At 56.7% G+C, this 115343-nt stretch carries 102 protein-coding genes and 2 CRISPR repeat arrays (1 of these 104 running past the window's edge); of the genes, 46 read left to right on the forward strand and 56 right to left on the reverse strand.

Going from position 1 to position 115343, the window contains the following annotated elements; all coding sequences use genetic code 11:
* Positions 1–1977: glycoside hydrolase family 2 protein (locus tag AC781_RS09620; protein ID WP_141675864.1), on the reverse strand; the 1977-nt coding region annotated here is incomplete at its 3' end.
* Positions 1978–2358: 381 nt separating this feature from the next.
* Between AC781_RS09620 and AC781_RS09625 the strand changes: the two genes are divergently transcribed.
* The 6 genes from AC781_RS09625 to AC781_RS09650 all read left to right on the forward strand — a co-directional run bounded on the left by AC781_RS09625 (position 2359) and on the right by AC781_RS09650 (position 8439).
* On the forward strand, positions 2359–3381 hold the full coding sequence (locus AC781_RS09625; protein ID WP_067774467.1) for a rod shape-determining protein: 1023 nt from the start codon (positions 2359–2361) through the stop codon (positions 3379–3381).
* A gap of 151 nt (positions 3382–3532) precedes the next feature.
* On the forward strand, positions 3533–5128 hold the full coding sequence (locus tag AC781_RS09630; protein WP_067774470.1) for an Rne/Rng family ribonuclease: 1596 nt from the start codon (positions 3533–3535) through the stop codon (positions 5126–5128).
* Between the two features lie 3 nt (positions 5129–5131).
* The gene (locus tag AC781_RS09635) at positions 5132–5836 is read left to right on the forward strand and encodes an MBL fold metallo-hydrolase (protein ID WP_067774481.1); all 705 of its coding nucleotides are present in this window, start codon (positions 5132–5134) and stop codon (positions 5834–5836) included.
* A 98-nt stretch (positions 5837–5934) separates the two neighbouring features.
* Positions 5935–6501 (forward strand): nucleotide exchange factor GrpE, encoded by a 567-nt coding sequence (locus AC781_RS09640; RefSeq protein ID WP_067774490.1) that lies wholly within the window; start codon positions 5935–5937, stop codon positions 6499–6501.
* Positions 6502–6539: 38 nt separating this feature from the next.
* Positions 6540–7694 carry a molecular chaperone DnaJ gene (gene dnaJ / locus AC781_RS09645; RefSeq protein WP_067774493.1) on the forward strand — a complete coding sequence of 385 codons (1155 nt, stop codon included), beginning with the start codon at positions 6540–6542 and terminating at the stop codon, positions 7692–7694.
* A 7-nt stretch (positions 7695–7701) separates the two neighbouring features.
* On the forward strand, positions 7702–8439 hold the full coding sequence (locus AC781_RS09650; RefSeq protein WP_067774496.1) for a 16S rRNA (uracil(1498)-N(3))-methyltransferase: 738 nt from the start codon (positions 7702–7704) through the stop codon (positions 8437–8439).
* 32 nt (positions 8440–8471) lie between these two features.
* Here AC781_RS09650 and AC781_RS09655 read toward each other — a convergent pair whose 3' ends face one another.
* From AC781_RS09655 to AC781_RS09700, 10 genes are all read right to left on the reverse strand, one after another.
* Complete coding sequence (locus AC781_RS09655; RefSeq protein WP_141675865.1) at positions 8472–10256, reverse strand: hypothetical protein; 1785 nt, start codon at positions 10254–10256, stop codon at positions 8472–8474.
* Positions 10257–10426: 170 nt separating this feature from the next.
* Positions 10427–11326 (reverse strand): PEP-CTERM sorting domain-containing protein, encoded by a 900-nt coding sequence (locus AC781_RS09660; RefSeq protein ID WP_067777235.1) that lies wholly within the window; start codon positions 11324–11326, stop codon positions 10427–10429.
* Positions 11327–11634: 308 nt separating this feature from the next.
* Positions 11635–12885 (reverse strand): Y-family DNA polymerase, encoded by a 1251-nt coding sequence (locus tag AC781_RS09665; protein WP_067777238.1) that lies wholly within the window; start codon positions 12883–12885, stop codon positions 11635–11637.
* A complete protein-coding gene (locus tag AC781_RS09670) occupies positions 12885–13292 on the reverse strand; it encodes a LexA family protein (RefSeq protein ID WP_067777241.1) in 408 nt (135 codons plus the stop codon). The genes AC781_RS09665 and AC781_RS09670 overlap by 1 nt, the downstream gene beginning before the upstream one ends.
* 85 nt (positions 13293–13377) lie before the next feature.
* Entirely contained in the window at positions 13378–13899 is a 522-nt protein-coding gene (locus AC781_RS09675; protein ID WP_141675866.1) for a rhodanese-like domain-containing protein, read from the reverse strand.
* Positions 13877–14545: a DUF1573 domain-containing protein gene (locus AC781_RS09680; protein WP_067777245.1), complete on the reverse strand. Its 669-nt coding sequence runs from the start codon at positions 14543–14545 to the stop codon at positions 13877–13879. The genes AC781_RS09675 and AC781_RS09680 overlap by 23 nt, the downstream gene beginning before the upstream one ends.
* Before the next feature lie 29 nt (positions 14546–14574).
* A complete protein-coding gene (locus tag AC781_RS09685; protein ID WP_067777248.1) occupies positions 14575–15267 on the reverse strand; it encodes a signal peptidase II in 693 nt (230 codons plus the stop codon).
* Positions 15268–15301: 34 nt separating this feature from the next.
* Complete coding sequence (gene ileS / locus AC781_RS09690; RefSeq protein ID WP_067777255.1) at positions 15302–18028, reverse strand: isoleucine--tRNA ligase; 2727 nt, start codon at positions 18026–18028, stop codon at positions 15302–15304.
* A 174-nt stretch (positions 18029–18202) separates the two neighbouring features.
* Positions 18203–19069: a LamG-like jellyroll fold domain-containing protein gene (locus AC781_RS09695; RefSeq protein WP_172801788.1), complete on the reverse strand. Its 867-nt coding sequence runs from the start codon at positions 19067–19069 to the stop codon at positions 18203–18205.
* A 36-nt stretch (positions 19070–19105) separates the two neighbouring features.
* Positions 19106–19909: a PEP-CTERM sorting domain-containing protein gene (locus AC781_RS09700; protein ID WP_141675867.1), complete on the reverse strand. Its 804-nt coding sequence runs from the start codon at positions 19907–19909 to the stop codon at positions 19106–19108.
* Positions 19910–20529: 620 nt separating this feature from the next.
* Between AC781_RS09700 and AC781_RS09710 the strand changes: the two genes are divergently transcribed.
* Entirely contained in the window at positions 20530–21918 is a 1389-nt protein-coding gene (locus AC781_RS09710) for an alanine/glycine:cation symporter family protein (protein WP_067777270.1), read from the forward strand.
* Between the two features lie 155 nt (positions 21919–22073).
* Here the strand turns inward: AC781_RS09710 and AC781_RS09715 are convergent, their stop codons facing one another.
* Complete coding sequence (locus tag AC781_RS09715) at positions 22074–23564, reverse strand: serine/threonine protein kinase (protein ID WP_067777272.1); 1491 nt, start codon at positions 23562–23564, stop codon at positions 22074–22076.
* Between the two features lie 158 nt (positions 23565–23722).
* Here AC781_RS09715 and AC781_RS09720 point away from each other — a divergent pair, with 158 nt between their 5' ends.
* The 16 genes from AC781_RS09720 to AC781_RS09795 all read left to right on the forward strand — a co-directional run bounded on the left by AC781_RS09720 (position 23723) and on the right by AC781_RS09795 (position 40727).
* Positions 23723–24325 (forward strand): hypothetical protein, encoded by a 603-nt coding sequence (locus AC781_RS09720; protein ID WP_067777273.1) that lies wholly within the window; start codon positions 23723–23725, stop codon positions 24323–24325.
* 120 nt (positions 24326–24445) lie between these two features.
* Positions 24446–24775 carry a hypothetical protein gene (locus AC781_RS09725; RefSeq protein ID WP_067777278.1) on the forward strand — a complete coding sequence of 110 codons (330 nt, stop codon included), beginning with the start codon at positions 24446–24448 and terminating at the stop codon, positions 24773–24775.
* Positions 24776–24803: 28 nt separating this feature from the next.
* Complete coding sequence (locus tag AC781_RS09730) at positions 24804–25643, forward strand: hypothetical protein (protein ID WP_067777281.1); 840 nt, start codon at positions 24804–24806, stop codon at positions 25641–25643.
* 95 nt (positions 25644–25738) lie between these two features.
* Positions 25739–26578: a hypothetical protein gene (locus AC781_RS09735; protein ID WP_067777283.1), complete on the forward strand. Its 840-nt coding sequence runs from the start codon at positions 25739–25741 to the stop codon at positions 26576–26578.
* Between the two features lie 100 nt (positions 26579–26678).
* Complete coding sequence (locus tag AC781_RS09740; RefSeq protein ID WP_067777285.1) at positions 26679–28037, forward strand: hypothetical protein; 1359 nt, start codon at positions 26679–26681, stop codon at positions 28035–28037.
* Positions 28038–28049: 12 nt separating this feature from the next.
* Positions 28050–28922 (forward strand): hypothetical protein, encoded by an 873-nt coding sequence (locus tag AC781_RS09745; RefSeq protein ID WP_067777286.1) that lies wholly within the window; start codon positions 28050–28052, stop codon positions 28920–28922.
* A gap of 44 nt (positions 28923–28966) precedes the next feature.
* Positions 28967–29440: a hypothetical protein gene (locus AC781_RS09750; protein ID WP_067777287.1), complete on the forward strand. Its 474-nt coding sequence runs from the start codon at positions 28967–28969 to the stop codon at positions 29438–29440.
* Positions 29441–29727: 287 nt separating this feature from the next.
* Positions 29728–30918, forward strand: a complete 1191-nt coding sequence (locus tag AC781_RS09755; protein WP_067777289.1) for a hypothetical protein — start codon at positions 29728–29730, stop codon at positions 30916–30918.
* Positions 30919–30980: 62 nt separating this feature from the next.
* The gene (locus tag AC781_RS09760) at positions 30981–32147 is read left to right on the forward strand and encodes a hypothetical protein (RefSeq protein ID WP_067777291.1); all 1167 of its coding nucleotides are present in this window, start codon (positions 30981–30983) and stop codon (positions 32145–32147) included.
* A gap of 173 nt (positions 32148–32320) precedes the next feature.
* Positions 32321–32797 (forward strand): hypothetical protein, encoded by a 477-nt coding sequence (locus AC781_RS09765; RefSeq protein WP_067777293.1) that lies wholly within the window; start codon positions 32321–32323, stop codon positions 32795–32797.
* Positions 32798–33023: 226 nt separating this feature from the next.
* Positions 33024–34565, forward strand: a complete 1542-nt coding sequence (locus AC781_RS09770) for a carbohydrate porin (RefSeq protein WP_141675868.1) — start codon at positions 33024–33026, stop codon at positions 34563–34565.
* Positions 34566–34728: 163 nt separating this feature from the next.
* A complete protein-coding gene (locus AC781_RS09775; RefSeq protein ID WP_067777297.1) occupies positions 34729–36315 on the forward strand; it encodes a Ppx/GppA phosphatase family protein in 1587 nt (528 codons plus the stop codon).
* A gap of 15 nt (positions 36316–36330) precedes the next feature.
* Positions 36331–38418 (forward strand): polyphosphate kinase 1, encoded by a 2088-nt coding sequence (ppk1, locus tag AC781_RS09780; protein ID WP_067777299.1) that lies wholly within the window; start codon positions 36331–36333, stop codon positions 38416–38418.
* A gap of 45 nt (positions 38419–38463) precedes the next feature.
* A complete protein-coding gene (locus AC781_RS09785) occupies positions 38464–39261 on the forward strand; it encodes a WecB/TagA/CpsF family glycosyltransferase (protein WP_067777301.1) in 798 nt (265 codons plus the stop codon).
* Positions 39262–39490: 229 nt separating this feature from the next.
* Positions 39491–39973, forward strand: a complete 483-nt coding sequence (gene ilvN, locus AC781_RS09790; protein ID WP_067777304.1) for an acetolactate synthase small subunit — start codon at positions 39491–39493, stop codon at positions 39971–39973.
* A gap of 229 nt (positions 39974–40202) precedes the next feature.
* Positions 40203–40727, forward strand: a complete 525-nt coding sequence (locus tag AC781_RS09795; RefSeq protein WP_067777306.1) for a low molecular weight protein-tyrosine-phosphatase — start codon at positions 40203–40205, stop codon at positions 40725–40727.
* Between the two features lie 20 nt (positions 40728–40747).
* A CRISPR array of direct repeats spans positions 40748–41443; the repeat unit is 36 nt; unit sequence GTTTTGCCTTGAATCCAAAGTAAGGCATGGTACAGT.
* A gap of 58 nt (positions 41444–41501) precedes the next feature.
* On the opposite strand, the gene cas2 is transcribed toward AC781_RS09795, so the two are convergent.
* The 6 genes from cas2 to ilvC all read right to left on the reverse strand — a co-directional run bounded on the left by cas2 (position 41502) and on the right by ilvC (position 48842).
* Positions 41502–41834: a CRISPR-associated endonuclease Cas2 gene (cas2, locus tag AC781_RS09800; protein WP_067777308.1), complete on the reverse strand. Its 333-nt coding sequence runs from the start codon at positions 41832–41834 to the stop codon at positions 41502–41504.
* Positions 41798–42733: a type II CRISPR-associated endonuclease Cas1 gene (gene cas1 / locus AC781_RS09805; RefSeq protein WP_067777312.1), complete on the reverse strand. Its 936-nt coding sequence runs from the start codon at positions 42731–42733 to the stop codon at positions 41798–41800. The genes cas2 and cas1 overlap by 37 nt, the downstream gene beginning before the upstream one ends.
* Before the next feature lie 3 nt (positions 42734–42736).
* Positions 42737–46096 carry an HNH endonuclease domain-containing protein gene (locus tag AC781_RS09810; RefSeq protein ID WP_067777314.1) on the reverse strand — a complete coding sequence of 1120 codons (3360 nt, stop codon included), beginning with the start codon at positions 46094–46096 and terminating at the stop codon, positions 42737–42739.
* Between the two features lie 164 nt (positions 46097–46260).
* Positions 46261–46926 (reverse strand): FadR/GntR family transcriptional regulator, encoded by a 666-nt coding sequence (locus AC781_RS09815; RefSeq protein WP_067777316.1) that lies wholly within the window; start codon positions 46924–46926, stop codon positions 46261–46263.
* Between the two features lie 36 nt (positions 46927–46962).
* Complete coding sequence (locus tag AC781_RS09820; RefSeq protein ID WP_067777317.1) at positions 46963–47754, reverse strand: ABC transporter ATP-binding protein; 792 nt, start codon at positions 47752–47754, stop codon at positions 46963–46965.
* Positions 47755–47861: 107 nt separating this feature from the next.
* Positions 47862–48842, reverse strand: a complete 981-nt coding sequence (gene ilvC / locus AC781_RS09825; RefSeq protein ID WP_067777318.1) for a ketol-acid reductoisomerase — start codon at positions 48840–48842, stop codon at positions 47862–47864.
* A 478-nt stretch (positions 48843–49320) separates the two neighbouring features.
* Here ilvC and AC781_RS09830 point away from each other — a divergent pair, with 478 nt between their 5' ends.
* A complete protein-coding gene (locus tag AC781_RS09830) occupies positions 49321–50313 on the forward strand; it encodes a polysaccharide pyruvyl transferase family protein (RefSeq protein ID WP_067777320.1) in 993 nt (330 codons plus the stop codon).
* 112 nt (positions 50314–50425) lie between these two features.
* Positions 50426–51574, forward strand: a complete 1149-nt coding sequence (locus AC781_RS09835) for a glycosyltransferase family 4 protein (RefSeq protein ID WP_067777321.1) — start codon at positions 50426–50428, stop codon at positions 51572–51574.
* Between the two features lie 24 nt (positions 51575–51598).
* Here AC781_RS09835 and AC781_RS13420 read toward each other — a convergent pair whose 3' ends face one another.
* Entirely contained in the window at positions 51599–52672 is a 1074-nt protein-coding gene (locus AC781_RS13420) for a glycosyltransferase family 8 protein (protein WP_083076914.1), read from the reverse strand.
* A gap of 634 nt (positions 52673–53306) precedes the next feature.
* Positions 53307–55805, reverse strand: a complete 2499-nt coding sequence (locus AC781_RS13425; protein WP_172801787.1) for a polysaccharide pyruvyl transferase family protein — start codon at positions 55803–55805, stop codon at positions 53307–53309.
* Between the two features lie 408 nt (positions 55806–56213).
* Here AC781_RS13425 and AC781_RS09855 point away from each other — a divergent pair, with 408 nt between their 5' ends.
* Both AC781_RS09855 and AC781_RS09860 read left to right on the forward strand, forming a co-directional pair.
* Positions 56214–57269 carry a glycosyltransferase family 2 protein gene (locus AC781_RS09855; RefSeq protein ID WP_067777331.1) on the forward strand — a complete coding sequence of 352 codons (1056 nt, stop codon included), beginning with the start codon at positions 56214–56216 and terminating at the stop codon, positions 57267–57269.
* A gap of 73 nt (positions 57270–57342) precedes the next feature.
* A complete protein-coding gene (locus AC781_RS09860; protein WP_067777334.1) occupies positions 57343–58347 on the forward strand; it encodes a glycosyltransferase family 2 protein in 1005 nt (334 codons plus the stop codon).
* A gap of 9 nt (positions 58348–58356) precedes the next feature.
* On the opposite strand, the gene AC781_RS09865 is transcribed toward AC781_RS09860, so the two are convergent.
* The 8 genes from AC781_RS09865 to AC781_RS09895 form a co-directional block, all read right to left on the reverse strand.
* A complete protein-coding gene (locus AC781_RS09865; RefSeq protein ID WP_067777337.1) occupies positions 58357–59409 on the reverse strand; it encodes a glycosyltransferase family 8 protein in 1053 nt (350 codons plus the stop codon).
* The gene (locus tag AC781_RS09870) at positions 59396–60496 is read right to left on the reverse strand and encodes a glycosyltransferase family 2 protein (protein ID WP_067777340.1); all 1101 of its coding nucleotides are present in this window, start codon (positions 60494–60496) and stop codon (positions 59396–59398) included. Before AC781_RS09870 ends, AC781_RS09865 begins: the two co-directional genes overlap by 14 nt.
* A gap of 48 nt (positions 60497–60544) precedes the next feature.
* Positions 60545–61351 carry an acyltransferase family protein gene (locus AC781_RS09875; RefSeq protein ID WP_067777342.1) on the reverse strand — a complete coding sequence of 269 codons (807 nt, stop codon included), beginning with the start codon at positions 61349–61351 and terminating at the stop codon, positions 60545–60547.
* Positions 61306–61587: a hypothetical protein gene (locus AC781_RS14290; protein ID WP_245741019.1), complete on the reverse strand. Its 282-nt coding sequence runs from the start codon at positions 61585–61587 to the stop codon at positions 61306–61308. The genes AC781_RS09875 and AC781_RS14290 overlap by 46 nt, the downstream gene beginning before the upstream one ends.
* 147 nt (positions 61588–61734) lie before the next feature.
* Positions 61735–62607 (reverse strand): translation elongation factor Ts, encoded by an 873-nt coding sequence (gene tsf, locus AC781_RS09880; protein ID WP_067777343.1) that lies wholly within the window; start codon positions 62605–62607, stop codon positions 61735–61737.
* A 24-nt stretch (positions 62608–62631) separates the two neighbouring features.
* Positions 62632–63315, reverse strand: a complete 684-nt coding sequence (gene rpsB, locus AC781_RS09885; RefSeq protein WP_067777347.1) for a 30S ribosomal protein S2 — start codon at positions 63313–63315, stop codon at positions 62632–62634.
* A gap of 95 nt (positions 63316–63410) precedes the next feature.
* Positions 63411–63773 (reverse strand): hypothetical protein, encoded by a 363-nt coding sequence (locus AC781_RS09890; protein ID WP_067777349.1) that lies wholly within the window; start codon positions 63771–63773, stop codon positions 63411–63413.
* Positions 63774–63803: 30 nt separating this feature from the next.
* A complete protein-coding gene (locus tag AC781_RS09895) occupies positions 63804–64238 on the reverse strand; it encodes a TniB family NTP-binding protein (protein ID WP_067777351.1) in 435 nt (144 codons plus the stop codon).
* A gap of 50 nt (positions 64239–64288) precedes the next feature.
* Between AC781_RS09895 and AC781_RS14110 the strand changes: the two genes are divergently transcribed.
* Together AC781_RS14110 and AC781_RS09900 are read left to right on the forward strand one after the other, a co-directional pair.
* The gene (locus tag AC781_RS14110) at positions 64289–64435 is read left to right on the forward strand and encodes a hypothetical protein (protein WP_156850344.1); all 147 of its coding nucleotides are present in this window, start codon (positions 64289–64291) and stop codon (positions 64433–64435) included.
* 25 nt (positions 64436–64460) lie between these two features.
* Positions 64461–65042 (forward strand): hypothetical protein, encoded by a 582-nt coding sequence (locus tag AC781_RS09900; protein WP_067777354.1) that lies wholly within the window; start codon positions 64461–64463, stop codon positions 65040–65042.
* A 533-nt stretch (positions 65043–65575) separates the two neighbouring features.
* Here the strand turns inward: AC781_RS09900 and AC781_RS09910 are convergent.
* Together AC781_RS09910 and AC781_RS09915 are read right to left on the reverse strand one after the other, a co-directional pair.
* Positions 65576–66646: a ParA family protein gene (locus AC781_RS09910; RefSeq protein ID WP_067777357.1), complete on the reverse strand. Its 1071-nt coding sequence runs from the start codon at positions 66644–66646 to the stop codon at positions 65576–65578.
* A gap of 107 nt (positions 66647–66753) precedes the next feature.
* Positions 66754–67398: a hypothetical protein gene (locus tag AC781_RS09915; RefSeq protein WP_067777359.1), complete on the reverse strand. Its 645-nt coding sequence runs from the start codon at positions 67396–67398 to the stop codon at positions 66754–66756.
* 105 nt (positions 67399–67503) lie between these two features.
* Here AC781_RS09915 and AC781_RS09920 point away from each other — a divergent pair, with 105 nt between their 5' ends.
* A complete protein-coding gene (locus AC781_RS09920) occupies positions 67504–70359 on the forward strand; it encodes a hypothetical protein (protein ID WP_067777360.1) in 2856 nt (951 codons plus the stop codon).
* Here the strand turns inward: AC781_RS09920 and AC781_RS09925 are convergent.
* Positions 70356–70772, reverse strand: coding sequence for a DUF4339 domain-containing protein (locus AC781_RS09925; protein WP_067777361.1), 417 nt, complete (start codon positions 70770–70772; stop codon positions 70356–70358). The genes AC781_RS09920 and AC781_RS09925 overlap by 4 nt on opposite strands.
* A gap of 139 nt (positions 70773–70911) precedes the next feature.
* Here AC781_RS09925 and AC781_RS09930 point away from each other — a divergent pair, with 139 nt between their 5' ends.
* From AC781_RS09930 to AC781_RS13770, 5 genes are read left to right on the forward strand one after another with little or no spacing between them, the layout of a single operon-like run.
* On the forward strand, positions 70912–71358 hold the full coding sequence (locus AC781_RS09930; RefSeq protein ID WP_067777362.1) for a hypothetical protein: 447 nt from the start codon (positions 70912–70914) through the stop codon (positions 71356–71358).
* A gap of 2 nt (positions 71359–71360) precedes the next feature.
* Positions 71361–74696 carry a hypothetical protein gene (locus AC781_RS09935; protein ID WP_067777364.1) on the forward strand — a complete coding sequence of 1112 codons (3336 nt, stop codon included), beginning with the start codon at positions 71361–71363 and terminating at the stop codon, positions 74694–74696.
* Positions 74697–74700: 4 nt separating this feature from the next.
* Entirely contained in the window at positions 74701–75528 is an 828-nt protein-coding gene (locus tag AC781_RS09940) for a glycosyltransferase family 10 domain-containing protein (RefSeq protein WP_083076927.1), read from the forward strand.
* A 50-nt stretch (positions 75529–75578) separates the two neighbouring features.
* The gene (locus AC781_RS13765; RefSeq protein ID WP_141675869.1) at positions 75579–75953 is read left to right on the forward strand and encodes a hypothetical protein; all 375 of its coding nucleotides are present in this window, start codon (positions 75579–75581) and stop codon (positions 75951–75953) included.
* A 4-nt stretch (positions 75954–75957) separates the two neighbouring features.
* Positions 75958–76257, forward strand: a complete 300-nt coding sequence (locus AC781_RS13770) for a hypothetical protein (RefSeq protein WP_141675870.1) — start codon at positions 75958–75960, stop codon at positions 76255–76257.
* An 817-nt stretch (positions 76258–77074) separates the two neighbouring features.
* Here AC781_RS13770 and AC781_RS09945 read toward each other — a convergent pair.
* From AC781_RS09945 to AC781_RS10000, 12 genes are all read right to left on the reverse strand, one after another.
* Positions 77075–77881 carry an Hsp33 family molecular chaperone HslO gene (locus AC781_RS09945; RefSeq protein WP_083076929.1) on the reverse strand — a complete coding sequence of 269 codons (807 nt, stop codon included), beginning with the start codon at positions 77879–77881 and terminating at the stop codon, positions 77075–77077.
* A gap of 23 nt (positions 77882–77904) precedes the next feature.
* Complete coding sequence (locus AC781_RS09950) at positions 77905–78441, reverse strand: hypothetical protein (protein ID WP_141675871.1); 537 nt, start codon at positions 78439–78441, stop codon at positions 77905–77907.
* Between the two features lie 396 nt (positions 78442–78837).
* Positions 78838–79116 carry a hypothetical protein gene (locus tag AC781_RS09955; RefSeq protein WP_141675872.1) on the reverse strand — a complete coding sequence of 93 codons (279 nt, stop codon included), beginning with the start codon at positions 79114–79116 and terminating at the stop codon, positions 78838–78840.
* 9 nt (positions 79117–79125) lie between these two features.
* On the reverse strand, positions 79126–79542 hold the full coding sequence (locus AC781_RS09960) for a hypothetical protein (RefSeq protein WP_067777372.1): 417 nt from the start codon (positions 79540–79542) through the stop codon (positions 79126–79128).
* Between the two features lie 96 nt (positions 79543–79638).
* Positions 79639–80610 carry an AEC family transporter gene (locus AC781_RS09965; protein ID WP_067777374.1) on the reverse strand — a complete coding sequence of 324 codons (972 nt, stop codon included), beginning with the start codon at positions 80608–80610 and terminating at the stop codon, positions 79639–79641.
* Positions 80607–81107, reverse strand: coding sequence for a pyridoxamine 5'-phosphate oxidase family protein (locus tag AC781_RS09970; RefSeq protein ID WP_218107270.1), 501 nt, complete (start codon positions 81105–81107; stop codon positions 80607–80609). The genes AC781_RS09965 and AC781_RS09970 overlap by 4 nt, the downstream gene beginning before the upstream one ends.
* 5 nt (positions 81108–81112) lie before the next feature.
* Complete coding sequence (locus tag AC781_RS09975) at positions 81113–81790, reverse strand: HAD family hydrolase (RefSeq protein WP_067777379.1); 678 nt, start codon at positions 81788–81790, stop codon at positions 81113–81115.
* Entirely contained in the window at positions 81787–82389 is a 603-nt protein-coding gene (locus AC781_RS14365; protein WP_067777380.1) for a sugar O-acetyltransferase, read from the reverse strand. The genes AC781_RS09975 and AC781_RS14365 overlap by 4 nt, the downstream gene beginning before the upstream one ends.
* 21 nt (positions 82390–82410) lie before the next feature.
* Positions 82411–83934: a glutamine-hydrolyzing GMP synthase gene (guaA, locus tag AC781_RS09985; protein WP_067777381.1), complete on the reverse strand. Its 1524-nt coding sequence runs from the start codon at positions 83932–83934 to the stop codon at positions 82411–82413.
* Positions 83935–83947: 13 nt separating this feature from the next.
* Entirely contained in the window at positions 83948–85399 is a 1452-nt protein-coding gene (gene guaB / locus AC781_RS09990) for an IMP dehydrogenase (protein WP_067777383.1), read from the reverse strand.
* Positions 85400–85511: 112 nt separating this feature from the next.
* Positions 85512–86585 (reverse strand): acyltransferase family protein, encoded by a 1074-nt coding sequence (locus tag AC781_RS09995; RefSeq protein WP_172801786.1) that lies wholly within the window; start codon positions 86583–86585, stop codon positions 85512–85514.
* Positions 86586–86627: 42 nt separating this feature from the next.
* Positions 86628–87836: a 4-hydroxy-3-methylbut-2-enyl diphosphate reductase gene (locus AC781_RS10000; protein ID WP_067777389.1), complete on the reverse strand. Its 1209-nt coding sequence runs from the start codon at positions 87834–87836 to the stop codon at positions 86628–86630.
* Between the two features lie 79 nt (positions 87837–87915).
* On the opposite strand from AC781_RS10000, the gene AC781_RS10005 reads away from it, so the two are divergent.
* Both AC781_RS10005 and AC781_RS10010 read left to right on the forward strand, forming a co-directional pair.
* Positions 87916–88941 (forward strand): tRNA dihydrouridine synthase, encoded by a 1026-nt coding sequence (locus AC781_RS10005; RefSeq protein ID WP_083076931.1) that lies wholly within the window; start codon positions 87916–87918, stop codon positions 88939–88941.
* Positions 88942–88998: 57 nt separating this feature from the next.
* Complete coding sequence (locus AC781_RS10010) at positions 88999–90369, forward strand: MATE family efflux transporter (RefSeq protein ID WP_067777391.1); 1371 nt, start codon at positions 88999–89001, stop codon at positions 90367–90369.
* Between the two features lie 73 nt (positions 90370–90442).
* A CRISPR array of direct repeats spans positions 90443–91483; the repeat unit is 33 nt; unit sequence GTTTCAATCCACGCACTCCGTGAGGAGTGCGAC.
* Positions 91484–91813: 330 nt separating this feature from the next.
* On the opposite strand, the gene AC781_RS10015 is transcribed toward AC781_RS10010, so the two are convergent.
* From AC781_RS10015 to carB, 3 genes are all read right to left on the reverse strand, one after another.
* Positions 91814–92584 (reverse strand): hypothetical protein, encoded by a 771-nt coding sequence (locus AC781_RS10015; protein WP_067777393.1) that lies wholly within the window; start codon positions 92582–92584, stop codon positions 91814–91816.
* Positions 92585–92588: 4 nt separating this feature from the next.
* A complete protein-coding gene (locus AC781_RS10020; RefSeq protein WP_067777394.1) occupies positions 92589–92816 on the reverse strand; it encodes a hypothetical protein in 228 nt (75 codons plus the stop codon).
* Between the two features lie 275 nt (positions 92817–93091).
* Positions 93092–96289, reverse strand: coding sequence for a carbamoyl-phosphate synthase large subunit (carB, locus tag AC781_RS10030; RefSeq protein ID WP_067777398.1), 3198 nt, complete (start codon positions 96287–96289; stop codon positions 93092–93094).
* Between the two features lie 204 nt (positions 96290–96493).
* On the opposite strand from carB, the gene AC781_RS10035 reads away from it, so the two are divergent.
* From AC781_RS10035 to AC781_RS10055, 5 genes are all read left to right on the forward strand, one after another.
* Positions 96494–96976 carry a DUF805 domain-containing protein gene (locus tag AC781_RS10035; protein ID WP_067777400.1) on the forward strand — a complete coding sequence of 161 codons (483 nt, stop codon included), beginning with the start codon at positions 96494–96496 and terminating at the stop codon, positions 96974–96976.
* Positions 96977–97112: 136 nt separating this feature from the next.
* Positions 97113–98429 (forward strand): malic enzyme-like NAD(P)-binding protein, encoded by a 1317-nt coding sequence (locus AC781_RS10040; protein ID WP_067777402.1) that lies wholly within the window; start codon positions 97113–97115, stop codon positions 98427–98429.
* Between the two features lie 128 nt (positions 98430–98557).
* Positions 98558–99664: a DNA alkylation repair protein gene (locus AC781_RS10045; RefSeq protein ID WP_067777447.1), complete on the forward strand. Its 1107-nt coding sequence runs from the start codon at positions 98558–98560 to the stop codon at positions 99662–99664.
* Between the two features lie 310 nt (positions 99665–99974).
* Positions 99975–100424 (forward strand): hypothetical protein, encoded by a 450-nt coding sequence (locus AC781_RS10050; RefSeq protein WP_141675873.1) that lies wholly within the window; start codon positions 99975–99977, stop codon positions 100422–100424.
* A complete protein-coding gene (locus tag AC781_RS10055) occupies positions 100421–100744 on the forward strand; it encodes a hypothetical protein (RefSeq protein WP_067777407.1) in 324 nt (107 codons plus the stop codon). Before AC781_RS10050 ends, AC781_RS10055 begins: the two co-directional genes overlap by 4 nt.
* Before the next feature lie 70 nt (positions 100745–100814).
* Here the strand turns inward: AC781_RS10055 and AC781_RS13775 are convergent, their stop codons facing one another.
* The 5 genes from AC781_RS13775 to AC781_RS10085 all read right to left on the reverse strand — a co-directional run bounded on the left by AC781_RS13775 (position 100815) and on the right by AC781_RS10085 (position 105249).
* Positions 100815–101756 carry a hypothetical protein gene (locus AC781_RS13775; protein ID WP_141675874.1) on the reverse strand — a complete coding sequence of 314 codons (942 nt, stop codon included), beginning with the start codon at positions 101754–101756 and terminating at the stop codon, positions 100815–100817.
* A gap of 384 nt (positions 101757–102140) precedes the next feature.
* The gene (hcp, locus tag AC781_RS10070; RefSeq protein ID WP_067777413.1) at positions 102141–103757 is read right to left on the reverse strand and encodes a hydroxylamine reductase; all 1617 of its coding nucleotides are present in this window, start codon (positions 103755–103757) and stop codon (positions 102141–102143) included.
* A gap of 28 nt (positions 103758–103785) precedes the next feature.
* Positions 103786–104136, reverse strand: coding sequence for a cupin domain-containing protein (locus AC781_RS10075; RefSeq protein WP_067777415.1), 351 nt, complete (start codon positions 104134–104136; stop codon positions 103786–103788).
* 118 nt (positions 104137–104254) lie between these two features.
* Entirely contained in the window at positions 104255–104962 is a 708-nt protein-coding gene (locus AC781_RS10080; RefSeq protein ID WP_083076935.1) for a Crp/Fnr family transcriptional regulator, read from the reverse strand.
* 17 nt (positions 104963–104979) lie between these two features.
* Positions 104980–105249, reverse strand: coding sequence for a TIGR04076 family protein (locus AC781_RS10085; protein ID WP_067777416.1), 270 nt, complete (start codon positions 105247–105249; stop codon positions 104980–104982).
* Positions 105250–105326: 77 nt separating this feature from the next.
* On the opposite strand from AC781_RS10085, the gene AC781_RS10090 reads away from it, so the two are divergent.
* Both AC781_RS10090 and AC781_RS10095 read left to right on the forward strand, forming a co-directional pair.
* Positions 105327–106859, forward strand: coding sequence for an assimilatory sulfite reductase (NADPH) hemoprotein subunit (locus AC781_RS10090; protein ID WP_067777418.1), 1533 nt, complete (start codon positions 105327–105329; stop codon positions 106857–106859).
* 70 nt (positions 106860–106929) lie between these two features.
* The gene (locus AC781_RS10095; protein WP_067777420.1) at positions 106930–107577 is read left to right on the forward strand and encodes a Crp/Fnr family transcriptional regulator; all 648 of its coding nucleotides are present in this window, start codon (positions 106930–106932) and stop codon (positions 107575–107577) included.
* Positions 107578–107755: 178 nt separating this feature from the next.
* On the opposite strand, the gene AC781_RS13780 is transcribed toward AC781_RS10095, so the two are convergent.
* A complete protein-coding gene (locus AC781_RS13780) occupies positions 107756–108208 on the reverse strand; it encodes a hypothetical protein (protein WP_071133370.1) in 453 nt (150 codons plus the stop codon).
* Positions 108209–108481: 273 nt separating this feature from the next.
* Between AC781_RS13780 and AC781_RS10100 the strand changes: the two genes are divergently transcribed.
* Positions 108482–108832, forward strand: coding sequence for a hypothetical protein (locus AC781_RS10100; protein ID WP_071133369.1), 351 nt, complete (start codon positions 108482–108484; stop codon positions 108830–108832).
* Between the two features lie 180 nt (positions 108833–109012).
* Positions 109013–110017 (forward strand): IdeS/Mac family cysteine endopeptidase, encoded by a 1005-nt coding sequence (locus AC781_RS10105; protein ID WP_067777423.1) that lies wholly within the window; start codon positions 109013–109015, stop codon positions 110015–110017.
* 90 nt (positions 110018–110107) lie between these two features.
* On the opposite strand, the gene AC781_RS10110 is transcribed toward AC781_RS10105, so the two are convergent.
* The 4 genes from AC781_RS10110 to AC781_RS10125 all read right to left on the reverse strand — a co-directional run.
* Positions 110108–110863 (reverse strand): hypothetical protein, encoded by a 756-nt coding sequence (locus AC781_RS10110; protein WP_141675875.1) that lies wholly within the window; start codon positions 110861–110863, stop codon positions 110108–110110.
* A 377-nt stretch (positions 110864–111240) separates the two neighbouring features.
* Positions 111241–112386 carry a MalY/PatB family protein gene (locus AC781_RS10115; protein ID WP_067777427.1) on the reverse strand — a complete coding sequence of 382 codons (1146 nt, stop codon included), beginning with the start codon at positions 112384–112386 and terminating at the stop codon, positions 111241–111243.
* Between the two features lie 126 nt (positions 112387–112512).
* Positions 112513–113277, reverse strand: coding sequence for an imidazole glycerol phosphate synthase subunit HisF (gene hisF / locus AC781_RS10120; RefSeq protein ID WP_067777430.1), 765 nt, complete (start codon positions 113275–113277; stop codon positions 112513–112515).
* Positions 113278–113299: 22 nt separating this feature from the next.
* On the reverse strand, positions 113300–115343 hold the 3' portion of the coding sequence (locus tag AC781_RS10125; protein WP_067777431.1) for a glycoside hydrolase family 2 TIM barrel-domain containing protein. It continues 2336 nt past the right edge of the window; only the last 2044 of its 4380 coding nucleotides appear in the window; the start codon falls outside the window, past its right edge — the gene reads right to left on this strand; it ends in the stop codon at positions 113300–113302.

Consider the following 115343-nt stretch of genomic DNA (forward strand, 5'->3'; position numbering starts at 1 on the left):
GGGCTTATCCTGCACCGTCAGCCGCACCTCGTCGCAATTGGAAAACACCGTCACATCCTTCGGAGAAAACGGCGTCATCGAATGGGCCACATAAACCATCGGCCCTTGCTCGACAGGCCTCTGCGACATGAACGCATAATAGGAAAGCTTCGGCTGGCGGAACGCATCCAGAATACCGCCGTAAAACGTATCGGGATGATAGCCGCGCTGATGATCGAACGGATGCCAGAGAGTCCCCCCGAAATGGTAATCCGGAGCGCGGTACAGAGTATCCCAGCAGGTATAGGCATAATCGGGATTCAGGTAATGCTTCGCCTGCACCAGCATCGGCACCTCGCCCCACGCGCGGGACACGCGCGATGATGAATTGTGGGACGACCACGAATCCACATTATCGCCGAACTCGCGCGTAAAATACGCACGATCGGGAGACTGCGTCTTCGACGAAATGGCGAACTTCTCTTCGGAAATCTCGGGATGCGAATACAGCACCTCGTAATGCTCATGGCCCTGGGAAATCGAATCGCACCCCGTATAGCAACCGGGCACGGGATACTCCTCATGTGTCGCATCGTGTGCGCGCTTCGCAAAATCGGCCGGGAAATTCGTCTCATTGAGAATCGGCTCCCACATCAACACGCTCGGATGATTGCGGTCGCGGCGCACCATATTGCGGATATTCTCATACACGCGGCCTTCGAACGGCCCCTTGCCCCAGAACTGCCAGCCCGGAGTCGCCACGATCACGAACAGCCCGAGCCGGTCACAGGCATCCATGAATGCCGGATCCATCGGATAATGGGCGCAACGGATCACCCTCATACCCGCCTTGCGCAACTTCAACGCATCCATCCACTGCAAATTGTTCGGCACGGCATTGCCCAGCACCGCGAAATCCTGATGCCTGTTGCCGCCGATCAACTTCTCGGGGAACTTCTCGCCGTTCACAAACAAACCTTCCTTGGAAATCTCCACTGTGCGGATACCCACATCAAGCTGCATTGCATCCACCTCCTCCGCCTTGCCTCCAGCCTTGCGGAACACGCCGACATCCAGCTTCGTCAGGCTCGGCCGGTCGGGAGACCACAGCGACTCCTTCGTCACAGGCACATCCAGCATCACCTCAAGCTGCTTAGCCTCACCCGGCTTCAGCACCAGCGGCAGCACCTTCGACACACCCTTCGCATCAGGCATGGAAACCTTCACCTCCCCGGCAAACTCCTTGTCGGACTCATTGCGCACATGCACCTTCACCCCGCATTCCGCCACACCCTTCGCCAGATCGATCTTCTGAGTCCAGAAAAACAACCCTCCTCCGGCCACGACATTCTCCTCATTCGCATCCGTAATATGCACCTTGTCCGAACCGATCAAATACACATCGCGGTAAATCCCGCCGAAATAGCAGAAATCAAGCACATCCTGCGGCTTGCCGGGCGCATACGTCGGATCGTCCGAATTATCGGCACGCACGGCGATCACATTCGGCTTGCCGCACTCCAGAAAATCCGTCACATTCAGCACGATCGGCTGATAGCCGCCGAAATGGTCCGCCACCTTCCTCCCGTTCACCCACACGGAACTCTTCCCCATCACGCCCTCGAAATACAGCGTCATACGCTTCCCCTGAAGACCCGCAGGCACATCCACATGCTTTCGGTACCAGGCCGGGCCGCGGTAATTCTTGCCGCCGCTCGCCTCCTCGGGCAGCAGCTCCAGCCCGTGGGGCACATTCACCACCTCCCAGCCGGAATCGTCGAACGACTTCCCGTCCGCGCCCTGCACATCCCCCTGATGGTAACGCCAGCCGACATTCATCGAAAAACCGTCGCGCACCCCGCCGGGCAGAGCCCCGGCCATCGTGGAAACCGTCTGCACGGCCGGAAGCTCCGTACCGGAAGAATCTCCGGCAGGCATACCGGATGCAGCAGCCGCACAAACTGTGGCACAGGCGGATAAAATATGGATAAGCTTCATACAAGGAATATATACCGGATCGTGTGGAAAAATCTTTCAACCTTCGGAACAAACCACCCCCGAAGACCCACAGCATACCATTCCCGTTGTGCAAATCAAGCACATTCCTCCCGCCTCCGCCACCGAACCGGACACCACGCGCGCACCTGCGCGACACGCGCAACAAACCCTCATAAATCAACACCTCAAGACCTACTTTTGAATTGACACTCCATGCGAAATTGCCTAGTATTCGCGCGAGGAGCGTGTAGAGACCGAATTTGTTCTTCCGGATAGCCTACGGTCCACCCATCGCATCCCGTGAAAAGGAACGACGGACCGCCAACATCCGGCTCTCCCCGCCAACCTCGCCCACTCTTAACCTTTTTCACAAACGAACACATGTTCTCCCTCTTGAAAAAATTTTCCGGGCTCTTCTCGTATGACATCGGGATAGACCTCGGGACAGCCAATACCCTGGTGTACATCAAAGACCAGGGTATCGTCCTCCGCGAGCCCTCCGTCGTCGCCATGAAAGGCGACAAAGTCAAGGCCGTGGGCGACGAAGCCAAGCGCATGCTCGGCCGCACCCCCGGCGACGTCGTCGCCATCCGCCCGATCAAGGACGGCGTCATCGCCGACTTCAACGTCACCGAAGAAATGCTGCGCCACTTCATCACGAAAGTATCGTCCATGAAGCGCCTCCGCAGGCCGCGCATCCTCATCGCCATCCCCTCCGGCATCACCGAAGTCGAACGAAGGGCCGTCGAAGACTCCGCCTACCAGGCGGGCGCGCGCACCGTACGCCTCATCAAGGAACCCATGGCCGCCGCAATCGGCGTAGGCCTCCCCGTGGACGACGCCGCGGGCAACATGATCGTCGACATCGGCGGCGGCACAACCGAAGTCGCCATCATCTCGCTGGGAGGCATCGTCTACAGCCGCTCCGAACGCTGCGCAGGCGACGCCCTCGACGAATCCATCATCCACCACATGCAGACCGTGCACAACCTCCTCATCGGCGAACGCACCGCCGAAGAAATCAAGGTACGCATCGGCTCCGCCCATCCCCTTCCCAAGGAATTGCAGATGGAAGTCAAGGGACGCGACCGCGGGTCCGGCCTTCCCAAGACAGTCACCATCCGCTCCGAGGAAATCCGCGAAGCACTCAGCGAAAAACTCAACACCATCGTCAACGCCGTACGCCACACCCTCGACCGCTGCCCGCCCGAACTGGCGGCCGACCTCGTCGACCGTGGCATCGTCGTCGCCGGTGGCGGAGCGCTGCTCCGCGGCATCGACCAATTGATCCATGCGGAAACCCACCTTCCCATCCACATCGCCGAGGACCCCCTCAGCGCCGTGGCCGAAGGCACGGGCAAATCTCTGCAGGAACGCGAAACCGTCTTCCAGGAAGAAGACTGAACCGGATCACCCCCACCCGATCAGGGCCCTCCGACTCCACCCACTGCGGAAAGCCGCCCGGCCCCGGGAACCACGCCGGAACCCAGCTCGCAACCTGCGCCCTGCACCCCCGGCGTCTGGCACACCACCATTCACACCATTGTTTTGTAAAATGTTCAACAAACTGAAGCGCGCCTTCGGATTCGGCACATGCGATCCGAAGGAAGGCACCACCATCGTCATCAACTCCGAAAAGCTTGAGCGCCGCGTCGCCCTGCTCGAAAACGGAATCCTCGAAGAATACAACATCGAACGCGAAGGCCACGACAACATCGTCGGCGGCATCTTCAAAGGCCGCGTCAAAAACATCGAACCCGGCCTCAAAGCCATGTTCGTAGACATCGGCTACGAAAAAAACGCCTTCCTCCACTTCTGGGATGCCCTGCCCGCCGCCCTCGACTCCAGCCTCGAAGAAATCGAACGCGAAGGCCGCCCGAAAAAACAGCAGCGCAAAATCACCTCCAAAGACATCCCCGAAATCTACCCCATCGGCTCGGAAATCATGGTTCAGGTCACCAAAGGCCCCATCAGCTCCAAAGGCCCCCGAGTCACCACCAACATCTCCCTCGCCGGACGCTACATCGTCCTCATGCCCTACACCGACCAGTTCGGCATCTCGCGTAAAATCGACGACCCCAAGGAACGCCAGCGCCTCCGCCAGATCGTCCAGAAACTCAACGTCCCCGAAGGCATGGGCATCATCATGCGCACCGTCGCCCAGGGCCAGCGCTTCCGCCACTTCGTCCGCGACCTCGCCATGCTCCTCGAACAATGGCGCGCCGTCGAAGAAAAACGCGACTCCCGCCCCGCCCCCGTCAGCGTCTACCGCGAACCCGACCTCATCGAACGCACCGCCCGCGACTTCCTCACCGACAACGTCGACAACATCATCTGCGACAACCTCGAAACCACCCAGATGATGCAGGACATCGCCGGGAAAATCTCCCGCCGCTCCAAAAGGCACATCCAGCACTTCCAGACGCGCAACCCCATCTTCGAAGAACTCGGCATCCAGAAGCAGATCAACGAAGCCTTCCAGCGGCAGGTCCTCCTCCCCTGCGGCGGCTACCTCGTCATCGACGAAACCGAAGCCCTCATCGCCATCGACGTCAACACCGGCCGCAACAAAGGCTCCAAAGACCTCGACAAAACCATCCTCGAAACCAACCTCGAATCCGCCCGCGAAATCGCCCGCCAGCTCCGCCTGCGCAACATCGGCGGCCTCGTCGTCGTCGACTTCATCGACATGCGCCACCGCAAAGACCAGCTCTCCGTCTATAAAATGATGAAAGACTGCCTCAAACGCGACAAAGCCAAAACGCAGGTCCTCCAAATCTCCCCCATCGGCCTCATGGAAATGACCCGCCAGCGCCTCAACGAAAGCCTGCGCGACTACGTCAACGACCACTGCCCCTACTGCCACGGCCGCGGGCGCATCAAATCAGTCGTCACCATGAGCGTCGAAATCCAGCGGCAAATCCATGCCACGCTCAAAAAATACAGCGACACCGTCGGCGACCTCGTCGTCGTCGTCAACAGCGAAGTCCTCTCCCGCTTCAAAAACGAAGACGCGGCTCTCCTCATGGAACTCGAACGCCAGTGCAACGGGCGACTCCTCTTCCGCAGCGACCCCTCCATCCACCGGGAAGCCTTCGCCATCCTCGACGCGAGGAACGACAGCAAACCGCTCTACCAGGTCAACATGTAACCCATGCCACTGGAAGACGACCAACAAGACATCATCAAGAAAGCCCTCGCCAACCGGGGGCTTTCCCTTGCCGACCTCCCGGAAAACCCGCAGGCGCTCGACGCCTACCTCCGGCAGCAGCTCGGCATCTCTCCGGAAGCCTGGCGCCGCATCCCGGCCTACGAACCCGCCGCTGCCCTCCCGCCCGGCCTCGACCGCCACGAAGCGCCCTACCCCTACGGCACCGTCAACATCTGGACGATCGACACCCCGCAGGGCCTCATCGTCGTAGACACCGGATGCACCCCGGCCGACCTCCGCGCCGCCATCGGCAACCGCACCGTCCTCGCCATCCTCATCACCCATGAACACGGCGACCACATCGGCGGCCTTGCCTCCGGCTGGCAGCAATCCCCCGTCTACGGCATCGGCAGCGCAGAACCTCCCGCCTCGCTCGGCGGCTGGGACCTCCGCACCGTCAGCCTCGCGGGCCACACCCCTCGCGCGCGCGGATACATACTCCAGCAGGGGAACGACACCCTCCTCTTCACCGGAGACGCCCTCTTCGCCGGATCCATCGGCAAAACACCCGGCGGCGAAACTCCCGCCGCCCTCGACCGCATCCGCACAGCACTTGCAGCCCTCCCGGAAAACGCCGTCATCTGCCCCGGCCACGGCCCTGCCACCACAACCGGGCAAGAACTGAAAAACAACCCCTTCCTCGCCTGAGCTCCAAAGGCAACCGCCTCCGGCCACGGCAACGGGCATGACTAACCATGCCGCACCATGCAGTTGACGCGCACCAACCGACAAACTATCATCAGGCCATGACCAAAAACAAGCATAAACACCCTGAAGAAGACCTTCCTCAGAACCCGGAAGAAACCGCAGCAGCGGACACACCGGAACCCGAAACCGCCGTCGACCCGGCAGCCGCCGCAGCCGAAGAACTCCAGAAATGGCGCGACACCGCCCTGCGTACCGCAGCCGAATACGACAACTACCGCAAACGCACCGTCAAGGACCGCGAAGAATTCGCCCGCTACGCCAACCAGGGCCTCCTCGAAGAACTCCTCCCCATCCTCGACAACTTCGCCATGGGCATGCAAATGGCCAGCGACGACACCAAATCCATGATCTACATCGGCATGAACATGGTACAGAAACAACTCGCCGACTTCCTCCAGAACCAGGGAGTCGAACTCATCCCCGTCGAAATCGGACAGCCCTTCGACCACAACCTGCAGGAAGCCATCCAGAGCGAAGAATCCGACCAGCCCGAAGGCACCATCCTCCGCATCATCCGCCCCGGCTACACACTCAAAGGCCGCCTGCTCCGCCCGGCCAACGTCGTCGTGGCGCAACGCGCCGCCGACCCGGCGCCTGAAGCCTGATCCACCCACCGGAGCGCACCACCTTTAAACCCACACTCATGGCAGATTACTACGAAGTACTCGGAGTAGCCCGCGACGCGACGGACTCCGACATCAAAAAAGCATATCGCAAACTGGCGATGAAATACCATCCGGACCGCAACCCGGATGACAAAACCGCCGAAGAAAAATTCAAGGAACTCGGAGAAGCCTACGAAGTCCTCTCCGATGCCGACAAACGCGCCGCCTACGACCGCTACGGCCACGACGCCTTCAAAAACGGAGGCATGGGAGGCGCAGGCGGCCCGGCAGGAGGAGGAGGATTCCATGACCCCATGGACATCTTCGCCCAAATGTTCGGCGGCATGGGAGGCTTCTCGGAAGCCTTCGGCCGCGGTGGCTCCGGCCAGCGGCGCTCCGCCAAACGACCGGGAGCCGACCTTCGCTACGACCTCGACATCACCCTCGAAGAAGCCGCCAAAGGCTGCGAAAAAACCCTCGAAATCGAACGCCTCGTCGCCTGCGACGCCTGCTCCGGCACAGGATCGCGCGCCGGCAAAAGCGGCTTCAAAACCTGCCCCACATGCCACGGCCAGGGCGTCATCACCCAGCAGAACGGCTTCTTCGTCCAGCAAAGCACCTGCCCCACATGCCGAGGCACCGGAGAAATCGTCTCCGACCCCTGCCCGAAATGCCGGGGGGAAGGCCGCGTACGAAAAGACACCCAGATCACCATGCGCATCCCTGCAGGCGTGGACACCGGCACCAAACTCCGCTCCTCGGGCAACGGCGACGCCGGCACCCACGGCGGAGCCACCGGCGACCTCTACGTCTTCATCGAAGTCAAAAAACACGACATCTTCCAGCGCGAAGGCCAGGACCTCCATGCCACCATGCCCATCCCGCTGAACCTCGCCATCGCCGGGGGCAAACTCAAAGTCCCCACCCTCGAAGGCCCGGCCAGCATCAAAATCCCCGAAGGCACCCAGTCCGGCACCATCTTCCGCGTCCGGGGCAAAGGCATCAAATCCCTCAAGGGCGGAGCCACGGGCGACCTCCTCATCGAAATCCACGTCGAAACGCCCTCCGGCCTCAGCCGCGACCAGCAGGCCAAACTCGACGAATTCGCCGCTGCGCTCACCCCGGCCAAAAACCAGCCCCAGTATGAGGAATACCTCAGAAAAGCCGCCCGCTTCCTGAAAGACAAAGACTAACCCCCGCATGCCCCGCTTCTACCTGCCGCCTGATGCATGGCAAGCCCCCGCCTGGGAACTCGCGGGGGACGAAGCGAAGCATGCCCTCAAAGTCATGCGCCTCCGCGAAGGCGACACCTGCACCGTCTTCGACGGCAGGGGCCGCGCCGCGGAAGCGCGCATCACCGCCACCAGAGGCAGCTCCGGCCTCCTCCTCGAACCCGTGGCCGACCTCCCCCAGCCCCCGCCCGTCGCAGAAATCACCCTCTGCCAGTCCATCCCCAAAGGCGGCAACATGGAACTCATCATCCAGAAAGCCGTCGAACTCGGAGTCTCCCGCATCATCCCCCTCATCACCGAACGCACCATCGTCCGGCTGAAACCCGGCGAAGCAGAAGCCAAAACCGAAAAATGGCGGCGCACCGTCCTCGAAGCCTGCAAACAATGCGGTCAGAACACCCTGCCGCAAGTCGAACTCCCGATGGACTACCGCGACTTCCTCACACACGCCGGCCTTCCCCCCCTCAAAATCCATGCCGCCCTCACGGACACCGCCCAGCCCCTGCGCACCGTCCTTGAACAGGCCCGCACAGCCCACATCCGGCAAGCCGCCATCCTCGTCGGCCCCGAAGGAGACTTCACCCCTGCGGAAAACGAAGCCGCAGCCGCCCACGGATTCCTCCCCGTCACCCTCGGCCCCATCATCCTGCGCGTCGAAACCGCCACCTTCTTCGCCATCTCCGCCATCCGCTACGCGCTGGACTGATCTGATCGGCGCAGGGTCACACCTCGCATGCGTCAAAACTCCACACGTACAGCTTTCCAACACGAAAATTTGCCATTGTCTTCAATGAGGCGCCATTCCATACTCTGCCCTGTCTTTCGCTCGACTGACTCTTTCACACCCTGCAGAATTTTTGTTGCCTTCACTTGTCCATGGCTGCCCACAAGAAAAACGACTCGATCCGCCAACAATGCCACATAAGGATCTCTCATACCGTGGGCTACTAAAAACGATTTATATGCCGGAGTATAATAAATCCATGCACCACCCACCGGAATCACATTCGTTGTCCTGAATAAATCGCAAGAATAATCCAGCGGAGATTCCGGAAAAAGCATCTCAAGTGGAGCAGCACACACGAAAATCGTATGAGGATGCGCTTGCACATACTCTCGACACGACACTTGGTCTACAGAAGGAGAGGATTCAGAATCCAACAAGTGCACCAAACCGTGACGATCATGGCGAAATACAAATAAAGTTCCTGCCCCCATCACGGCAACCAGTAGGTAAAGCTTCCATTTTTCAATCGCATACGCCGCTTTTCTTGGCAAATACGCCCCCATTCCAATCAAGGCCATCATCACAACCGGAAAATAGACACGATCCAACAATCTGTGTTGTGTTAACAGCAAAAACACAATACATGCAACAAACATCCCATATAAAACAGGAACATGCCATGTTCTCTTAGAGACGAATGCATAGAGGAAACCAGCAAGACACAAGCACACCCATAATGACAAGGCAACAGGTGATTGTCTTATTTTAGACAATTCATTCCATTCTGGCGACAAAATCCCGCGCTTTGCCAACCAATCCAAACCGAATAGACCACGCATCCCAACCTGATGGATCGACACGGCTTGATCCATTTGCCCTGATTCCTCCATTTCTGGCACATAAATAAATGCTTTGAACATATCTATTTGCTCGCGTGTAATCTTGCAGTCACGAGCATAGCGATCATACTTGTCAATTCCGGAATTATCTGCAATATCCTGAATTGAAATGCGTTTTTTCAAAAAACTCAAAGTTTGAACAATCTCTTTATTTTGAACATTCCCTACATAATTGACACCCCATACGCATCCGGCTATTCCCAACAACCCCAATCCGCATATTCCTATCTGTCTCCACATCTTCTTACCTTTATTGCAAACAATCAGAGCACTCAATACTCCGAAGTAAACCAATCCCACATATAAGGAATCGATCCTGATGCATAAAGCAATAAAACACAATATAGCCCCTGCTCCATACCTTTTCCATGCTTTCATCTCTCGGGACGGAAGCAATATAAAGCCCATACCTGCCAGAAGCAACGAGATGGAAACCAAGGTATACATAGGCATACCCAAAAGTATTCGAATACAAAAAAATACCAGCAGAATCAAAATAGTACGCGACCACAAATAAAAAGGCTCCTGCTCCCTTGATCTGGAAAACGCTCTGCTAAAAAACAGAAAACATGATATCCACAGAGAAACGAACAGGAGAATCATATTCGCCAGCATCATCCATGCTGAATGCACAGGTAATATCTGTGCTACCATACTCCACCAATATCCCCACAGATACCCGGAATGCAGCAAATATGGAGAATAACCGCACCCTCCGTTCGTCAGTAGAAACTGCAATTGTATATCGTCATTGTGTAAAATAACAGCACCCTTGCACCAAACGAGCAATCCAGATACTGCACACAACAGGAAGGAACACAGCCACGGATGTCGGGCAATATAGGAATAAAATACCTGTACCCCGTGTTTTGCAGCAGAAAAGACATTCCTGTTCATCCTGCACAAAGTATAAACATCCGACTTCACTGTCAAGAGAATCTCTACCTTTTCATGAAAATATCGTCACCCAAGCGATCGATCATTATTATCGCTGAGTTTCATCGCAAACACAAAAAGCGGGCAATAGTATTACTACTGCCCGCTGAAGGTTTATATTTTTTGATCTCTTAGGCGCAGCGGCGGCGGCGCACAACGAAAGCAAACATGCCGGCCATCCCCAAAACTGCAGTCGAAGGCTCGGGCACAAGACCGGGATTCGCCACGATATAGTGGGCAACGATACCCTTGTTGCCGCCCTCGTCAAACGTATAATACACCTCGCCAAAATGGCGGGCCAGCTCATCCTGATCCGTACTGCCTGCCCATGAAGCGGCTGCCCAGTCGCCCGCGCCGGTCTGCGCATTCAGATTCGTCAGAGCCGCGCCGTTCTCATCCGTAAAGGAATAGATCTGCGCCTCGCGATTCCATAAATCTCCACTCACCAGCGTACGGCTTTGGATCGCATACCCGGTCGCCAGCGTCGTATCGCGAAGCTTCAGACTGCCTGTAATCGTCACCTTGGACGCATTCGTCAAACCCCGATCGTTACCCTGCCCTACCAGCGATCCGGTCAACCCCAAATCCACCACGCCCCCGCCGAAAGCAAGCCCTGTCGCATTATTCGCGCCATTCCAGTAAATGGCCGACAGCGCGCTTTGCGTCGTCAACCTGTTCCGGAACTTGAAACCGTCGCCGGAACCGGTCCATGTATAATTTTTGCCGATCGTCACATTGTACCATTGGCTGGCCCACTGCTGCCCCGTCGTTACATTATCTCCGATCACCGCATCGGCATTACCCAGAAAGATGGAATTCTGACCGATCGTAATCGTCGTATTGTCTCCAATGATAAACCGATTGCCGGACGCATTGAGATCGTTGATGGAACCGGATGCGCCCGCACCGTCCCAATGCGCCTGATCGGTAAACGAAGCGCTCGCGCTATTGCCCGATTTCCATGTATAATCGGCAGCAAATACGGACGGCGACAAACCGCAAATAATGGCAGTAAACAGAATTTTATTCATAGAAAGAATGATGGAACGATTATTATTTAACACAATAGCAGCAGGGCGACAAGACTTTTGTATATAACAAAATTTCGAACACGTCCCGAACCGCCCGGCTACAACCTGCTGACCGTTCACATCCTCCCGATCCGGCGGAAATGCCGGCGCGATTTTGCCATCGCCGCATATGAGCGGCAGCGATTCCTGACCCACGGCACAAGAATGCACGCCACGGTCAGCAGCACATACAGCACCCAGGCAAACCCCAAAATATCCATCCGACGGTTATACCTCCCCTTCGACCCCTTGTCAACTGCCGCGCGATTTCACCGGGCCTCGGGAATATCGCTCCAGCGCGTCGTATAATGGCGGCTCACATACTGCCTGCGCCACGGCTGGGAGACCCCTTGATTCGCAAAATGCACCCGGTGCCCGGCCTGATGCAGGGCATCAAGCGTCTGCATCAGCCGATCCGGCACGGAAACCTTCCCCGCAGAGCCGAACGTAAGCTGCACGCAGTCAGGAGACTGGAACTCACCCAGCACCACGCCGATCTTCTTATAGGAATACCCCGGCTTCCACACGGCATCCAGCAGAGCAACCGCCGCCGCCGTCAATACCCGCGTATCGTCTCCCGGCACATCGAGGCGCACCGTCGCACCGTTGGAATACATCGCCTGCGGATCATCCGCAAAATAGCTCGTCCGCAAGAACACCCCCACACTGCCGCACAGCAGCTTCTCCTTCCGCAGGCCGCGAGCCTCCGACTCCACAAAACGGCACAGCACCTCCCGCAAAGCTTCCTTCTGCCGAATACCATCCTTCAACGAACGGCTGTGAATAATCTGCTTGCGCACATCCCCTTCATCGTCGCCGGAAAAACACGAAACACCGTTCAACTCCAGGTGCAGCCTCTCGCCATGCACCCCGAAGCAGGCACGCAGCCAGGCCATATCCGCCCTCGCCAAATCTCCCGCCGAGCGCAGCCCCAGCGCCCGCATCTTCGGGGCCAGCCTGCGGCCCACGCCCCACAGCTCCCCGGCAGGCACGCCATCCAGAAACGCGAGCCGGCCCTCCTCCGCAGCGAGGGAAAATACCCCCTGCAAGGATGCATCATGCTTCGCCGTCTCATTTGCCAGCTTGGCCAGCGTCTTCGTCGGGGCAATGCCCACACTCACCGTAATCCCGGTCCACCGGGCAATCTTGCGCCGCATGCGCCGTGCAAAATCCAGCCACACCTCCTCCGACCCCTCGCCCACATTCGCAAACGCCTCATCGATACTGTACTGCTCCATCTCCGGGCATTCCTCCTCCAGCAGCGACATCACGCGGCGAGAAATATCCGAATACAGCGCGAAATTTCCGGAGCAGACAACCACCCCGTTCGCATCCAGCACCGGCTTCGCCTTGAAATACGGCTCCCCCATCCCGATACCCAGCGCCTTCGCCTGCGCACTCCGCGCCACGATACAGCCATCGTTATTCGACAACACAACAAGAGGCTTCCCGCGCCAGTCCGGCCGGAAAATCTGCTCGCAGCTCGCAAAGAAATTATTGCAATCGAAAAGAAGGAACATCAGGCGGGGCAGCGGAAAAAGTGAACGACGGAAGTGACGACGCCGAACAGCGAACACTCCACGCCGGGCCGCACCTCGATGGCGGGATAGGCGGGATTCTCCGGCACCAGCCGCACACCGCCTCCGGACTTATCCAGCCGCTTCACCGTAAACTCCCCCTCGAACGCCGCAATCACCACATCGCCATCGCGGGCATCGAGCGCACGATCCACCACCAGCACATCGCCGTCGTGAATACCCGCACCCAACATCGAATCACCCCGTGCGCGCACAAAATACGTCGCCGCCGGATGCCGCACGCACAGCTCATTCAAATCCAGCGTCCGGTCGATGGCATCCTGTGCCGGAGAAGGAAACCCTGCCGCCACGCCTTCCTCGAACAGGGGAATCTGCCCATCATCGCTCATGCCCACAGCATGCCCCTTTTTCCCGGCCCAGTCAAGATTGAGAGAAGATCAGGACAAACAAGGCGTTAACAAAAGCCAACCCCTTTTACTTCAACAGGCGCCCGTCGCGCTTGATCGCATCCCATCCGCCCTCCAGCACGAACACCGGAGCCTCCAGCCCGTACTGGGCCAGATCATCGGCTATCTCCTGCGAAGACGTGCAATCCTGCGCACAGAACACGATAATGCACTCCCCCTGAAACCCGGCCTGATGCAGGCGCGGCATCGCCGCCGCCTTCAACTCCTCGAACTCCGCATCCTTGCGGATGGGGAACGAACGGCCCAGCGCATGCAGCATATACCCGAGATCCCGCTCATGCTCCGCGCTGCGCTTGCTCCGGGCATCCACCCACACGATGCGCTCGCCCCAGTCCTTCAACGCCGTCTCCAGGCAAATATGCCCCTTCGGCAGGCGCGCCTGATCGCAGGGCGGCACCCTGCCCGGCGCAAACCATGCGTACTCCATATAGCAGAGCACGACCGCCACACCCAGAATGATGAGGCCGACACGGACAATCTGGCTGAAGGCATCCCTGACCATGACTTTACTTGCGGGGAGGATTGACACTCAGGAAAAACGACCGCTTCGCATAGCGAGGGTCCTTCGAATCAGTCTTGATCCACAGCGTATTGAATGCCCCCTTCGCGGTACTCTTCGGAGTCACGACCACCCGGTACTTGCGGCCGGGTGCCACCGTCACGGGCTCGTAATCGAAATCGCTCCCCACAAGGCTCACATCCGTCAGCTTCAACGCCACCTTCGGATCAATATCGATCGTGAATTCCTGCACCTTCGGCTTCTGCCCGACCGTCCATTGCAAAGCCTTGGGCTGCACCTTCATCAGCTCGGGAATATCCACGCGCAGCGCGAGCTTCTGCGTCTTGCCGTCCGAAGTCCTCACCTCCACGAACTTCTCGATCTTCCCAGTAAAGGCTCCGAGGCGCATCGTCAGCTCGATCTCGCCCTTCTCACCGGGGGCATACTCCTTCTTGCCGCCCTTCAGCGAGGCATCCGTGCAATCGCACAGCGGCTTCACACGCGTCACCTTCACGGAGGAGTTCCCCGCATTGGAAAAAGAAACGGACGTGCGGATCTCATCCTGCAAAGGCTCCGGGCGCAAATCCAGCGCCTCCTTTTCCAGACGTATTTCCGCATGCAGCGGCAGAACCGCCATACAGGCCATTACGGAAATCAGGGAATGCGGAATCGTCATGGCAGGATGGAATGAAAGTTGAAGGCAGGTTACGGTTCTTCGGGCAGGCGCACGGCCTCCTCCTTCTCCCGCTTCTTGCGGGCATCAAGAATCAGGCTGCCGATCAGGAACAACCCGGCAGCCGTGCAAATACACGCATCCGCCACATTGAAGGCCGGCCAATGGTAGCCGCTCGGCCACGACTCGCCCTTGATCCACGGGAAGGAAACATCGAGAAAATCCACAACGTACCCATTCATGAGATTCTGCAGAAAGGACAAATGTTCACTTCCCGCCAGAAAGAACCCCTGCGTCAGGCGATCCGTCAAATTCCCGAGAATACCCGCCGTGATAAAGGCCCATGCCAGCCGCAGCAGCTTCGTCTCGAAAAATCCCCGGCGGAACAGCCAGAACAGCCCGATCAACGCCACGACCGGAATCATCAGAAACACATAGCTCGACCATGCCGTACCGTTCCCCATACCGAACGCCACCCCCGTATTGTGTACGCGGATAATGTTGAAGGTAAACAGCCCGAAGAAATCCTGCACCACGGGAACCTGTTCGATCACCAGCCCCACGGGAGTGGACAACGGCTCCTTGAAGTCGAACACGATCCACCACTTCGTCGCCTGATCAAGCAGGTACAACACGGCCACGAGAATGACCAGCCCCTTCGTCAGGGACTGGCGGCCGCCTTTCTTCTGGAGATCTTGCATCTCCGGGGATTGCTGGTCGCTCATGCAGTACTTCCGTAAGAGAGTTACACAGGCGGATTCAAGCCATCACATTGGCGCAGCGTTCGCACACGCCATCGGCATCCGTCGGTTCGTAACGGCGGCAGCGCGGGCACATCTCGAAGGGAGACTTCACGGCCGTGGCAGCCAGAGCTTCGCCCGTACCTACTTTCAGATCGGCAATGATGAAGAACTCCGTCGCGAAGGCGCGATCCATCAGCAGGGCAACCACATCTTCGTTCTCGCCGTTCGGCACCGTCAGCTCCACGGCAGCTTCGTTATTCTTGGCAAAGGCCTTGGCCTGCACCTGAGCTTCGATCGCCACCTGAATCACGGACTTGATCTCCTGCAGGCGGTCGAAAATACCCGTCGCCTCCTGAGACTTGAAATCGGCGAACTCCGCCGGAAAATCCTGCTCGTGCACACTTCCCTCGCGTCCGGCATGCTCCCATGCCTCATCCGCCGTATAGGCCAGCACCGGAGCCAGCAGCAGGCAGAGGGAGTGGAACACATGGTACATCGCCGTCTGGGTAGCGCGGCGGCGGCGGGAATCGCGCTCGTCGCAGTACAGGCGATCCTTCGTAATATCCACATACAGAGCGGAAAGATCCGTCGCGCAGAACTGGTTGATAATCGAAAACGCCTTGCGGAAATCATAAGCCTCGTAAGCGGCGCGCACGGAGGAAATCACCTCGTTCAGGCGCTCCATGATCCAGCGGTCCAGCAGAGGCATATCGGCCGGAGCCACGGCATCCGTCGCAAAATCGAAATCGCCGAGATTCGCCAGCAGAATGCGCAGCGTATTGCGGAGGCGGCGGTACGGCTCCGTCACCTGCTTGAACAGATCTTCGCCGAACGGCACCTCATTCTGCCAGTCCACCGAAGCGGCCCACAGGCGCACGATATCCGCGCCGTACTTATCGTAATAGTACACCGCATCGATCGGCTTGCCGCTCTTCGCATCGGACTTCGAAGTCTTCTTGCGCGTATCCTTGTCCACCACGAAACCGTGAGTCATCACCGCCTTGTACGGAGCCTTGCCGCGCCATGCCACCGAAAGCATCAGCGAACTCTGGAACCAGCCTCGGTGCTGGTCCGTCGCTTCCAGATACAAATCGGCGGGAGCGGGAAGATTCGGGCGGCTGTCCAGCACCGCCATGTGCGAACTGCCGGAATCGATCCACACATCCAGCGTATCGCGGCACTTGCGGTACGTCGTCGGCAGGCCGAGACGGCTGCAAAGCTCCTCCTCGGAAAGCTCGAACCAGATATTGGAACCGTGTTCGGCCACCAGATCGGCCACCTTGCGCACGAGAGCGGCATCCAGCACGGCCTTCCCCGCCTCGTCGAAAAACACCGGCAACGGCACGCCCCATGTACGCTGGCGGGAAATACACCAGTCCGGGCGCGCTTCCACGGTACCGTAAATGCGATTGCGGCCCCATGCGGGCAGCCACGTCGTACGGTCGATCTCCTCGAGAGCCTTCGGACGCAGATTCTCCATCGAAATGAAAAACTGCTCCACCGCGCGGAAAATGATCGGCGTCTTGGAACGCCAGCAGTGCGGATACTGGTGCTTGTACGACTCGGTACCGAGCAGCGCGCCGCGCTCCTGCAGCATCTCGATCACGGCCCCGTTCGAATCGAACACATGCTTGCCCACGAGGGAAGGCACGCCCACCTCATCCGTATACTTGCCGTCGTCGTCCACCGGGGAAATCACCGGCAGCCCGTACTGGCGGCCAGCATTATAGTCGTCCGCACCGTGGCCGGGGGCGATATGCACTGCGCCCGTACCCGTATCCGTCGTCACGAAATTGGCCGTGATAATCAGGGAATCCCGGTCAAGGAAAGGATGGCGCGCCTTGCGGTTCTCCATCGCATCGCCCCGGAAGGCCTTCAGCTCTTCGGCCATCGCCCAGCCCGTCTTCTCCGTAAAGGCTCCGACCAGCTCGCGCAGCACAATGAAATTCTTCGTCTCGCCATCCTTCACGAATGCACCGAGCACATACTCAAGCAGCGGATGCAGAGCGATCGCCACATTGGCGGGCAGCGTCCAGGGCGTCGTCGTCCAGATCACCATCGAGGCATCCACGCCTTCCACCTGCTCCACCAGCGGGAACGCCACGAACACCGTCGTACTCGTCTTCTCCTGATACTCCACTTCAGCCTCGGCAAGAGCCGTATGCGCACCGTAGGACCACTGCACCGGCTTGCGGCTCTGGTACACCGCGCCGTCTTCCACCAGCTTCGCGAACAGCCGCAGGATATTGGCCTCGTAACCGGGATTCATCGTCAGGTACGGATTCCTCCACTCGCCGAACACGCCCAGGCGGCGGAAAGAATTGCGCTGAATATCGATATACTTCTTCGCGAACTCCGTACAGCGGCGGCGAATCTCCGCCGGCTCCAGATCGCGGGCCTCCTGCACCACCTTGAACTCGATCGGCAGCCCGTGGCAATCCCACCCCGGCACATAGGGAGCGGCGAACCCGGCCATCGTCTTCGTCTTCAGCACGAGATCCTTCAGAATCTTATTCAGAGCCGTGCCCATATGCACATCGCCATTGGCGAAGGGAGGCCCGTCGTGCAGCACGAAAAGCGGCGCACCCTGATCCATACGGCGCTTCAGAATACGTTCATAGAGCTTGCCTTCCTCCCACTTCTGCAGCCGTACCGGCTCATTCTTCGTCAGGTCCCCGCGCATCGGGAACGTCGTATCGGGAAGGAAAATCGTATCCTTATAGCTCTTCGCGGGCGTGCTCATGCGCGGGATGCTAGCACAGCAACACCCATAAGTCAATACGTGGAAACGGCCTGACAAACCTCCGCAAGCAAAACGAACCCAGCTCCGCACGCACACCGCACCACCCTCGCCGCCAATGAAAAAGCAGGACTCCCCACACGGGAAATCCTGCCCGGAAAATCATACTTTCAGCCGTTACAGGGAACGGCGGCGGCGCAGACCGAAAGCGGCAAAGCCCAGCAGAGCCAGAGAAGCCGTGGCAGGCTCAGGCAGCAGGGCATTCGTACCGTTATTGGCCAGCCATGCAGCATCGTCGGCAGTCAGAGACTTATTCCAGATCGCGAAATCGGAAAACTGCCCGTCGCCGCGCGCCGAAGTATTCTCACCGTTGGCGCCCAGACGGATACTCTTCAGATTGCCGGCCATGCGATTCCATGCCGATGTCGATGTGGCGAACAGGGAACCGTCCACATACAGGGACACGATGCCCGTGGAAGCCACGCTCACCACCAGAGACTGCCACGGAGCGGAATCCAGAGACGAGAGATCGCCAATCGTCGCTCCCGTATGTGCCGTAATGCTCTTCCGGTCGGATGCATACGTCCAGCTCCCGCCGTAGCCCGGAGTCGACACCGTATTGCCCGTAAACAGGAACGAAGCATCCCCCTGCGTACTGCCGGCAAAATAGCTGCAAAGCGACACACCTGCAGTCCCCATATCGCGCACCTTCACGGAAAAAGCCATACCCTGCGACGCATAATTGATACCCGCGCCCTGCAGATTCTCACAGGAGGGAGAATAGAAATTGGCGGCATTGGACACCAGATAACCCTTCCCCTTGTAACCGCCCGTCGCGGAAAACACATTGGCATTCCCCAAACACGGGTTGAACTGGGAACCCGAAGGAGCGATCACCGCACCCAGACGGGCGGTCGCCCCCGAACCGTTCACGACCGTAAAATCGTAATAAACGGATATATCATCCTTGGACAAGGAAGGAGCTGCCGTTGCCACTCCGCCCAGCAGAGTACCGCACAACAGAATATGATTGATGGTTTTCATGGTATAATTATATTGAGAGAATTGTTTAAACGGCATTTACCGAATGCGTCGACGGCGAAAGCCCAATGCGGCAAACCCCAGAACGGCCAAAGCTGCCGCCGCCGGTTCCGGAATGCCCATGGCCGCCTTCACATCATCGAGACTGTCGGAAGCGGCAAACGAATATACATTGAGATTGCCGACCGTGAGATCGTTCGAACTGCTGATGCCATTGGTTCCTCCCGGACCGAAGCCCAGCATGAACCCGCCGAGCACAGCCTGTCCGCTCGAAAGCCCGGTCTCGGCCACCGTCAGAAAATCCCTGCCGTTGCCGAAAGAAAGCTGCTGATCGCCGGCGAACATGTAAATATTGCCACCCCTGTTGACAATGGACAGCTTGAGAAAATCCGCCGTACTCTGCAGGTTGGATGTCGCCGCACGAGTCGTGCTGCTGTATCCGTTCCACCCGTTGCCGGAACAGAGAGCGAACGTATAACCGTCGGCACTATTCGTCGCCGCAAGAGAAAGGCCGTTTGTCGCATTATTGTTCGACGCGAAAATCTTGGCGGCAGTACCGGTCGTATTCTGGAACTTGATATCCATCTGCACGGCCCAGTTCGTCGTCAAATTGTAGGGAGCCGCACCGAAATAATATCCGCCTGCCTCGGCAACATTGGAGTGGATCACCGCCGCGCCATTGGTATAACTCACGGAGGAAGCCTGGCCTTGCATCGTATAACCGTTCTGCGACGTCAAATTGCTGTCGAACTTGTACACATCCGTCAGGGAAACGGCTGCATCAGCACTTGTTGCCACCAGCAACAGAACAACTGTAACAATAGACTTCTTAGGTTTCATCATTTCATGGGGGGACAGATGCACCTGTCCAACAGAAAATACACGGATTTCATATCCTGTGTCAATCCAAATAAACGATATCTTTGATAATATATTTATTATCGCACTGCCTTTTGGTGCGCGCATCCGGAATGCGACGAAATGCCCTCAAACCCTCCTTACTTGTAAAGACGAAAAACAAAGCGGATATGAAATCCGCCACCTGCAAATAGTAAAACGAATATTATTTAAAATAAATCGAATAAAAACACAAACTGAGAATCACGCCGAACCCGCCTCCTACTCGGTCTTTCGGGGCAAAACATACGCCTGGACAATGCAAATGATATGCATCAGAAGCGGAATCAGAATCAGAACAAACCAGCCGAACAGCGCATACAGCCCCGTCACCGTCACAAACCAGAAGACGGCCCAAAGAAAATACCCCTTGTACAACTGCCCGAGACCGGGAATGACAACACTCAAAATTGCAGCTAAAACGGAACCGCTTTCAGATCTCATACCGAGATGACAAACGTCCCCCCTCCATCGTTCAAAAACAGTTACTCCCCTCATGAGGCAAAAAAACGGGGATAAACGCTTGACCATCCGAACCCTGCTCTGCTACGCTCTCCACTCCGACCATGCTTGACCTCCTCGACCACTGGCTCGCCCGCGGCAACCATTACCTGTGGGGCTACCTCCTCCTCTTCGCCCTCATGGGCACCCACCTGTACCTGACCTGCATCCTCCGCTTCCCCCAGCGGCACCTGCTCACCGCCATGAAACTCTATTTCCGCAAGGAAAACAAAAAACATGGCGAAATCTCGCAGTTCAGCTCCCTCATGGTCTCCCTGGCCGCCAACATCGGCACGGGCAACATCATCGGCGTCGCCCTCGCCGTGGCGGAAGGCGGCCCCGGCGCCGTCTTCTGGTGCTGGCTCACAGGATTCCTCGGCATGTCCACCCGCTTTGCCGAAGGACTCATCGCCATCAAATACCGCCGCATCGCCTCCAACGGAGAAATCGTCGGCGGCCCCATGTACGCCCTGAAATACGGCCTAAAAAACCGCTGGCTCGCCGGAACCTTCGCCGTACTCACCGCCATCGCCGCCTTCGGCATCGGCAACATCACGCAGGGCAACGCCGCCGCCAAAGTACTCGAACACTCCTTCTCCCTGCCCACGTGGGGCACCGGCGCCATCCTCACCGTCCTCACGGCTCTCGTCCTCCTCGGTGGCCTGAAAGGCATCGCCCGGCTCTGCTCCGCCCTCGTCCCCTCCATGGCCCTCATCTACATCCTCGGCTGCGCCTGCATCCTCTGGATGAACTGGGAATACATCCTCCCCGCCGTCGAACTCATCCTGAGCAGCGCCTTCACCCCGCAGGCGGCGGGCGGCGGCTTCATCGGCTCCGCCATCATGCTCGCCATGAGCAAAGGAGTCTCTCGCGGCCTCTTCTCCAACGAAGCGGGCATGGGCTCCTCGCCCATCATCTCCGCCCCGGCGCGCACGCCGAACCCCGTCCAGCAGGCGCTCGTCTCCTCCACCGGCCCCTTCTGGGACACCGTCGTCATCTGCACCCTCACCGGCCTCGTCATCGTCACCAGCATCATGGCCCATCCGGACATCTCCTCCATCGACGGCGAAAAACTCACCTACCTCGCCTTCGGCAAAATCGGCGGATTCGGCGCCCACCTCCTCACCATCAGCCTCACCACCTTCGTCGTCTCCACACTGCTGGGGTGGTCCTACTTCGGCGAACGCTGCCTTCAATACCTCGGCGGCACGCGCCTCATCACCCCGTACCGCGTCCTCTGGGTCATCGCCGTCTTCATCGGCTGCGTCACCCCGAAATCGAACATCGTCTGGAACTTCGCAGACTGCGCCAACGGCCTCATGGCCCTGCCGAACCTCGTCTGCCTCATCGGCCTCACCGGCGTCCTCATCGCGGAAACGCGCCATTACCTCTGGCAGCGCCGCCTCGACGAAGTGGACCGCACCCCCATCCCCAAGGACGACGACGGCAAGTAAAACATCCCGACCACCCGCCTCCCGTCCAACAAACGGCCACCCTCCTCCACAAAACGGTCGCGGCACCGCCTCCGCCAAACACAACAAAACACGGAAGCCGCATCATGCGGCTCCGCCAACAACCCGGTCCATCACCGGACCGGCAACCCTCCCTCCTAGCGCGAACCTCCGCTTGTACGAGGCTGCGTATAGCCGGCAGGCGCAGGCACGCCCATACCGCCGCCGCCCTTGTAAACGCGCTGCTTCGGCGCAGGTGCGGGAGCGCTCGGCTCAGGCTCGTTATTGCGCCCGAAAATCAAATAACCCAGCACGAACACCACCACCAGCACCAAAGCCACCTTTGCCATCATCCATGGCATATCGTTCTGTGGCTTCGCAGCGGGGGTATAAGCCGGCTTCATTCCGACGCGGGACGGCACACCCTTGGCAGCCGCCGGAGAGGCGGCAGGGGAAGCGCCCGCAGGCGCATTCTGCTGCTGCGCCGAACGGAAAGACTTCAGGGTAATGCCCTTATTTGTCAACACCGGCTTATCCGGCTTCTCTGATTGATCTGTTGTATCCTTGAACATACGCGGTATATGGTTGGAACCCAATGAACGTGTAGGCCGCTTCACCCCCTGTCCGGCATGCATCGAAGCAACCATCCGGGCAGACACACCGCTTTGCGGAGCTCTGGTAACGGCATGAGCCCCCACGCTGGCACGGGCCAAGGCACGGCTCTTGTGGCGCGCACTCAGCGCCGGCATCATGAACACGCCCTGCGGCTTGCCCAGATAATCGATCCACGCCCGCGCCGTCGGATAACGATCCCGTATCGACGGAGACAAAGCCTTATCCACCCCCACCAAAAGCGGCTGGGGATACAAATCCTTCAAAGCGGGCATCAGCGCCAGCCTCTGCGTACGGTCGCGCATCGACCGCTGATCGCCCGGCTCCGGAATCCTGCCGCTCAACAAACGGTAAAACGTTGCCCCCAGCTCGTACAAATCGGTCCACGGACCGATCTCGCGGCGAAAACCGGGATAAAACTCGGGAGGAGAATACCCGGGACTCACCTGCACCGCCCCTGCATGCTGCAACTCCCGTGAACGCACCGCGCCGAAATCAATCAGCACCGTCTTGCCCTCGGGCGTAATCAGCACATTCCCCGGCTTGATATCGCAATGGTAAATCCCCTGCTTGTGAACCTTATCCAGAATCTCCAGCAAATTCAGCAAAAGCCCCTTGATCTCCTCCGCCTCGTAATGCTGCCCAAGCTCCGCCCGCACATCCGCAATCTCCTGAAGAGACTCGCCCTCCACATACTCCATCGCGTAATAAATCGTCCCGCGCTCAAGAAAATGATCGTAAAACTTCACCACGCCGTCCACATCAAGCCGCTGCAGAGCGCCGATCTCATGATCCGTATTGGCAATACAAGCCGCCAGCACCTGCGCCGACTCACTCGAAACCGGCCTCACATCCCCCTGGGCATCGCGGCACACATGCCCCGTCGGCATACACTCCTTCACCACCACTTGCCTCACTCCCTCTTCATCCCATGCCAGATAGGTAATACCGAACCCTCCCACACCCAACGTACGGGAAACAATATAGCGATCGTTCAGACGAACACCGGCCAGCAAAGGTAAAGCCTCTTCATTCATGACATAGAAAGCAGGGCGCAAAAGACATGCGCAACCGCGATTATTCTACAAAAAAACAACACGAACCGTCAACAGCAAAGCACGACTGTGCAAAACAAAGCCCGCCTCCTCGGGAAAACGACTTGACAAACACCCCGGCCGCACCCTGTAATAACGCCATGTCACGCTATCATGGAGAACAGGTACTCGTCGTCCCCCGCACCGCATTCGACGCCGTCGGCAGCTTTCAGGGCGTAAACCTCGCCCCCGAACAATACCTCCGCGCCTTCCTCCAGCCCGGCATCGCCCACTACATCGACCGCGAACTCGCCGAAAACTCCCCCGAATACAAACAAATCATCGCCTACGCCATCTTCCGCCACAACGGCCGCATCCTCGCCTACACACGCGGCGGATCCGGAGGCGAAGCACGCCTGCACGACAAAATATCCGTCGGCATCGGCGGCCACATCAACCCTGTGGACGGCCTGGCCGACAACCTCGACACCTACATGGCCGGAGTCGAACGAGAAATCCGGGAAGAACTCCGCATCGAAGGAGCCTACACCCAGAAACTCTTCGCCGCCATCAACGACGACAGCAACCCCGTCGGCTCCGTCCACCTCGGCATCGTCCACTGCTTCGACCTCGAAACGGATCAAATCGCCGCCAACGAAACCGCCCTCGCCAACCTCCGTTTCCACACCCTCGAAGAACTCACAGGCCCCTCCTACGAACGCCTCGAAACATGGTCCCAGCTCTGCGTCGACGCCCTCCGCTGACACCCCTCACCCTCCGCAAAACCTCCCTTACAACCAAGCCCGCCCTTGTGACGGACTTGTGACACTTCCTGTCCCCTTGACCCTTGTTCGACACGGGGCAACCCCGCTAGACTGGCAACCATGAAAACATGGCCCCTGCTGCTCTGCACCTGCCTCCTCCTCTCCCACTGCTGGGAAGAACAATCCACCGCCCCTCAACCGGCGGAACAACTTGACACCCTCCGCCCGGCCATCTTCACCACGGGCATCGCCGCCCAGTGCGAAAACCGCATCCGAGCCGACCTGGCGGCACTCCCCCGCGAACAGGAACTCGCACTGGACAATGCCTACTACCACCAATGGGCGCAAACCGCCCAACAGTGGGAAACCATCCTCAAAAAACTGAAACGGCACCAACACCACCAATCCGCCGACCTTCAAGAAATACTTGACTCGCCAGAAACTCCATGACAGCCTGTCATCATAGAAACCAAACCCCATGCACACGCCCGCCATCTTCCTCTTCGCCGCTATGGCAACAGCCGCCCAGGCCGCAGAACAACCGTCTCCCGTATCTCCTCCCGCCGCACCTGCCGGGCAACAGCAGCCCCTGCCCACTTACCTTGATTATTATCACAACCTCTTATCAGGACTCATGGTTCTGAACGGAATTCTGGCTAACGTCAAGGACAAGGAATCTGCCGACCAATCTGCCGAATTTGCCTTCGCCATCTATGAAAACATCAACGAAATCCCACGGTCAGCAGCTCTCAAACACACATCCGAAGAAGAACAACGCCGTGTGGATGCCCTATATTCCGCAGCAAAACAAGCGTTCACACAAAACTTGCAACAACACATCCGCAACATCGTCCTGCATAAAAACTACTCTTCCGACCACATGGGCGAACTCATCGACAAACTCGCGGAAAGCGACTGGGCCGCCGACCATCCGTCCGACTCCTCCGGCCTCCAAACAAACCCCGCCAAATTGCAAAGCGCCGAACAGGAAATGTCCTCCTTCCTCGACCAAACATTGGAACAAATCGAAAACATCAACACCCTCCTGCAAACCGTACACAACACGGTATCTGCCGATCTGGCGGCCGAAAAACTGGCCGCGTTCATGCAGCAAACGGAAGCCCGCAGAGATCAGCTCAGTGAAAAACACGCGCAAACTCCCCCCAATATGGTGGAAAGAATCATACAATCCCGCATGCAACGGATAGAATCCGGCAAGGCAGCCACGAAAGCCGTCCAGAAAAAATTGGAACAGCAAAACTATTACGGTTCCCAAACTCTGAAAAAAGCCCTTCTGAAATTTGCCTACCGATTCTGACCCGCCTCGCGACTGGGTGCTTCACGCACCTCATCAGAAAAAACACCAGCCACATTCCCGACACATAATCCCTTCCTCAAAATCCGCATCATCCCATGAACAAACCCGCCATCTTCCTCCTTGCCGCTATGGCAACAGCCGCCCATGCCGCAGAACAACCGTCTCCCGTATCTCCTCCCGCCGCACCTGCCGGGCAACAGCAGCCCCTGCCCACCTACGACGAACACTATCGGAACACACTGGCAGCGCTCGACTCCCTCAACAGCATCCTCGCCACCGTCAAAGACAAAGCCTCTGCCGATCAAGCAGCGGAACAGGCCTTCGCCATCTATGCCGAACTCAACAAAATCCCCCTGCCGCCCATCATCAAACAGACACCGGAAGAAGAACAACACCGTGTAGAACAGCAATATGCCGATAGAAAAAATGCAACCATGCAACAGTTTCAACAACACATCGGCAATATCTCTGTGTATGAGGGCTACACCTCCGACCGCATGTGTGAATTCATCGTCAAACTGCAGGAAGACCACTGGATCGATTACAACCCGCCCGGATCCGCCAACACGCAAACAGACCCCGCCAAACTTCAAATCCTTGAACGGGAAATCCCCGCATTCTTCGACACAATGTTCGAAGAAATGGAACACCTCAACAGCCTCCTGCAAACCGTACAAAACACCGCATCTGCCGACGCGGCAGCAGAAAAACTGACTGCCTTCATGCAAACAATGGAGACTGCCCGTGATCAGATCATCGAGAAAAACGGAATGCCGCCCCGCGACATGGGAGACCGCATCATGCAACCCCGCCTGCAACGCATGGAAACCATCACCACCGCCACGGAAACCATCCGAAAAAAACTGGAACAGAAAAACTACTACGGCTCCGAAACCCTCAAAAACGCCATTCAAAAATTCTCCCGACTCCTCTGATTACGGCCTGCAACCAACTCCTCCATCCTCCAAAAAACACTTTTTTTTTCGGACGACATCCCCTTTCAAACGTTATTCAACATAGAACCCTATCGACCCCATGACCATCCGCCAGCATCTCAGCCTCATCCCGGCCACCCTTGCACTCGGCCTCTCCCTCCTTGCAACCGCCACCGCCCAATCGGACGGCACACAGGAACCGGGCTGCTCCGAAACAATCACCTGTCAGGCACAACTGGAAAACCACCTTCAAGCCATACTGGCCCATTATCAGGAACTGGAAAACCAACTATCCAAAGCCACCACCCAGGCAGGAGCCAAAGACATCTGGAATATGATACATCGCGAAATGGGAAACGAGCTGCAAAACAGCTCGTTCATCCGCGACGATCTCCAAGGCATACCATTCAAAGAACAAAAACGCATTCTGGAGCCTTACAGAGAGAAAATGCAAAGCATCGACAGCAAACTGTCCATACAACTCAAAAGACTCGGCTTCGACAAACGCAGTATCGCTTACTACATGGACCAGATAGATCCCATCCATTCATTCATCGAAGCCTGGGAAAGCCTTGTTTATCAATATCCGGAAGAATCCGATGCCGACGAACTATTCCAGCAATATCTTGCACGGCTCGACAATCACGACAAACTTCTCTCCTCCATCCGCACACCGAACGACAGGCAACGCGTCGAAGAAACAATCGACACCATCCGAATTTTGCACGACGAGCTACAAGAAAAGAAGATAACGCGCTTACGACCAAATCATTTTAACAGAATTAAGAATGATGATTGGACAAACGAGCTGCAGGATTTGTTGCAAAAATTGCCTCCCGAAACACAAAAACGTCTCTATGACAAATACCTCCCCCTGACTCAACCCTTCCTCCATCTCCCCTCCGGAAAAGCTTCCGGACAATACCATTACCTCGTCTACCAGTCGGAACCTCTGCTGCAATACCTCTCCCGGCGATACCAAGAACAATACATGCTGCAAAAGGCACAGGAAAACATCACAGAACAAAAACAAGACAACTTCCCTGTCGGCATGCCCGAAAAAGAAATCCTCATTCGTCAAAACATTGCCCTGACAAACCAACTGAGCAACCTTCTCTCCGAAATAACAGGCAAAGCGGCAGCAGCCGCTGCAGGACCACATGCTTATGATTTGAAAAACAGATTACTGGAAAACAGGGAACTACTCATCTGCTCGGATGACGTCTCGCCTGAAGAACAAACCCGCATCGACCGGGCATATGGCGAGCACATGCAACAGGCAACCGACAAACTGAACAGACAAGTACAACGCCTGGCATCGAAAAAGACCTACCGCAACAATGACCTCTCCGACATCGTAGCAGAACTATCTCCCGAACAGAAACCACAACAGCAAAACAACGCCACCCCCGTCGCAGACCAAACGGAAAAAGCCCAGCCGGAAACGGACGAAAATTAACCCCGCACCCGCATGAACGCCAACCTCCTCCTCACAGCCTGCCTGCTTGCGGCCAACATCAGTCATGCGCAGAACACCCCCGGCACGGCACGACAGACGGAACCCGCCACCCCACAAACGGAACGGCAGCGACACGCCAACACCTACGAAACACATGTCCAGGGAATGATCGCCCATAAAACGGCGCTCGCAAACGCTCTGGCACAAGCCACGGACAAAAACACCGCAGAAACGGCAGCACGGAAAGCCGCGCAAACTTACCGGCAAATGCACGACTACTTCAGCAGCACCCTGCCCGGCATCAAAACAGCGCTTGAAGAACTCCCCGTCAGCGAAGTCGACGCGATCACCAGCCGCCACCAACAAGCCAGAGAGACTGCCGAACAGGCTCTCGACAAAGAAGTCCTCCGCATCAGACTCCATGATGCCTTCGGCAACGAACCGTTGGCACACCTCATCACCGACATCATCGCCTCCGGCCTTATCCCCGTGGCAAACCTCCAGCAGGAACTGACCGACCCGGAAGCGCTGCAGAAACTCGAACACGCCATGCGGGCATATTACACCCAAATGATCGGCAACCTTCAAACCCTCCTTGCGGAAATACAGTCCATACACGACAAAACCACGGCCGACGCCGCAGCCGCCCGCATACGAACATTCTTCTCCGAACAGCAAAAAACGGAAGAAACCGCATTCGCCGACATGGTGCATACATACGGAACCCCGCCGGATACCCTCAAACAAAAAATCATGGACGAATTCCTCCCTCAACTCCGGCAATGCCAGACAACGAGCGAAGAACTGAAACACAAACTCGAACAAACAAACTTCTACGGCTCACAGGAACTGCAAAAAGCCCTCAATCAGCAACCTGAAGCCTGACCTCAACAGACAAACGCCACCTCTTCCCCGCCAACAAAACAACCATGAACAAAACAATCAAACACATACGCGCAGCCCTCATCCTTGGCACGGCTGCACTCACCCCCGGACTCCTCCAAGCCGCTCCGGACACTCCTTCCGCCGCACCGTCCGCGGAAAAGAAAACCGAACCGGCAACTCTCGTCAAACAGATGGAAACGGCATACGACGAAATCAAAACACAACTGAACGGCATCCATGACAGGCCAACCGCAGATGCCGCCGCCGCACAGCTGAAAAACGCCAAAACAGCACTCTCAGCCATCGGCGCCTCCTTGAACCAAACCATGCTTACCTCGGGGGAAAAACAGCAGTTGCTCGACATAAGCAGCAACATCGGGAGGCTCCTCGCACAAAACAAGGCCATCCTCGAATCGAACGAATATTACGGATCGGATGAACTCCGGGCAGCCATGCAGGCATTCTTCATCCCCATGAAAAAGAACGCAGACGGAGCCTACATCCTGCCCATGTCATAAAAACGGCTCATTCCGCCTGCCCAGACACCCGGCACCATCCTTTCCATGAGGAAACTCATACGTTGAGTTTTCTCATTGTTTTTTGTCGGACAAATGCGTTTTGCGTGATCGATTGATCTTTTATAGTCAGCACAAAAAAAATATACGAATAAAAACGAAAACACGTTAACAAACAAAAAACTAGAAATATAAACAAACAGAAAGCCGACCATTATTTCAACGCAAAACAATGTATATTTTCGGACGAAGCTCATCTCAAACGTTATTTAATATAAACATACAATCATATGAAAAAACATTCCCATCCCACATCGTGGCCGATCATACTCGGCATCGCCCTCCTCGCAACAGGCACGCAAACAGTCAAAGCCGCACAGCCGGAGCCCACACAACAGGCAGCACCCAGCACCGATCCCTCAGCCGACATCAAAGAACTGGAAACCATGCACCTTGCCATCCAATCCCGGTTGGCTGCAATCCATGACCGAGGCTCTGCCGATAAAACAGCCGAATGGCTACACGCAAACCGCCTCAAATGGGCCGGACTCGTCGCGTCCCTGCGTCGAACCCAATTACCCACGGAACTCGAAAAAAGAAAACTCGACATCCAGCATCGTACCGGCCTCCTGCTCCTGCAATATACTTCACAATTCGCAGCTCCGACAACCCTGATTGTATCGGACAGCGGCGTCACAAATGCCAGATTCCACGGATCGGACAAATTGTTGCACACGCTGTACGCCTGCTTCGCCCCGGTAAACGCAGAAGACACGGGCATGTACCACACGCCGCCATTATACAAACAGCTGCTCATTCATTACGGCATGATGCTACGCGCCGCCGAATCCATGTTCGCACACATCACCAACCAAGAATCTGCAGAAAGCACCGCCAAACGATTGTATACGCTCATGCACACCATGCAAACGCTGCAGGCAAGGATGCAAACACTGGCCCCTTTTCCCCGATGGGAAGACACACCTCCCTTCAATAATATCGGCTACATGCCCCTCATTCGGAAGCACATCCTTCAACTCTCCGAAACTGATTACCATGAATCGTTGGCTCTGAAACTAATCTGCGAAACCATCTTCCTCCCTCCGTCTGGCCTCTCCGTCCATCAAGAACTGCTCGCACAGCAGGAATGCGACCTCTACACGGTCATCCAGCAAGAATTGGCCTCCGTCCATGACAAAGATTCCGCCGAAAATACCCTTCTCCTCATTCGGCCATGGTTGCAAAAACTCGACTCTCTTCATACACATTTCGCCATCAACTGCCACTCCTCGCAGACGATGCCCGCGCGCTGCCAAAAAATGTGCGAATACGGCTCCGCCTTCACCGACACCTGCTTCCATCTGATGCAAAACAATTACTATAATGCACCGGACCTGCAAAAAGTCGTCGAATCGCTTATCCGGAACCTCCCAACACATGCCGAACTCTACCGCCACGATATGAACGACGAAGCTACCTGACAACAAACACCCTCTGAGTCCACACCACAACAACCATCATCTCATCCAAACACATTCATTCCATGCATCCCCTCCGCACATATACAACCCATGCCGCGCTCTGTTGCCTCGGCATCGCCCTCTTCGCGGCAAGCACAGGAAAGGTATCGGCCGAACCGGCTGCCGACCTGAAAACCGCCTTGCAGCAAATAGCACCCGACACCGATCCCGCAGCCAACATCAAAGATATGGAAACCCTGAACCATATCATGCAAGCTCAACTGCAGGGAATCCACGACCAGGCTACCGCTGACGAAGCCGTAGCCTTATTGCAACAGAGCAGGCTCAAATTGCGCACGATACTTCATCTCCTTTACCAACTCGACCTGCCGCCGGAACTCGACCGCCAAAAAATCTCTATTGAAAGCACGATCGGACGCATGCTTTTGACATATCGTGCTGAACTGAAAAATAAAGATTTTTACGGTTCGGACAAGTTGCGGCATGCCATGCATGACTTTTTCACCCCAGCAAAATACATGACGCTTTCTTATTATGTGTACCCTTCTCAATACACCAGATTGCAGAAAGTCTATGACACAACTTTGAAAGACACCATCGCCGCCCTCGCCCAAACGTCCGACAACACCTCAGCAGAAACCACCGCCGAAAACTTGCATTACGCTGCGCGCTCCCTGCGAAGCCTGCAGGCAAGAATGCAAAATCTGGATATCCAATCCGGTCTCAATCCAAGCTGCCCCACAGGCGATCCCTCCCTCCTCCCACAGATACAAAACCATATAAAGCAATTGCAAAGCGTAAAATATTACGACTCGCCGGCACTTCAGCAAACCTGCGAAACACTCTTCTCTCCCGTATCCGATCATTTCGAGTACATGGAAATACTCGCCCAACAGGAATGCGATCTCTATACAATCATTCTGGACTATCTGTCGATGATCGATGACGACACTTCGGCCGAAGACGCCCTCCTTCACACATGGCAATGGACCAGAAAACTCAATCAACTCCACACGAACATGGAACAAATTGCACCGCCATCCAACATAGCACAGCATGCCATACTCTCCCAGCGGAGAATCTCCATGGCACCTCGCTACGATCAAGCACTCTTCCGCCTCATACGCCAAATGGGAAATAAAAAATACTACGGATCGAACGAACTGGAATGCAACATGCAAGACCTCCTGCACTCAATCGGCCAAGGCATCGACCCGTCCATTCGTTGAGAGCCTGCCATCCGCAGCCGACAAACCTTCTCTTCCACTGCAGAGGGGAAGGTTCCTTATTCGAAGCAGAAACGCCACCGCATGGCCCGTACTCCGGAACCATCGTGTAATGCAAGACACCCCCGGCCACCATCCTTGACACCCCGACCTACCCAAGCTATCATCTTACCGGAATGATACGCACAATCTCACTGACGCTCCCCGTCTTCGGCATCTTCACCGCCGCCGGACTCGCCGAAACCGCTCCTGCCTCCGAATCGGCCCAGCCTGAAACTGCCGCCGAACAGACTCCCAACCCCAACCCCGACGACGAACGCATCGAAAAAGCCTATACCGACCTCATCGTCGCCTTCGGAAAACTCGACGCCATCCTCGAAGGCACCACCAGCAAAGCACAAGCCGACCTCATCGCACCGCTCTTCCTCGCAATGCTGGATCAAATCAAAACCATCTTCGCCCATGCGGCCCAATTATCGCCATCCCCTGAAATGATGGAACCCATCATGAAAGTCTACGAACCGGCACTGGAAAAATACAATCAAAGCATCGATACCCACATCGACCGCATCCTCAACAACAAATGCTACGGCTCCGACGCCATGCAAAAAGCTATCGGAGAATATTTCAAACCTGCCCGAAACAAACCGTAACCGCACCACTGCCGGGCAAATCGCCCTCACACAGCCAGCATCCTAAAACGGATATACCCCCATTGATCAACAAGCCGCGCCATGCAAAATGGCGCGGCTTCTCCGCATACGCTCATCCAGCCATACACGTTAGAAAAACAATGCATTCCGAATAACAGTTATTGAACAACCGAACGAACCGCAGGCATCTCACCCGGTGAACGGAAACCTCCGCACCACTCAAACCATGAAAACCACCGAACCGACCCAAACCTTGAAAAAGGCCATGGCCACGGCTACAGGCACCCTGCTTATTGCCGCATCTGCCATCGCCTCGGCCTCCCAGGCGCCAGCCTCCGCAGACAACACCGGCACACAGCAGGCCGATCTCCCGAAATACCTCAACACGCGGCAGGGTTTCGACGTCCACGCCCTGCCCGAAGACCAGGTAAGCCCCAGCCTGCAAAAAGGCATGCCTGCCCACAAACAGCTCATGAAACGCACCAAAGGCGTCTCCACCCCCGACGCAGTCATCCAGCAGAACCGCAAGGACGACTCCGGCAGCCGCCTCGTCTTCTTCCCCTCCACCCCGCCGAAAATGATGCCCTACCTCGACGGCATCTACGTCTTCGGCAACACCTGCATCCAGCCGGGAGCCGTCATCAATGAAGACCCGCTCTCCACAGGCGCGCAAATCGTCAAAAACCGCCTGTCCGACGTAGGCTTCCAGTACTCCTTCAACCACGGCTTCAACTACACCGGCATCACCGGCCCCCGCCCCATCGGCGGCCAGCGCGACTTCACCTCCTACAACGCCTCATTGCTCGCCAACTGGTTCCTCATGCGCACCCGGGACGGCAGCCAGGGCCTCTTCATCGCCACCGAATGGGACTGGGGTGACGGCATCAACTACAACCAGCGCAACGGCGGCCCGAACAAAAGCCTCGGTTCCCTGCAGAACCCCGCGGCCTCCTCGCGCGGCGGCGGCTCCTACCTCGCCAACGTCAGCCTCGGCTACAGCGCGTTCGACGGCAAACTCGTCCTCATGGTAGGCCAGCTCGACGCCACCAACTACCTCGACCAGAACGCCTACTCCGCCAGCGGCTTCAACAACCTCCTCAACGAATCCTTCGAATTCAACCAGGCCCTCCCCATCCCCTTCGGCGCCTGGGGCTACCACGTCGCATGGCAGCCGGTCAAATCCTTCTACCTCATGGCCGTCTCTGCGGGCAACAACTACCAGCTCAACCACAACCCCTTCCAATACATCAACAAAAACGCCTGGACCAACATGATGGAAGCAGGCTTCGTCTCGGACGACTTCATGGGCTGGGGGCCCGGCACCATCCGCTTCCAATATGCATGGACCCGCACCGGCAGTGAAAACGGCAACGCCGTCGGCATCAACTGGCAGCAGCAGCTCGGCAAACACAGCACCCTCGGCTGGTTCGGACGCCTCGGCTGGGCCGACCCCGATGCCGCCGCCATCAACGGAGTCAAATCCGCCGTCACCACCGGCCTCGTCTGGCAGGCTCCATGGGCTGCTGCAGGCCCCTTCCGCTACGCCAACAACGACCAGCTCGCCCTCGGCTTCCTCTGGCTCACCCCGGCAGACAGCATCAAACCCGTCCGCAACAACAACGAATACGGCATCGAACTCGCCTACGTCATGCAAATCACCCCCACCATGACCATTGAGCCGGACATACAAATCACCCGCAACCCCGTACACGGCAACGGCAAAGACACCAACGTCGTCTTCCAGATCCAGAACACCTGGCACTGGTAAACCCACGCTGACCGGCACGCCACACGCACGGCGCAGCGCCCCGCTAAGGAGCGTTGCGCCGCACTGCGTCCCGCCCACAACGAAAATGTGACGCAAAAGTCACAGAAAAGCCCCACTTGGGACTTGATGAAAAAGAACATCTGACATATCGTCTCTCTAGAACATGACATCCGACTCCGCCACTCCCGACCCTCAAACCGCCGCCGCCCCCGGCGAAGCGGCAGCCCTGCGTGCCGTCATCTTCCTCGGCGCCAGCTCCATGGACCTCATGATCAGCGAAACGGCAGGAGAAAACGCCCGCATCATCGACGTCCTCACCCAGCCCGTCCCCCTCGCCCGCGACATCTTCCGCAAAGGCTACATCTCCCGCGCCACCATGGACCGCTGCGTCCAAATCATGGACGACTACATGGCCCTCCTCCGCGAATACGGCACCGGAACCACCCTCGACATCAGCTTCCTCGCCACCAACATCGTCCAAGACATGGCCAACATGGACACCTTCATGAACCGCCTCCACATCGCGCACGGCCTCCGCCTCCGCGTCATCGACGACGGTGAAATGACCCGCCTCATCTACATGAGCGTCCGCGCCGTCCTCCGGAAAAACCCCGACCTCCTCAAAAAACGCGTCCTCGTCGTCCACGCCGGCCCGGGCAACACCCGCCTCCTCCTCTTCGAAAAAGGCCGCATCACCCGCTACTCCAGCTACCGCCTCGGCACCCACCGCACCGGAGAAACCATCGGCGACATCGACTACAGTGACGACTCCACCGAAATCACCCTCGTCCGCGAACACATCCGCGGCCAGATCGACCAGATCCAGCACGACTTCCACAACATCTCCCCGCCCGACACCATCATCATCATCGGCGCGGAAATCCAGAAACTCCTCCCCCTCCTCAACCCCAAAAACAACGCCGCCATCAACGCGGCGGACATCTCCTCCCTCGCCGAAAACATCGCCAGCAAATCGGTAGAGCAACGCATGATCAAACTCGAGCAGGACTACTCCAGCATCGCCTCCGTCCTCCCCGCCCTCATCATCAACCTCTCCATCGCCCAGCTCTTCGGCAGCTCCCGCATCATCATCCCCCCCACCAACTACGGCACCGACTTCCTCAACAGCCTCATCCTCTCCCACACGGACACCATGGCGCTCGAAGACGAAGTCCTCCACTTCGCCGCCCTCCTCTCCGACCGCTACCAAGCGGACCGCGCCCACAGCCGGCAAGTCGCCAAACTCGGCTGCATGCTCTTCGACGCCCTCCAGAACCTCCACCGCCTCGGCAAACACGACCGCCTCCTCCTCCACGTCGCCGCCATCCTCCACGAAATCGGCACCTACATCAACCCCAAGCGCCACCACCAGCACTCCCAATACATCATCCTCAACAGCGAACTCTTCGGCCTCAGCCGCTCGGACGTCGAAATCATCGCCCTCCTCGCCCGCTACCACCGGCACGGAGCCCCCACCACCGACGAACCCACCTACGCCGAACTCGAACCCCTCGACCGCCTCCGCGTCCAGAAACTCGCAGCCATCCTCCGCGTCGCAGACGCCCTCGAACGCTCCCACTCCCAGCGCATCCGCAAACTCGGCGTCCGCATCGCCGACAAACGCCTCGAAATCCTCGTCGAAGGCCTCAACGACATCACCATCGAAAACATGGCCATGAGCCAGAAAGGCGACCTCTTCACCGACATCTTCGGCTACGAAATCGCCCTCATCCCCACCTTCAGCCGCTAACTGCACCACCCCACCATGAACGAATACATCAACCGCGAACTCTCATGGCTCGAATTCAACCAGCGCGTCCTTGACCAGGCCAAACGAACCAACCTCCCCCTGCTGGAACGCATCAAATTCCTCGCCATCACCGCCTCCAACCTCGACGAATTCTTTCAGGTACGCGTCGGCGGCCTCCAAATGCTCCGCAGCGCAGGCTCCCGCGCCCGCGACATCTCCGGCCTCACCCCCACCAAACAGCTCCAACTCATCCGCAAACGAGTCGGCACCATGATCGCCGACCAGTACAAACTCATCAACGAGGAAATCCTCCCGCTGATGGAAATAGACAAAATCAGCCCCATCCTCCTCAAACACCTCCGCGAACCCCAGCGCCTCGACCTCGAACGCCACTTCCTCACCCAGGTCGCCCCCCTCCTCACACCGCTCGACATGGAAGTCGACACCCCTCCCATCCTCCCCTCCCTCAACCTCATCATCGGCGTCGAACTCATCGACCCCGACACCGGAACAACCCGCTTCTGCGCCGTCACCATCCCGGACAACCTCCCCCGCCGCATCCCCATCCCGGACTCCGAAGAAGAAGCCTACATCCTCCTCGAAGACCTCATCGGCGCGCACATCTCCTCCCTCTTCCCCGGAGAAACCCTCCTCCACCACACCCTCTTCCGCGTCACCCGCAACGGAGACATCGCCGTCCAGGAAGAAGACGCCCTCGACCTCGCCGACGAAATGGAAGAAGTCCTCGTCGCCCGCAAATTCTCCGAATGCGTCCGCCTCGAACTCCCCGCCGGCACCCCCACGCCCCTCGTCCGCCGCATCCAGCAAATCACCGGAGCAGGCAACAACGAAACCTACCTCCTCAAAGGCCCCCTCCGCCTCACCGACTTCATGGACATGGCCTTCGCCCCCGGCAACGAAAACCTCAAAGTCCCGGCATGGGCTCCCCAGCCCTCCCCGGAAATCGACCCCTCCCTCAGCATCTTCGACAACATCGCCAACACCGGCGGCATCCTCCTCAACCACCCCTACGAAACCTTCGAACCCGTCCTCCGCCTCGTCGAAGAAGCCGCGGACGACCCCAGCACCATCGCCATCAAACAAGTCCTCTACCGCACCGCCAAACAATCCCGCATCGTCGCCGCCCTCAAACGCGCCGCCGAAAACGGCAAACAGGTCACCGTCCTCATCGAACTCAAAGCCCGCTTCGACGAAGCCAAAAACCTCGAAAAAGCCGAAGAACTCCAGCGTGCCGGAGTCCAAATCGTCTACGGAGTCAAAGGCCTCAAAACCCACGCCAAAATCTGCCTCGTCATCCGCCGGGAAAACGGCCTCCTCCGCCGCTACTGCCACCTCGGCACAGGCAACTACAACGAAACCACCGCCAAAATCTACACCGACATCTCCTACCTCACCTGCGACGACGACCTCGGGGCCGATGCCTCCCAATTCTTCAACACCGTCACCGGCCGCACCAAACTCACCCGCTTCCGCAAACTCTACCCCTCCCCCGCCATGATGAAAGCGCGCCTCCTCGAACTCATCGCCGGGGAAGCCGAACGCGCCCGGCAGGGAGAACCCGCCGAAATACAGGCGAAAATGAACAGCCTCAACGACGTCCAAATCATGGACGCCCTCCAGGAAGCCGCCGATGCCGGCGTACGCATCAGCCTCAACATCCGCGGCATCTGCTGCTTCAAACCCAACACCCCCAAAGCCGCCAAACACATCCGCATCGTCAGCATCGTCGACCGCTACCTCGAACACGCCCGCATCTTCCACTTCCGCCACGGCGGCGAACACCGCCTCTACATCGCCAGTGCGGACTGGATGACCCGCAACCTCGACAAACGCGTCGAACTCATGATCCCCATCGACGACCCCCGGCACATCCGCCGCCTCCGCAACATCCTCGACGCCTGCTTCAAAGACAACACCCAGGCCTCCCTCATCCTCCCGGACGGCACCTCCCAACCCCTCAAACCCGGCGGCAAAACCAAAACCTTCCGCATGCAGGAACACCTCACCAAAGAAGCCAAACGCCTCGCCAAAAACAAAGAACGCCAAATGCAGCAAATGCTCGAACCCTACCGCCCGCAGTAACGCGGACCGCACAGCACAAACCTCTCTCTTCCCCTCTCTCTACACATGCCTGCCGCCGAACCTCTCGAACGAGCCGACGTCTTCGGATTCCCCGTCGTAGCCGGAACCATGGACCAACTCATCGCCCACCTCATCACCACTGCGGAAACCCTCGACCGCCCAATCCTCATCGCCGCTGCGGATGCCCATGTCGTCACCCGCGGCGTACGCCAGCAGGAATACGGCAACCACCTCGACACCTTCGACATCATCTGCCCGGACGGCATGCCCGTCGTCTGGAAACTCAAACGCCAACCCACCCGCAACGCCCCCCACCGCCTCAGCGGGCCGGACATCATGAGCGAACTCTGGGACAAAGGCCAGCCCTCCCCCCACATCCGCCACTACCTCCTCGGCGGCAGCGAACAAACCCTCGCCACCCTCCGCGAAAAACTCCTCGCCCGCTACCCCGGCGCCCAGCTCGCAGGCAGCTACTCCCCGCCCTTCGGCACATGGGACGAAACCATCCAGCAAAACATCCTCCAGCGCATCGCCGAAAGCGGAGCCACCTGCATCTGGGTTGGCCTCGGCTGCCCCAAACAGGAAACATGGCTCGCCTCCATGCGCCACCGCCTCCCAGCCGCCCTCTACTTCGCCGTTGGCGCCGCCTTCGACTTCCACGCCGGAACCGTCCGCCGCGCCCCCCTCTGGATCCAGAAACGAGGCCTCGAATGGCTCTACCGCCTCTGCCGCGAACCCCGACGCCTCTTCAAACGCTACTTCACCTACAACAGCCTCTTCCTCTGGTACACCCTCACCGGGCGCAAACACAGCCCCGCCGCCACCCCGCCTCAACCTCACTGACAAACAACACACATACACGGAACACCGCTCCCGCCTCAGCCCGACCTTCACTCACCCTCTGGAACAAAAACCACAAATCATTCACTATCAACATGAATCTGTGAGCATCCGTGAAATCTGTGGCTCCCTGTAACACACCCACATCGCACCGGCACCCCCGCCCCTGCGACAATACCCTTGACCTCCCCTCCTCAATCCTGTATCCTCTACAGCTCATTGGACTATTAACATGACGTTACATACCATATCCGTATTAGTTGAGAACAAGTTCGGCGTCCTCACACGCATCGCCGGACTCTTCAGCGGTCGTGGATACAACATCCACTCCCTGAACGTCGCCCCGAGTCAGGTTCCCAGCTTCTCCCGCATGACCATCGTCGTCGACGAACAGGAAGAAACGCTGAACCAAATCATCAAGCAACTCAACAAACTAGTCAATGTCGTCGAAGTCATCGACTTCCGCAACACCGAAAACGTCTACCGCGAAATCCTCCTCCTCCGCGTCGGAGTCACCAAGGAAAACCGCTCCGAAATCCTCGAAGTCTGCAACGTCTTCCGCGCCCGAGTCGTGGATGCCACCAAAGACACCCTCACCATCGAAATCTCCGGCTCCGAATTCCGCATCGAACGCTTCGTCTCCATGATGCAGGAATACGACATCCAGCTCCTCACCCGCAGCGGACGCATCGCCGTCCCCAAACCTGAGAAGTAAAACCGACCGGAAACTTCACTCCCTTCAGGCGTGCCGTTGCAACAACGGCACGCCTTCTTCATACCCGCCACTCCCGCCAGCCATCCCCTAAAACACAAAACACAAAGCCAACCACACCCACTGCCGCCGGGCAACCGCCTCCCGCCACATCACCCGGCCAGCCTGCCAGCCTTCGACATTGCCACCCCGCTGCTGCCGTGCTACAATCTCCGCAAACTCCGCCACCGCCATGACCACCGAACCCGCACCCCCTGCCACCGCCCCGTACCGCGTCCTCTTCGTCTGCCTCGGCAACATCTGCCGCTCCCCCGCCGCCGAAATCGTCTTCGACAGCCTCATCCGCAAAGCCGGACTCGAACACAAAATCCAGGCAGACTCCGCCGCCACCTCCGACTACCACATCGGCGACAAACCCGACCGCCGCATGCTCGCCGCCCTCCAACACGAAGGCTACGCCTGGGGCGGCCACCTCGGCCGCCAGCTCACCCGCCGCGACTTTGAAACCTTCGACCTCATCGTCCCCATGGACAACGCCAACCTCCGCGACATCCTCGCCCTCGCCGGCAGCGGAGAACACCACGCCCGCATCATGCCCATGTGCAGCTACCTCCGCAACCACCCCGACCGCGAAATCCCCGACCCCTACTACGGCGGCCCCGAAGGCTTCACCCACGTCATCCGCCTCCTCGAAGACGGCTGTAACAACCTGTTAATAACAACAAAACATGCTCTTGAAAATGAGCATCGAAAATAATCTTATCAACATATCATCCGCGATTTACTTGAATCCAAAGTAAGGCATGGTACAGTTCGCGATTGAGACAGTGTCGCCTTCTTTATGTTTTGCCTCGAATCCAAAATCAGGCATGGTACAGTCAAAAAGCGGGTGACGAGGTAGGGAAATTCGTTTTGCCTTGAATCCAAAATAAGGCATGGTACAGTAATCGCTCTCGGTACAGGGATACGAGCCGGGTTTTGCCTTGAATCCAAAGTAAGGCATGGTACAGTGAACAAACCCTGCCCCTCAAACCGGAATACGTTTTGCCTTGAATCCAAAGTAAGGCATGGTACAGTAAGAGTGGCGGCTACGTTGTCAGTCTCAACGTTTTGCCTTGAATCCAAAGTAAGGCATGGTACAGTAGACCACGGCATCCCCATGGTCATCAAGCAGTTTTGCCTTGAATCCAAAGTAAGGCATGGTACAGTAAGAGTGGCGGCTACGTTGTCAGTCTCAACGTTTTGCCTTGAATCCAAAGTAAGGCATGGTACAGTTAATTAGCATAGTAAATAGCTGGAATTATTGTTTTGCCTTGAATCCAAAGTAAGGCATGGTACAGTGAACAAACCCTGCCCCTCAAACCGGAATACGTTTTGCCTTGAATCCAAAGTAAGGCATGGTACAGTCATCTACGGAAACTAATGACCATCATGCACGTTTTGCCTTGAATCCAAAGTAAGGCATGGTACAGTAGATACCATGCCTTACTTTTATATTGAATATCTTAAATAGATTTCCTCGCAACGAGTCCTACCACAAAAGCATCTGTTCAGGCATGGAGATATCCGGTGGAGGCTTCGACTTTCCGTGAAAAATGTAGGTTTTGTCCCACTGGATATTGGTCACGAACATGCATCGCACCGAACCGTCAGGAGGCACCATGCTACGCAAGCGCCGGGCATGGGTTTCTATTCGTTCCTGAGTGACACAAGCCCGTGCATACACACTGTATTGCACCATCAGGTAACCGTCTTCCAACAGGTTTTTCCGAAACTGGATGTACTGTTTTTTGTCCTCCCGCGTGGTGGTCGGGAGATCGAAGAAGACTACGAGCCAGCCCATTTTATAGTTGATATTGTCCATGGTTCATAAGGTCCGGACTGGTGAGACAACACCGCCTGCCGGAAGCTTCGGCATACGGCTTCCAGAGAGGCGCGGATCGTTGTTGTTTTCCCGCGGCAGAAGGTTTCGGCATCCAGTGTGGAGATGATATGCCGCCGGTATTCCCGCGTGATTTCGGAGATGGAATCGGGAGACTCATCCTGCTCGAGTCCCCGGCGAATCCAGCGGGCGACATTGGCATCGAATGCCGGACGAAAGGGCTCCATCAGGTCATAAGCAAGCGGTGCGGCATGTTCCCGTGCCTGATGGAAGATGCCGAAAGCCGGGTCGAGCCCCAAGGCGTAAAGTTTTTGCAGAATGGAGGAGAGGAGTATGGCGTAGGCGTAGTTGAGCAGAGAATTATAGCCTTCTTCTTTGCGGCCGCGCCGAAAGTTTGCATCGGCAAAAGTATCGGCAAAGATACTCCAGAAGAGCCGCGCCGTGTCTGCTTCCCGGTTGGGGCGGCGGGATGTTGCCACGGCGCATATTTCTTCGATCTTCGGATGGAGTGGATTCCATGCCGTTGCCAGTTCTGCCTGATTGCCGCATTTGGCGGATAGCGTTTTATCCCAGAGGCGTTTTTTCAGATGGGCAGGCATGGTAGCGAGACTGCGGAGGGTAGCTGTGTCCGTAGCCCGGTCTGCCGGCAGGATGAGAGCCGCCGGTTTGTGGCTGTCGCACAGGATGAAGCCTATGCGACGTTTGGCTGCCTCGATGATGAGGTTGCTGGTCAACGTGGCTTTGAAGGAACTCACAATAATGGCGCCTACATCTTCGAGTGGTATGCTCTGGCGTCCGCTGTCGCTGATGCAACTAAGCTGCCCTCTTTCGCAGCTCAACTGGCAGGTATAAGCGTCGATGCTGAGGATATGATAGGACATAATTTATGGAGTTGTTCCGCAATAAGTGGTAGGTAAGATTTCCATGCCTTGCGAAAGCAGGGCTTTTATGCTAACGTTCTTCCAGTTTTCAGTCCTTGTGTCTTCGATCTTTCCGGCGTAGTACGGCCTCTGCAGATTGACTTTCAATCCCGACGATCCTTGATCCTGAATACTGCGCACTTTCCACATTCCGTTTTTGTCGCCGGATTTCTGATGACTCAACCGAATCAGCATGCCTTTTTTCAAGAGGCGCACATGGCGGCCATGATTGAGCTTGCGTAGTTCTTCGAGCCTTTTGTACACATTGTGGTGAGGAATCATGGTCGGTACAGGATCCAGCGCAATGGCAAAATTGTCTTTGATGATGATGACGCCGCGAATAGGCTGAAGTTTGGATGTTCCCGTCGGTTTGATGCCGACGAGCTTGCTGGCCTTTTCCGTAATCGGATTGCCTTGTTTATCCGTTTTCCGCGTTCGGATACGATTACCGTCTTTACCGATGCTGAGGCTTTTCTGCCTGATGACGACTTCCGAATTGTCGTCGATGTGTTGCCCGGGGGCAATGCCCCAAATGGTTTCTTCCAGTTTTGCGCCGCTCATGTCCGCCGGGATGTGTTGGACGACGCGGCCTTCGGAAAGTTTCGCCGCGATGGAGTTTTTCAATGTGGTAGGGAGGTCTCGAAGTTCGAGCTTCGATTCCTTCGTGATGGTATAATATCTTTTGCTGACAGCGGATTCTACTTCCTGGCGTACGTTTTCCGGCAGACGGCGTGCGGCAAGAGCTTTACGCAGGAGTCCGCTACGGTGTTCGGGAATGAGATGGGGAATCAGCCCCAGCACGCAGGCATCCAGAGCATGGTGCAGATGTGTCAGCCTGCGCAGGGTTTCCTTGTCCTGAATCCGGTGGGTGACAGGATCAACGGCCTCCGGACAGATTCCGGCAAGACAGCCTGCAACTTTCCATGCTTTGCGCACGGTTCCGGTGATGGCACCGGGTATCATGTCGACCGTGGCGTGAGGAAAGTTTTTGCGTACTCCCCGGGCCGCAATTTTCATCAGATGTGAGCTCTGTGTCATCATGCCTTCGGTAAAGTCGAGCTCGCTCTCTCCATTTGTCCCTTGTGAGGAGAGCCGATCCACCATCATGAGTTTTTTCCGCGTTTTCTTGCGTTTGGCATCGTCTGCATGTCCTTTCGTATCCAGTTTTTCGACAAATGTTTCATACTGTTTGACACTGACAATGTTTTGATTGCGGCCGGGCACCGATTGACCTTCACATTCCTTGATGAATTGGTAGGCGGTGCGTTTTCCTTTCATTTTATTGACTGCCAGCCATGTGAGAACGAGCGCGGAGAGGGCATCTGTTTTACGGTTGGCATAGGGAACGATGTGTTCCCTTTCGAGTTTCGGAAGGTCGTAGGGCATGTAAGTTTGTCCCGTAAAGGGGCATTGCCAATTCATGTCCATGGCGATGCGGCATTTGCGGATGAGTCCCGCGCTTGTGGCCATGTCCGGCGCATGCTTGGCGAGATAGGCAACGGCGGATTTGAAATGTTTCATACGCTCATTCAACTCGCTCTGGATTTGTTTGGAAGTCATTCCAGAGAATGCGCTCAACTCGCGCCCGACTTCGATGCAGAACCGTTCGACGCGGGAGGGATCGCCATCGGCGAATTCCCGGACGAGATCCTGCGTAAGCCGATCGAGAATCAGCATGCGGTGCCGGACAAGATGGTTATTGGTCAAAGCATCGAGCGGGAGCTTGTTCAGGTACTCGTTTTCTTTGGACGCAGGATCCAGCAGGCCGTACAGACAACCGTGCGAAGGCTTGTCTTCACCGTCCGGATGTTGTTCATCGAGGGCCGGTCTGGTCGGATCCTCTCCATTCATGATTTCATCAACGGCCTGACGCAGGACGGGACGGGCATAAGGAGCCCGCCCGCTGGCTGTTTTCGGCGCCAGCGGCTTGTCTTGCCATGCGATGGACGCATCGGCAGAAGCGTCCGTATCGTTTTTACGGGGCCGGGGCGCCTTTCTGCCCTGTTGTTTCGCGATGGCCAGATCAAGCGCCTGCGTATCTTCTCCGTGGCGAAGCATCATGTCTCGCAGGTAGGCGGGAGTACAGATTTTGCCTCGGCGAAGACGCGTTAGAGCAACTCTCCGTACGACAGAAGAAAGAGCATCATACAATCCGGTACGGTGCAGGCATTCCATAGCCGGATCCAGAATGAGTGCCTCTTCGCTATCGGGGTGAAGGTGGAAGTAATGATCGATATTGCTTTCTACATCTCCCATGAGGCGCATGATTTCCTTTTTGATTTTTGCGGCAGTCAGTTTTCCTTCCGCCCGGGCAGCTTGCATGAGTTCACACCGCACCTCGACAGGAAGGGGCAGACCGTTCGCCCGCAGGTTGTTCAAGATGCGGGCGAAGCGGTAGGCATAGAATTCGGGACAGTCTGCGGTCGGCACCTTGGCGACTTTGTCCGCAAGCGCCTGCGCCTCTTTTTCACTCATGCCGCTTGTTTTCGCCTGCTCGAAAGTATGCGCCCAAATAATGGGGCACCGGCGAATGATGCGATTGTCGAAACGCGGCAGCAACTGCCCGAACAGGAGGCTGCCACGATACCGTCTGGCGAGGCGTATTCCTTTTGCGGCCAGTTCGCTGCGCTGCTCGGTGGACAAGTCTTCCTGCTGGGCGATGAGTCGGATGATCTCCGGCGTCAATTCCTTGATGTGGGATGCACTGTGACGAAGAATGTCCAGTACTTCACGCTGGACGACATCGCGAGGAAATGCCGAGTTGAGCGTGCGGTAGGCGGGAGTGGATACGGTCATTGCTGCATCCGGAACATCCATATCCAGCTCCATGGCATGGCAGAGAGTGGCGCACATCGTCTCTGCGCCGAACTTCTGCATGAGGTGGCGCGCATTGTTTACTTTTTCCGTATCTTCTTTCGTGGAGACGGTCGCCCATGCGGCATTGTTATCATATCCCCGATTGTGGGCATACCAGCGCAGGATGTGCCAGACTTCAAGCGGAGAGAGTTGCCGGATGCCCTGCCACGCTTGAGCAGCGAGAAAGAACGGGGCCGGATGGCCGGGGGTGGCTTTTTCTTCCGGCGTCAAGATACCGGCCTGTACCAGCAACTTGCCGATTCTTTCAATACGGACGCGCCGCGAGCGGATATTGCGGCGCAGCCTTCGGTAATTCCGCCTCTGGAACGCCTGGCAATCGTCGGACGGAAAGAGTACAGTGCCGCAAGCGACAATGCCGGGATCTTGTTCCGGCTGTGCAGGAGCCTGCACAACAGCCCAACCGATAGAGGCGTAACCGACATCAAAAGAAAAGGTAATGTTTTGCATGTTAGATATTGACTATTGGAGTCAATATATCTATTATTCCTGTGGATTCAAGACAAAATTTGAAATGCAAACCGATTCCCCGGCTGCAAGCCAGCCACACCGGTCTTTCAAAGCATTTTCCGGCCCTTCCTTCGGGAAGGGCTTTTTTGTGGCTGGAGGCCGACTTATCCTCGAATACTCGCCGTGTCGAAGGCGACGATTTGCACGATGATGTTTTCCGCAGCGTCGGCGTGGCGGGAGCGGATGGCTTGCAGGAGATCGTCGTGCAGGGCCATCGCGGAGGGGGTGTATTGCTTTTCCTCGAGGAGGGTTTCGAGGTTTTGCCGGAGGTGGCCGATGATGATGCGGTAGAGATCGGCCAGTATGGGGTTGTGGGTGGCTTCGGCCACAAGAGCATGGAAGGCCATATCGTCTTCGATACCGTTGCCGTCCTTCTTCCGGCATTTGGCGAGGGCGGTTTCGAGGCGGGCGAGGTCTTCGTCCGTGCGGTGGGCGGCGGCGAGGCGGGCGATCTCTTTTTCGAGGGCTAGGCGCGCTTCGAGGATTTTGGAGAGTTCGGCTTCGTGCAGCCGGTTGTTCATGGCGACGGCGAAGCGGTTGTCCGCGATGACGTAGGTGCCGTCTCCGGGGCGGGCGGCGAGAATACCGGCATGGATGAGGGTCTGGACGGCTTCGCGGATGGTGTTGTGGCTGACGGAGAAGGTTTTGGCCAGTTCCGGCTCGGAAGGAATGCGGTCGCCGATCTTCCATTTGCCGAGGCGGATCATGTCTTCCATCGCGTCGAGGATCTGGCGGGCGAGGGTGCGGCGAACGGGTTTTTTGAGTTCCATGGCGGCAAGGCGGCGTGAGAGGTGAAGAATAAGGCGTCAGTCGATCACGGTCCAGAGCCGGCCCGTGTCGGTTTTGATGAGGCGAATGTCGAGGTCGAAGGCGTGGCGAAGGTTCTCTTCGGTGAGAACGGTTTCGCGGCTACCGCTGGCGGCGATTTCCCCGGATTTGAGAATCAGGCCGGTGGTGAATTCGGGCAGGATGTCTTCGATGCGCTGGGTGATGAAGATGATGGTGAGGTCGGGGCGGGTGGCGGCGAAGTCCGCAATGGTGCGGAGGAGGTACTCGCGCCCGGCGATGTCGAGGTAGACGCTGGGTTCGTCGAGAATCATCAGCTCCGGGCTGGTCATCAGGGCGCGGGCGATGAGGATTTTGACCTGCTCTCCCGAGGACATGGTGACGACGGTGCGATCCGCCAGATGCTCGGCGCGCAGGGCCTGCATGTGCCTGAGGGCGAGGGCTTCCTCTTCGGGCGTGGTGTCGCGGAAGAGGCCGATGGTGCCGTCGAGGCCGGAGAGAACGATTTCCCTGCCCGTCCAAGAGCGGTCGCCGAGCCACTGGTGCATGAAGGGGCTGACCCACGCGATGCGCTTGCGGTGTTCGACGAGGTTGACATGGCCGAAGGTTTCGCCCAGCGTTTGGATTTTCGCGCCGTAGAGGGGCCATGCGTAGCCCATCAGTAGCTTGACGAGGGTGGTTTTACCTGCGCCGTTGGCTCCGAGGATGAAGCAGCGGTCTCCCTGGGCGACCTGCCAGTTGATGTTGCGGAGGATTTCGCGGCCTCCGAGGAAGACGCGGGCATTTTCGATGTGGACGGCGGGGGTGCTCATGGCGCGGCGGCGGGCTGGGTGATGTAGAGAGAGGAAAAGGGGCGGAAGGAAGACGGGGCGCAGCCGTGTATCCGGCGGCGCCCCGTGCAGATGGGAAAGCAAGCGGTTTACTTGCGTTCGAAGAGGCTGCGGATCTTGGCGCCGACGATTTCGACGGGGTGCTGTCCGAGTTCTTCGCGCTTGGCCTTGAGGTTGGGGGCTCCCTTGGCGGCTTCTTCGAGCCAGTCCTTGGCGAACTTGCCGCTCTCGATGCGCTTGAGGGATTCCTTCATTCGTTCCTTGACGTCGGGCGTCAGGATCTGCGGGCCATTGTAGTACTCGCCGAATTCGGCGGTGTTGGAGATCACTTCGTTCATGCGCTGGATGCCGCCGGCGTAGATAAGGTCCACGATGAGCTTGGCTTCGTGTACGCATTCGAAGTAGGCCATTTCAGCCGGGTATCCGGCTTCGATGAGGGTCTCGAAGCCGTACTTCATCAGGTCGACCATGCCGCCGCAGAGGACGTTCTGTTCGCCGAAGAGGTCTTCGTAGGTTTCCTGAGCGAGGGTGCATTCGAGCACGCCGCCGCGGGTGAGGCCTTCGGCCTTGGCCATGGCGAGAGCCACGTTGCGGGCATTGCCGGAGGGGTTCTGATGCACGGCGATGAGGCCGGGGCAGCCGAAGCCTTCTTCAAAGACGCGGCGCACTTCGGTGCCGGGTCCCTTGGGGGCGACCATGATCACGTCCACATCGGCGGGCGGTACGATGGTGTTGAAGACGTAAGCGAAGCCGTGGGAGCAGCAGAGGGTCTTGCCCGGCTTAAGGTGGGGCTTGATTTCGTTTTCGTAGACGGCGCCGTGGTTTTCGTCCGGGAGGAGAATGTGGATCACGTCGGCCTTGTCAGCAGCTTCGGCGACGCTCATGACCTGGAAGCCTTCCTGCGTGGCAGCGTCAAAGGATTTGCCGGGGCGGACGCCGATGATGACGTTGAGGCCGGAGTCGCGCATGCAAAGCGCCTGTGCGCGGCCCTGCGCGCCGTATCCGATCACGGCAACGGTCTTGCCGTTCATCACGCTGAGGTCAGCGTCGTTGTCATGTATGATATCCATATGATGATGGTGTGTGATTGGTGAATTTCCAAACATTGGGTGTTTGGGTGGATGGAGTGTAACATGGCTCAGCGAATTTGCAATGCTTATTTCACAACAGGAAATCGTGAAGAATCAATCTCAGCGAACACATGGTCTTGGGTATCGGCTAGCATGAAATCGAAAAAACACGTATTTTTGACAGCCTGCGGATTTCAAATCAGCTTATCGCACATGTTATTTAATATTATTTTCATTTTATTCAATTTAAATTACATAACAATATATTGATATATTTTTTATCTTTTTATTGTTTTTTGCAATATAATTTCAAATCAAACATTTATAGCCATCTCCTCCCCATTGTATTTGCCATATGAAGCTTTATGGCAACCGACGACCGAGCAATGCTTGACTGCGGATTTGAAATCTGCTAGAACAGCCTTCGGTCGGATTCGCTTTGTTTCTCATTGACATCTGACATCAATGCTTTTTGCCCATGAAGAAGATCGCGACATACTGGTGGTCCACACCTTGTGAAGATATGATGAACTTCGGAGACCGCCTGACTCCCTATTTGCTTGAAAAATTACTGCCTGCCGGAGAGATCGGCTTCTTCCCGGTGACCCACCGGAACCGGGCCCGGCTATTGGTCATCGGTACTCTATTGCAGGATACATATCCGAACCGCGCCATGATGCTGCTGGGCACCGGCTTGTTTTATGAAATGACGCGCGTCTTCAAAAACGCCCGGGCATATGCCGTGAGGGGGCCTTTGACACGCCGTTGCCTGGGGCTCGGAGAAGAAACGGCTCTTGGTGACATGGGCATTCTGGCAAGAGACGTGTTCGGAGAAGCACCTCGTTCCGGGAAAATCGGAATTTTGGTTCATCATAGTGAGAGGCATCTTGCAGGACTGCAGAGATTCAAAAATGATCCTGGTTATCTTTACATCGACGTTTGCCGTGACGCTCCTGAAGTCGTTCGGGAAATCGCATCCTGCTCTGCCATCGTATCAAGTTCCCTGCACGGTCTTGTGATCGCCGACGCCTACCACATTCCCAACAAGTGGCTCAAACTTTCCGATTTCCCAGCTTTCAAATATAACGACTACTTTGCATCCATCGGACGCTCCGGAGAAGACTCCTTGTCTTTCTCTCTGGAGGATGTTCCTTCCTTCGAATGGCAGCCGATCGGATATATCGCCGGAATCGAGTCCTGCAAGGCAGGCTTGCGGGCCGCCGTTACGCGCATGGTTGAGGATATCCGGAACGATGGACTCCCCTTCGAATTAGACGATTGTTCCCTTGACCGCCATTTTACACGGTTCCGAAAGTGTAAAAAACAGGCGTATGCGCTCATTTCGCAACTTGCCCCCTGGCCCGGTCTTCGCAACTGGGGGATTAAAAAGGAAAGAGATATGGAAGCCATCCTGTCTCCGGAACAGCATCGATTACCGGCGTTCCATGGGGAAAACGGCCATTCTGTCTGAAATTTTTCCTATTTGCTTCTTGCTATGCCGTTTCGCCTCTTGGTATAATTGCTCATGTCCACGGCAGGAGTAACGGCACTCCGTTCCAAAGACTTACTTTACTCAGGTTGGTATGCAAAAAAAGAAAAGAAAGATCAAGGTCGCTTTGATCATCAATGAGTTTTTCGGCGCGGACGGCACAGCTTTCGGTGGTTACGGATTTTTGGCCCGAAAATACATTGCCAAGTATATCCCCGACGAAGATATCGAATTGGACGTTCTAGTTGACCAAACCCGCTATAAATTCCGGAAAACGCAAGTGGATGGCGTCAACCTGTATCGGCTTCCTTCCCGCTTCGGCTTGGCGCGGCTGTGGCTGTGGTGGAAGAATTACGATGTCTATTTGAGCGTCGAGCTGGTCACAGACTTCTTCCTGCGCCATGAGCCCAGAAAAGACAAGAAACTTGTTCTCTGGATTCAGGATCCTCGCCCATGGTCCGAATGGAGAGAAATCAATACGGTCGAGAAATTTCCCGAACCGTGCTACTACAATCAGTCATTATACGACTACGCCCATGAATGGTACCGACAGGGGCGTATCCGCTTCGTCTCGCAGGCGCATTTCCTGAATGAGAAGGCGATCGACCTGTACCGGCTTCCCAACAACGTACCGATCCAATACCTGCCGAATCCAATCGATCTCGATCTGAAGTTCGATGTGACCACATTTCCCAAAAAGAACCACGTCATCTTTCTGGGTCGCATCGAATCGGTCAAGCGCGGATGGCTGTTCTGCGAAATTGCCAAAGCGCTTCCTGAATACGAATTCTACATGCTCGGACAGACCTTCCGGGAAGCAGATGAAAATACGGCCATCATGGCTCCCTACAAGAATCTGACCAATCTGCATTTTGCCGGGCATGTGGACGGCGAGGTGAAAGAGACATTCCTGAAAGAAGCGAAAGTTCTCGTCAATACATCCATCCACGAAGCTCTGCCGATTTCATTTCTGGAAGCTCTGGCATATGGTACATTGCTGGTCAGCTGCCGCAATCCGGAGGATCTTACTGCACGTTTCGGCGAATTCGTCGGTACTGTACTAGGCGATGGCTACGAACAGGTTCCGCTATTCGTGGATGCAGTCCGCCGCCTGATGGAGGATGAGCCCCGGCGCACCCGCTTGGCGGCAGAAGCCGTAGCCTATATTCGAGAAGTGCATAATGTACCCCGCTTCGTACGCGATCTCCGCGCAGTACTTCACGAAACCGCACAAAACGCCTGAATCCGGACAGCACCGGGCCACCCTCTACCGGGTAATCGCCAGAAACGCACGCAGAGAACGAGCAGCCTTCCTGCTGTATTCAGCCTTGCGGGAGAATCTCCGCCGCAAGGAAGGAGGCGATACCTTGGCACACAATCCAGCCACACCGGCGGCGATGCCATGGACAAACCAACGACCTCTCAACACACCGCGCGCCGGAGCTCCCGCACGTAAGACCGCATAAAACGGATTACGACGAGCATATTCCCACCATAACGGAGCGAGAGGCTTGTCCGGATGACTCCACGGCTTCTGATCCCGAATATAATGGACAATCCTGTAAGAGGCAGGCTCATCCATGATCGTTTGTTCCTGTCGCGACGTTTCTTCGGAAAATTCATAGGGAGCGCATTGATGGTATTGGTAGTTCCATTCGCCGGGAAGGAGCTGCCACCTGTTCTCACATGCAATATTCAGAACATCCTGATCATGCTGGATAAAACGATTATTCCGAGCAAGATCCAGCAGACGGCGTTCGAGCTTTATTTCACGGAAAGCTTTCAGATTCATCAGAAGAACGCCTGCATTGAAACTGTGCAAAGGATTTTCGACGCCCTGCTCCACAATGGATTGATGCCATTCCTGATGCCACGAAGGATCGATCCAATAAGTAGCGATTTCCTTGACGCCGGCGACGAGGTAACCTTCCAGATCACATCGGTACAACAGAGCCGGATCGTCCATAACGAGCAAATCGCAATCCAGATAGAGTACGGAATCGTAATCCTCCAGCAAACTTGAAAGAATCAGGCGATAATAGGTAGCCGAACTCAAATGCCTGTCCACGAAAAGCTTGTCCAACTCCTCGCGGTACTTCTGCATATCAATATACCGTAACGAAAAATGCTGACTCCCGCTAGGCAGAATGGATGCCAGAGTACGCTTCATTTCCGGCAGGATACCACCGTCCAGAATCAGGATATCGTAGTTGAATTCGGACGATGCATGTTCGACAAGAGATTGGAGAGTAACCCCCAAATAGGGAGCATACGTCTCATCCGCCGAGAAAACGACGGGAATATTGCGTTCGGTAAAAGCAGGAATGATAGCAGTTGACATGGAGATGAAGGTTCTATTCCTAGTTTCGTTTGCCTGGTCGAAGCATCCGGCGAATCAATATTGCAATCGCAACATTTTCAATAATGTTAACAGATTTATTATCCGCTATCTAACTGTTTTCTCTTATTCCCATGAATTGAACTTATTGTGATGGCGAGTGCATATCAGATGCGATGCAGTAGCCGTTACGGAAAATAGAATATATTGACAAAGAATAAATTGCGCGAATGTGTTTGACGCCGGATAATAAATCTGCTCTCCTATCACATCAGACTCGCATGGAATCTCATTCGTTTTATTCACATATAGATGCACTGAACTTCGTCAGCAACATTACATTTAATTGCAAACCGAATTCGGCCATTCTTCATTATATATTTTCACCACATGCCATGCCCCGCCTCATCACCGCAGTATCCCCCACACACCAGATGTGATGGCAGAAGCAAATTACTGCCGTTCCGCCTTCATCGTGTGAGAATTTTACGCTCCCACAAAGAGGAGAAATACCCTTTTCTCCGCTCCGAACACCCAAAGAACTTCGAAAATAAAGTTCTTCACAAATATTCGGCTTCCGAAATTTCTCTTGTCGTTGCGGATGATGGATGGAATCACCATACCGACGCAGTTCTCGTCACGCTTTGCGTTGCCGCAAGAAGGGCAAGTAGGTTCTAAGCTGCTGCTTTATCACCCATTCCCTCCGGCCCAGAGCATGGCGAACAACTGGCTGAGCCTGCCTGATCTCTCGACGAACAGCTAAAAGAGATTTGGACAGTTGATACACGGCGCTCATTCTTTTGACTCTGTACAACAAGGAAAAACAGGAACGCTTTCTTTTCACTTCGCGCGCTAGCCTCTCTTTTTCCATTTGCACCCGGGGAGACGCCTGCTCTTGTAAAACTTTTTGGAGCCAATCAAGAGCATATTGTTTCAGAGAAGAAATCGTTGCATGAACTCGCCGGTAATCGATAGGCGTCGTCAATAGTTTCTTCGCGACAACCTCATCGACCGAGGATACAAGTCGATCTTGAAGGCCAAGTTGCTTGAAAAGAGAAAGAAATCGGCCGGCTCCACGTTCGGCATTTCCGATACAGATGAAATCGCGTTGGTAGATGATCGCAAAACATGCACCATGGAAGGAGTCAGTGATCACATACCGGCTGTGTGCAATATTATGGATGAACTGTTCGACTGTCAGATTTTCTTCAATTCCCGGAAGATCCATCTGCCGTTTTTTGGAAGTAAAATCAAACTGTGCGTCAAGCATATGTACCGACTGGCACGCCAGCACCGATTGTGCATATTGGAGAACAGCCTTCTTGCCGACACTCGGATCCAGAAGGTAGGAAGCCAGATACGTCTGTTCCGTTCTCTGGACCGGAGCAAGCAAAGAAACGGCATCGTATTTCTTCCGGGAACAAAGAAACACTGGGTCAAGAATATGTGTACCCTGAATACCGTATTGGCTTCGCAAAATATCAAGAGCCGAATCTTCCCTGACCGAAACCGCATCGTAACATTGAAGCATACCCTTCGCACGCCGCATTTGCTGCGGATTGCGAATATCGTTTGCATGGCCGAATGAAGAAGCGATCGCGATACGCTTTTTCTCCGGGTTTGCAAAACGCAGCAGGCTGTAATCGTCGATATGCTGCTGACCCTCGTTGTAACCGATGTTCCAGACCTGATCCGATCCGCTGGCAAAGACATCGACCATTTCATTCAACCGCGCCAAATCCCGCGGATGCGCCATCGGGGGAGTCGTATGAAGCCACCGCTTGGCAAATTGCCGAAAAACCGTCAATGTATCCGTATAACGCAGCATCTTGCTCCGGGAGCCAGACAGGGGAGCCGTATCGATGAGCACAGCACTATACCCCATCTCGTTGAGCGCAGCCATCGTCGCATACCCGTTCAGGATAGCACCATAATTACATGAATACCAGAGACCGACAATACCCACATCATAGCGGGGAAGCAAAGAATCCATGCGCTTCCGAACCAGTTCGGGCAGCGATAGACGGCCGGACAGCTCATCCAACATGGCTTGGCGCCCCCGGGGCTCGGGCCATGACCTGAGGAAAGACACATTATCGAACAATGCCTCATCCAACGGTTCGCGGGAAAGGAAAATACGATCTTTCAATTGGCCGAGCAACTCCTTCCCCTTGTCCGTATGCACGAGGACAAGCGAAGCGCCTTGCCGCAAATCCCATGTGGGATGCAGGTGCTCAAGCCCCCAGAAATCGCCCAAGGTCAAATCCGAACAATGGGGAAAATCGTTGAACTGGCAGTTATGGCATGTTTCGTTCAGGCACAGATCATTCAGGAATGCCTGCATGTAGACGTCATCCGCCGGATTGACCGTCTGGGTACTCCCGCCTTCATACGTCAGTTTGACGTGGGAATGCTGCCATCCGGCCCTCTCCTTGTGGCGAAATGCGATATGCTCGAGTTTTTTGCCTGCCATTTGTTCCCGATGGCTTTTATAGCGGTCCAGCAGATGAATGGAAGGCACGCCATGGCAAATCACATCGCACAGGATCAGATTAGGATCATTCCTGCCCAGATAACTTTGCAAGCCCGCCGTTTGGCATGCGGTCCCCGTAAAAAGCACGGGAGTCTTCTTCTTCAGCTCCTGAGCAATTTCCCTGAAAATCTTGTGATCCAGAAAACTCTGCGTATATTTGGCGCCTCGAAGCGATGCCAGCGACTGCTCATCCCGCACCAGAACATGTCGTGCATGGAGCTCTTCATCCAACGCAACCCCTACCACAATCCCGCCAGACTGCAAAATATGGCGGGCCAGCTCCGTAAACATGCCACCGGAAGAACTCTGCTCCCTTACCGCTGCATCGAGAGACCACGCGGAATACGCCAAGGGAGCAGCCGGCGGAGCCTCCTGTTCCGGGCCATCCTGTAAAATGGGGCAGACTTTGGCACACTTATTGCAACGAATACATAGTTCTTCTTCGATCAATGAATTATAGAAGCCGTCCGCATTCAGGCGTATGGAAATCGCCGAAGTCGGGCATATATTGGCGCAAGCGGCACAGCCCGTACATGTATGAGCCGTCGCCAGAACAGGCACATCGGCAACATTCCTTTTCGATCGATATGATTCCTGAGTCATTCTCGCGGGCATCGTAACAGATTCGATATCCGCACGACAAGCAATTTGTTCGTTCTTATCATTTTATCAAGAAAACCAACCATGAGGCAAAAAAACCAAAAAGTATTGACTACTTGATTATCTACCGTTTGATGCAGAAAAAAGCAAGCGGATATCGAATCCGCTTGATTATTCGCAAAAATACCCCCATTCGGCACCACCGGACAGGATATGCGCCAAACCGGCAAATGAACATCCCGCTCAACGCAGTGCATGAGTATGCGCATGCGATATTCCGGCACAGGCCGGATTCATGCGACATCGTCTGCAAATACGCTGCACACATCTGCCCGGCAATGCCTCCACCGTATTTCATTGACTCGAACCGATCAAATTTGTATAGTTCCTTCGCGTTCCCTGACTGACGATATGCCTCTTGTTTCAATCATTGTGCCTGTTTATAATGTAGCGGCGTATCTCCGGGAAAGCCTGGATAGTATTTGCCGGCAAACACTGCAGGATATCGAAATCATCTGCATCAACGATGGATCAACCGATGCATCGTTGAATATCCTGCAGGAATACTCTTCCAAAGACTCGCACTTCCGCATTATCTCCCAACCCAATGGCGGCGTTTCGTCTGCTCGCAACACGGGGCTTCGTGCTTCAACAGGGGAATACATCGGATTTGTAGATCCCGACGATTACATCCATCCGTACATGTTCGAACGCATGGTATCCATCGCCAAATCGAAAAACGCGGATGTCGTGGAATGCAGCGTCAAATTGATCCATCAGTCGGATCCGGGCCTTTTAGGCGGAATACTGCAACAATGGCATGACGTACCGACGCAGGACATGCCCGACTTCCGGTACGAAGGCATCCATCAAACGCTTGTTTATCTATGGAACAAAATCTACAGGCGGGAGATGCTCGAAAAGAACGACGTCCGCTTTATTGAAGGCATGACCGGCGAAGATCTGGTATTCAATGCATCCGCACTCCCGGCCTGCCGAGCTCTGTTTCGCATCGATGATGTCCTCTACTACTATCGATACGGCCGCCCGGCATCCATCACGAAAGACTATACCAATCTCAAAAAAGCCGAACAAACCTATGCTACGCTCTTGCAGCAAATGGTCGCATGCTCCGAGAAATGGCAGCAATTGGGAATTTTCGACCGGGTCGGAAAAAACCTCTTACCCTTGGTTCAACACCTCTTCCAAAACTTTTTCTTCAAACTCCCGGCCTCTGCCCGCAAAACCGGCTTCCATCAAATGCAGAAAATTCTGCTCTTGCATGGCTGGACAACCATGTTGCAGTATCCCGAATTCGGCATATTGAGAAACATTGCCGACGGTCGTTATGCAAAAGTCGTTTGGATCGAATTGCTCAAAAGAAAAATCGCACGCTCGAAACCGGGGTATCTGGCAAGACGGCTTGCGGAACGCGCCGCCATATCCCTCACGATGCATCAAAGGTAAGGCGGCAACACGCACCATGCGCCTTTTCCGGTCTTGAGTCCGGCTCAAGGCAATGTTAAGATGCGGGCATACCATGCCTGTTCTCTCTATCATCGTTCCCGTCTGCAACGTCGAGCAATATCTGGCGCAATGCCTGGATTCTCTTCTGAATCAATCTTTTCGCGACTTTGAAATCATTTGCATCGACGACGGCTCTACGGACGGCAGCCCGGCGATTCTGGACGCCTATGCACAGAGGGATGCCCGCGTGCGCGTCGTACACAAGAAAAATTCGGGATATGGGCATTCCATGAATATCGGCCTATCCATGGCAACAGGCGAATTCGTAGGCATCGTGGAATCGGACGACTTCATTGCTCCGGACATGTATGAAGTGTTGATCGAGGCCATCAATCGGTTGCAGGTACCCTATGTCCGCTGCTTGTGGTTCGATTACTGGGATGATGGCAATATGCACCCCTCTTCATCCTGCCTGTGCGGAGAACAGACAGAAGAACACAAAGCCTCACCCCTCGCATGCACGGAAATCTTTCATGAGCATGCCGCTATCTGGGCCGGCATCTACAAACGCTCCTGGCTGGAAGAAAACGACATTCGATTCCTTGAAACGCCCGGAGCATCCTATCAGGACTCTTCCTTCTTCTTCAAAGTGCTGGCCCAATGCGGCGAAATGGGCTTCGTCCGGCTCCCTTTGCTGTACTACCGGCAAAGCAACCCGAACGCCTCCATGAAAAGCCGCCAGAAAGCATTCTGCGCGTTCGACGAAGTGGAGGAAATGGAAAGATACTGTACAGCCCGGCTTCCCGAAAACGGAGAAGCACACGATGTCCTGTTCCGCCGTGCATTCGCCTTCTTCCACTGGACTTTCTACCGCGTCAGCCGAGAATGGAAACTTCCGGTGCTGCGGCGCGCACGCCCCGTTCTCCGCCGCCTCCGGGAGCAGGCGCCCCATGCCGGGCAGGATATGCCCCCTCGGGAACTCCTCTTGGCGCAGGCCATGATGCACTCGCCCGCCGTATTCCTGTGGAGATATTACACAGGCAAAGTGAAAGAACGCATCTTCCGCCAGAACGGATAAACCGCTGCTTCAGGACTTCGTGCGAACGAGCCGCGTCCCCGCCGAGAGCAATTTCCCGTACATCTTCAGGAGACGCGGGCAGCGAATGGCCATGCGAGGGAAAAGCATCAGCATCTTGCCGACACAGGGCCTCGTGCGGTTCGCCACTTCACGAATCTTCAGAGGTTCATAGGGCACACAGTGCCGCCACGGCGAAACTTTCCATAAATCGAAGAACATGGCTTCCTGCCTATTGCGCGGGCCCACAAGGATATTGGGTTTGGCCGTCGCGTAGTGGATCACGGCGGGATGCTGCGCCGCCTCCTTCAACTCCGCTTCGGTATAGGCGCAGCATGCTCCTATATCTTCCAGATAGTTGCCGCGCAGAATTCTGTCTTCAAAAAAGGCAATGGAACCGTATTTGTACGGAATGGTTTTGATCCTGCCGTGCATCACGCTGTTGATGATATCCTGATCCGGCGCACCCAGCACTTCGGGTGGAACGGAATACACCTTCCCCATCATCCTGTCCTCAATACCGTCCTGCCGGATCCGGTCGAGATCGAGCAACAGCTGTCCCGCACAATAGTAGGGCGTACCATCATCCGGCACGTCGAACGCCTCGCGATAGGCGTTCAATCCTTCATGGCCTTCGCGAGCAGCGCTGAGTTCTTGCGTGGCTCCGGCATAGCACTCGCCGAGATCGATTTGGAAAAGCTCTTCCAGATCATCGCAAATCAACACATCGGCATCCGTATAAAAGATTTTGCTGACGTGCGGCAGCAAATTGGCCAGGCGCAAGCGGTAGTAGGTGGCTACGGTAAAGCGGAAATTGCTCGGAAGATCGTTAAATTGATTCGACAGATCCCAGTAGGTGACATCGAAACAGGGGTAATCCGCCTTCAAATCCTCAATCATGGCCTTGCCCTGCTCCGTCACACCGCCGTCGAGCACATGTATATCGAAATGGCGACCCGGCTTGGCATGCAGCAAAAGCGAATAAATGGCAATCCCCAAAGGCACGGAGAAATCCTTGTCTGCCGAAAAGGCAATGGAATAGGTTTGTATATTATCGTTTTCCATGGAATATAGAGAATGTTTCATGCAGTTTGACCTTCAGCTTGCCGGCAACAAGCCTCATATAGCCGGACAGAGTATAGGTTCTCAACACATCATCCTTGTATGGATGGATAGCAGGCAACTGGTTTCTGTAGGAATACCAGAGCATGCTCGCCCGCGCCACGGAGCCAAGCCTCCCGCGCTCCAGCAGCGGCTGGATGAAATGGCGGCGAACGCGCGAAAACAGGTTCAGGTTCGGCCAACCTCCGGCTTGCTCAAGATCGCTCCACATACGGTCGAGATGGCTCGCAAATGGCCGGATATCCTTATTCCTGATATGGCCGCATGTCTCAAGCAAACGAACCTTGTTCAGCAGATCGACGGTCAGAAACTCGGCAAAATCCCTTTCAGTCCGCGCCCTTTGAAACAGCACATCCCAATGCTTCCACAGCAACAGCACCATATCGTCCGCCGCCGCCTTCGGAGAATTGGATGAAGCGCCATCGACGCTGAACGCAACGAGATCTTCCTCAAAACACCGATACCTCAGCTTGCGGTCAAGAAGGTGGCACATGAAATCGCAATCGGCTGCAATACGGAACGCCTGATCGTCGAACCCGCCGATCTCACGCATGATATCGGTTCGGCAAAAAAGCGTCTGATGGCAATAGGGACATGCAATATACGCCTTCTTGACATTCGGCGACCATGATTCGAGAAACTGCCCGCCGCTCTCCTTGCGCGCACCGCCGAACGCATAATCCGCCCCGCCTTCGAGAATGGGAGACGCCAGCTTGCGGATGGCTCCCGGCAGAAAACGGTCGTCGGCATTCAAAAACGCGATCACCGTACCGCGGGCAAGCCGGAGAGCCTTATTCATGGCATCGTAAATCCCCTGATCCGGCTCACTCACATAGCGCTCGATGCGCCCCGCCTGCAACTGCTCCTCCAGATAGCCGGGAGTACCGTCCGTCGAAGCTCCGTCGACGACCAGATGCTCAATGCTCAGACCGTCCTGCTTCTGCTCGTACACGGACTGGATGCAGGCGGGCAACTGCTCGCGTGCATTGAAGCATACAGTGACGATAGTAACATCCGGCGCGGTATTCATGAGAGAGTACGAAGATTATAATGCTTTTTCGTGCAGTCGCAAGCGTGTTTATGCCTGTTTGGTCTCATGCGACGCAAATTTGGCGACGATTTGAACCGATTTCCGGGCGCAAACATGCAGCAGCCACGCGCTCAAGCAGGAAATAAGGAAAAGAACCAGCAGGAAACACAAAGGCGGCAGATGCGACAGAACGGAAGATTCGAGTTGCGCGAAAATAAACTCATGCACCAGATAAAGTTCCAGGCTCAACATACCCATCCATGCCAAAAATGACCGAACCGAAGAAAACAGGCGATACTTTGACAAAGCGGAGAAAAGCCGAGCCAGTAAATATGTGACGAACGGAATGATGCCCGCCAGAATCACAATAATGTTGACGGGACCCTTGTGGAACTGGGGCGCCCCGTCCAAAAGGTAAAAGTACGCACCCGAACCTGCAGCAATGATCACAACCTGCCACGGCCATGCCACCATCGCCAGAACATCTCTTTGACGGCTGTACAGATACGCCCACACGGCACCAAGAATAAAAGCGGGAGAACGGGTAATCAACTCATGAAAACGGGAAACCCAGCCGGCTGGGAACACATGGCCGGCCAGATCGGCAGCAAACATCAACACTGCCAGCAGCAGGCACAGCAGAGGAAGCCGCACGCGGTTGGGGGCATGCAACACCCGAATCAACAGCGGCAGCAACAGAATATACACAAAATAGGCTTCGATAAACCAAAGATTGATTCCCAGCAAATAGCGTATATCGTACCATTGAAGCGGAGCCTGCATGATGCAGAGCTTGCAAATACCGGCGATCAAGGCGGCAGGCAGAACACGCAAAATTCTCCTCTTGTAAAACACCCATGTACCGCTCTTGCAGCAGGAATGGTAGCACCCCAGACCGGAAAGAAAGAAGAAAAAACCTCCACGCCCCACCACAACACGGCAGGCCCTGCAAAATCGAAAGGAAAGAACGTATAATGCATGCCTTCGAGCTTATCGAAGTGATGCAGCATGATGCCCAGCATGGCCAGCCCCATCAAGGCAGCTCGATAGGTGGAGAGAAGTTTTTCAGAAGATATTCTCGCTGTGTGCATTGGCTAATGAAGCAACAGCAGGCGCACCCTGCACCTGCCGTTGCCGCCAATAGTAACAAAGCAAACCGATTTTAGCAACGGTTTTTCGACACAAAGAAACCCCGCAAGGAAAACCTTGCGGGGTTGAAAATGCAATGGCTGCGATGCTTACGCACCAAGCTGGAAACGCTTGAAATCGACGACCGTAATCGTGTCACCGAGTTCCTTGGACTTCGCGGCAAGGAGAGCTTCCACCGTAGTGGACGGATCCTTGACGAAGCCCTGGTTCACCAAGCAGCTCTGAGCGTACAGGGCCTTGAGCTTGCCCGGAAGAATCTTCTCAAGCATGTGCTCGGGCTTGCCTTCCTGCAGAAGCTGGGCCTTGGCGATTTCCTGTTCTTCGGCCACGAAAGCGGGGTCAAGGCTGGAGGAATCGACGCTCTTGGGAGCGGCAGCGGCGATGTGCAGGGTGAGATCCTTGGAGAGGGCCTTGAAGGCATCGGACTTGGCGGTTTCTTCCTTGCCGGAGGCAACGGAGAGAAGAACGCCGACCTTGCCGCCCATGTGAATGTAGGAGGTAATCGCTCCGTTACCGGCGACGCTGAGGCGTGCGAACTTGCGCAGCATCATGTTCTCACCGATGGAGGAACACATGGCCTTGATGTACTCTTCAACGCTGCCTTCGCCCATGGAAACCTGAAGGGCTTCTTCAAGCGTCTTGGCTTCGGAGGCCTTAAGAGTCTTGGCTACTTCGGCCACGAGGCTCTGGAACTTGTCGCCCTTGGCGCAGAAGTCCGTTTCGCAGTTGAGTTCAAGCAAGATACCGTCGCATCCGCAATCGGAAACGAGGGCGGCGATGATACCCTGATTGGCTTCGCGGTCTGCCTTGGCTGCGGCCTTGGCAATACCCTTTTCACGAAGGAACTTCACGGCGGCATCCATATCGCCGTCGCATTCAATAAGAGCCTTCTTGCAGTCCATCATGCCCGCGTCGGTCTTGTCGCGGAGGGATTTGACGAGTGCGGCTGTAATTTCTGCCATATTCGTATTGATCTGGATGGAAGGTTAGGCCTGCTTGGCGCCGTTGATGGCGGCGACGAGGCGGGAAAGGATGAGGCGAATGGAACGCACGGCGTCGTCATTGCCCGGAATCGGATAATCGACAGCGTCCGGATTGGCATTCGAGTCGGTCAGCACGACAACGGGGATGTTGAGGCGATGAGCTTCGCGAATGGCGATATCTTCGTGATCGGCGCCGATGGCCACCATGGCATCGGGAGAACCGCCCATATTGCGGATACCCTGAAGGTTGCGGGAAAGCTTGGCGCGTTCGCGATCGAGAGCGGCGATTTCCTTCTTGGACATGCTCTTGAACTCGGGCTGCTTGTCGAGGTTTTCGAGCCAGTCGAGGCGGGCGATGCTCTTCTTGATCGTAGCCATGTTGGTCAGCATGCCACCAAGCCAGCGGTGATTGACATAGTACTGTTCCGTGGCTTCTGCCGCTTCCTTGACGGCTTCCTGAGCCTGGCGCTTGCAGCCGACGAAGAGAATCTTCTTGCCGCGGCGGGAAAGGTCTGCGAGGAATTCGCAAGCTTTATCGAGGCACTTTTCGGTTTCTTCCAAATTGATGATATGGATACCGTTCTTGTCTGCCAACAGATATTTCTTCATGTTGGGGTGCCACTTGCGGGTCTGGTGTCCGAAGTGGACGCCAGCTTCTACCATCTCGGTGATGAGTTCGTTAATCATATGTGTGTGAATTGCCCTTCCTTCAAGCAGGTGAGGGCGGGTGGTGGAAAGTGCTGTTCTTGAGCCCTGAGCTTCCCTTTGTTATCATAACAGCATCAGCAGGGGCAAGGAATATAGGTTTCCACACGGCATTTGTCAATCAAAATATGGCAGATGCAACAAAGTTTTAGGCCGGTATTCCGGCAACCCAACAGTATTGCCCAAGCACCGGCGACCAGGATATTGACTCGACCTACGCACTCCGTGGGAAGTGCGACAAGCCGGGCGTCTCCGCTCTCCTCCTCTCGTGCGGTTTCAATCCAGCGCGTGATCGAGTGGGCGCGATCCCACGGCACGGAGAAATACCGCTCCATCGTATCGATATCGACGGCAAACACCGTCGCGGAACTATACGTCCGCGACACCAGCTTCCCGCCATCCTTCTCGCGGCCTACGGCCAGATACAGTTGCGTAATCATATCAACTACTCCTTCCTTCGCGATAACCTATTACTTTGCCGCCCCCGCCAGCTCCTGCAGGAAACGGTGCGTCCCCAGGAAATGCCCCCAGGCATATGCCTCACCCTTCCGCGCCGCCGCCGTGGCCACCGCCCGCATCCGCTTCACATAGCGGCCGAAACTGCACGTCTGCAACACCTCGCGGATCACCTCCATGCTCGCCCGGCCCACCTTGTCCTCCCCGGGATCCGGCAGCCCGAAGGCCCTCCACACCGCCGCGATATCCTCCTCCGGCAGCTCCGAAGGCAGCTGAATATTGATCCCGCGCTGCACCGTCTGCGACAGCACCTTGCGCCACTTGCTCAGCATATCGCCCGCAAGACGATCCTCCCACACCTCCGTCCCCACAAACACCAGGGCGCAGCCCGTCCGCTCGTAAATCTCGCGGAACATCTCGATCACCTCCGCCCCGCGGTCCTGCCCCATCGCCACCTGGTGCGCCTCATCGACAATCAGCGTATGCCGCCGCCGAGGCCATGCTGGCAGCCCTCAAGGGCCAGCAGTTTGAGGATGCGGCAAGCGACTGGGCATACTACCAGACGACCGTCAGCAAGCTCACCCACAAATCTACCGCAGGCAAGGCCATCCATACGCTGGCCGTGTCCGCTCCTGTTATCATTTAATCAACAATCAAATAATCAATATATTATGTCTCAAGTTACCGTAGATCATCTCAAAACTCTCCGCCTCGGCAACGTCGTGTCGTTTGTCGCAGCCGGAGACAAGTATACCGCCGCCACCGACATCGCCAAAGCTACCGATGTCGACTGGTCGATCCTCGGATGTGTCGAGGAGTTGTCGCACTCCCCGCAGACCGAAGACGACGCCGTTGCCTATTTCGACCCGAACACGCAGAAATACAACGAGGACAAGAATACAGAAGTCAAGTCCGACCAGTTCAAGACGAAGATTGCGGACTGGTCGCCATTTGTCTGGCAGCTCAAATACCGCACGGAAAATCCGTTGGAAACGGGCAAGATCGTCCCGATGTTCGCACTTTCGGAGCCGTCCGTCAGGTGCTGGGTCAAAGTCGAAAAGTACGACGGCAAGAAGCGTCTGCTCTGCACTCAGTACCTGTTTTGCGACGTGCGTATTGACGGCGAAATCGCCGAGAACAACAAGCTCGCGCGCCCGACGCTCATCCTCGACGTGGTGCCGTCCGTCAATAACGGAATGATCGCTACCGAGGCGTTGACCGGCACTCCGGAGGCACCTGCAGGAGGCGAATAGAAACGCAAGCTACAAAACTGATTGAAAAAAAATGAAAACATTAAGAATCAATAATGTAGCTTGCGGAGAAGACGACACGATTATGCGTACGTGTACCTCTTCCACGGGATTCGGGAAGCAGAAATGCTCGCCAGGAACCGTACTATGTCAGGCTTACCCTGATATGAGAACGCTCCGCGCGAATCCTGCGACGCAAGAATCAAAGGGATTCCCGCGAAGTCTGCGATCTGGGCTTGCAAAGCTTCGCGGGTTTCGTCCGCTGCATGCGTAGTGGACATCGCACTCTGCTTTACAATTACGATAGCAAAAGTCACCCCTTGCTCCTTGATTATGGCTCCATCAATTGTCATAGGCCACAATAGATAACATAACAGGCCGTCAAAGACAACGTGGTCACTCTAACCTAATTTGTCATGGCGTCACCCCTGGAGCTTTGCGGCTCCGGGGGTGTTTTGCATGCGGCCAAAAACACAGAGTAAACACCAATAATGTATTGATATTCATTCTGCCAAAGCGGCCAATTTTGAATACAATTACGCAGTCAATGCGATGACACGTTGAGCCAAAGCCTCAAAAATACCACGGAATTTATCACGATTCCCGATCATATTTTCTTTCGTGATTCCTCCAACGTTTCCAATCTGCGCGATGTCGTCATCAGACAGAGCGAAGACAGGTTTCGAAACCTGCTGACTAATGGCGATCAGGGAATTAAAATCAGGAACGTGAGCAAGGTCATACGGATGCAATTCACTTCCAATCAGCACATCGCGAAGATCGTCAGAAGATATGACGCAGTCAATATCGGAAAGCGATGGCACGAATTTCTCATTGATTTCACGCCCGATAATATCAATCCAGCGTTGGAAAGCCACTGCTGGACGCTCATTTCTCGGCCTGTACCTCTGTTGTATAGCTCCGAGGAATTTCGGCGCATTGCGAATAAAATACGCATCACTCGTAAAATCATTATCTTCCCTGAATCTGCAAATCTCCCGTTTCCATTTTCTAATGTTCTTCTCCAGCGACCCTATGGCCTGTAAGCAATAGTAATCGGGAGATGTTAGAACGATAAAGTAGTCACTCGACATGAGGATAACCTCGTTCAAACCTCCGACATTCGGACTAAGGTCATAAATCACATAGTCCATATTATGATTATCAGCAATGTTCTTCAGGACTCCGGGTAGATTGCCCGGAATGTTTCGCGTCGCCGGTACACCTTGAGCGATTTTAAGCGATACACTGATCTGGGCATCCAGATCCGAGACATCCAAATGCCCGGGCAGGCAGAAAAGATTTTCCTTTTGCGTCCGCAAAAGGTTACCATCGCTCGAAACGATCCTGGATACCGAATGGCCGTCGATCAACGATCTCACAATAGGTTGCATAGTGAGGTTATTGCGATTATTGTAAAAATTGATCATCGCATCATCATCAATCGCGATATACCCCATCACGAGACCGGTTAAATTGCATTGGGAATCAAGGTCGATCATCAGCACGCGCTTCCCGGCTTCGGCAAGACTCCAACCCAAATTGAAGGCTGTTGTCGTCTTGCTGACGCCACCTTTATGATTGAATAAGCAGATTGACTTGGACATGGCTCTTGAGGTATTGTGATTGGTTATCGTGTATGAGTCAAGCGTATTCCGCTCCAAATATCTGGGCTAGAAATGTATGTTCGATATTTTGCCGAAAATGTTTGACGTCACGGCTTGTAATCGCTGTCGTACCAACCGTCGGATGCTGATCCGCCTCTCTCTCCATCGGCAAACGGCTCAAACAGCTTGCAGGCCATGACGGTTGCAAGCGCTCCAAGCTCCTCCGTGGATGGCACCGCCTCCGGCCACGGCCTGAAAAATTGGGAGTACCGGAGCTTGTAGACGGCGCGCAGCTTGCCGTCTGGCAAGGAGTAGCATAGCGTATCATGGCCGCGCGGGCGGAACAACTCAACGCCCATGTCGCGCTCGTAGTCCGCAACACTGCGCCCGTGAGCCTCCGGCGCAATCGGGATTGTGAGGCATTTGGCCGATGTGGCCGAGACCGTGCCGCCCTTGATTTTGAGGGCGAGGCCGTAGCGGTCACCCCCCTCGCCGAAAACGATGCTGAAGGAGTCGGCGTCACTTGGTCCCTCGCTCCATCTGTCCGGGATACCCTGCGCCCAGTTGGTGTCTTTGCGCCCCGCCCCGTGCGTGGGCAAGGCGGGGTTGTCGAAGTAGTCGTTGCCGCGCTCCCGGTACCAGTCCTGTATGTAGCGCGTCATGCCGCTGGCGATCGACGCATTGACATTTGGCATGTTGTCGCGCCCGGCCAGCGCGATCATGTCGTCAAGTCCTGTGATTGCAAACTCCATGACCCAATGATGCCGCATGCGACGTGTTTCCGCAAGGCGTGACGCGGGGGCTAGCCCACCGGCATCTTGTTGATTGCTAGTCCGCAAGCATGGGATAATGAGGGCATGGCTGACGCTGAATTCACAATCACTGGCCGGACGCAGGTTGATACGTCCGGGATGAAAGACCTTGCCGACACGGCCAAGGACGCAAAAGACGCAATCGACAAGATCACTGCCACCCCGGATGCGTCCCCCAAGGTGGATGCAACCGGCATCGAGGGCATCAAAGACTCCGCGCAGGAGGCCAAGGAGGCGGTAGATAAGCTCACGACGACACCGGACGCCGTGCCGCGCGTCAATACGACGGAGATCAGGAGCGTGCCGGAGGTCGTTAACGAGGCTAGAGACGCCATCGACGAGATTAACGCCGTAGAGGTTGCGCCCAAGGTGGACACGAGCGGGCTTGAGCGCGTCAGGGAGGTGACAGGACAGGCCAAGCAAGATCTTGAGGAGATGTCTGCCGCCATGGAGGCGGCCATGGCCGGAATGGATGCTCCCACGCAAAACGCCATGCGCTCTCTTGAGGAGCTGCTTGCCAAGTATCAGGAGATGGAGTCCAAGCTCAAGAGCGGCAGCTTTGAGTTTGACTTTGACTCTGAGGGTAATGTGCAGTCGCTCAAGGATGTTGAGCGAGCAATCGAGCAAGTGATCGACGCTCAGGTTATGCTCTCCGACCAGACGTCTGATATGGACTTTGGCGGCAAGTGGGGCGACCAGGTCAACGAGGACGTTGACAAGGTGCTCAATGCTTACAATACGGAGGTTGAGGCGGCGGAGGCTGCCGCCGAGAAGCTGGTGGCAGCCGAGGAAAAAGCACAGAAGGCCGCAGAGGAGAGCGCGGACAAGGTTATTGCCGCCTACAAGCGCAAGCAACAACAAATGGGCCGCTCGATCGATCAGCTCAAGGCCGATCTCGAAGAGTACAAGCGCAAAATGGAGGAGGCCGCCAAGGCCGGTGACAAGATCGGTCAGGCCGAGGCCATCAAGGGGATTGAGGACACCAGCAAGGCGATTAAGGCTGTTGGCACGGCTGGACGCACGGCAAGCGGTGGATCCGAGCAGGCCGCGCGCTCCATGAGTACGCTGGCGCGCATGTTTTCGACGGGGCGCGTGGAGGGTGAGAGTCTGGCTGCGTCGATCCGTGGCATCGGCAAAGCACTCAAGACGGGGCTTGGTCCTATCGGGTGGGGTATCATCATGTTTGAGGGCTTGTCCGCCGCCGGGAAGTTATGGGAAATGTTTAAAAATAAGTCCCGTGAGGCCGCCAAGCAGGCCGAGGAGGCGCGAAAAAAGGCCGAGGAGGAGGCCAAAAAGATGAAGGAGATCAAGATGGATGCGGTTAAGGCGGAGAACGCCCACGAAATCCAAAAGGCTGCTGACTACATGTACAACAAGGCCCTTAAAACAACGATTGAACTTGAGCGGCAAACACAGGAAATCAAGCACCAGCTCGCTCTTAAGCAGGGCGAGATCGATCAGGATATTATGGACATCAACAGCGAACGTGACAAAAATACATACAAGCTCAAGATACAAAGTGTAGACGAGGGGTGGACTCCGGAAAAATTGGAAGACGAATTGCAGAAAAATGAGGACGCACGCGCGATGGAGTTGGATGCAAAAAAACAGGAAAAGCTCATGGCTGAACGGGATGCCAACTTGCAGTCGGCGTACAAGACTTTCCAATCCGTTTTTGATTTGATGCCATCCATGCTGAACACGGGAGGGGACATTATCAAAAGCTCGAAGGATGTTGATTTGTTTGTGACTAAGCTGCGTGCAGCATACGTGGATAGATCGGCAAAAAAAGACAGAATGGGATTTATGGATGACGTGGGTAAAGATGTTTATGAATTCGGTTTGCGCAATGAAGGCGTAAGCTTTTGGGGTAGAAAGTCAAATGCCGAGGCATTAATCAGCTCAAACAAAAGTAAATTCGACGAGCTTGGCAAAAAATTAAATCTTACTGAAGAAGAGATGGTAGTCTTCTTGGGCCAATACACGGACGAGCTGTCTGATATGATTGGCGAAAAAAGAAAGGCATACGCAAAAGAATACACATCAATCAATGAAAGAGTCAGAATATTAGAGGGAGAGGTAAATCTCGATACAAGCGGAGCGAAAAAGAATGACAAAGGCGAGTACGAAAAGGAAGACATCCAAAAAGCAGCATCCGCCAAAGGCGTAAAAGCCGACGAGATGAAAAAAAGTTACAAAGATGGGTGGAAGTTACTGGATCAGATTTATAAAAGTAATCAATTGCTTGAGCAATCAATCGAATCCGTGGGGAAGGGGATGGAAAAAAGACAGGAAATATCTGTGCTCAGAGACGCCGCCAATCAAAAAACACGCGAAGATGAAGCCAATAAATACAAAATGGAAAAAGCTTTTGAGAAGATTGTCGAGGGCGCGAGTATCGAGGGATTGAAAAATCTGTATAAACAAGCCCAGGACGCGCTCGAAGATGCAAAAAAGAACGGCAGTAAAAAGGACATACAGGAAGCCGAACAATTTGCCGACAAAGTTAAGGGGATACTCGACAACAAGCAGGATGCGGCAGACAAAATGACGAAAGAAATAGACGACGCTATCGCCAAGGCTCTAAAGGACAAGAGCCTTAAAAAGAAAGATAGACAAGGATTACTCGAAATGAGGGATAAGCTAAAAAAAGCGGCATCGGACGGAAACCTTGACATGTCCGAGCTACAACAAGTCGCCCCCTATGTAGACGCTGCGGCCAAGAGTGCAGAAGGAGTCAAAGAATGCGTCACTCAAATGACTAATGCCACGTTAGATATGGCTAAAAGCCAAGCCAAGATTCAAGGCGAAATGGAAGGAAAATTTCAGGCATTGGCAGATCATCTGCAAAATGAACTCGATAACATTAAGAGACAAATGAAAAACAAGCAATCAAATTAACTACGCAACTGATGTCTGAACATCTGACGCAATACGTAAGAGACAGCAATTGGGAAGATGTATCCAAGAGATGAGAGCGTGAGCGGCAATCCTATCTCAAGCGAACCTTTTGACCACAATATCGCTCCTGCTATAAACTGAGCAAGAGCAGCACAAATAAACACGATAAAGCTTGTCGTAAGAAGATTGTCGGCGAACTTATTTTGACGTGGAGTTAATATCTCATTTTTTTCCCTTTCGTATTCTGCCCTCATGTCGTCGATGGCGTCTCTGATCGGAATCCACTCGTCAGCATTTTCGCCTCGAATCATCATATCGTCTGTAATTTCTCCCCTCCATAATGCGTTTCGTATTATCGCGTAAGAAAAAGGCCCCTTAACCTGCTTACCAAAATAACAGTAGTATTTCGCCATACCCCCACACTACCACGCGTCGAATTCGGCGGCAAGCGAAAAAGTCCAACTTACAAGCCAACGCAAAACTCATTGACATCACCCTCTAGCCCACCACGCTCCGATTGCTCCCTGTCCTCGCACGCCGTACAATAGGTGCATGAGGACAAAAAGCACCATCCCCATTACCTTTGACGGCCTGGACATCCTGACGCCGGGCGGCCTGTACGACGGCGAGGAGATCAGGATGCCTCTCAGCTACACCACGGAGGCTGTACCCGGCATCAACCGCCTTGCCCCCGCCCTGTACTCTCACGGCAACGTCTCCGGCACGTTCGACGTGACCACCTCCCGCGACTTTGTGGACGCGGCAGACGCGCAAGCCGAGTTTGCCGCGCAGCTGCGCACATGGCGTGGCAAGGGGGTCGGAGTCCTGGTTATCGACGGCATGCGGTATGAGGCCGTCCTGACCTCCTTTGATCCACGCCTCTCACGCGCCAGCACCCGGCTCACGCTCGGCTACAGCTTTGCCGTCGGCAAGGAGCTGACGGACTCCACCGGCGGCGGCTCCACCACCCTCCCGGACGGCTACATACCCATCGGCTGATTATGATTACTCTGGACGTACAAGACCTGCGTGACATGCAGTGCGAGAGCGGCAGCCTCGACCTGCAGAGCATGGATGCCTCAACCCTCTCCCTGACATTCGCCCGCATGGACGGGGAGTTTTTGCGCCGCTGGGTGTATGGCGAGCGGCTGCGCCTCACGCGGAGCGGCAAGACTATCTTCGAGGGCTGGATCCGTGACATTGAGCACAGCATCAGCGCGGGAGCTCGGCGTGTCTCCATCTCCGCCGCCGACAAGTGGGACGACGACGGCAAAAACATCTACTTCGCCCGCGAATCCACCACCTCCGGATATATCGGCAAGGCGACGCCGAGCAGCACCGTCTATGTGGCCGACACCGTCCGCGACGTCCTCAGGATCGGAGGCGCGAACATCGTCACCTCTCCGGGGACGATGAGCGAAATGGTGCCGTTCGCATCATCCTCAGAGACCCGGCAGAATCTCACGAAAAAGATAGGCCGCTGGGTGCCCAACCTCATCAGCCGTACGGAGTGGGACAAGCCGCCCGGCAGCGACGAGGAGATTAAAAAAGTCATCATCGCCACGCCTCGCGAGTACCCTCCTGCCATCATCGACGTCAGCGACATCGTGACCGAAACGATCCAGCTCAAGCCCCGTTACGACCTCTGCCCGTCGTCCGTGACCATCATCCGCCACTGGACGGACTCCCTCGGCTACAACCACACGACGACGTGGACGGTGCCGGAGGGCGGCAATCCCCACGCCGTGGATGCGTATGTGTTCGAGACGAACGATACGGCACAAGGCGACAACGAGGAGGTAGAGGACAAGTGGGGCAAGGATCCCGGCACATCGACCGGCAGCGGCACCAATAGTGCCAACACTCCGCAGCGCATGACGATCAAGGGGCGGCACATCCCGGATGCCGAAAATCTCACAAACGGAAATACGACGAACACCAAGTTTTGGGGAGAATATTACCCTATATTGCAAGGTCTTGATGGACTCTTGGAGTACAGTCCTCTCCGCCAAACGTGGAAGGTGTACGACCAGGACGAGCCGGATCCCGGAGCGAGCGACAGCGAGGCCGCCAAGGCCGAAAACCGCAAACCTTGGAACTACGGGGAGGATCCCAACACCAACTCCCGGCTGCGATACGCACTATTCGAGGGCGAAATATCCGACAAATTTAAAAATGTGCGCTGGGTCAACGCAACTCTCGAATGCTACGTGCGTTTCAAGGATGGCGCCGTAATCCCAGCCGGTCATGATCGAAGCCGTCTTGCTCGATTTTTCCGGGATGATGATGCCGACGACACGGAGTTTGACAAGGAGGGCGACAACGCAGCAGCCAGCGCGAAAAAGAAGGCGTTGAGACGCATCCTGACGCTTGATTGTGTGCTTATTGACAGGTTTCAATCCTCCTATCTCGAAACAGCCGAATGCCCCGAAGTGGATCCCGCGCAGGAAGACTATCCCACGGACGAGGACAAGGAGGAAGCCGAAAAGGAAATCCCCGCCGACTACGCTGCCGCCGCCGAAGCCTATTACAACGCCACTCGCGACCTGCAGTATGACGGCTCCATTACCATCCGCCAGACACCGGAGGAGGCAATCAACTACCTCGGCTGCCACCTCTCCATCAAGGGCGGGTTGCCGGAATGGGAGACCATGCGTACCATCGTGCAGGGAGTGAGCATCGACCTGATGACGGACAGCGTCTCCCTCACCCTCGGATCGCGAGATCAGGAGTTTGAGACGCCCAAAGCCCGCAATCTCACCAAGGAGGCGCGGGAAATCACGGAAGACGAGCGCACCAGCGGCAACATGGCCGGAAGCGGCGGCGGCAGCCTCGCCGATACCAACCGCACGGAAGAGGAGAAAAAAGAGGCGCGCGGTAAGAAAAACCGCCCATCGTCCCCGGCCATCGGGCCGAAGCTCGACACCAAGGACGACCCGATCGAGTACCACCGCAGGCCGTTTGAGATCACAACCAAGGCAGCCGGATACAAGACGGAGGAGGGGCATGTGTACGGCACCTATGGCGACCCCGTGAAGGTCGAGTCCAAGGAACTTTCCCCGGAAGTGAGCGACTGGTACCTCGTGTACAAGGTCAACAAGGACAAGTCGATCGAGAGTGCGCAGATTACGGACCGCAAAACGGACGTACACAGTTACGACGAGACGCAATCCACAGGTGCGTGGCCAGCCATCTACTGCATCCATCTGGCGCACATCGAAAACATGTCCATCTCCCAAAAATGGACGGGAGACGTGTATTTTGACGGCGCGGAGCGGAACCTCATGCCGTTCGAGTTGTATCGGCTGGCGGACAAGTGGCTGATCAATCGCGGCAAGGTTGTATCTCCCCTCGGTGAGCCGACCGATCCGGCCTTGTACCAGGCTGTCAACGGTGTGATTGCCACGCCGGGCAAGTGGTACCTCAACTACAGTATCAATGATGAGAGCAAGCTGGTGACGTTTGCCGAATTGAGCCAGCGGTGGCAGCCGATCCACATGTATGACAAGGCCTACCACAACAACGAGTGGCCGGCCACCTACTGCATCCATGTCGCCACCGTCAACCCCAACGGCACGGTTATCCAGCACCACACGGGAGACGTGTACTTCGAGGCGGAGCTCTACCCGCCCGGAGGGGGTGAGGACAACCCGTCCTCATCGGACTCAAGCTCGGCCGGAGGAGGGAGCATCCCTGTGTTTGTGGATGCCGACAACGGGGCGGATTCGGCTCGCGTGGGAATCGGCGTGCGCGACAGGTCTACGCCTTCCAAATGGCATTACTCTGTGGAGCTCCAGTACGCCAACGAGATGCCATCAACCGATCCGACAACCGGCTACTCCGACCAGTTCGGAGGAGTTTACTCCTGCGCTATCACAGGCACAGGCGCGGGCTCAATCTATGTGTATCCTTTTCGGCGGCCTCACATCTCATACGGGTCGATCGTGTATCCCATGTCCACTCAGGACTGGTCGTACGCAGGCGACATCGAGTCACAACGCGCGTTACACACCTACGGTCTCACCTACGCCGCCAAGTGGACGATTGACGACGATATCTCGCCCGGAGCAGCCCCCATCGGCAACCCTCGCATCCTGCGCGGTATTGTTGAGATACCCAAGGGCGGCGGCCTTGAGATCGGAGCGGAGATCGACCCGGACAGGCCGCAGGCATACCACTCCATGACGGATGCGGAGCTTGCCGCGCATGGCTGGGTCAAGGTATGCGGAGGCATGCCGGATAGTGTGGACGGACATACGCACGCCCTGTTCATGGCGACTCGCAGGGGCAAGCTTTTTATGTTTCAACGCACCCAGAATTACGACTTAATCCCTTGATTATATGATAAAAATAGCATTTGTAGACTGTTGGCCGATGCACGACCCCAACAAGGGATGCCCGAACTGGATCCTTGAGCAGCTCGACGGCATCGCGGAACTTGCACCCCTGCGGGAGGCGAGCCTGGTCATCGGCTCCAACTACGGCAGCCGGTGGCGTGACCTGCAGGGCAAGCCTTATATCCTCCATACCTGTGAGCCGTGGGGCCGCATGGACAAGCGGCACGAGCTGGCTGCTCACATCCTCGGCTACGACCCGGACGGAGAGTCATGTACGCGCCTGCCGAGCTGGATCATGTACCTTAATCCTCACAGGGATTACAGTGCCCCCGGTACGGTGGCGGCTGAGGAGGTGGCACGCCGCCGCCGCAAGATCCTCGCCGTGGTGTCGGACAAGTGGTGCCCGCCGCGCAACATGATCATGACGGCAGCCCTCGACCGCGGCCTGATGGACTCCATGGGCTGCTGGATGCCGACGCATCCGCAGGTGCGCAGCAAGCACGCCGTGTGCGAGATGTATGCCTTTGTCCTCGCTGCCGAAAACGGCAATGCACAGCCGGGATACACCACCGAAAAAATCATTGATGCCATCAACGCCGGGGCTATCCCGGTGTACTGGGGCGCGGAGCAGTCGGACATCAACCCGGCGCGCGTGATCGACCGTGCGAACTACGGGAGCGATGCGGCCATGCTTGACCATATCGAGGAGCTGTCGCGGGATCCTGAGGCGATGGCTGCCATCATCAACCAGCCGGTGTTCCTGCCCGGTAAGGATCCACGCCCGCACATCCGCGAGCGGGCGAGGGAGGTGGTTGAACGGATGTGTCATTAGCAAGGATCATGCCTGTTGACAATTATATAAGTTAGAATATAGTATAAGGCATGGTGACAAGCAAAATTAGATCAAGGTGCATTAACCCTGCATGTAATGGGATTCCTGAAATCGTTGGCATCAACGATTTCGCCATCGCATGCAAAATCTGCGGTATTACAACATATAAAACAGCGACGGATGAAGAGGGCGCGTGGCAAAATTGGGAAGACATGATTTCACAATTTCCTCAATATGCACGCGTTAGAACAGGAGATTATATAGGATGCAAAAATAACGGACTTTCATACAATATGATTGTTGATGAGATAATATTTAGCGGTCGGACTTACACCACGACGGGGGAAAGCTTCCATAAATCTTGTCTCGCGAGCTATTTAGGCATCACAAACTGGGATGCCGGATCACCGAAAGAAAAAATATAATAAAATGAAAACAGAAGTAAATAATACTATCTTTGAAGATGTTGAGAGCCTTGCAGAACAATACAGGGTTATAATGGGATCTCAAAGGTTAGAAATTAAAATATGGTTAAATACAAGAAGTCAGCTGTACAGGTACGACGTGAGTCATCATTACCAAAGAAGCGATCAGGGAGCACCCTACATAAGCAGCTGTGTGTATGCACATACAAGCCTTGACGCACTCGAAAAGGCCGCAACATACTTAAGGTTGGCTAATAATCCAAAAGACGATCTAATTCAATGGTTTATTAATCCTAATTTTTGATAAACACACCATATTCCAGCCGACTACGAACAGGATATGAAGCAAGTCTAACCTCAACCAGCCCCGCCCCTCAAAGGCGGGGCTTTTCGTGTACTGATTTTGCGGTCATAGCGCGCTTTTCCGCATTGCAAAAAAATTACAAGTAATTTTCTTAATTACTTATTTTCAACGTTTTATCAATAAAATAATCCACGCACTCCGTGAGGAGTGCGACGTGCGCCCACATCGTAGGATCGTTAAATTCTGAACTGTTTCAATCCACGCACTCCGTGAGGAGTGCGACATTTCGCAGGCGACGGCTGACTCATAGTCTTCAAAGTTTCAATCCACGCACTCCGTGAGAAGTGCGACGGCGCGTGACCCCCGGCTCCGGGTGCGGGTCGGAGTTTCAATCCACGCACTCCGTGAGGAGTGCGACTTTCTGCCTGCTCAAATAAAGCATTAACACATTCAGTTTCAATCCACGCACTCCGTGAGGAGTGCGACTTGTGATTTTGATTTCTTCTCCCGGCTGCGGAGAGTTTCAATCCACGCACTCCGTGAGGAGTGCGACTGCCAATACCATAACATGCTGATACAGCCTTGTCCATGCTTGCATTTTCGCGAACCTGCTTCCGTGATACGTCACTTCGCGGAAGAGGTTTCGCACCAATTCTCTCAACATCCTTATACTGAGCAAACTGCAAAATACGCCGATCTCCCGGGAATTTCGCCACAGCTTGGGGTTCGCGCAGCATGGCAGCAGGGAAGCCGCCACGCATGAAATCATACGATGAGACAGCTCCGGGTGCAAGCATTCAATCGTACCCGAGCGGCCTCATTCTTCTTCCCGCTCATCGGGACCGTCCTGCAGCATGTCAGCAGTCACAACATACTGGGCCGCACATCGGGGGCAGGTGATGTCCAGCTTGCCCTGTTCCGACAGGAGGTCGGCAAAGTCCTTTTTCATCGTGCGGACGGTGGGCAGGATTTTGTCGATGGTGCAACCGCAGTGGAAGCGGAGGCGGCGCGTTTCCATGATCTTGGTGGCCTCATTTTTCTCCATGGCGTCGGCATCCTCAAGAGTGAGATTCTGCAGCCAGTCAAGATCGGCGTCGGGCTGCGCTGTGATGAGGATGAAGTTTTCGTCCGGCAACTCGAAGCAGCGGACTATGCGTTGTTCGCTTTGCCGGTAATAGTCTTCTATCCATGTTTCCGGCGTGTCGCCGTGAAGCAGGATGACGGATGTCTGCGGGTTTTTGCCGTCGCGGATCATCTGGGTGAACAGGGTGTTCTGGTCCGGCACGCGCACATCTTCCGTAAACGCCCGCGCCACGACGCTTTCCGTCAGCGAGGAGCCGGAGACAAAGAGGTTGGCCACCAGCGGACTGCGCAGGTTGATGGTCCACGCGTGGTATTCCGCCCACGGCCGGGAAACGAGATGCAGAGTGAAATAGGCGGTCAGGTTCTTCAGCAGGGAGTCCACCGGGTCTTCGTTGCGCAGGCCATGCTGCATCAGGTGCAGGTAGTAGTCCGTGAAAATGGGCGATAACTGCGCTTTCAGCAGATGGCAGTTCCGCTGGCGGACAAAGATGGATTCGACGGTGACGAAGTCATCCGTCATTTCTTGTTGTACGGTGTCCATGACTGTGGCTGATCGGGTTCTGTTCAAAGGGGCATGGGTACCTGTGCAGGGTTCTCCGGAAGGGGAGGAGGAGGCAGTACGATGCCTTCAGGGAGTTTGGCCGGAGCGATGCTGTTCACAGGGCGAACGGGATACATGGAGCCACCGTCGTGCATGTAGAGGTGCTGCCAGTCAAGGCGCACGATGTCACCGGGCTTCAACTTGGCAATGGTTTCCGCCACTTGGGGTGATTGTCCATAGACGGGTTTGGCTACATCCACGTAAACCGTCTGCTGTTTTTCATCACCGTACTTTCCTCCCTTGTGGTAGTCGAGGTACGAGGCAACGGTGAAGACGGCGACGCGCGACGCATGCCCGCAACGGTCGGGGCACAGCGAGGTGAGATGGCGACAGGGGATATCCTTGTAACCGTCGAACCGGGCAATGGTTTTGAAGGTTGCAAGCACTTCGTACTGTTTGAATGCAGCCGGAGCAGCCGATGTGGCAGGGACTGCATTTTGTTCGGTCTGAGCAGATAAAGCCGAAACGGTACAGGCTGCCAGCAGGATTCCTGCCATCATGCATGCTGAATGGAAAGCGTAGGGAGTTTTCATTGCGGATACAGTCTAGGGGAAATCCTTCCCGAATCAAGTCAAAAGGCTGTCGGCATATCTAATTATTAGCGGCATGCCTACGGAATCACGGCGAGAGGAGTTTACAGCGTACTCCAGAAGGGATACGGCGAACGCCCATGAAATAAGGCATCCCATCCCCCGGTTACAATCCACGCACTCCGTAGGGGTGCGGCCCGATCGTCCCGCCAAGGACGACTCACCAAGCCAAGTTTCAATCCACGCACCCGCATGGGGTGTTATTGTCCGACCCCGGCGCAGGCCATGCCCGTCAAGCATACCTCTACACCATGACATACCGACTCGCCCGCGCCGCGTACCGCCTGGCATCCGTTGCCCATGCGGCTAGCCCTGCTTTCCGTCCTGCGGAACAGCGTCTTCTTTCCTGTCCGGGGTTGAAGCATTCCGACCGCCCATCATCAAACGGATATAAGGCAGAGCGGATGGCCCATATTTGCCGGAAGGGGCGGGCGGAGGAAGCAATATCTCGTCAAGGAGCTTCGCCGGAGTGATGAGGTTGACGACGCGGGCAGGATAACTGCTGCGGCCATCGTATATGTAGAGGTGCTGCCATTCGAGGTTGACGACATCGCCGGGGGACAACTTCCTGACGGCGTCCATCACGACCGCAGGCTATCCCGGCGCAGATTGCAAAACATCCATTTCAAATACTTTCTGTTGCTCGTCCCCATACTGCCCGCTCTTGTGATGGTCACGGTAGGAAACGATAGTGAAACCGGCGACCACCGTCGAATGCCCGCAGCGGTCGGGACACAACGCAGCCCGCCCAAGGCAGACGATATTCCGGTAGCCTTCGAAGCGGGCAATGGTTTTGTGGGTGGCCAGCACTTCGTACATTGCCGCTTCCTTCTTCACGGCATCTACCGCAAACGGATTCACGATCCAGTCGAATCCCAGGTCTTCCGTTCCGGAAGTGATCTCGACGTACTTGGCCTCCGGCCTGACGGGAGGTTCGTCCTTCGGCGCAGCAAAGGCAAATCCGGCGCACAGGATGGCAACGGCATAGGGAAAAAGTTGTAATCTTTTCATAGGCTTTCATCCTACACTCCACATATTGAGAGTACAAGAAGAATGATGCCGCACAGGCCGAACAACAGGGCCATACACGCATCCCGCCGATACAACCTAGGGCACGAGCGGCACGACGAACATATCCCCCACCGCCAGCCAGACAGGCAGCGTAATGAACGACACGAGGGTCGTGACCAGCAGCACCTGCGTCGCAATATCCGGATGGCCTCCGAACCGCTTGGCAAGGATGACGGGAATCACCGCAGAAGGAATGGCCGCCTGCAGCACCATGATACGCTTGATCAGAGGATCAACGGGCAGCGCCCATGCCAACAGCAGAATCAGCATCGGAGCCAGCACGAGCCGCGTCAGCACACCGGCGATATTCAGCCGCAGGTTCCACTGCATCCGCTCCCATGAATCGTACATCGTACAGCCGAAGAGCATCATGCAGAGCGGCACCGCACACCCGCCGAACATGGACAGGGTATTCATCACCGGAGGCACCGCCACGTAGGAGCCAAGCCCCGTCCAGCCCAGCAGAAGACCGATCACCACCGCCATCAGCGGCCCGCGCAGGAAGATGCCTGCGGACAGATTCTTCACCCCTCCGGCAATGATGATAATGCCGATGGTCCACACCGCCAGCTCGCAGCCGACATTGTGGGTCATCAGCACCCCAAGGGTCGGATCACCCTTGGCCGGGAACAGCACCATCAGAATGGGGATCACGAAGAAAGCGTAATTCTGAATACCCGCCGACAGCGAAAACGTCCGCAACCCCGTACCGACCTTCAGCTTCAGCAGCCGGGCCACCGACCACGCCACACCCATGCCGACGACCAGTTCGGTAAAGCCCATGGCAATCGCCTGCGCGGAAAAGGAAATGCTCGACAACTTCTCATTGCCGAGCATGCTCGACAGGATCAGGCACGGATAGCACACATCCAGCGCCACACGCATCAGCGGCGATTCATGCGCAGGCAGAATCCAGTGGATGCGGCGCAGCAGCCAGCCCGTACCGATAATCAGGTAGACAGGAATGACGGCAAGAAAAGTGGCAAGAACAATATCCCAGGAATTCATGACTGATGACAGGCCGTAGAACCGGATCCGCCGGACGGAGCGCCGCCGTGGATTTTCCCGGTGATGGTTTCGATATCGATGCGGCACACGAAAGTCCGGTGCAGGCGGGTCCGGATGTAGGCATCCAGAGCCGCTTCATCGTGCTGCGTGTAATGCCTTCCGATCAGAAGCAGAGCCTCGAGCACCTCGGCCTCGTCCTCGACGAGAGCCGCCCTGCCCTCGACGACGGCGCAGGCATAGCGGACATCGTACTGCTCGGGCAGCGGCTCGGCGCGGGAAACACAGGTCAGGCACACGGCGGAATTCTCGCGGATATTGTCCAGCTTCCGCCCCTCGACGGCGCAATGAAAATACACCGCCTGCCCGTGCAGAACGTGGGACACCGGCACGCCGTACGGCAGCCCGCCGTTCCCGGCCGTAGCGAGAAAGCCGTATTCGCTCTCCTCCACGATCCGGCGCGCCTCCTCCTGCGTGGCGCGTTCCCCTTTTCTTCTCATCTCTCTCATGGTCTCATTTCTCCTGCCGCTTCCGGCAAGCCGCCGATGAGCCCCGCCAGATAGTTTCTCAACTCTTCGATACCGCCGAACACCAGCGCAGGATCATTCACCTCCCGCAGCCGCGAAGCATCGACAGCCTCGCTCCACGCGGCGGACAGGCAGACCACCCCCGCCTCCTTCGTGGCGGCGACATCCGACAAGGCATCGCCGATGTACAGAAACTCGTCGCGCTCCAACCCGTACTCCTCCAGCAGCCCGGCCATCAGCTCCGCCTTGTTCAGGCGGTCTTCCGCTCCGGTACCGATCCGGCAAAACGCATCCTGCAGGCCGAACCGCTCCAGCGTAATCCGGCAGCTCACCGCCCCCTTGCCCGTAATCAGGGCCACCTGCACGCCGCACCGCTTCAAATCGTCGATCAGCTCGACAACACCCTCGTAAGGCTCGGCGCACTCGCCGTGCATCTCCTCATAAAGGGTGTAGAAATCTTCCAACGCCTGCTCCCAGCCCTCCTTCACGATCGCCTTCACCATACCCACCTCGTTCAGGCCGAACGTCTGCACAATCTCCTCCTCGCTAAGCAGATGCCCCGCATGGGGAGACACCGCCCGGGCAAACACCCGCAGGCACATCGGAATCGTCTCGCCGATCGTCCCGTCCAAATCGAAACCGACCATTCTGATCATGCCGCACCTCCGTTGATAGGCCGAATCACGCGGCAGGGATTACCCGCCGCCAGACAATTCGGCGGCACATCCTTCGTCACCACGCTGCCTGCGCCGATCACACTCCCGTGTCCGATCGTCACGCCGGGCAGAATCACCACACCGCCGCCGATCCAGCACCCGTCCTCGATCCGCACCGGGAGGGCGTAGGTATGGCGCACGTATTCGGTGCCTCCATCCGTCTCCACGGGAGTCAGGCGCTCCGCCAGCTCCACGGGATGCGTCGCCGTATAAATCTGCACATTGGGAGCGATCAGCACATTATTGCCGATCCGTATCTCATTGCAATCGACAAACGTGCAGCCCGTATTCACCGTCACATTACTGCCGATATGAATATTGCGGCCGTAATCGCAAACGAACGAATGCCCCACGGAAACCTTCTCGCCGATGCTCCCGAGCATCTCCTCCAGCACGAGGCGCTTCTCCTCTTTCTGCTCGTAGGGAAGCGCATTGTACTGCAGCAGCAGCCGATGAGCCTTCTTCTTGAACTCAAGAAACACCGGGTCATGGCAATCGTACCACTCGCCCGCCATGCACTTTTCCAGTTCGGTCATCAGCTGCTCCTTTCCGGGAGAATATTACTCCCACTCGATGGATGCCGGGGGCTTGGTCGAGATGTCGTACAGAACGCGGTTGATGCCCTTGACTTCGTTCAGGATGCGGTTGCTCGTTTCGCGAAGCAGGGCCGGGGGGAGTTCCACCCAGTCGGCGGTCATCGCATCTTCCGAGACGATGGCGCGGAGGTTGGTCGCCCATTCGTAGGAGCGTTCATCGCCCTTCACGCCGACGGTTTTCACGGGGATCAGGCCCGCGTAGGCCTGCCACACCTTTTCGTACCAGCCGAATTTCTTGAGGTTGCCGATGAAGATGGCGTCACATTCGCGGATGATGTCGAGGCGTTCCTTCGTCACTTCGCCGGGGCAGCGTACGGCGAGGCCGGGGCCCGGGAAGGGATGGCGCCAGAGGATGTCGTGAGGGATGCCCATGGCTGCGCCGAGTTCGCGCACTTCGTCCTTGAAGAGTTCGGCCAGCGGTTCCAGCACCTTGCCCTGCGCCTGGAGTTCCAGCACGCGTTCCACTCGGTTGTGGTGGGTTTTGATGACGGAGGCTTTCGATTTGGCGTTGGACGCGCTTTCGATCACGTCCGGGTACAGGGTGCCCTGTGCGAGCATTTCGGCGTTGCCGACTGCATCCCAGAACACATCGAGGAAGAGGCCGCCGATGATGCGGCGTTTCTTTTCGGGGTCGCCTTCTCCGGCGAGTGCGTTCAGGAAGCGTTCGGAGGCATCGATGGTTTCGATTTCCACGCCCATGCGGGCGAAATTGGCCTGTACTTCCTCGGCTTCATTCTTGCGGAGAAGTCCGTTGTCCACGAAGATGGGGCGCACGTTCACGCCCGCTTCATGCAGCAGGACGGCCAGCACGGTGCTGTCCACACCGCCGGAAACGCCGCAGACGACCTGCTTGTCGCCCACGCGGTCACGGATTTCCTGCACGATTTCGTTCTTGAAGTCGCCGATGTCGAAGCGTTGAAGGTTGTCCGCCAGCGCAAGGAAGTTGCGGAGGATGGTGCGGCCTTCGTGCGAGTGGGTGACTTCCGGGTGGAACTGGATGCCGTACATGCGGTCGCTCCACTGGAGGGAGACGGGTACGCCTTCCGCATTGCGGGCGATCACGGAGCAACCTTCGGCGAGGTGGTCCACGGTGTCCGAATGGCTCATCCACACCTGCGAGGAGGGGGTCACATCCTTGTACAACACGGCTCCGGCTTCGGGGACGAGGGCGGCGGGGCCGTATTCGCGCTTGTTGCTGCCCTTGACGGTACCGCCGTGTTTGATATTCAGGAGCTGCATGCCGTAGCACACGCCGAGCACGGGCACGCCGAAGCTTTGCAGCCAGGCGAAATCGATGTCGGGGGCATCCGCATCCGTGGTGCTTTTCGGGCCTCCGGAGAGGATGACGGCACCGGGTTCATGGATCTGGTCCAGATCCTCCAAAGCGTACAGTTTGGCCATGAAGCCCAGTTCGCGCACGCGGCGCACGATGAGCTGCGTGTACTGGGAGCCGAAGTCGATGACGGCGACGAGGTGTTTGACGTGCATGTGTACGGGAGAGTTAGCAGGAATAGTTGACCGGTTCTTCGGTGATGGTGATATCGTGCGGATGGCTTTCTTTCAGGCCGCCTGCCGTGATGCGCACAAAGCGTGCATGCTCGCGCAGGGTGGCGAGGTCGTTCGCGCCGAGGTAGCCCATGCCGGAACGGAGGCCGCCCATGAGCTGGAAGATGACGTCGGCCAGCATGCCCTTGTACGGAACGCGGGCTTCCACGCCTTCGGCGACGAGTTTGCCGGAGCTGTTCTGCCCGTAGCGGTCGCCGGAGCCGCGGCGCATCGCGCCGAGAGAACCCATGCCGCGGTATTGCTTGAAGTGGCGGCCCTGATAGTGGACGACCTGGCCGGGGCTTTCTTCGCAGCCTGCAAGAAGGCCGCCCATCATGATGAGGTCCGCGCCTGCGGCGAGAGCCTTCACCACATCGCCGGAGTAGCGGATGCCGCCGTCGGCGATCACGGCTACGCCTGCCGGGCGTGCGACGGAGGCCACTTCCTGAATGGCCGAGAACTGGGGCATACCCACGCCGGCAATGATGCGGGTGGTGCAGATGGAACCGGGGCCCACGCCTACCTTGATGGCGCTCGCACCGGCGGCGATGAGGTCGGCCGCGCCGTCCTTCGTCACCACATTGCCTGCGACGACGGGCTTGTCGGAAAGCTCGCGGAGCTTGGCGATCACATCCATCACGCGGGAGGTGTGGCCTGTGGCGGCGTCGATGAAGAGGGCGTCCGCGCCCGCTTCGATGAGAGCCTTCGCACGGTCGATGCAGTCGGGACCCACGCCCACGGCTGCGCCGCAGCGGAGACGGCCGAATTCATCTTTCGAGGAGTCGGCGAAGAATTCGCGCTTCTGAATGTCCGTCTCGGTGATGAGTCCGGCAAGGCGGCCGTCGGCATCCACGAGGGGAAGCTTTTCAATACGGTTTTCGTGCAGAATGCTGCGGGCCTGCTCGATCGTCGTCGTCGAAGCGGCAGTGATGAGGCGGGCAACCGGAGTCATCACGTCGGAAACGCGAGTCGTTTCGGGGCGTTCCACGCCGCGCATGTCGCGACCGGTGACGATGCCTTCCAGCCTGCCGTCGGCATCCACCACGGGGAAGCCGGAATAGCCGTGCTGGTGCACGAGCTCGCGCACTTCAACGATCGTCATATCCTTGCACACGGTGATCGGGTTCGGAATCACGGCGTTGTCGAAACGCTTGACCTTCGACACCATTGCGGCCTGAATCTCGATCAGGTTATTGCGATGAATCACGCCGAGGCCGCCTTCACGCGCCATGGCAATGGCCATTTCCGATTCCGTCACCGTATCCATCGGGGAAGAAAGGATCGGCAAACGCAAAGGGAAGGAAGAAACGAGCCGGGAAGAAACATCGGCATCGCCGGGAAGAATCGTGCTCAAGCACGGGAGCAGGAGCACATCGTCAAAACTGAGTCCAAGAGGATATTCCGCCATGAGCGAAGCTACCCGATTCCGGGCAGGATTGCAAGACTAAACCATCAGCACGAACGATTTTTTCGCGCCCGGCTGCGAAGGATTGCTGCAGACGCTCGCCGGACACCGCCCGTCATTGGCGAGGCTCTCGCTTTTTCCATCCTTTTCCCGCCAAAACCGGAAAGAATCGGTTCACAACCCATATACATGGAATCATCAACACGCATACGAAAATGACTTTGAACACGAAATTATTGGAAGAGAAAGGAAACAATTGCAGAGAATCGACGCTTTTCAAAAGAACGGAAACCAAAAAGAGAATGTCCAGATGTACAGGGAATATGGCTAATGAGTTTCTACTGAGATAATTCACCATCCGGACAGGAAGCATATCCTTGCACAGGAATACCAGGCTGCACGCAAAAAAACATCCGGCAAGCGCACCGGGCATGGCATAAAGGTAATCGCCGTACTGATCGACATACATCAGGAACAAGGAGCTATTCAACTCCTGCGCCGCATACACTCCGCCCCCTCCAATGATCGCAACCGCAGCCAACACATACCATTTCTGCACATACAGCCAATCCACATAGGGACGGCAGGCGATGCCGAAGAAAAGGAATCCCGCGCCGACCAACCCCGTATCCAGGGCAAAGGGCAATCTGCCTTCCGGCATGGCTGTATTCACGGCGAAGGAAAGCAGGATGAAGGCGAGGCCACATGCCCACGACCATTTTGCCACACTGCCATGCCTCCATTCGATCATTTTGGCAATCAAAGCATATAATATACCCACCACGAACATGCACGGCAAAAACCACAATCTCAGGCATATGCCGTAATAGACCGGCACATTCACACAGGAGGCAATACTCCACAAGGCGCTTTGAAAATTATTTGCATGCAATAAGTGTGGATAGAAAACAAGCGATATACCCAGATTGATCAGTTCAAACCCGAAATAAGGCAGCATCAAGCGCACGAATCTTTTTTTAATCGTAACCCATAGCGAAATGTCTCCTTTCTGCAAGGACTGAACATAACCGGACAGCCAGAAAAACAACGGCATATGAAAGGCTAGAATCAGATCGCTCCCAGGAGCGCCGCAATGATGAAAGATGACGAGCAACATCGCCACCCCTCTCAGCGTATCAATGAATGCAACCCGCAATGCTCCGGAATTCAGATTGTCGCCATCGCTCATGACCATCTCAAGAGAATAGAATCAATCCGCCTTTGCCAATCCCTACTCCGCCTCCACGGCGCAGCCGCGCAGAGCGGCGAAGCGGCGAATCACCTCTTCGATCAGGTTCGCCGGGCAGGAAGCTCCGGCGGTGATGCCCACCGTCCAGCGGCAGGATGTGTCAGCCGCTTCGGGCGGAAGGACCGTCAGTTCCTCCTTCTTCGTCCGGGTATTGAAGGCGCGGATTTCATGCAGGCTTTCGATGCAGGCGGCATTTTCGACGAACCATGTGTTCGGCTGGTGCTTCTGGGCGATCTCGACGAGGTGGGTCGTGTTCGAGCTGTTGTAGCCGCCGACGACGATGACGGCATCCAGCGGCTGCTCCAGCAGATGAAACAGCGCATTCTGGCGATCCTGCGTCGCACCGCAGATCGTATCGAACACATGGAAGTTCAGCTCGTTGCCGTCGCGAGCGATCACCGCGTCGCGCAGCATGGTCTGGATTTCAAGGGTCTCTTCCTTGAGCATGGTCGTCTGGTTCGCCATGCCGACACGCTGCAGATGGAGGTCGGGATCGAAGCCTTCCGACATCGCCCCCCGGAAATGCGCCAGAAACTTTTCCCGGTCGCCCTTGCCCAGAATGTAATCGCAGACCACGCGGGCATCCTCCGAAGTGAAGACGACGATGTAATGCCCATCCCCGCCATCGCCCCGGGCGTGAGACGCCGTCGCGCGGCTCTCCTCGTGCTTCGCCTTGCCGTGAATGACGGAAGTGATGCCGCTATTCGCATATCCCTTCACGCGCCGCCAGACTTTCATCACATCTCCGCAGGTCGTATCCACGATGGACACGCCCTTCTCTTCCAGAAATTCCCGCATCTGCACGGGTACGCCGAAGGCGGGAATGATCACCACGTCATCGGGCGTCAACGCCTCGTAGCTCTCGTCCATCTGCTGCCAGGGCAGGCGCACCAGCCCCATCTCGTCGAGCTGGCGGTTCACCTCGGGATTGTGGATGATCTCGCCGATCAGATAAATCCGCTGGTCGGGGAACACGCGCCGCGCCGCATAGGCAATATCGATCGCACGGCGCACCCCGGCACAGAAGCCGAACTCCTGCGCGAGCAGAATCGTCATATTGTCCAGCACCATCCGGCCACCCCGGGCACGGATGCCATCCACCAGCGGACTCAGGTAATGCTCGCCGATCACGGCGGAAACCTTTTCCATGACATCGGAGCGGCGGACGTTGACAGGCTTGTTCGGCTTCATGGCGCGAGTGTCGCCTTTTCGCCGCTGCGAGTCAAGCTTAACCCTTTCCAGCGAAGCCGCCCCGTGGTAGAATCGCGGCATGCTTCTCGCGCTCGCGCCCATGCAGGATGTTTCCGACCTCGCGATGATCCGTACCCTGCACAGGCTCGGCACGCTGCCCGACTACTTCATCACGGAGTACTTCCGCACCACGCCGCACCACCGCAAGCTCGCCCCCTCCACCCTCAGCAGCATCACGGAAAATGAAACCGGAGTCCCGATCTACGGACAGCTCGTCGGCTCGGACATCCCCGCCCTCGTGCGCGATGCGCAGGCATTGATGCAATACCCCGTTGCCGGAGTGGACCTCAACGTCGGCTGCCCCGCCCCCATCGTCACCCGCAAATACGCGGGCGCGGGACTGCTCCGCGTCCTCTCGCGGCTCGATTCCACCCTCGGCGCGCTGCGCGACGCCCTGCCCGCCGGAGCCTTCACCGTCAAATGCCGCATCGGCTGGGAAGACCCCGCCGAATTCGAACAAATCCTCCCCATCCTCCGCAAACACGCGCCCGACCGCCTCGCCATCCATGCCCGCACCATGGCGGAAGGCTACCGCACCCCCGTCCACATCGAAACCGTCCGGCGCGCCGTTGCGGAAATGGAATGCCCCGTCATCGCCAACGGCAACGTGGCGGATGCGGAATCCGCCGCCGCATGGCAACGAGCCGCCAACCCCGCCGGGCTGATGATCGGACGCGGAGCCGTGCGCAACCCCTACCTCTTCCGACGCCTCCGGGGAGAAGCCGCCCCGACCTGCCGCGACATGATGGCCTACGCCCTCGCCCTGTTCGAGGAGACCGCCCGGCTCTTCACCCCCTACAAGGAAATCGACCACATCCACCGCATGAAAAAATTCCTCGTCTATGTGGCCGAAGGATTGCCGGACGACTTCGGCCACCGCATGCGCCGCGCCACCACAAAGGAAACCCTGCTCCAGCCCGTCAGGGACCACCTCGACACCGATACCCCCTACCCCGAAACTCCGCCGGAACACTCCCGGCTCATCGCCCACGTCGCCGCGCTGAAAGCCGCCGCCCCGCCGCCCGGCACCGCACCCTCGCCTTGACAACGGCGCCCGTTTCCCCTACCATTCCGCGCCCCGCCCCTCGCCGGACACACCGCCATGGAACAGGATCGACACATGCAGGCCCTGGAGCGCGAACCCATCGGCAAGCTCCTCCTCCAATACTCCCTTCCGGCCATCGCCGGCATGGTGGCGTATTCGCTGTATAACGTCATCGACAGCATCTTCATCGGCCACGGCGTAGGAGCCGAAGCCCTCTCCGGCCTCGGAGTCGCCTTCCCCATCATGAGCCTCGTCTTCGCGCTCGGCACCCTTGTGGGCATCGGTGGCGCAGCCGTCTGCTCCATCACCCTTGGCAGGCACGACCGGGAAGGCGCATTCAACGTCTTCGGCAACATGCTCCTGCTCAGCATCATCCTCGGCATCGCCTTCGGGTGGGGATGCTGCCCCATCCTGCACCCCATCCTGCACCTCTTCGGAGCCAGCTCCGGCACCATGCCGCATGCCTACGACTTCATGCTCGTCACCCTGCTCGGCCTGCCGCTCACCTACGCCTTCTTCAACATGAACCACGCCATGCGCGCCTCCGGCTACCCGCGCAAGGCCATGCTCACCACCATCATCACCGTCGTCGCCAACGTCGCCTTCGCCCCCGTCTTCATCTTCACTCTCGGCTGGGGGATGACAGGGGCAGCCATCGCCACGCTCCTCGCGCAATGCGTCGGCCTGGCATGGATCATCCACCACTACCGCGACAGCTCGCACACCATCCACTTCACCAAAGGCATCTACCGGCTCCGCCGGGGAATCTGCACCGCCATCGCCTCCATCGGCATGGCACCCTGCCTGCTGAATGCCTGCGGCTGCATCGTCGTCCTCGTCATCAACCGGCAACTGCTGGATCACGGCGGAGACCCGGCGGTGGGAGCCTTCGGCGTCATCAGCCGCGTACAGATCCTCGTCGTCATGGTCGTCATCGGCCTCACGCAGGGCATGCAACCCATCGCAGGCTACAACCTCGGCGCAGGACGGCTCGACCGTGTGCGGCAGGTCCTCCGCTACGGCATCATCGCCGGCACCGGCATCACCACCTTCGGATGGCTCGCCTGCGAACTCTTCCCGCACATGCTCGCCGGCATGTTCACCGACAACGCCGAACTGAAAGAAATCGCCGAACGCGGGTTGCGCCTCAGCGCACTGGCCTTCCCCCTCATCGGCGCCCCCATCGTCATCGGGAACTTCTTCCAATCCATCGGCAGGGCGCGAATCTCCATCTTCCTCTCGCTCACCCGCCAGATGATCTTCCTCGTGCCTCTGCTGCTCGTCCTCCCCACCTTCTGGGGGCAGAACGGCATCTGGTTCGCCATGGCCACGGCAGACCTCATCTCCTCCGCCGTAGCATGGATCACCCTGTCATGGTTCTTCCGCCGCAAAATGAAAAGCGGCATCCATGACGAAGAAATGGCCTGAGGTAGAAACATCTCCCGCCGCACTCCGTGGGGAGTGCGACCTTATCGCCGGTCTGCACCCTCATGAACGGAGGGTTTCAATCCACGCACTCCGTGAGGAGTGCGACCCGATCGAGCAAAAAATGCTGGCGAAGCATGCCAGTTTCAATCCACGCACTCCGTGAGGAGTGCGACATGGTACCCGGATATGGACAGCGGCATCCCCTGCGTTTCAATCCACGCACTCCGTGAGGAGTGCGACCTTGCCCGTGGCGGAGTGCCGGGCAGGGATGAAGGTTTCAATCCACGCACTCCGTGAGGAGTGCGACCCCCTATTATTCGACACGACAGGCGGGCTTCCGATGTTTCAATCCACGCACTCCGTGAGGAGTGCGACATGCGGCGAGGGTGAAGAGGGAATCTGACGGCAAGTTTCAATCCACGCACTCCGTGAGGAGTGCGACATCTACTCGACGCAGGAGATGCGCATGGCCAGCAGTTTCAATCCACGCACTCCGTGAGGAGTGCGACACCATCCCCGGCGACCCGGAACCCATCGCCGCCGGTTTCAATCCACGCACTCCGTGAGGAGTGCGACCATGCCAATTTCCTCATGTGATGTAGCCGAGATGAGTTTCAATTCACGCACTCCGTGAGGAGTGCGACGATATAGCCCACGCGGCACGGTGCTGATTGTGGAGTTTCAATTCACGCACTCCGTGAGGAGTGCGACATTTTCAGGCTGCGGGGAGGCGAGGTAAGGGAGGGTTTCAATTCACGCACTCCGTGAGGAGTGCGACGTTCATCGCCTTCATGTCAATGACTTCTTGTTTTGAGTTTCAATTCACGCACTCCGTGAGGAGTGCGACTCATCGCTTCCGCCCGCGTCACCCCGGAATCTAGTTTCAATTCACGCACTCCGTGAGGAGTGCGACCCCTTCGCTCAGCGGCTTGCTGCTTCCCCCTGTTGTTTCAATTCACGCACTCCGTGAGGAGTGCGACCAGATACAGGGAGACGCTTTCCGTCATGTTCAATGTTTCAATTCACGCACTCCGTGAGGAGTGCGACTTTTCACGATATTGGAACCGGCGGCAAGGCTGATGTTTCAATTCACGCACTCCGTGAGGAGTGCGACAGCCAAGACCATAACACATTGATAAAGCCTTGTCCATGCTTGCATTTGCGCGGACTTGCTGACGTACTGCCGAAAAGCAGACGATTGCACCCGCGCCAGTCCTTTCAATCTTCTGATTCCCAGCGAATCACGCATTTCGCAGATCTCCCGGGAATTTCGCCACAGCTTGGGGTTCGCGCCACGGCGGCCATTCCTGACATTCGGAATTGTAGGGCAGGTCTCGACGATGGGCAAGTCTTTTCCATCAATCGCCTGCCCAGCCGCCGCAAAATACCGCCCGTTTCACAAGCTGCCACACTGTCCTTTCCCCTTGCTGCAGGAGACTCAGCCTCATACTCTCCGCTGCCTTCTCCACATCCCGGCGAGGCATCCCGCCAAAGCCAGAGCGGCGGCGGACGGTTCGGGCGCCAAGTTCAGCGGTGCAGTGAGCGCATGGATGGAAGTGACTTCCCACCCAGTCGCCGTCGCAGGGTCATAGGCATACTGCGCCGTTTCATTGTCGATGCCTTCCAGATAGAGGTGGCCGGTGTCCGACATTTTGAGTATCTGCCGGAACATGGCGATCCGGTAGTCGTCCGAATCGGTGAGGTACAGGATGAGGTCTCCTTCTTCCGTATAGTCGTATCCCCACATGGTGATTGCGTGCCCCGTAGTCGGAGAGGTCAGGCTGAGGGAGACGCCCCAGCCGTTGTCGATATAATCGGTGAAGACTCCGGTGAATTCTTTCTTAAGGCTCGTATTGCCCACGGAATAGAAGCCATAGCTCCGGAACAGGGGCGATTCGATGGCGTCCATATCGAAGGTCATGCCAAGATGGCTCCAGTACCCGCCCGGAGATATCGGAGTCGTCTGTATCTGTGACGATGTCGGATAGTATACATCAGGCAGCATGCCGCCGTTGAACCACCAGTTCCACGCCTGTTCCACCTGCCCTCCCCCGTCGGTCCAGTTTCTCGTGATCATCTGGTAGATGAAGAGTTGCGCAACCTGCGGCATGGCGACATAGGTGGAGGCGTATCCGTTCGGCGTGGAAGCGGCTACGTCTGTACGGTTGTCCTGCCACCACTGGAGGATGTTGGAGGCTGCAGCGGCCCAGCACATCAGGCTATCTATTCCATTCCTTCGGGCGGGTCGGAGCCGGTTCTTCCCACCAGTTGGGCTGTGCAAGGGGCCAGTCCGTCCACTTCGTCTTCTTGTTCACATCGTACCATCCTTCCGTTTCGGAGACGTGGGGGATGAAGACGGGAGCCGCCCCGGAGATGCCTGAAGAGAGGAAGAAGAGCAGCATGCCCGCTGCGGAAATCAGGGTCGACACGGAAAAGGAGGATGACATTGTATAAAGCTAGCCGATTGCAGAATGGCTGTCAAGCAAACGGTCTCGCCCGAATTCTATTTCTCGGAACGGGCTGCACCCCACCGTTTTCCCGTACCCGGCCATGCGCTTCCCGCATCTCCGCTCCGCCAAGGGATTCCATGCGCAAATGCTCCTCTCCGGCGATCCTTTGTGAATACCCGCCATTCGCTTGCCAATGCCGCCATGGCATCCACAAAAATCCCCCGGTACGGGAAGCGCACCGGGGGAGGGAATCGGGCGGAGCCGATGCAGGATCAGACTCCGTGGTATTCCTGAATGGTTTTCACGCCTGCGACTTTGTCCTTGATGCCGCGGACGGCGGCCACACAGGCGCGCGCCGAGGCAAGGTTGGTGCAGTACGAGATTTTGCTGCCGACCGCGCTGGCGCGGATGGCTACTTCGTCCGCACGGGCGTCGTGCGAGCCGGGCGTGTTGATGATGAAGACGATGTCGCCGTTCTTGATGCGGTCCACGATGTTCGGGCGGCGGCCTTCATGCACTTTGTAGGCGCGTTCGCATTCGATGTCGTGCTGCAGCAGGTGGATCATGGTGCCGCGCGTGGCGCAGAGGTCGTAGCCGAGGCGCACGAGGTCGCGGGCGATGGGGACGACGGCTTCCTTGTCGCGGTCGTTGACGGAGATGAAGACGAGGCCCGGCTCCGGCAGCGGGTTGAACGCGCTGATCTGGGATTTCGCGAAGGCGATTTCCGGGTCGGCGTCAATGCCCATGACTTCGCCGGTAGAGCGCATTTCGGGTCCGAGGACGACGTCGATGCCCGGGAAGCGGCCCCACGGGAAGACGGCTTCCTTGACGGAGTAGTATTCCGGCACGATTTCCTTGGTGAAGCCGAGTTCCGGCAGCGTTTTGCCGGACATGACCTTGGCCGCGAGCTTGGCGAGCGGTACGCCGATGGATTTCGAGACGAAGGGGACGGTGCGCGAGGCGCGCGGATTCACTTCGATGACGTAGAGCTCTTCATCCTTGATGGCGAACTGGATGTTCATCAGGCCGCGCACATTGAGGCGGGCGGCCAGTTCCTTGGCGGCGCGCATCATTTCCTTGTGCATGCCCATGGATACGCCGACGGCAGGGATCATGCACGCGGAGTCGCCGGAGTGGATGCCTGCGGGTTCGACGTGCTGCATGATGGCGCCGACGACGGAGATATCGCCGTCCGAGATCACATCGCAGTCGATTTCCATGGCGTTTTCAAGGAAGCGGTCCACGAGTACGGGGCGATCGGGGGAGACGTCCACGGCTTCGGCCATGTAGCGACGGAGTTCCTGCTCGTCATAGACGATCATCATGGCGCGGCCGCCCAGTACGAAGGAGGGGCGGACGAGGACGGGGTAGCCGATGCGCCCGGCCACTTCGGCGGCTTCATCCTGCGTGACGGCGGTGCCTGCTTCCGCCTGCTTGAGGCGGAGCTCGTCGAGGAGGGCGGAGAAGTATTTGCGGTCTTCCGCGAGTTCGATGCTCTTCGGGCTGGTACCGATGATGGGCACGCCGTGGGCTTCGAGAGCGGAGGCGAGGTTCAGCGGAGTCTGGCCGCCGAACTGGACGATCACGCCGTCCGGCTTTTCCTGGTCGCAGATGTTCAGTACGTCTTCCAGCGTGAGGGGCTCGAAGTAGAGCTTGTCCGAGGTGTCGTAGTCGGTGGAGACGGTTTCCGGGTTCGAGTTCACCATGATGGTTTCGTACCCGAGTTCCTTCAGGGCGAAGGAGGCATGCACGCAGCAGTAGTCGAACTCGATGCCCTGCCCGATGCGGTTCGGGCCGCCGCCGAGGATCATGATTTTCTTGCGGCCTTCGTCACGGGCTTCGTTCTCTTCTCCGTAGCTGGAGTAGTAGTACGGGGTGCTGGCTTCGAATTCGGCGGCGCAGGTATCCACCAGCCTGTAGGTGGGGATGATGCCGTGGCGCTTGCGCTCCTTGCGTACATCGTCTTCCGAGCAGCCGCGTGCTTTCGCAATCTGGCGGTCGGAGAAGCCGAGCTTCTTGGCTTCCTTGAGGTCGAGGGTGGCGAGGTTCTTCCCGGCATTCGCCAGATCTTCGAGCTGGGCGAGGAACCACGGGTCGATCTGCGTGATGTCGTGGATTTCTTCGAGCGAGAAACCGTTCATGTAGGCCGTCTGAATCCAGAAGATGCGTTCGGCATTCGGCACGGCGAGCATGCGCACGATTTCCTCATGGGAGGGGTTTTCGGGGTCCTTGTTATCGAAGCCGAAGCCCCAGCGGCCCGTTTCGAGGGAGCGGAGAGCCTTCTGCAGGGATTCCTTGAAGGTGCGGCCGATGGCCATGGCCTCGCCCACGGATTTCATCGAGGTGGTCAGGCGGGCGTCGGCCTGCTTGAACTTCTCGAAGGTGAAGCGCGGCACCTTGGTGACCACATAGTCGATGGAGGGTTCGAACGAGGCGGGGGTTTCCTTCGTGATGTCGTTGCGCAGTTCGTCGAGCGTGTAACCGACAGCGAGCTTCGCCGCGAGCTTGGCGATCGGGAAGCCCGTAGCCTTCGAGGCGAGAGCCGAGGAGCGGGAGACGCGCGGATTCATCTCGATGACGATCATGCGGCCCGTCTTCGGATCGGTGGCGAACTGGATGTTCGAGCCGCCAGTTTCCACGCCGATTTCACGAATCACGGCGAAGGAGGCGTCGCGCATGATCTGGTATTCGCGGTCGGTCAGGGTCTGGATGGGGGCCACGGTGATGGAGTCTCCGGTGTGAACGCCCATCGGGTCGAGGTTTTCGATGGAGCAGACGACCACGCAATTATCGTTGCGGTCGCGCATCACTTCCATCTCGTATTCCTTCCAGCCGAGGAGGGATTCCTCGATCAGCACTTCGGATACGGGGGAAAGGTCGATGCCGCGGGCGCAGATTTCTTCGAACTCGGCGCGGTTGTAGGCGATGCCGCCGCCCGTGCCGCCGAGGGTGAAGGCGGGGCGGATGATGAGGGGATAGGAACCGATCTCCTCCGCCACCTGCCAGGCATCGTTCATATTGTGGGCGATGCCGGAGCGGGGAACGTCCAGCCCGATTTTCAGCATCGCTTCCTTGAAGCGCAGGCGGTCTTCGCCCTTGTCGATGGCATCGGCATTCGCGCCGATCATGCGTACGCCATAGCGGTCCAGCACGCCGTCGGCATGCAGCTTCATGGCGCAGTTCAGGGCCGTCTGGCCGCCGAGGGTCGGCAGCAGGGCGTCCGGCTTCTCGCGGGCGATGATCTTCTCCACATACTCGGGAGTGATCGGTTCGATGTAGGTACGCGGGGCTGTTTCCGGGTCCGTCATGATGGTGGCTGGGTTGGAATTCACCAGCACCACCTCGTACCCTTCTTCACGCAATGCCTTGCACGCTTGAGTTCCGGAATAGTCGAACTCGCAACCTTGTCCAATAACGATCGGGCCGGACCCGATCACGAGAATCTTGTGGATAGACGTGTCTTTCGGCATATTTTAGGTTAAATCCCAAGGGGTATGCCATAACAGGCTCGAAAAAGCAAGACTAAAGTATTTTTTATTACGAAATCGGCAAGAGGCATTGTACCATGGCATCCACTGCCGGAGCATCCGGCCCATGCCTTTTTATCGGAAACAGGGAGACGAACAGGCCTCATTCGGCTTGGCAAATCCGGCGGGATGCATTATCATAGGATCATGCCCGATTCTTCCCCGGCTCAATCTGCTCCCGCCCGCCGCCGATTCTTCTCCCGCCTCGGACGGCGCGGCTACCTGCCCTGGCTCCTGCTCTTCCTGCTGGCCGATTGCCTGAACTCATGGGCATTGTGGGATTACTTCCACTCATGGACGCCCGGCACCCAAGAGCCGGACATGCTCCACACAGTCATGCAGAGCCTGCTGCTGCCGAGCACGCTCTTCCTCATCGTCATGAGCATTCGCCGCCTGCGCGATGCCGCGCACAGCGGATGGTGGGTGCTGGCGCCCATCGTCTGCCTGTTTGTCCAAAGCATCATCTCCTTGCCTGAAGATGTTTTCCAGGCGATGGCCTATACGCACCCCGGGGCGTGGATTCTTTTCATCGCCATCGCCCTCATGCAATCCACTCCCGGCCCGAACAAGTACGGGCCTGCCCCTCTAAACCGCCGGGCCGCACGGAACGAAGAGGCTCCGGAAGCCTGAAAACGGCCTTTCCTGAAACGCCTCCGCCCGCTTCATGTCATGGAAGGGCAAACTCCTTGCTTGAATTTCTGCGGCACATAGGCGAAACTCTCGCGCGAAGGCGGCGCGATGCCGTCTCTCGTACTTCGCATACACAATGAGTTCGAACTTAGCCCAAGAAGCTCTTCAATACCACGAATTCCCACGCCCCGGCAAACTTGAAGTCCTGCCCTGCAAATCCTGTTTTTCCGTGCAGGACCTGACTCTCGCCTATTCCCCGGGCGTTGCGGAACCCTGCCTCCGCATTCAGGAGGATCCCGCCGCCGCCGCACTTTACACCGGAAAATCCAACCTCGTCGCCGTCATCAGCAACGGCACCGCCGTCCTCGGCCTCGGCAACATCGGAGCCGCCGCCTCCAAGCCCGTGATGGAAGGCAAGGGACTTCTTTTCAAGATTTACGCGGACATCGACGTGTTCGACCTCGAACTGAACGTCACCCAGCCCGAAAAGCTCATCGAAGTCATCAAAACCATGGAGCCGACCTTTGGCGCCATCAACCTCGAAGACATCAAGGCCCCCGAATGCTTCATGGTCGAAGAACGCCTGAGGCAGGAAATGAACATCCCCGTCTTCCATGACGACCAGCACGGCACCGCCGTCATCTCCGGCGCAGCCCTGCTGAACGCCGCCGACCTGACGAACCGCCACCTCGAAGACATGAAATGCGTCGTCGTCGGAGCCGGAGCCGCCGGCATCGCCTGCGCGAGGTTCTACATGGCTCTCGGCGTACGCCGCGAAAACATCTACATGTTCGACTCCCGCGGCCTCATCCATACCGGACGCCTCGACCTGCACGCCACCAAGGCACAGTTCGCCCAGAGCGAGGAATGCTCGCTGGAAGTCGCCCTGCAAGGAGCGGACATCTTCCTCGGCCTCTCGAAGAAAGGCCTGCTCAAGCCGGAAATGGTCAAAACCATGGCCCCGCACCCCATCATCTTCGCCTGCGCGAACCCGGACCCGGAAATCACCTACGACGATGCCAAGGCCGCCCGCCCGGATTGCATCATGGGCTCCGGCCGCTCCGACTGGCCGAACCAGGTGAACAACGTCTCCTGCTTCCCGTACATCTTCCGCGCCGCGCTCGACGTACATGCCACCTGCATCAACGAGCCGATGAAAATAGCCGCCGCCCGCGCGCTGGCGGATCTCGCCAAGCAGCCCGTACCGGAATCCGTCGTCAAGGCAAGCGGCGGCAAGCCTCTGGAATTCGGCATCGACTACGTCATTCCGAAACCGCTAGACCCGCGCATGATCGAATACCTCTGCCCGGCCATCGCCGAGGCGGCCATCATCTCCGGAGTCGCCAAAAACCCCGAGTTGCTGAACAATGTGGAAGCCTACAAGGCGGCTCTCAAATCCAGAATCGCCCACGTCTCGAAACGCACCCACGCGCTCGTAGATTCTTACAAATAAACACCTCCACAGAGACAAGGCCGGGCATCGACCCGGCCTTTTTCTTTGAATCAACAACAGGGCTATTCCTCTTCGGCAGATGGCGTGAACCGCCACATACATGATGCCGTTTATTGAAAGGAAAGCACGTGGCAGAATTACTGAAACACAGGTTTTACAACGGCGAGTCGCTCCACCGGCTCGCTGCGAGCATACGCGCCGTCCATCCTGCTTTCCGAGTCGATGCTTTTGTCAACGGCATTATGGACGAAACATGGGACGCATTGGAACTGAAAGCCCGCATGCGGTGGATTGCCATCAATCTGGGAAAGCATCTGCCGGCCGATTACGAGCAGGCTCTCGGCATCATCGACCGGGTCGTCGCAGGCTATCCTGCCGGATTCAACGACTATGCTTCCATGTACTTCCCGGACTTCGTCGAAGTCTACGGGCAGGATGAACGCCATTGGGATCTGTCGATAGCCGCCTTGGAACGATACACTCCATCCTCCTCCGCCGAGTTTGCCGTAAGGCCTTTCATCATCAGGCATGAGAAGCGCATGATGGCGCAGATGGCCGCATGGGCCGGGCATGGCAACGAACATGTCAGGCGGCTTGCCAGCGAGGGTTGCCGCCCGCAGCTGCCGTGGGGGCAGGCATTGCCCGGCTTCAAAAAGGACCCGTCGCCGGTACTTGCCATTCTGGAGCGACTCAAAGCCGACCCGTCGCTGTATGTCCGCAAAAGCGTCGCCAACAACCTCAACGACATTTCCAAAACACATCCCGGCCTGATAGCAAAAATCGCCCGGGACTGGTACGGTAAAAACCAACATACCGATTGGATTGTGAAGCACGGGTGCAGGACGCTTCTCAAACAGGGCAACAGGGATGCGCTGGCCCTCTTCGGATTCGCAGATACCGATTGTGTACATGTGGACGGCTTCGCTCTGAACCCGGCATCGATTCCCATAGGGGATGATCTCACCTTTTCCTTCACGATCGAAACAAGCAAAGACACCAAAGTACGGCTTGAATATGGCATTGACTATGTGAAAGCGAACGGCAAACGAAACCGCAAGATATTCAAGATATCGGAACCTTCCATGAAGGCAAACGGGAAGAAGCCGTACACCAAAAAACATTCCTTTGCCGATGCAAGTACGCGCAGGCATTACCCCGGCACCCATTCGATCACGCTGCTTGTCAACGGCATCGGGAGAGGTACTCTTGATTTCGAGGTAGTGGCCTCCCGATAGGCAGGGTCTCGCCCGACCGTCGCCAAAACGCTGTTCATGCAAAAAAAATTAGAAAAAAAGCGGCATTTTTTTAAGACGGCGACGTTTTCAAACGTTATTTAAGAAAAGACAACAATTCGCCGCACACCATCCATCAACCGGGGAACAAACGAAACGCCATGGGCGCATACATCGACAGTCCGAAAACCGTAGCCTTTCATGCCTATATGAAACGGCATGCCGTCCTGCAGTGTCGCCACCGCTTCCCAACGGATTGCATGGAACAACGCATCACTTGCTGGCCGCTGAAGAACCCTTCGTTCCCTTCCTCATGAAATACACCTCGGAAACCATCCCTGTCATCCGGTGCTACGAACAGGTCCGCGGCATCTATCGGCGCATATATATCCGGCTCGGGCTGCTGGCCGCCGCGTTTGCCGCCTCACTCGCGGCGTTCTCCCTCGCGGGCGAAGACATCCCGTTTATAGCCTTTGCCATCTTCGTAGTCGCCGTCGTCATCGTCGCCATTCTGCCCGGCATCCTCTCCCTGTACGGCATTCCCTGCCCACGCTGCCGCCACACCCGGACATGGTTCAGCATAGGCCCATGGTGGGACCGCCAGCTGCGCCTCCGCTGCACCCGGTGCCACACGAACTACCAGACGGATTGCGGATTCAGTTTCTGGACCGGATATCCCACCCGGAGGCACATCCACGAAATGCCGCCGCCCACGGCCGAACGCCCGGCGGCCACCAAAATTTTCACCCGAAAATCATCATGAACGATTTTGAAGAAATGCGGGATCTGATCGATGCCTTCGATCCCGAAGACTGCGAAGACATGGAAATCGTCGTCCCCATTTACGACAACCCCATGGACCGCCTCTGCCCTGCCTCCTTCGGCTATGCCCACGCAGCCCGCGCCCTCAAGGAAGAAGGCGAAGCACGCGACATCATCCGCTACGCCCGTGCACGCGGCGTCCATGTGCGGGTCATCCGGTTCGACCGCAACAAGTACGACCAGTACCGCCACGGCCAGCCCGACTCCATCGCCCTCCGCAGCGAATGGGCCGACCAGCAGGAAGGCATCTCCTTCTATTAAGAGGGAGCAGAGCGAAGCCGCCGTTCAAACACAAGAAAAAACTCCCCCTGAATTCATTCGCCGCCCAACATCAGCGCGAATTTCCCTCGCCGCATGACGATGCACGCGGCTCGCCGCTCCCGGTTAAAACATGCTTGATAGCAGGGTCAGACTCGCCGAGAATATAAGCCGTCTGCAGAATCATAAACACTTCCTTCCTTCTCAAATAATGCAGAAAGTAGGCTGAAAAGTAACTGATGGTAATCGCGGCGATCAGCATATAGACATTGACCACAACCGCATTATATTTGCTGTTTACCCATTGGAACGACAAAGCGGAAAACAGCAGATAGAGAATGCATATAATCCCGATTGTGCGGCTGATGTACCATAACGATGAAGACAGGCGCACATGAGCTTCCAACCGATCTATATCTCTGCATTGGAAGGGCGCATAATAATGCAACACTGCTTTGTAAGCTTCCGTCGACCGTTTGGACGTACGGCTTGATGTGTTGGAACCATCCCCTACCGCGTCCCATTTGGCATAATCCTTCAAATGGTCAATACCGCGTTTCTTCAAATAATATCCATTAAAATCTTCATAGGGATATTTCCTCAAACGATTCACATAACAGCCAGGCAACGGCTCTTTGGAACATTCATTGTACTGCGCGCATTTGGGCCATTCATCATACACCGTCTTACACTCCTGCGCCGCCTCCGAACAAGGGGGCGCCAGTCTGCATCGTTTCAGGAGGCGTTTTTGATACCAAAAAACAATTTTTGTAAATGGCAGGCAACAGAAAACGATGCCATAGAGCACATAAATAACTACAGGCCAATTACAATAAACCGTACATATCTTTATCAGCTGCGATACGGAATCCGGCAAAACGACATCGCGGCGATAAAACAGAAATCCGGCGATATATGCAATACACAAAAAGAAAAAAATGAAAAATGCGTTGGCTTGTTCCAACCCCTGCATCAGGTTGTGAAAAACCTGAGTAGTATTGTCGATACCAGGCAAGAAGGTAACATACGTCCATATACTCAATGCAGACAAAAAAACAATGCCCGGCAAGAGGCTGCCGCACAAATCAATTAAAAATCATTCACCCATGTCGCCCACGTTCGCCGGGGAGCGATATCCTCTTCACAGATACATTGTCTTCGCCCACTTTTGCCCTCCCTCAAATTCTTTTGCTGTTCATTGCACATATTATCGAATTGTTATTTCTAATGTATAATCTACATACCATTTGTTATTTTGGGAAGCACAAAAAATAACAAAATAATACAACAACAACGCAAATAAACAGCCGATGTCATCATGATCGAAACCCGGCTCCGGAAAACCATCCGAAGCCGGGTTCCTGCAGGGAACGGAGCGATGCTGCGCGCACCGCCGCCATCAGGCCAACGCCTTGATATCCTCTTCCACCGTACCGATACCGCCGATGCCGAATTGCTCGACCAGCAGCTTTGCCACATTGGGCGACAGGAAGGCCGGGAGCGTGGGGCCGAGCCGGATATTCCGGACGCCCAGATACAGCAGGGAGAGCAGCACGATCACCGCCTTCTGCTCATACCACGCGATATTGTAAACGATCGGCAGGTCGTTGATATCGTCCAGCCCCAGAGCATCCTTCAGGGCGAGAGCCACCAGCACGAGGGAATACGAATCGTTGCACTGCCCTGCATCAAGCACGCGGGGAATGCCGCCTATGTCTCCCAGCGGAAGCTTGTTGTACCTGTACTTGGCGCATCCGGCGGTAAGAATCACCGTATCCGGGGAGAGAGCCCGCGCGAAGTCGGCATAGTATTCGCGTGAGCCGAAGCGGCCATCGCAGCCCGCCATGACGACGAATTGGGAAATGGCGCCCGACCGCACGGCATCAAGCACCTTGTCCGCCAGAGCCAGCACCTGCGCATGGGCGAAGCCGCCCGTCACGCTGCCCGTCTCGATCTCCTGCGGCGGAGGGCATTGCTTCGCCAGCTCGACCAACGGCGAGAAATCCTTGCTTCCCGCTTCGTCTTGCCCGATGTGGACGCAGCCCGGATACCCGACGGTACCCGTGGTGAACAGCCGCGCCTTGCAGCTCTCGTCCGGAGGCACGATGCAGTTGGTCGTCATCAGAATAGGGCCGTTGAAGGAGCGAAACTCCTCCTTCTGCTTCCACCACGCATTGCCGTAGTTGCCCGCAAGGTGGGGGTATTTCTTGAATTGGGGGTACGAATGCGCCGGAAGCATCTCGCCGTGGGTGTACACGTCGATGCCTGTACCGGCCGTCTGTTCCAGCAGTATTTCCAGATCCCGCAGATCGTGGCCCGAAATGAGAATGCCGGGATTAGAGCGCACGCCGATGCCCACCTGCGTCATTTCCGGATCGCCGTAGCGTGATGTATTGGCCCGGTCGAGCAGAGCCATGCCGTCCACCCCGTATTTTCCGGCTTCGAAGGCAAGAGCCGTCAAATCCTCCGCCGGCATCGTCTCATCAAGCAAAGCGGCCAATGCGCGCTGCATGAAAACCTCGATCCCTTCATCCCGGCAGCCGAGAGCCCACGCGTGCTTGCAATAGGCGGACAAACCCTTCAAGCCGTAGGTCACCAGCTCCTTCAGGCTGCGCCTGTCCTCGTCTTCCGTGGACATCACGCCGATGCGGAGCGCCTTATCCTTCCAAACCTCTTCCGGCCCCTGCCACAAAGCGGCTTCGGACAGGCCGTCAAGGCCGATGGAAAGGGAAAGCTTCCGCTCCAGCGTAGCGCGGATGGCCGAGGCGACCGCTTCCTCGTCGAAATTGACATTCGTGATCGTGATGAAAAGATTGTCGTTGATCATCTCCGCCACGCGGGACGAAACGGGCAAACCCTTCTCCCGGCGGCGCACCGCGACTTCGGCCAGCCCCTTGGTAGTCCAGACGAGCATATCCAGCAGGGCGGACAATTCGGGCTTCTTCCCGCAAACGCCTATTCTGGTGCAGCCGGTGCCTCCGGCGGTTTCCTGGCATTGATAGCAAAACATATTCATGATGGTTGGAATGGTGGTCTTTATTGGTTCAGAATTTCACCTGCGGAGGGAACACGACTGTGAGCAGCATCTTGAAATCCGACTCGGCATGCACGGAATGTGGCACTCTGGCGGGCATGACGATGGACTCTCCCGCCGCCGGACGGAACTCGCGGCCGTCGATCACGATTCTCGCCTGCCCCTCCAGCACCTGCACCAGAGCATCGCCCCCGGCGGAATGGGTACTGAGGGATTCCCCCAGCGAAAAGGCGAACAGCGTGATGCGCACCCACTCGTTGGTGGACAGGGTCACGCTGGCGATCTGCCCCGGAAGGCAGGGGACCAGCTCCGGCAATGCCAGCACGGCCGACATCGGAATGTTTTTCAATTGGCTTTCCATTCCTCCAGCATAACCCGCTTCCCGGAACATTCCGTCACGGATGTGACGAAACCGAAGATTTCCCGGCCGTGCATGTCACAAAACCGGAGAAATCGGCACCGACAACCGGAAGCCCCCCTCATTCACCGTCCGCCAGCCGCTGCAAAGCCTCCCTGTCTCTGGGGCGAAGTTCCTTCCCCTCCACCAGCAACAGCCCCTCGCGTTGCATCTGCATCAGCTCGCGGGAAAGGGATGGGCGCGCCACACCCAGAAAATCCGCCATCTCCTCGCGCTTCATTCTCACGGGCCGCCCGCCGCAAGCTGCCTCGCGCTCCAGCAGGAACCCCGCAATCTTCCGACGCAGGCCGCCGGAAGAGAGAAGCTGCAACTTCCTGTTCAGCATGAACGCCTTTTCGGAAACGATCCTCAGCAGATTCATCATCAATCGGGAGTAATACGGACGCACCGCCGACAACGGATCCTCGAAAAAATCCCGGGAAATGCGAATCAACGCCGCCTGCCCATCCGCCACGGCATAACGGTCATAAGAACGCTTCTTCAAAAAAAGATACACGCCGCCGAGGGACTCACCCGGCCTATCCACCGTTGCGGCGATCATCCGGCGCCCCTCCTTCGAATCCCGGCAAATATGCACCGCGCCAGACAGCAGCACGAACAGAAACCGGGGTTCGTCCCCCGCATGGAACAGCACATCACCCCGCCCATACTTCACCACCTGCACAACCCCATCTTCCAGAAACTCGGCCAAATCCTGCCGGGACAGCCCCGCAAACAACGGAAACTGCATGAAAGCCGCCAGCCTGTCCGCATCGCTCTTCATCTCCATGGCATCCGCTCCTTCCTTTACCCGGCATGCCGCTCGATGCGGAACACATTGATCACATCCGCATCGGGGCAGCAGAACAGGCACACATTCGGATCATCCGTACCCGGCATGCTGCCGCCGTAGCGCAAAATATCCACATACGGGAACGCCACATGCATGGCCATCGGGCACAACTTCCCGCGCTCCGTATCGAAATCGAACGAATCTCCGACCCTGTGGCCCCGGTGGCAACCGCGCGGGCCCTTGCGATCCACCAGCGTAATCGTAATCCTTGGTCTTTCGGGCATAACCGCACCATCATGCACCGGAAAAAACGCCGCGTCTGTGATTCATATCACAGAAATTCGAGCTGCCTTCCGCTATATTGGCCCGCACAACCCACGCACCCCGGAAGAAAACCAAACAGGCCCTGCCAGCCGCTCCGCAGACAGAACTGCAGCCCGCATTCACCACACTGCACCTCCCTCCCATGCACACGCTCGAATACAGCTTCCTCGACGGCCTGATCCACCCCGCCCAGCTGCAAACGGCCCTCGCCCATGCGCCGCAGGCCTGCCGCCTCGCCTCCTTCTCCACCATCGCCATCCCCCTGAAATCCGGCACGGACGAACAGGCCGCAGCAGAAGGCGATGCACTTGCCGGAGCCATGAACCTCCATGCCGCCGCCGGAGAACGCGCCGCCGACATCTCCACCCTCCTCCTCCAAGGGAATGCACACGCCGAATGGACAGCATTCGCCTGCGAACTGAACGCCCTCTCCGAACCAGTCTCCTACCCCTACCACCAGATACGCAGCCGGGGGAAAATCGTCCATGCCTCCGCCCCCTCTCCGGAAACCCGCTTCGCCTCCCTGCACAAACGGAACCGCATCTGCCTCGAAACGCCGCCCCACCATGAACACGGCCTCTACGGCTGCGACTTCGCCTTCGTCGTCCCGAAAAACGACCGCCCCGGCGGCCACATCCACCTCTTCGCGGGCGGAGGCGGCGGCATCCACGGGGGCAGCCCCGCCCTCGCGCCCCGCCCGGCCTCATGGCTCGGCCTGTACCCCTGCGGCGAAGCCGTCCGCGCAGCGCAGCACCTCCTCGACCTCAACGCCGCGCACGGAGAACCGGACAACCCGCGCAAACGCCGCCTGAAATCCCTCATCGCCACGCGAGGGCTCGACTGGATCGGCGACCGACTCCGGCAGGCGGGCTTCACCCCATTCCTCGGCCACGCCCCCATCTTCCTCAGCTCGGGCGAATGGAGCGGCCACGGCGACGCCGACGAACTCCTCATCCCCGTCCCATCCGGCACTCTCGCAGACACTCCCGGCTACCCCCTCGCCACCGCCCTGCAGGAACACCTGCCCCTGCTGCAGCAACGCATCCGCCTCACACCGCAAGGCCACCTGCGCCTGCACCCCGAAGACCGCAACACGGCCCACCTCATCCACGCCCGCCTCAAAACTCCCGACGGCCACACCCCGCTCTCCATCGCCTCGGCGGCCTGCCGCGGCCTGCCCCACTGCAAACGGGCGCAAGCCGCCGCCTCTTCCATCAAACAGGAAACCGCCGCCGCTCTCGACGCACTGCTGGCCGCATGCGGGCTGGCCCGCGAACCGATCTCCTTCCGCATCTCCGGCTGCCCCAACGGCTGCTCCCGCCCCCTCTTCGCCGAACTCGCCCTCATCGGCAGGGCGGAAGGCATCTACGACCTCTTCGCCGGAGGCAGCAGGCAGGGAGACCGCACAGCCCGGCTCCTCCGGAAAGCCCTGCCCATCGCCGAATTCCCCGGCTACATGGAACCGCTCCTGCACCTGTATGCCGCACAAAAACGGCAACAGCCCGGCCTCACCTTCGGAGACTGGATCCTCCAGCACATCGACCGAATGGAAAACTCCGGCGGCGCATGAACCACAAACGGATTGCCCGGACGGAACGAACGCGCTACCATCGGAAAGCCGCACAGGCGGCTCATCCGGCATGAAAGACAATCGGGAACTCATCCGCCTCCGGGAACTCATCCTGCCGCACGGCGACGCCCACCGCTACCGCCAACACCAGCGCCTCTTTTACGAAGGCGACGAACCGCAAGCCGTCTACTGCCTCCTCTCGGGCCGGGTGCGGCTCGCCTCCACCTCCGCACAGGGCCGCGAATTCATCTTCGGCGAAATCAGGCCCAACCGCATCATCGGCCTCACCTGCTCCCTGGCCTCGACGCCGTACCCCTACACCGCCACCGCCATGGAAGACGGCGACATCCTCACCATCCCGGCCAGCATCCTGAACACCCTGATGGAAACACGGGCGGACATCGCCGCCCTCCTCCTCCGCACCCTCTCGCTCGAACACAACATCGCCACCCGCCGCCTCAAAAGCATCGTCTTCCACTCCGTCGAAGAACGGCTGGAAAACTACCTTCGCAAACAATTCGAACACCGCCGCAAACACGCCCGGACCGACACGATCGAACTCCGCTTCTCCCGCGAAGAACTCTCCGCCATGCTCGGCACCACGAGGGAAAGCGTCTCCCGCGCCCTCACCGCCCTCACTCGCCGCGGCCTGATCCGCGTACAGGGCAAAATGCTCCAATGCGCCGACCTCGACCTCTTCCTCCCGCCTCAACCGTAGAAAACGGAAAACGCGGGAGGCATGACACCTCCTCCCGCGCTTTCACCCACAACCTCCCCCATGCAAAAAGGGAGGAAAGCGAAACCATTATCCGTTCCGGACCACACGATCCATATCGAATTATCCAACCGACGGCCTCCTCGCATACTCCATGGCGCAGAAAAGGAAATAAATATTGCTAACGCTGAATCAAAGTAAAATTAGCCGTCACATTCTCACTTTTATCACTCTGCGATGCTTGAGATCTTACAGTGCCGGAGAATATGCCAGTATATGTCACCATATCCGCTTTATTCTGAAAGGCAAGATCTCCTGCTATTTCAAACCGTGTCGATTGGGATGATAGAACCGCCGACAACTTGCCTGAATTTTTGGCGCCATACTGATTAAAAGACCACTCTCCCGTCAGATTGGTTCCTTCAATCAAAGCAGACCCTCCGGGATTGAGACGTATAGTCTTATAACCGTCTATTTTCAGAGTTGAATAATTCCCTTCAACCAACTTATCCGGTATAATCTTTACAGTATCCGGTTCACTTCCACCTCCACCACCGCCCCCTCCGCCACAGCTGGCCAATGAAGTTGCGACAATGGCGAAACCCAGTGCTGTCATCAATTGTTTCGTATTCATGATTGTTGTTCTATTATACTTCTATGTGGAAGATCTTTCGTTCTGACGATTTCTTCCAGCCGAAACAAGCCTAGCGGATATTGTATCCGCCGTCTCTCTTAATTATTCACATATTATTTACAATAAATAAAAAGAAACAAATAATAATAAAGTTAAATGAACGAAAATTGATTTATTGAAAATCTATCCGATCCACTAATTCTTCCAAAACAAACAAATTTCCATCTTTCATCTTGACGGCGGATACAATATCCGTGTCGAACTCCTCACGGAGTGCGGCTGTTATGCATCTCAGACCATTTCTACGACCTCTGCGCCACACGCGGCACCATGATCCGCCTGCTGCAGCACGACATCGAATGCGAACGCGCCTACAAAGTGCATGAAGGCCGCCGCCCGAATATCGTGGACCGCATCAAGAACGGCGACATCGTCTTCATCATCAATACGCCCGGCTCGCACGACACCCGCGCGGACGAAATCGCCATCCGCGCCAGTGCCGTCGGCAATAAGATCTCGTATTGCACCAACCTTACCTCGGCACGCGCCTGTGTAACCGCCGTCCGCTGCATCAAGGGCAAAGTCGCAGGATTGAAAACCATTCAGGAATACCACGGAGTCTGATTCTTCGGTAAAACATCGATTTGTTGCCGGCCTTCCTGTTTTCTAACAGGAAGGCCTTTTTATTGGTGTTGATTGCCGAAATCGGTTGAATATATATCGAGCAATTGATAATCAGTCAGAATAATCTTGACTTTGGGTTATTTATTGTTTAGTAAAAAAACAACTTACACTGAACGTATCATGAAAAAAATCCTCGCTTCCGGCGGCGGCATGCTGGCTTTACTCATTTTTGCCACAGCCTCCGCTTCTCCCGTATTCGTCCGCAATGTCTCCGAGACCGGAGGATGGTATGATGTGAACAAGAAAGTCATGTGGAACGACTGGCCTCTGGAAAAACCGAATTGGTGGACAGATCCGACGCCAACAAAACCTGCGGAATACTACACCCAGCCAACTGACTCTCTAATGTGCTGGGCGGCGGCCGCTTCCAATATTCTGCAATGGTGGCAGGATACGAGAACCGATGTACCGGATACGGTTCCGAATGGATATGCTGCTACCTATAAGGCCATGCCCCAAGTGGCTCAGCTCTCCATTTATCAGGCTCTGACCCACTCGTGGAGCAATGGTGGAGGCCAGGTCGAGCAGGCGTGGAACTGGTGGTTCAATGGCGGCATGCTGCCGGATATCTATTTCAGCACATCCTCCCAGCTGGAGGCCACCGCCGCATACACGGGGGCGTACTGGTCGGACCTCGGTCTCGTGTTTGATAGCGCAGAAATTTCATCTCCGCTTTTTCAATCGTATTCCTTCTGGTCGGAAGGGGATATGAGGTACGAGGAACGATTTTCCGGGATTGTTAAAAGCTATATTGACAATAACTGGGGGACGACGCTTACTCTCCGATCGGAAACCGGCGCCCATGCCATTACGATGTGGGGATACGACGTCGATGCCGCCGGTGATCTAGTTTTGTATTTGACCGATTCGGACGACTATGCCATCGGCATGTACCGGCAGGCATTGAAAATGTCCGAGCGCGGGGATCTCTATCTGGATGGCATTGATTCCGAAACGGCACGGTATGCCTATGATCCGGAAAATTTCACTGGATGGGAATTGACGACGATACACGGATTGACTGCGCCGCTGGGTTCCCGTACGATCCCGGAACCTGCCGCCGCTTTGTTGTCGATTGGCGGATGCTGCATGCTGGCATGGAAACGCCGACGACGAGCGGAGTGAAGTGCTATCCGTGCGCCGGAGGCGTGATCTGCCGACGAAAAAGCCCCGCCGATGCAAAAGCGGAGCCGGGGCATTTCTTGACTGTTCGTTTCAAGCGCGTCTGCGGCGCCTGAAAAGCATGGACATGCCGAAGCAAAGGCTCAAGGCAGCTGTGGAGGCTTCGGGAATGGGCATGTTTTCCTGAATACTGAGCCCGGCCAGTGTGAAAGACTCCGAAGAGTTGGATATGGCTCCGAAGGTGAAACTTTCTGATCCGGTAAAATTGATTTTTATCAGTATGTCATCAGTAGTCAGTCCATGGAATGTGGTTCCAGCAGATGTGGCGTTGGATAAATCCAATGGAATGGCTTCTCCTGTTTCTAGATTCTGATAATAGGAGGCAGACTGAAAAGTGGCAGTATCGCTGAGATTGGTGTAGATTGTCATGCTGTCTTTCACAGAAGACATGAGCAAGGAGATGGAATATGTGTTGGTGGCTTTGAGATTGGAAAGACTAACGAAGCAAAATACATCACTGAAACCGCTCGACGTATTGATACCGTCCAAGGAAACATTTGTATTATTCCAAGTTAGATCAAGAGGAGTATTGGCTGGCGGGGTTTGACTATTGCTGGCATACGAGGCGCTGATGCCGGACGAGCTTCCTTTATTTGCAATCAAATCATTTATAGTGAATGTTATATGACCAATTGTCGTTTCATGGTCATCTTTTTCGCCAAGATGGTTTCTACCTGAGATGGCCTCGCTTGAATTGATACCGAAATCGAGGTAATAAGTGTTTTCGTTCTCCGAGGCGGTGAGTGTTCCGCATGCCAACATCGATAGTAAAAAATAAATACAACGCATAGCGGTATTATTATACGGATATTTAATCCGTTATGCATTTGCAATAAAATAAATATCACATATGGGAATTAAGTTAAATAAAATGCAATCCGTATGACCATCCTTCCTCTTTTCATTGCAATAGCTTAGAGTAATAATGTTATACATCGCGTTCTGTTCATAATGCTCACCTTGTGATGTATTACGTAACAAGTAATTGACGTACGGATTAAATATCCGCGCAATATTTCTATTTACAACCAAATGAATACATCGCATTTTATACAATAAAAACGCACAAAAAAGCCATTATTCCGCTCTAAACCAGCCCACAAAAAGCGCGTCCGCCGCGATGGCAACGGACGCGCTTGCAATCGAAAATCACACAAACAACCCGGTCACCCGATGGCTCTCGCCATGGCTTCCAGCCCTTTCAACAGGCGTTCGCGGGTAGTGCCGAAGTTGAAGCGCACATGCTGCGGGCAGCCGAAAGGCGCACCGGAATTGAGAAACACCCCGGCCTTTTCCATGAAGTAACCCTGCGGATCTTCCACGCCCAACGCAGAGCAGTCCATCCACGCCAGATAGGTAGCCTGCATGGGATGCATCGTGATGGCAGGCATATGCTCCGCTACATAGGAATACACGAGGTCGCGGTTGCGCCGCAGGTGCCGGATGAGCCTTTGCCTCCACGGCTCGCCTTCCATGTAGGCAGCGCGGGCAGCGACGTAGGCAAAGCAATTGATCTCCGGCAGAGTGCAGCCGATGGTGCGGCGAAAGGTATCGCGCATCGTATCGTCGGGAATGCAGGCAAAGGTGAAGCCCAGCCCGGCGATGTTGTAGGTTTTGCTCGGTGCCGTCAGGGTAATGCAACGGCGGCGCAGGCGGTCCGGCAGGCGCATGCAGGTGAAATGCTCCGACTGTTCGTCCAGTACCAGATCGCAATGGATTTCATCGGAGCAAAGAATCATCTCGTGCCGTTCGCAGAATTCGGCGAGGCGGGTAACTTCCTCTTCCGTCCATACGCGGCCCAGAGGGTTCTGCGGGTTGCACAGAACGAAGAGTCGCGCCGCAGGCTGCCACGCCTTTTCCAGAGCCTCCCAGTCGAACTGCCATGCACCGTCGTCCCACACATGCGGCACTTCGATGAGATCGCAGCCGGCATCCCTGTGGACAGAGCGAATGGGAGGATACACGGGGCTGCACGTCATCACGGCATCGCCGGGCTTGCACCACGTCCGCGCCACGAGGGAAAGTGCGGGCACGCAACCCGTCATCGGCACGCACCATTCCGGCCTGATGTCGGCATGGTGCCGGTCGTGCATGTAGCGGGTCAGCACATCGAACATGTCCGCAGGCGGGTAGGAATAGCCGAATATGCCGTGTTCGACACGTTCGTGCAGGGCTTTCAGGATGCATTCCGGGGACGGCGTGTCCATATCGGCGATCCAGTAGGGTTGCAATTCTGCATGGAGATCCCACTTAATGGAACCCGTGCCACGCCGCGGAATTTCTATATCAAAGATTTCCGTATGTTCTTCCATGGTGTTCTTTTTTCCGATTCTAACGGGTTCCCTGCGGGATGTCGAGGGAGAAAACCATGTATTTCAAGGGTTGAGCATGCCGCAGGCATGAAAAACGGAACAATCGGGAAAAGGAAGAGAGGGCGGTCAGACAATGGGCCGCACCGGAATGCCGCGCTCGGCAAAATAGGCCTTGGCCTGCGGCACGGTGTATTCACCGAAGTGGAAGATGGAAGCCGCCAGCACGGCATCCGCTTTGCCGCGTTCAAGCACTTCGACCATGTGGTCGAGGTTCCCTGCGCCTCCGCTGGCGATCACAGGGATGTTCACCGCCTCGCTGACGCGGCGTGTCAGTTCGATATCGTACCCGGTCTTCGCGCCGTCCGCATCCATGCTCGTAAGCAGGATTTCCCCTGCGCCGAGGCGGGCGACTTCCTTCGCCCACTCGACGGCGTCGAGTTCCACGAAGTTGCGGCCTCCGTGCGTGGAAACTTTCCACTGGCCGGGCGCGTAAAGTTTCGCGTCGATGGCGACGACGATGCACTGGGAGCCGAAGGCGCGCGCACCCTCGGTGACGAGTTCGGGGCGATGGATGGCAGCCGTATTCACGGATACCTTGTCGGCCCCGGCAAGGAGCATCTCGCGCATGTCTTCCACCTTGCGGATGCCGCCCCCGACGGTGAGCGGCATGAAGCACTGCTCCGCCGTGCGGCGGACGACGTCCACCATGGTGGCGCGGCCGTCCGACGAGGCGGTAATATCGAGGAAGACGAGTTCGTCCGCCTGCTGGCGGTCATAGGCGATGGCGCATTCCACGGGGTCGCCCGCGTCGCGAAGCTGCACGAAATTCGTGCCTTTCACGACGCGTCCGTTGGTGACGTCCAGACAGGGGATGATGCGCTTGGCCAGCATGCGGCGAATTCGGTTCGGGTGATCAGTCGGCAAGTTCCACGTCGAGGTCGGCAATGGAGGCGCTGTCTCCGCCGTTCTGTGCGCTCTTGGCGACGAAGCGGATGTAGCGGCACTGCTCGGCCTTGTTGAACTTGGCCACCTGCTGGGCATCCGTATTCGGGAAGGAACCCTGGACGACGGGGTTGCCCCAGTTTTTGCCGTCCATGCTGACGTACACTTCGTAATCCTTCACGCGGCCGGATGCGCTGTCCGTACGAGGCTGGTACTTGAGCCCCTTCACATTGAGGGTCGCGCCGAGGTCGAGCTGCACTTCGTGCGGGAAGCTCGCCAGCGTCAGGCCGTACAGGGAGTGCCAGTAGGTGTTCGGATTTCCGTCGATGAGATTGGCGACTTCGCCTTCATTCGGCATTTCACTGCTGACGAAGTGAATGGAGAAGAGGGCGCGCGGCGGGTACTGCCCCAGCACCTTGGAGGGCTGCAGGGAGAGTTCGGCCATGGCAGCGGCGGCACGATCGTTCGTAGCACGCTTGAAGACGAGCTTGATGAACTGTGCGGCCGTCGGCGCGGCGAAGGTGACTTCGCGGTCCACATCGGAATCATCCATCAGAGCTACGGCATCGGGCTGTTCGTTCCAGGTGGTGCCGTCCTTCGAGAGATAAATCTCGGTCTCGGCCACGCGACCGCTGTTCTGGTCCTGGCGCGGAGTCAGGGTAATGCCGCGCAGTTCCGTCAGCACGCCGATGTCGACAACGACGGTGTGCGGGAACGGATCCATGTTCGGCTTCCACTGGGAGTGCCAGTAAGTGTCCTTGCGGCCATCGATCAGGCTCCATGCGGCTTCGCGGCCCGGCATCTGCGACGAGGCGGAGACGATGCGCATCAGGTTGCTGGGCAGCCACGTATCGAAGTGAGCCTTGGTTTCTTCGGAATCCAGGCGGCCTTCGCACTTGGCCACACCGCGGATGGTGCCTTCTTCACGCATCATGAAGGGCTTGTCATAGACGATTTCCGTGCCGTCCGGCAGCGTCAGGTGAATCTTGGCGTCGCGGGTCGAGCAGGCGGCGCGGACGAGGCCCGTCTTGTCGCGGGAAATCGTGACGGAAGCCGTGAGAGGCAACACCTTGCGGCCAAGATCGGCAAGATTTTCTCCGGCCATGACGGGGCGCAGGGAGAAGCCGAAGGAAGTCGGGCGGGCGACGGGAATATCGCGCTCCATCGGAATGGGGCCGCAGGAAGCGCCGCCGAGGCCGAGGGTAAGGGCGTCCACCGTGAGGATGCTCTTGCCGGCACGCTCGATTTCATGCGGATGGGCGGCCTTGGTGATGGCCTGCGGCGTGAAGGGCAGCGCGGAGAAGTTCATCGTGGTGTCCGATGCGGCGGAGACGATAAGGCCCGCGCCGTTGTCGTCCGTCAGGGCCACCCAGCGGGTATCCATGCGGTTACCCATTTCCATGGGCTTGGGATAGCGTTCGACCATGCCTTCCACCGTCTGCTTGTAGATACCGATGTCGGAACCGGCGCGGCGGTCGGGATAGTTTTCCACGGGGCCGCGGCCATACCACGTCACGTTCTTGAGGCGTTCGGGCAGTTCCATGATGTAGCCGAGCTTCGGCAGGATGGGCTGGCCGCCTTCGGGATTGATACCGGCCTGCACGCTCACGATGCCGTTCGGCAGCACGGTGTAGTTGATATTCGTGCGGAAGCGGAAGCCTTTTTCATTCAGCGGGCCGAGATCTTCGATCTGTCCGTGGCCGGAATCGTAGCCGTCCATGCGCTCGCGGCGCGTGCCTTGAGAGACGATGTCGCAGGAGATGCGCACGGCTCCGGTCGGCAGTTTTTCGACGACGAAGGGAGAAGCCTTGTGCTCAAGGTTGCGGAGCCCGGCATTGAACCACTGGTTCATGACCCACTTGTCGTTGGCGAGCGGAGCGCGGTAGGCGTTCAGCTTGACCGTAGGCTTGTCGGAAATCAGTTCGACACCGTTGACGCTGTAGCTCATGATGCCGCCCGTCTGCTTGTCGAAGGAGACGCCGAAGTTGTCGCCAAGCACGATGAGGGATTTGTCC

It is taken from the genome of Neoakkermansia glycaniphila, assembly GCF_001683795.1.
Taxonomy (GTDB): domain Bacteria; phylum Verrucomicrobiota; class Verrucomicrobiia; order Verrucomicrobiales; family Akkermansiaceae; genus Akkermansia; species Akkermansia glycaniphila.

Bases quoted from the DNA above. Each gene is read 5' to 3' on its own strand.
- AC781_RS09820 (WP_067777317.1), bottom strand. From the start codon at position 47,754: ATGAGCACCCCCGCCGTCCACATCGAAAATGCCCGCGTCTTCCTCGGA.
- cas1 (WP_067777312.1), bottom strand. From the start codon at position 42,733: ATGTCCTATCATATCCTCAGCATCGACGCTTATACCTGCCAGTTGAGC.
- AC781_RS09910 (WP_067777357.1), bottom strand. From the start codon at position 66,646: ATGTCCAAGTCAATCTGCTTATTCAATCATAAAGGTGGCGTCAGCAAG.
- AC781_RS09680 (WP_067777245.1), bottom strand. From the start codon at position 14,545: ATGACGATTCCGCATTCCCTGATTTCCGTAATGGCCTGTATGGCGGTT.
- AC781_RS09745 (WP_067777286.1), top strand. From the start codon at position 28,050: ATGAACGCCAACCTCCTCCTCACAGCCTGCCTGCTTGCGGCCAACATC.
- AC781_RS09700 (WP_141675867.1), bottom strand. From the start codon at position 19,909: ATGATGAAACCTAAGAAGTCTATTGTTACAGTTGTTCTGTTGCTGGTG.
- AC781_RS09695 (WP_172801788.1), bottom strand. From the start codon at position 19,069: ATGAAAACCATCAATCATATTCTGTTGTGCGGTACTCTGCTGGGCGGA.
- AC781_RS09975 (WP_067777379.1), bottom strand. From the start codon at position 81,790: ATGATCAGAATGGTCGGTTTCGATTTGGACGGGACGATCGGCGAGACG.
- AC781_RS09760 (WP_067777291.1), top strand. From the start codon at position 30,981: ATGCATCCCCTCCGCACATATACAACCCATGCCGCGCTCTGTTGCCTC.
- AC781_RS09770 (WP_141675868.1), top strand. From the start codon at position 33,024: ATGAAAACCACCGAACCGACCCAAACCTTGAAAAAGGCCATGGCCACG.
- AC781_RS09730 (WP_067777281.1), top strand. From the start codon at position 24,804: ATGCACACGCCCGCCATCTTCCTCTTCGCCGCTATGGCAACAGCCGCC.
- AC781_RS09945 (WP_083076929.1), bottom strand. From the start codon at position 77,881: ATGGACACCGTACAACAAGAAATGACGGATGACTTCGTCACCGTCGAA.
- AC781_RS09835 (WP_067777321.1), top strand. From the start codon at position 50,426: ATGCAAAAAAAGAAAAGAAAGATCAAGGTCGCTTTGATCATCAATGAG.
- AC781_RS14290 (WP_245741019.1), bottom strand. From the start codon at position 61,587: ATGCACACAGCGAGAATATCTTCTGAAAAACTTCTCTCCACCTATCGA.
- cas2 (WP_067777308.1), bottom strand. From the start codon at position 41,834: ATGGACAATATCAACTATAAAATGGGCTGGCTCGTAGTCTTCTTCGAT.
- AC781_RS09890 (WP_067777349.1), bottom strand. From the start codon at position 63,773: ATGATTACGCAACTGTATCTGGCCGTAGGCCGCGAGAAGGATGGCGGG.
- AC781_RS09655 (WP_141675865.1), bottom strand. From the start codon at position 10,256: ATGAACAGGAATGTCTTTTCTGCTGCAAAACACGGGGTACAGGTATTT.
- AC781_RS09635 (WP_067774481.1), top strand. From the start codon at position 5,132: ATGCCACTGGAAGACGACCAACAAGACATCATCAAGAAAGCCCTCGCC.
- AC781_RS09740 (WP_067777285.1), top strand. From the start codon at position 26,679: ATGACCATCCGCCAGCATCTCAGCCTCATCCCGGCCACCCTTGCACTC.
- AC781_RS10080 (WP_083076935.1), bottom strand. From the start codon at position 104,962: ATGGAGATGAAGAGCGATGCGGACAGGCTGGCGGCTTTCATGCAGTTT.
- AC781_RS09755 (WP_067777289.1), top strand. From the start codon at position 29,728: ATGAAAAAACATTCCCATCCCACATCGTGGCCGATCATACTCGGCATC.
- AC781_RS09720 (WP_067777273.1), top strand. From the start codon at position 23,723: ATGTCACGCTATCATGGAGAACAGGTACTCGTCGTCCCCCGCACCGCA.
- AC781_RS09950 (WP_141675871.1), bottom strand. From the start codon at position 78,441: ATGATGGCAGGAATCCTGCTGGCAGCCTGTACCGTTTCGGCTTTATCT.
- AC781_RS10000 (WP_067777389.1), bottom strand. From the start codon at position 87,836: ATGAAGCCGAACAAGCCTGTCAACGTCCGCCGCTCCGATGTCATGGAA.
- ilvC (WP_067777318.1), bottom strand. From the start codon at position 48,842: ATGGATATCATACATGACAACGACGCTGACCTCAGCGTGATGAACGGC.
- AC781_RS13780 (WP_071133370.1), bottom strand. From the start codon at position 108,208: ATGAATACGAAACAATTGATGACAGCACTGGGTTTCGCCATTGTCGCA.
- AC781_RS09995 (WP_172801786.1), bottom strand. From the start codon at position 86,585: ATGAGCGATGGCGACAATCTGAATTCCGGAGCATTGCGGGTTGCATTC.
- AC781_RS09710 (WP_067777270.1), top strand. From the start codon at position 20,530: ATGCTTGACCTCCTCGACCACTGGCTCGCCCGCGGCAACCATTACCTG.
- hisF (WP_067777430.1), bottom strand. From the start codon at position 113,277: ATGCTGGCCAAGCGCATCATCCCCTGTCTGGACGTCACCAACGGACGC.
- guaA (WP_067777381.1), bottom strand. From the start codon at position 83,934: ATGCACGTCAAACACCTCGTCGCCGTCATCGACTTCGGCTCCCAGTAC.
- dnaJ (WP_067774493.1), top strand. From the start codon at position 6,540: ATGGCAGATTACTACGAAGTACTCGGAGTAGCCCGCGACGCGACGGAC.
- AC781_RS09870 (WP_067777340.1), bottom strand. From the start codon at position 60,496: ATGAATACCGCGCCGGATGTTACTATCGTCACTGTATGCTTCAATGCA.
- AC781_RS09660 (WP_067777235.1), bottom strand. From the start codon at position 11,326: ATGAATAAAATTCTGTTTACTGCCATTATTTGCGGTTTGTCGCCGTCC.
- AC781_RS09650 (WP_067774496.1), top strand. From the start codon at position 7,702: ATGCCCCGCTTCTACCTGCCGCCTGATGCATGGCAAGCCCCCGCCTGG.
- AC781_RS09725 (WP_067777278.1), top strand. From the start codon at position 24,446: ATGAAAACATGGCCCCTGCTGCTCTGCACCTGCCTCCTCCTCTCCCAC.
- AC781_RS09895 (WP_067777351.1), bottom strand. From the start codon at position 64,238: ATGGGGCAGGACCGCGGGGCGGAGGTGATCGAGATGTTCCGCGAGATT.
- ileS (WP_067777255.1), bottom strand. From the start codon at position 18,028: ATGAGCACGCCCGCGAAGAGCTATAAGGATACGATTTTCCTTCCCGAT.
- AC781_RS13770 (WP_141675870.1), top strand. From the start codon at position 75,958: ATGAAAACAGAAGTAAATAATACTATCTTTGAAGATGTTGAGAGCCTT.
- AC781_RS09930 (WP_067777362.1), top strand. From the start codon at position 70,912: ATGAGGACAAAAAGCACCATCCCCATTACCTTTGACGGCCTGGACATC.
- AC781_RS14110 (WP_156850344.1), top strand. From the start codon at position 64,289: ATGCTGGCAGCCCTCAAGGGCCAGCAGTTTGAGGATGCGGCAAGCGAC.
- AC781_RS09935 (WP_067777364.1), top strand. From the start codon at position 71,361: ATGATTACTCTGGACGTACAAGACCTGCGTGACATGCAGTGCGAGAGC.
- AC781_RS09865 (WP_067777337.1), bottom strand. From the start codon at position 59,409: ATGGAAAACGATAATATACAAACCTATTCCATTGCCTTTTCGGCAGAC.
- carB (WP_067777398.1), bottom strand. From the start codon at position 96,289: ATGCCGAAAGACACGTCTATCCACAAGATTCTCGTGATCGGGTCCGGC.
- AC781_RS10085 (WP_067777416.1), bottom strand. From the start codon at position 105,249: ATGCCCGAAAGACCAAGGATTACGATTACGCTGGTGGATCGCAAGGGC.
- AC781_RS13765 (WP_141675869.1), top strand. From the start codon at position 75,579: ATGGTGACAAGCAAAATTAGATCAAGGTGCATTAACCCTGCATGTAAT.
- AC781_RS09920 (WP_067777360.1), top strand. From the start codon at position 67,504: ATGGCTGACGCTGAATTCACAATCACTGGCCGGACGCAGGTTGATACG.
- AC781_RS09625 (WP_067774467.1), top strand. From the start codon at position 2,359: ATGTTCTCCCTCTTGAAAAAATTTTCCGGGCTCTTCTCGTATGACATC.
- AC781_RS09960 (WP_067777372.1), bottom strand. From the start codon at position 79,542: ATGAAAAGATTACAACTTTTTCCCTATGCCGTTGCCATCCTGTGCGCC.
- AC781_RS09900 (WP_067777354.1), top strand. From the start codon at position 64,461: ATGTCTCAAGTTACCGTAGATCATCTCAAAACTCTCCGCCTCGGCAAC.
- AC781_RS10035 (WP_067777400.1), top strand. From the start codon at position 96,494: ATGCCCGATTCTTCCCCGGCTCAATCTGCTCCCGCCCGCCGCCGATTC.
- AC781_RS10115 (WP_067777427.1), bottom strand. From the start codon at position 112,386: ATGGAAGAACATACGGAAATCTTTGATATAGAAATTCCGCGGCGTGGC.
- AC781_RS09640 (WP_067774490.1), top strand. From the start codon at position 5,935: ATGACCAAAAACAAGCATAAACACCCTGAAGAAGACCTTCCTCAGAAC.
- AC781_RS09855 (WP_067777331.1), top strand. From the start codon at position 56,214: ATGCCTCTTGTTTCAATCATTGTGCCTGTTTATAATGTAGCGGCGTAT.
- AC781_RS13425 (WP_172801787.1), bottom strand. From the start codon at position 55,805: ATGACTCAGGAATCATATCGATCGAAAAGGAATGTTGCCGATGTGCCT.
- AC781_RS10050 (WP_141675873.1), top strand. From the start codon at position 99,975: ATGAAATACACCTCGGAAACCATCCCTGTCATCCGGTGCTACGAACAG.
- AC781_RS10075 (WP_067777415.1), bottom strand. From the start codon at position 104,136: ATGGAAAGCCAATTGAAAAACATTCCGATGTCGGCCGTGCTGGCATTG.
- AC781_RS09815 (WP_067777316.1), bottom strand. From the start codon at position 46,926: ATGGAACTCAAAAAACCCGTTCGCCGCACCCTCGCCCGCCAGATCCTC.
- AC781_RS10020 (WP_067777394.1), bottom strand. From the start codon at position 92,816: ATGTCATCCTCCTTTTCCGTGTCGACCCTGATTTCCGCAGCGGGCATG.
- AC781_RS10105 (WP_067777423.1), top strand. From the start codon at position 109,013: ATGAAAAAAATCCTCGCTTCCGGCGGCGGCATGCTGGCTTTACTCATT.
- rpsB (WP_067777347.1), bottom strand. From the start codon at position 63,315: ATGATTAACGAACTCATCACCGAGATGGTAGAAGCTGGCGTCCACTTC.
- AC781_RS09830 (WP_067777320.1), top strand. From the start codon at position 49,321: ATGAAGAAGATCGCGACATACTGGTGGTCCACACCTTGTGAAGATATG.
- AC781_RS09750 (WP_067777287.1), top strand. From the start codon at position 28,967: ATGAACAAAACAATCAAACACATACGCGCAGCCCTCATCCTTGGCACG.
- ppk1 (WP_067777299.1), top strand. From the start codon at position 36,331: ATGAACGAATACATCAACCGCGAACTCTCATGGCTCGAATTCAACCAG.
- AC781_RS10110 (WP_141675875.1), bottom strand. From the start codon at position 110,863: ATGCGTTGTATTTATTTTTTACTATCGATGTTGGCATGCGGAACACTC.
- AC781_RS09860 (WP_067777334.1), top strand. From the start codon at position 57,343: ATGCCTGTTCTCTCTATCATCGTTCCCGTCTGCAACGTCGAGCAATAT.
- AC781_RS10095 (WP_067777420.1), top strand. From the start codon at position 106,930: ATGAAAGACAATCGGGAACTCATCCGCCTCCGGGAACTCATCCTGCCG.
- AC781_RS10040 (WP_067777402.1), top strand. From the start codon at position 97,113: ATGAGTTCGAACTTAGCCCAAGAAGCTCTTCAATACCACGAATTCCCA.
- AC781_RS09765 (WP_067777293.1), top strand. From the start codon at position 32,321: ATGATACGCACAATCTCACTGACGCTCCCCGTCTTCGGCATCTTCACC.
- AC781_RS09965 (WP_067777374.1), bottom strand. From the start codon at position 80,610: ATGAATTCCTGGGATATTGTTCTTGCCACTTTTCTTGCCGTCATTCCT.
- AC781_RS09670 (WP_067777241.1), bottom strand. From the start codon at position 13,292: ATGAGCGATGATGGGCAGATTCCCCTGTTCGAGGAAGGCGTGGCGGCA.
- AC781_RS13420 (WP_083076914.1), bottom strand. From the start codon at position 52,672: ATGTCAACTGCTATCATTCCTGCTTTTACCGAACGCAATATTCCCGTC.
- AC781_RS10015 (WP_067777393.1), bottom strand. From the start codon at position 92,584: ATGTGCTGGGCCGCTGCAGCCTCCAACATCCTCCAGTGGTGGCAGGAC.
- AC781_RS09810 (WP_067777314.1), bottom strand. From the start codon at position 46,096: ATGCAAAACATTACCTTTTCTTTTGATGTCGGTTACGCCTCTATCGGT.
- ilvN (WP_067777304.1), top strand. From the start codon at position 39,491: ATGACGTTACATACCATATCCGTATTAGTTGAGAACAAGTTCGGCGTC.
- AC781_RS09665 (WP_067777238.1), bottom strand. From the start codon at position 12,885: ATGTTCCTTCTTTTCGATTGCAATAATTTCTTTGCGAGCTGCGAGCAG.
- AC781_RS09970 (WP_218107270.1), bottom strand. From the start codon at position 81,107: ATGAGAAGAAAAGGGGAACGCGCCACGCAGGAGGAGGCGCGCCGGATC.
- AC781_RS09785 (WP_067777301.1), top strand. From the start codon at position 38,464: ATGCCTGCCGCCGAACCTCTCGAACGAGCCGACGTCTTCGGATTCCCC.
- AC781_RS09925 (WP_067777361.1), bottom strand. From the start codon at position 70,772: ATGGCGAAATACTACTGTTATTTTGGTAAGCAGGTTAAGGGGCCTTTT.
- AC781_RS09940 (WP_083076927.1), top strand. From the start codon at position 74,701: ATGATAAAAATAGCATTTGTAGACTGTTGGCCGATGCACGACCCCAAC.
- AC781_RS09630 (WP_067774470.1), top strand. From the start codon at position 3,533: ATGTTCAACAAACTGAAGCGCGCCTTCGGATTCGGCACATGCGATCCG.
- tsf (WP_067777343.1), bottom strand. From the start codon at position 62,607: ATGGCAGAAATTACAGCCGCACTCGTCAAATCCCTCCGCGACAAGACC.
- AC781_RS09735 (WP_067777283.1), top strand. From the start codon at position 25,739: ATGAACAAACCCGCCATCTTCCTCCTTGCCGCTATGGCAACAGCCGCC.
- AC781_RS09795 (WP_067777306.1), top strand. From the start codon at position 40,203: ATGACCACCGAACCCGCACCCCCTGCCACCGCCCCGTACCGCGTCCTC.
- AC781_RS09775 (WP_067777297.1), top strand. From the start codon at position 34,729: ATGACATCCGACTCCGCCACTCCCGACCCTCAAACCGCCGCCGCCCCC.
- AC781_RS09915 (WP_067777359.1), bottom strand. From the start codon at position 67,398: ATGGAGTTTGCAATCACAGGACTTGACGACATGATCGCGCTGGCCGGG.
- AC781_RS09715 (WP_067777272.1), bottom strand. From the start codon at position 23,564: ATGAATGAAGAGGCTTTACCTTTGCTGGCCGGTGTTCGTCTGAACGAT.
- AC781_RS10010 (WP_067777391.1), top strand. From the start codon at position 88,999: ATGGAACAGGATCGACACATGCAGGCCCTGGAGCGCGAACCCATCGGC.
- AC781_RS10005 (WP_083076931.1), top strand. From the start codon at position 87,916: ATGCTTCTCGCGCTCGCGCCCATGCAGGATGTTTCCGACCTCGCGATG.
- hcp (WP_067777413.1), bottom strand. From the start codon at position 103,757: ATGAATATGTTTTGCTATCAATGCCAGGAAACCGCCGGAGGCACCGGC.
- guaB (WP_067777383.1), bottom strand. From the start codon at position 85,399: ATGGCGGAATATCCTCTTGGACTCAGTTTTGACGATGTGCTCCTGCTC.
- AC781_RS10055 (WP_067777407.1), top strand. From the start codon at position 100,421: ATGAACGATTTTGAAGAAATGCGGGATCTGATCGATGCCTTCGATCCC.
- AC781_RS09685 (WP_067777248.1), bottom strand. From the start codon at position 15,267: ATGAGCGACCAGCAATCCCCGGAGATGCAAGATCTCCAGAAGAAAGGC.